Here is a 107,883-nt window from a genome sequence, read left to right as displayed (position 1 = left end):
GCATTCGGACAGCCTGTGGCCGGAGGTTCCGGAGTACCTGTACAAGAGCATCCGGCATCTCACCGATGCGCAGATCGACAAGGTCACGCACGGCAACGCGATGCGCTTCTTCAACTTCGACCCATTCAAGCACCACCGTCGCGAGGACCTGACGGTGGGGGCGCTGCGGGCGAGGGCCAAGGCCGACGGGGTGGACACCACGCCGGTGTCCAGCGGCGGCGCCAAGCCGCTGGCGGAGGGCGAGCAGGCCCGCCCGATCACCTCCGGCGACCTCATGAAGATGTTCTCCCACCATTCCAAGGCCGCCTGAGGGCGGGGCGGGCATGATCGGCCCCGATCCGCTGGATCTCGGCGGACAGGTCGCCTTCGTCAGCGGGGCGGGCCAGGGCGCCGGCCGCGCCATCGCCCTGGCGCTGGCGCGGCACGGGGCCGGCGGCGTCGCCGTGAACGACTACCTGCCGGAGCGCGCGGAAGCCGTCGCCGCGGAAATCCGCGCGCTGGGCGTGCCGGCCGCCGCGGCGCCCGCGGACGTCGGCGACCATGCCGCCGTGCAGGCCGCCATGGCCCGCGCCGCCACGCTGGGACCGGTCACGATCCTGGTCAACAATGCCGGCAATACCGGGCCCGGCCGCAGCATGCGGCCCACCGGCCTGTTCTGGGAAACCGGGCCCGCGGACTGGGATCGTTTCCTGCGCACCAACCTGCAGGGCGTCATGAACTGCTGCCACGCCGCCCTGCCGGGCATGGTGGCGCAGGAGCGCGGGCGCATCGTCACGGTCATTTCCGACGCCGGCCGCATCGGCGAGGCGCGCCTGGCGGTCTATGCCGCCGCCAAGGCCGGCGCGGCCGGCTTCATGCGCTCCATCGCCCGCGAGGCCGGGCGCCACGGCATCACCGCCAACTGCATCTCCCTGTCCACGCTGGAACCCGCGCTGGAAGAACCGCAGAAGAGCGAATTCCTGGCCAGCGAACAGGCCAAGGCCCTGCTCGCGCGCTATGCCATCCGCCGCTTCGGCCAGCCCGACGATGTGGCCGCCATGGCCCTGTTCCTCTGTTCGGAAGGGGCAGGCTGGATCACCGGCCAGACCTATCCCGTCAATGGCGGCTACAGCTTCGCGGTCTAGTGCCATCGTTCCCTCTCCCGCAAGCGGGAGAGGGGAGCATTTCTTGCTCCGCCACGGCCTGCCCCTTGACTGAATCAACAACACTGTTGACTTGAGTTGACCCGCGCGCTAGCGTGGGGGAATAACCGGGCCGCGCCCGGTCGCCCCATTCGCCGTCCGCCAAAATCCAGGGTCCCGCATGTCCGCATCCGCGCAATCGAATCTCGCCTCCGTCCCCACGGTTCCCCACTGGATCGGCGGCAAGGCCGTGGCCACCCAGGGTCGCAGCGGCGATGTCTACAACCCGAGCACGGGCCTGGTCACCGCCAGGGTGCCCTTCGCCTCGGCCGAGGAGCTGGACCAGTGCGTGCAGGTGGCCAGGGCCGCATTCCCCGGCTGGGCCAACACCCCGCCGCTGCGCCGCGCCCGCGTGCTGTTCAAGTTCCGCCAGTTGCTGGAAGCCGCCAGCGACGAATTGGCCCATGCCATCTCCGCCGAGCACGGCAAGACCGTCAGCGACGCACGCGGCGAAGTCGTGCGCGGCCTCGAAGTGGTCGAGTTCGCCTGCGGCATCCCGGACCTGATCAAGGGCGAGTACAACGAGAACGTCGGCACCGGCGTGGATGCCTACAGCATCCGCCAGCCGCTGGGCGTGGTCGCCGGCATCACCCCGTTCAACTTCCCGGCGATGGTGCCGCTGTGGATGTTCCCGGTGGCCCTGGCCTGCGGCAACAGCTTCATCCTCAAGCCCTCGGAGCGCGATCCCTCCGCCTCCATCATCCTGGCGCGCCTGCTCGCCGAGGCCGGCCTGCCGGCAGGCGTGTTCAACGTGCTGCAGGGCGACCGCACCGCCGTCGACGGCCTGCTGCAGCATCCGGACGTCGCCGCCATCAGCTTCGTCGGCTCCACGCCGGTCGCCCGCCACGTGCACCAGCAGGGCACCCTGCAGGGCAAGCGCGTGCAGGCCCTGGGGGGGGCCAAGAACCACATGGTCATCATGCCGGACGCCGACATCGACGATGCCGTCGAGGCCCTGCTCGGCGCCGCCTACGGCTCCGCCGGCGAGCGCTGCATGGCCATCTCCGTCGCCGTTGCCGTCGGCGACGAATGCGCCGACCGCCTGATCGAGAAGCTCTCGCCCAGGGTTCGGGCGCTCAAGGTCGGCCTGCCCACCGACAACGCCACCGAGATGGGCCCGCTGATCACCGGCGAGCACCGCAACAAGGTGGCCGACTACATCTCCACCGGCATCGGCGAGGGCGCCAAGCTGCTGATCGACGGTCGCCCCGGCTTCCTCGACAAGCCCGGCTTCTTCCTCGGCGGCTCGCTGTTCGACGGTGTGCAGCCGCAGATGCGCATCTACAAGGAAGAGATCTTCGGGCCGGTGCTCGGCATCCTGCGCGTGCCCGACCTGGACGCGGCCATCAAGCTGATCAACGCCCATCCCTACGCCAACGGCACGGCCATCTTCACCCGCAACGGCGCTGCCGCACGCGCGTTCACCTCCGCCATCGAGGTCGGCATGGTCGGCGTCAACGTGCCGCTGCCGGTTCCCGTCGCCTTCCACAGCTTCGGCGGCTGGCGCAGCTCGCTGTTCGGCGACCACCACATCTACGGCCGCGAGGGCGTGCGCTTCTACACCCGCCTCAAGGCCATCACCCAGCGCTGGCCGCGCGAGCTGGAGAGCCGCGCCGAGTTCTCGATGCCGACGATGAAGTAACCTGCGCCCGACCATCCCGATCAGGAGCGAAACGATGTCGAGCGAAGACCTCAGGAAGGGCCTGGAGCGCCGTACCCGGCTGCTGGGCGAGGCCTACGTGGCCAATGCCATGCACAACGCGCCGGAGTTCAACCGCGACATCCAGGAGTACGTGACCGAAGCGGTCTGGGGCAAGGTCTGGAGCGGCGGAGAGCTGCCGATCCGCGAGCGCACCCTCATCACCGTCGCCCTGGTCAGCGCCATGGGCCGCAGCAACGAGATGAAGGTGCACATCCGCAATGCCCTGCGCAATGGCATCAAGCCGGAGGAGCTGAAGGCCCTGTTCTTCCATGTCACCGGCTACTGCGGCGCGCCGGCCGGGCTGGAATGCCACCGCGCCTACCACGAAGTGGTGGCGGCAATGGCGGCCGAGGGCCCGCAGGCCTCCTCCTGAGCCGCGATGCGCCCGCGGTGGACGAGATCGAGAGCCTGCGGTTCCGCGGCTCGGGCCTGACGCTGGCGGCCGATGGCGCCGGGCCCGCCGGCGGCCCCGTCATCCTGTTCCTGCATGGCAGCGGCCAGACGCGCCAGAGCTGGCGGCGCGCACTGGCCGAAGCCGCGGCCCGCGGCTACCGCGGCATCGCGCTGGACCTGCGCGGCCACGGCGACAGCGACTGGTCGCCCGACGGCCGCTACGGCCTGCCGCTGTTCGCCGCCGACCTGCGCGAGGTCATCGCGCAGTTGCCGCGCCCGCCCGTCCTGGTCGGGGCTTCCCTCGGCGGGCTGGTCAGCATCCTGGTCTGCGGCGAGCTTCCGGCGCCGGCCTCCGCCCTGGTGCTGGTGGATATCGCCCCGCGGGTCGAGGAGCGCGGCGCCCGCGAGGTGATCGCCTTCATGGACAGCGCGCCCGACGGCTTCGCCTCGCTGGAGGAGGCCGCCGACGCGGTGTCCGCCTACCTGCCGCACCGCGAGCGCCCGCGCGATACCCGCGGCCTGCAGCGCAACCTGCGCCTGCGCAACGGCCGCTGGTACTGGCATTGGGACCCGGCCTTCATGCAGATGGGCCGCGACGCCGGCGCCAAGCACCGCTTCGACGGGCCCAATCCCTTCGAGCAGCCGGCCCGCTCGCTGCGCCTGCCCACCCTCCTGCTGAGGGGAGGGCGCAGCCAGATCGTCAGCGAGGCATCCGTGCGCGAGTTCCACGAGTGGGTGCCCCACGCGGAATACATCGATATCGCCGGTGCCCACCACATGGTGGCCGGCGATGCCAACGACGCCTTCAACGACGCCGTGTTCGGCTTCATCGACCGCCAGGGCGGGGCGGCCTGAGCCCCGAGCGGGTAGGCTTGGCGCATGCACAGCGCACTCCCGGCATGAGCCTCCCCGATCCCAGCCCCGCCGCCCGCTCCGCCGCCTCGCGTCCGCGCCGGTTCGCGTCGCCATGACCGCTCCCGTCGACAGCCCCTCGTCCCGCGGCTGGGCCGCCTTCGAGCCGCTGCGCGAGCGCAGCTTCCTCATCATCTGGTCGGCCAGCCTGCTGTCCAACCTCGGCCAGCTGATCCAGGGCGTCGGTGCCGCCTGGGAGATGACCCGGCTCACCCCCTCGCCGGGCATGGTGGCCCTGGTGCAGACCGCGCTGATGCTGCCGCTGATGCTGGTCGCGGTTCCGGCCGGCGCCATCGCCGACATGTTCGACCGCCGCAAGGTCGCCATGGCGGGCCTCGGCTTCGCCACCTGCTGCGCCGCCACGCTGACGGTCATCGCCGGGCTGGGCCTCACCACGCCCTGGCTGCTGCTGGCGTTCTGCTTCCTGATCGGCTCGGGCGTCGCGCTCTACGGCCCCGCCTGGCAGGCCTCCGTGATCGAGCAGGTGAAGCCGGAAACCCTGCCGGCCGCCGTGGCGCTGTCCTCGGTCAGCTACAACATCGCGCGCAGCTTCGGTCCCGCCATCGGCGGCCTGCTGGTGGTGGCGGCCGGCGCCATGGCCACCTTCGCGGTCAATGCCGTGTTCTACCTGCCGCTGCTGCTGGCCTTCTACCTCTGGCAGCGCAAGCACGTACCGCCGCGCCTGCCGCCGGAGCGCCTGCACCGCGCCATCATCTCCGGCGCGCGCTACGCCATCCATTCGCCGCCGGTGCGCAGCGTGATGATCCGCGGCTTCGCCACCGGCTTCGCCGGCGCCTCGCTGTCGGCGCTGACGCCGCTGGTGGCGCGCGACCTGCTGCAAGGCGATGCCAGCACCTACGGCCTGCTGCTCGGCGCCATGGGTATCGGCGCCATCGCCGGCGCGCTGGCGGTCAGCGCCGTGCGCGAACGTCTCCAGGCGGAAATGGCGGTCAGCCTCTGCTCCGTGCTGGCGGGCCTGATGGTGATCCTGCTGGGCCTCAGCCACAGCCTGCTGCTGAGCGTGCTGGTGATGGCCGTGGCCGGCGTGTTCTACCTGCTGCAGACCACGCTGCTGAGCGTCGGCGTGCAGCTGTCCGCGCCGCGCTGGGTCGCCGCCCGGGCCCTGTCGTGGTTCCAGTCCGCCCTCACCGGCGGCATCGCCCTGGGCGCCTGGATCTGGGGCCTGCTGACGGCGGAGTGGGGGCTGCAGGGCACGCTGATGGCGTCCGGCCTGATGCTGGCGCTGACCCCGCTGATCGGCCGGCTATGGCCAATGCCGCCGCTGAAGCCGGCCGGCACCGAGCCCTTCGAGATCTCCAACGAGCCGGAGGTGGCGCTGCCCATCACCGCGCGCAGCGGCCCCATCGTCATCGAGATCGAGTACCGCGTGGACCCCGGGCAGGCGCGGCAGTTCTACCAGGTCATGCAGGAGCTGCAGGGCATGCGCCTGCGCAACGGCGCCTTCGACTGGTCGCTGGCCCGCGACATCGCCGACGCCGAGCTCTGGACCGAGCGCTACCACTGTCCTACCTGGGGCGACTACCTGCGCCAGCGCAGCCGCTTCACCCAGGCCGACCGCGACCTGCAGCTCAAGGCCGACAGCTTCCATACCCCCGGCAGCGGCCCCCGCGTGCACCGCCGCCTGGAGCGCCCCCACGGCTCCGTGCGCTGGCACGCCGACACGCCGGACAACCGCGGCGACCATCCGCCTCTGTTCACGCCTTGAGAGCCGTCATGCCGGCGAAAGCCGGTATCCAGTCGTTTCCACGGCAGCTCCCGTCTGGGGCTGGATACCGCCTTTCGCCGGCACCACGTCCCATATAAATAGGCAACACTGTCGACTAATACCCGGAAGCCGCCCTATACTGCCCCAAAGCCACAAGCCCCGGAGCGCTTCCGACGTGCGCCCGCCAAGGAGAACAGAATGACCGAAGCCCTGATCATCGACGCCGTGCGCACGCCGCGCGGCCTCGGCAAGCCCGGCAAGGGCGCGCTGGTGAACCTGCACCCGCAGCATCTCGCCGCCACCGTGCTGTCCGCGCTGCAGCAGCGCAACAGCCTGGATACCGCCGAGATCGACGACGTCATCTGGGGCACCAGCGCGCAGAAGGGCATGCAGGGCGGCGACATGGGCCGCATGGCGGCCCTGGACGCCGGCTTCGACGTGCGCGTCAGCGGCGTCACGCTGGACCGCTTCTGCGGCAGCGGCATCACCGCCGCCAGCCTGGCCGCGGCGCAGATCCGCTCCGGCATGGAAGACCTGGTGATTGCCGGCGGCACCGAGATGATGTCGCTGATCACCACGATCTCCGAGCAGGAGCGTGCGGCAGGCTTCAAGTCGCTGATGATGGGCTCCGGCAACGCGCGCCTCGCTGCGCGGCACCCGCAGTCGCACCAGGGCGTCTGCGCGGATGCCATCGCCTCGCTGGAAGGCATCGGCCGCGAGGCTCTGGACGCCTTCTCGCTGGAGAGCCAGCAACGCGCGGCGCGCGCCATCAGGGAAGGCCGCTTCGCGCGCTCCACCGTGCCGGTCGTCGGCGACGACGGACAGGTGATCCTGGACCGCGAGGAGTATCCGCGCCCCGACACCACGCTGGCCGACCTGGCCGGCCTCAAGCCCAGCTTCGCGCAGATCGCCGACATGCCGATCGACGCCAAGGGCACCACCTTCCGCAAGCTCATCAACCTGCGCTACCCGGACCTGAAGATCGAGCCCGTGCACCACGCCGGCAGTTCCTCCGGCGTCGTGGATGGCGCCGCCGCGCTGCTGCTGGCCTCGGAGGGCTACGCCCGGAAGCGCGGCCTCAAGCCGCGCGCCCGCGTGGTGGCCACGGCCAATCTCGGAGACGATCCGACGCTGATGCTCAACGCCCCGGTGCCGGCGGCGCGCAAGGTGCTGGCCAAGGCCGGCCTCACGATCAGGGACATCGACCTCTTCGAGGTCAACGAGGCCTTCGCCGTGGTGGTGGAGAAATTCATCCGCGATCTCGGCATCGACCGCGAGAGGATCAACGTCAACGGCGGCGCCATCGCGCTGGGCCACCCCATCGGCGCCACCGGTGCCGTGCTGATCGGCACCGTGCTGGACGAACTGGAGCGCCGCGATGCCAAGCGTGCCCTCGTCACCATGTGCGCCGCCGGCGGCATGGCTCCCGCCATCATCATCGAGCGCGTATGAGCAACCTCAATAACCTGCTACCCTGGCCGGCCGACGACCTTTCGTCCTACGGCCCGGTGGAAGCCAAGCCGCTGGGCAAGACCCAGCAGTACGTCGCGCGGGCCATGCACCGCAACTGGGTGTCCATCCCGCATGTCACGCATCATGACGACGCCGACATCACCGTGTTCGAGCAGCGCCGCAAGGCCTGGAACGCCGCGCACCCCGAGCACAAGCGCTCGCTGCTGTCCGCCCTGGTCAAGGCCTCGGTGGCAGCCCTGCAGCGCTACCCGCGTTTCAACAGCGCGCTGAGTGCCGACGGCACCACGCTGACCTCGCGCCAGTACTTCCACATCGGCATCGCCGTGGACGTGCCCGCCGGCCTGCTGGTGCCGGTGCTGCGCGACTGCGACAGCAAGGGCATCGACGCCATCGGCGAGGAAGTGGCGCGCATCTCCGAGAAGGCGCGCAGCAAGGGCCTGTCGATGGCCGAGATGTCCGGCGGCTGCTTCACGCTGTCCTCGCTCGGCCACATCGGCGGCACCGGCTTCACGCCGATCATCAACGCGCCCGAGGTCGCCATCCTCGGCATCTGCCGCACGCAGGACCGTTTCCTGCCGGACGGGGAGGGCAAGCCCGTGCTGCGCCAGTTGCTGCCGCTGTCGCTGAGCTATGACCACCGCGTCATCAACGGCGCGGACGCAGCCCGCTTCGTGCGGGCCATCGCCGAGTGGCTGGAGGCCTACGAATTCGCCTGAGCCGCCCCGCGTCGCGATGAACACCTTCCTAATATAGACAACATCGTTGTATATGAAGCCGCTAAAAGCGGCTAAAATTGGCCAAAGGACAGGGAGTTAGACAAAATGTTCGACGGGGCAATCGCGACAGGGACAGGAAAGAAAATGCAAAGGCGCAAGCGGGACCCGGAAGGCACGAGGCTGGCGATCCTGGAGGCCGCGGGCACGCTGCTGGCCAAGGACGGTCCCGAGGGCCTGAGCGTGTCCCAGGTGGCGCAGCTTGCCGGCGTCAACCGCGGCACCGCCTACCAGCACTTCCCGACCCGCGAACAGCTCCTGGAAGCCACCACCGCCTGGATGTCCGAGCGCCTGCGCCAAGCCGTGTTCGGCGGCGGCAACCCGGAAAAGGGCGAGATGCCCAATGCCCAGGACGTAGCCGAGCACATGGCCGAGTTCGCCATGGAGAACCCCGAGCTGGGCCGCGTCTGGCTGTTCGAGGTGCTCAGCTCCAACCGCCCCGCCAGCGATCCCTTCTGGAACGAATACCGCGCCCACTTCGAGCGCTTCGCCCAATCCGACATGGCCCAGCCCGGCATCGACGCGGAAGTGCATTCCGTGATGATGCTGATCAGCACCTTCCTCTGGCCGGTGTTCGCCCGCGCCCATGCCCGCACCGCCAAGGAGCGCCAGGCCATGGCCAAGCGCTTCTCCAGCGAGATGCTGCGCCTGAGCCTGCACGGCACCATGCGCCCCGAGAAATTCCCGGACCTGGACGCCCGCATCACCAAGCAGGTGGGCGCGAGCGTGAAGAAGCGCTCCAAGTAAGGTCTGATGCAAATCCAGCCGCCGCTGCCCCAAGGCAACGGCGGCTTTTTTTATGGGGGAAGGGACGTTCTGGCCAGTTGCCGTTCGCCCTGAGCCTGTCGAAGGGTGGGCGGCAGCTCGTTGATCGACGGCGGGAGCATTTCCCTCGGCCTTCCGCAGGTTCTGTGCGAAAGGGTTCTGCAGGGAGCTCCGGACTTCTCCGTCCTCACCCGCTCCCCACCGTCGGCACCACCACCAGCCGATGCAGGATCTCCGCGATCTGCTCGGTGGAGACCTCGTCCGGCCGGCGCAGCCACCAGGCCAGGATCTCCACCGTGGCCCCCACGCCGAACACCGCGCCCAGCTCCACCGGCAGCCAGCTCAGCGTCTTGATGTGGGCCGCGCCCTGGACCGACATGCGGATGAAGGTCTCGCGCATCGCCCCCGAGGCGCCCCCGGTCAGCAGGGCGGACCAGATCGCGCGGTTCGCATGGACGTACTCCGCCAGCGCCCGGCAGCCCGCCTTCGTATCGGTGGACTCCATCAGCGGCAGCGTGCGCGCCATCAGCTGCGCGATCTGCTCCGCCGCCACGTCGTCCAGCAGGTCCGCCTTGGAGCCGTGATGGCGGAAGAAGGTGGCGTAGCCGATGCCGGCCTCCGCCGCGATGTCCCGGATCGTGATCTCGTCCAGCTGCTTGCGCTCGATCAGCGCGAGCAGGGCCTCGCGCAGGGCCTTGCGGGTCCTGAGCATCCGGGCATCCGTCACGACGCCCGCCGGGGCGAGATTTTCCTTGATATGATCCATTGTGTATCTTATGATTCAATATATATCATAAATGTTCCGAGCCGCGGAGCAAGCCTCCTGGGCCCCGTCCCCCTCGAATCTCAGTGGAAGTGAACCGAATCATGGCGAAGATCGTCTTCATCGAGCACAACGGCACCCAGCGCGACGTGGAGGCGGGAGTGGGCAGCACCGTCATGCAGGCCGCGCTCGACAACCTCGTGCCGGGCATCGTCGGCGACTGCGGCGGCGCCTGCAGCTGTGCCACCTGCCACACCTACGTGGACGCGGCCTGGCTGGCCAAGCTGCCGCCCATGTCGGAGGAAGAGAAGATGCTGCTGGAAGGCTCGCTCTCCGTGGAGGAGAACAGCCGCCTCTGCTGCCAGATCAGGATCACCGGCGAACTCGACGGCCTGGTCCTGCGCACGCCGGCCAGCCAGTTCTAGCTTCACCGCCGCGGGCCAGGGTCCGCCGCAAGAGCACTGGGAGGCTCTCCTCGTCGAGTCTCCTATCATTGGGCGGAACGGTCCTGCCGTTCCGCCTTTTTCTATGCGTTGCCGTCCCCCTTCCGCCTGCGGGAGAGGGTGGCCGAAGGCCGGGAGAGGGTTTCCGTAACACCCGCCAATTTCCGGCATGCCACGCCAGGAGGAATCCCCATGCACCAGCAGCCCATCGAAACCACCGAGAACGGCCAGCGCCACATCCACCAGTTCTTCCTCGACGAAACCCTGCAGGGCCCGCGCCCCGGCGTGCTGGTCTTCCCCGAGGCCTTCGGCCTGGGTGACCACGCCCTGCAGCGGGCCCGGCGCCTCGCCGAGTTGGGCTACGCCGCGCTGGCCGTGGATATCCACGGCGAAGGCCGCGAGTTCCAGGACCTGGCCCAGGTCCGCCCCGCGATCCTCGCCCTGTTCGGCGACCGCGCCGCCTGGCGTGCGCGCCTGCAGGCCGCCCATGAATTGCTGCGGGCGCAGCCGCAGGTGGATGCCGCCCGCACCGCTGCCATCGGCTTCTGCTTCGGCGGCGCCTGCAGCCTGGAACTCGCGCGCAGCGGCGCTCCCTTGTCCGCCATCGTCACCTTCCACGCCGGCCTGCAGCCGCCGCTGGAGGCCGACGCCGGCAAGATCAAGGCCAAGGTCCTCGTCTGCCACGGCGCCGAAGACCCCCTGATGAAGCCCGAGCCCCTGGCCGCCATCCTCGCCGAACTGACCCGCGACAAGGTGGACTGGCAACTCCTCAGCCACGGCAACGTCGTCCACAGCTTCACCAACCCGGACGCCGACGCGCGCGGCGCTCCCGGATTCGCCTACAACGCCGGCGCCGACCGCCGTTCCTGGGCGGCGATGCAGGGCCTGTTCGCCGAAGTGTTCGCTTAAGACGGGTAGGGACACCCACCAAGCCTCGAAGTCCGTTCGTGCTGCCAGAAGTAGGCGCCTCCAGGCGAGCCTGTCGAAGTACGGGCGGACTCCCCACCGCAGCTTCGACCGGAGACAGGCCAGTCGTTGGTAGGGTGGGCTTCAGCCCACGCGTTTTCGCTTCCCTCCCGCTTGCGGGAGAGGGGTAGGGGACGAGGGCATGGATGCCCGAGGTAGGGCAACGCAGGAGCAGCTGCCGAGAGGGCTTCTGTAGATCCTTCTGGCGCCAGCTACGCCTAAAAGTTGCCGTTCGCCCTGAGCCTGTCGAAGGGTGGGCGGCAACTCGTCGACCGCCGATGGAAAGTCGTAGGGTGGGCTTCAGCCCACGCGCATCTGTTTTGACCCCACCCCGCGCCTGCCCCGCATAATAGGGATATGAACTCCCCGCAGTCCGTCACCCGGGTCATCCACATCCTGGAAGCCCTCTGCGCCAGCCCCGAGCCCATGGGCCTGGCGCAGCTGAGCCGCGTGCTGCAGGCTCCCAAGACCAGCATCGCCGCCCTGCTGCGCGGCCTGGTGGAGGAGGGCATCGTGGACCTGGCGGAAGGCAGCTACCGGCTCGGCCCCCGCGCCTTCGGCCTCGGCAGCGCCCTGCTCGAAGCCCGCCGCCGCTTCCAGTCCTCCGATCTCGTCCGCGCCGGCATGCGCCGCCTGGCCGAGCGCTCCGGCGAAACCGTCCTGTTCGCCGTGCGCGATGCCGACAGCGGCATGCTCACCTACGTGGACGCCATCGAGAGCCGCAAGGTCGTCCGCTTCACCGTCTCGGTCGGCGACCGCCGCCCCCTCTACTGCACTGCGGGCGGCCGCGTCCTGCTGGCCGCGGAGCCCGAGGAAGAAGTGAAGGACTACCTGCGCCAACTCAAGCCGCAGTCGCTCACCGCCAGCACGGAAGTCGACAAGCAGAAGCTTGCGGAGATCATTGCCGCTGCGCGCGAGGCTGGCGTGGCGCAGACCATGGATCAGGCGGCGGATGGGGCCAGCGGTACCGCCGCTGTCGTACGCGACGCTACCGGCACGGCCATCGGCGCCCTGATCGTTGCGGCGCCCAGTTCACGCCAGCAATCGCGCGGAGACGAACTGGCTGTGATGGTTGGGCAAGAAGCGGCGGCGATTTCGGCCAGCCTCGGCTATCGCGCTCCGCAGCAGCGGACGAGCTTGCTGTAAGGCATCGCCCGCGGAGAAAAAGGCGATCGAGGAAGGCCGCACCGTTTCTCATGCCGAGGCCAAGAAGCGCATGGCAAGATGGCTCAAGTAATCTGGACTGAGCCGGCGTTGAGCGATCTTGACGCCATTGCCGACTACATTACGTTGGAGAATCCCGAAGCGGCGCGGGAGTTGGTGCAGAAGGCGTTCCGGGATGTAGAGCAGTTGGCCCAGCATCCCAAGCGCGGCCCGAAGCCCCCTGAACTCAAGGGCTGGCGTTATCGTCAGCTCATTGAGTCGCCTTGCCGCATCTCCTACAGGGAGGACGGCGAGCTTGTATATATCCTGTATGCCATGCGGGCAGAGCGGTTGGTGAAGCCCGGGCGACTGTCCGTCAAGGCGGGCGGCGTCAAGGCTGCAGACCCGGCTGGTGGTGCCAAGGGTCGCCGCGCGGGCGCCCCTGAGTCGGAGCGCTCAGCTCGCTGCTTTTTCCGCCACCATCGCGAGTCCATACTCCTCCAGCACCTCTCCCGTATGTTCCCCCAACTCGGGCGCGGGGCCGGCGATTCGCCCCGGCGTCTGCGAGAACCACGTCGGCACGCCTGGAAACCGCACCGGCCCATGCTGTGAATCCACCGTCTCGAAGAACCCGGTGGCATTCAGGTGCTCGTTGTCGAACAGCTCCGCCGGCGTGCGCAGCGGCGCCGCGGGGATGCCCAGTTCGCCCAGCAGGTCCAGCCACTCCTGCGTCGTGCGTTCCTTGAAGGTCTCCGCCAGCAGGCCGTACACCTTGTCGATCTGCTGGGCGCGCTGCTTCAGCGTGGCCATGCTGTCATCCACCCAGGCCGGCTGCACCGCCTTCACGAACAGGCTCCAGTGCTTGTCGTTGTAGATCAGCGCCGCGATCTGGCCGTCCTTCGTGCGATAGGGCCGGCGGTTGCGCGCCACGGCGCGCGGGTAGAAGGCCTCGCCCAGCGGCGGGCTGAACATGGCGCCATTGGCATGCTCCACCAGCATGAAGGAGGCCATGGTCTCGAACATGCCCACTTCCACTTCCTGGCCCTCGCCCGTGCGCGCCTTGTGGAACAGCGCCATCGTCGTGGCGTAGAGCACGGTGAGGCCTGCCACCTTGTCGGCGGCGATGGTGCCGACGAAGCTGGCCTCGCCGGTCAGCATCTGCTGTACGGCGGTCAGGCCGCACTCGGCCTGAATGGTGTCGTCATAGGCGGGTTGGTCGCCCGCCGGGCCGCGGCGGCTGTAGCCGTAGGCATTGGTGTAGACGATGCCGGGATTGCGCCGGGCCACTTCGCCGTAGCTGAAGCCGAGCTTGGCGATGGCCTTGGAGCGCATGGTGTGGATGAAGACGTCGGCCTGCTCCACCAGGGTCCATAGCGCGGCCTTGCCGGCCTCCGTGCGCAGATCGAGGATCACGCTGCGCTTGCCGCGGTTCACGTTGGCGAAGACGCCGCCCATGGTCGGGGAGGGGCCCACGGAGATGTAGCGCGTGCCGTCGCCCTCCGGCGGCTCCACCTTGATCACGTCGGCGCCGAGGTCCGCCATGATCTGCGTGCAATAGGGCCCCATGACCATCGCCGTGAGATCAACCACCTTCACGCCCGCCAGCGGACCGCTGCGCTTCAAGGAACTGCCCATGGACCCTGATCCTCCTCGTGCCATGGCGGGATTCTTTCATGAAGGCCGTACGCATTCCAGTACAATGAGCTAATATCAGTACATAAGCCGAAGCCCCGGGGAGGGGCGCCGGCTGTCCTGGATAGCCACTATCGGGTTGAAAATCATGGACTTCTCACTGACGCCGGACCAGCAGAACATCCGCGACACGATCCTGAAGCACTGTCAGCAGTTCTCTCCGGAGTACTGGCTGCAGCACGACCATGACGGCGTGTTCCCCCAGGAGTTCTTCCGGTCGATGGTGGAGGGCGGCTGGCTGGGCATGGCCATGCCCTCGGAATACGGAGGCTCCGGCCTGGGCATCACCGAGGCGGCGGTGATGATGCAGGCGGTGGCCGAGTCCGGCGCCGGCATGAGCGGCGCCTCCAGCATCCATATCCCGGTATTCAGCGTGCAGCCGGTGGTGCTGTTCGGCAACGAGCAGCAGAAGAAGCGCATCCTGCCGCGCGTGGTCGGCGGCGAGGACCGCGTCTGCTTCGCCGTCACCGAGCCCAATGCGGGCCTGAACACCACCGAGATCAAGACCCGCGCCGAGAAACGCGAGGGCGGCTACCTCGTCAACGGCGAGAAGATCTGGATCTCCACCGCGCAGGTCTCCAACAAGATGCTGCTGCTGGCGCGCACCACGCCGCTGGAGCAGGTCAAGAAGAAGACCGAAGGCCTGTCGCTGTTCTATACCGACCTGGACCGCGCCAAGGTCGAGGTGCGCCTCATCCACAAGATGGGCCGCCACGCGGTGGACTCCAACATGCTGTTCATCAACGATCTCTTCGTGCCGGAAGAGGACCGCATCGGCGAGGAAGGGCAGGGCTTCAAGATCCTGCTGCATGGCCTGAACCCGGAGCGCGTGCTGGTGGCCGCCGAGGCCATCGGCATCGGCCGCGCCGCCATCTTCCGCGCCGCGCGCTACGCCCGCGAGCGCATCGTGTTCGGCCGCCCCATCGGCATGAACCAGGGCATCCAGCACCCGCTGGCCAAGTGCTGGGCGCAGCTGGAGGCCGCCAACCTCATGGTGATGAAGGCCGCCACGCTGTTCGACAAGGGGCAGGAATGCGGCGTCGAGGCCAACACCGGCAAGTACCTGGCCGGCGAGTTCGCCTTCGAGGCCTGCCACACCGCGATGCTCACGCTGGGCGGCATGGGTTACGCGCAGGAGTACCACATCGAGCGCCTGCTGCGGGAGGTGCTGATCCCGCGCACCGCGCCGGTGAGCCCGCACATGATCCTGAACTTCCTCGCCGAGAAGGTGCTGGAGCTTCCCAAGTCTTACTGAGCTTGAAAAAGGCTCTCTGCCATGGCTTGCACGGATGCACGCGGATCGGGATCGGTTCACGTCTTGCCTCTCCTCCGGGAGAGGTCGCGCCGCAGGCGCGGGTGAGGGACGGTGCGTGAAGCAAGCAAGGCCGTCACCTTGTCCCGCGTCCCTCGCCCCAGCCCCTCTCCTGGCGGGAGAAGGGTTCCGGCTCGGCAGTTCCCTCCGCATTCCTACGCGGCAAAACGACTTTCTTGAGATCGAGACAGCACCATGACCCAAGCCCAGGAACTCTTCGGCGCCCGCTCCTGGCTGTTCGCCCCCGGCGACAGCGAGAAGAAGATGGAAAAGGCCGCCGCCAGCGCGGCCGACGTCGCGCTGTTCGATCTGGAAGACGCCGTGGCGGAGGCCGAGAAGCCCCGCGCCCGCGCCCTGGTGCGCGCCTTCCTGGAGAGGGCGGATCCCGCCGCGCGCTCGCGTCTCTGGGTGCGCATCAATCCGCTGCAGGGCCCGCATGCCCTCACCGATCTCGCCGCCGTCATGCCCGGCAAGCCCGGCGGCGTCATGGTGCCGAAGACCCGCGGCGGCCATGACCTCGTCGTGCTGGATCACTACCTCTCCGCGCTGGAAGCCGCCAACGGCATCGAGCCCGGCAGCACCAGGGTCTTCCCCCTGGTCACCGAAACCGCCGAGGGCATGCTCAACACCGGCAGCTACATCGGCGCGCCGCGCCTGGTCGCCATGACCTGGGGGGCGGAAGACCTCGCCGACGAACTGGGCGCCAGCGAGAACAAGAACGCCGACGGCAGCTACGGCTTCACCTACGAGCTGGCGCGAAGCCTCTGCCTGGTTGGCGCCGCCGCCGCCCGCGTGGCGGCCATCGATACCATCCAGGGCGATTTCCGCGACCTGGACGGCCTGCGCCGGCGCGCCACGCAGTGCCGCCGTGCCGGCTTCCGCGGCATGCTCGCCATCCACCCGGCCCAGGTGGAGGTCATCAACGAGGCCTTCATGCCCAGCGCGCAGGAGATCGCGCAGGCACAGGAGATCGTGGACCTGTTCGCCGCCAACCTGGGCCTGGGCACCATCGGCTACAAGGGTGCGATGCTGGACCGGCCCTACCTCGCCCGCGCGCAGCAGCTGCTCAAGCTCGCGGGCCGCGCATGAGACTCGTCACCGACGCGGCCCGGCTGGACCTCGGCCGCTTCCTGCGGCGTGGCGACCGCATCGTCTGGGGCCAGGCCTGCGGCGAGCCGCAGACCCTGGTGGAGGCCCTGATCGCACAGGCCGAGGGCATTGGCGATCTCGCCGCCTTCACCGCCACCAGCTTCTCCAGCCTGCTGACGCCGGAGGCCGTCCGCGGCTTCTCGCTCAGCAGCATGGGCGCCATCGGCACGCTGCGCGCGCTGACCGCCGCCGGCAGGCTGGGCATCGTGCCCTGCCATGTCAGCCAGGTCGGACCCATGATCGAGCAGGGCATCATTCCCTGCGATGTCGCCTTCGTGCAGGTCAGCCCGGCCGATGAAGACGGCAACCACAGCTTCGGCCTCATAAGCGACCACGTGCAGGCCATGGTGAACAAGGCCCGCGTGGTCATCGCCGAGGTCAACGAGCAGGTGCCGCAGACCCTGGGCGAGAAGTTGCCGGCGTCGCGCATCGACTGCGCCGTAGGCGTCTCGCGCATGCCGGTGGAAGTGGCCGCCGCGAAGATCGGCCCCACGGACGAGGCCATCGCGAGGCACGCCGCCGCCTACATCGGCGACGGCGCCGTGCTGCAGACCGGCGTCGGTGCCGTGCCCGACGCCATCCTGCGCCTGCTGCGGGATCGCCGCGACCTGGGCGTGCATTCGGGCATGCTCGGCGACGGCCTGGTGGAGCTGGTCGAGGCCGGCGTGGTCACCAATGCCCGCAAGGCCATCGACACCGGGGTCTCCATCAACGGCGCGCTGATCGGCACGCGCCGCCTCTACCGGTGGGCGCACCAGAACCCGCAGATCCGCATGTGCGCGACCGCCTACACCCACGATGCCGCCGTTCTGGCGAGACTGGAGCGGCTGGTCACGATCAATTCCGCGCTGGAGGTGGACCTCAGCGGCCAGGTCAATGCCGAGCAGAGCGGCAGCGCGTATCTGGGCGGCACCGGCGGGCAGGTGGACTTCGTCCGCGCCGGTTCGCGCTCCCCGGGCGGCCGCTCGATCATCGCGCTGGCCGCCACCGCCAAGGGCGGCACGCTGAGCAAGATCGTGCCGGCCCTGTCCGGCCCCGTCACCACCGCGCGCAGCGACGTGGACGTGATCGTCACCGAGTTCGGTGCCGCCGAACTCAAGGGCCAGACCCTGGCCGAGCGCGCCCGCCGCCTGATCGCCATCGCCCATCCGGATTTCCGCGAGAGCCTGGAGCGTGCCGCGCACGACATCTTCAGGCGCGGCTTCTGACGGAAAAAGGTGCGGCGGGGTGGAGCAGAGCGTGGGAACCCTGCAGAGTTGCCGTTCGCCCTGCCAGAAGTAGGCGCCTCCAGGCGAGCTTGTCGAAGGGTGGGCGGCAACTTGTTGACCGACGGTTGGGAAAGTCCGCCCGGGCTTCGATCCTTCGACAGGCTCAGGACTTCAGCACGAACGCACTTTTTCGCAGCAGTAGGAGATTCAAAAAATGACCGACGCCGTCCTCTTCGATGCCCGTGAAGACGGCATCGCCATCCTGACCATCAACCGACCGGATACGCGCAACGCGCTGAGCCGGGAGGTAAGGGAGGGCCTGTTTGCGGCCTGGGAGCGCTTCGAGCGCGATGAGAAGCTGCGCATCGCGATCCTCACCGGCAGTGGCGACAAGGCTTTCTGCGCGGGCGGGGATCTCAAGGAGATGGTCGAGCGCGGCCTGCGCGTGCCGCCGCGCGACATGTTCCCGATGCCCTACGACAACATCGAACTGTCCAAGCCCACCATCGCCGCCGTGAACGGCCTGGCCTTCGCCGGCGGCTGGATGATCGCCCAGGCCTGCGACCTCTGCGTGGCCAGCACGACGGCGAAGTTCGCCATCACCGAGGTCAAGGTCGGTCGCGGCTCGCCCTGGGCCGCGCCGCTGATCCACATGATCCCCCAGCGCATCATGATGGAGATCATCCTCACCGGCAGGCCGATCAGTGCCCAGCGCGCCTACGAGATCGGCCTGGTGAACCGGCTGGCCGAACCCGCCACCCTGCTGGACACCGCCATCGAGTTGGCGAAGGAAGTCCTCGAAGGGGCTCCGCTGTCGGTCAAGGCCGGCCGCGAGACCGTGATGCTGGCCACCGAGATGGGCCGCTCCGCCGCCCTGCAGGCCGCGCGCGCCGCGCACGAGCACACCTACTGCAGCAAGGACGCCCAGGAAGGCCCGCGGGCGTTCGCGGAGAAGCGGAAGCCGGAATGGAAGGGGCGCTGAGATGAAATGGTAGCGGGGGCAGGATTTGAACCTGCAACGCTCAGGCCGCAGGTTCGGGTTCCTGCCGGACCTTGGGCACTGCGATGAAATGGCCACGTCATACCGGCGAAAGCCGCTATCCAGTCATGGCCGTGGCCACTCAGGTCGGGGACTGGATGCCGCTTTTGCCGGCATGACGTCGCTGTTTGCAGGGCGCGTGTCGTGCACCTCCAGCCTCAATCCAGGTACGAAACCCCCGTCAGCCTCGCCGAAACCTCCCACAGCCGCCTCGCCAGTTCCGGATCCTTGCTGCTGGCCTTGCGCCGTGCCTGGGTCGGGTAGCCGCGCAGCCCGGCGAAACCATCCGGCCCCCAGTAGTCGTCCGGCTTCACGTCCGGCATGGTCGCCGCATACAGCGTCGGCAGGGCACCGGCCGCCGCCGTGTTGATCAGCCAGCGCCGCGCGATGGGTGCGATCACCGCGTCCTCGAAGCGCTGCTTGAAGGTATCGGTGCGCGGCTTGATCGTGGTGTCGGCGCCGCCCGGATGCCCCGCCGCGGCGATCACGCCCGAGCCCTTGGCCGCCAGGCGCCGCGCCAGTTCCGTGACGAAGAGAAGGTTGGCCTGCTTGCTGTTGGCATAGCCGGCGAAAGGCACATAGGGTGTCCGCTCGAAATGGAGGTCGTCCAGGTCCAGCTTGCCGCGCCAGTGGCCGAGGCTGCCCACGGTGATGACGCGTGCTCCCGGCGTCGCCAGGATCGGGTCGATCAGCAGCCCCGTCAGCGCGAAGTGCCCGAGGTGGTTCGTACCCATGTGGTTCTCGAAACCATCCGCGGTATGCCCCAGCGGCACGCCGAGGATGCCGGCATTGTTGACCAGCAGGTCCAGCCGCGGATGCTGGGCCTTGAATTGCTCCGCGAAGGTCCGCACCGAGGCCAGGCTGGACAGGTCCAGCGTCATCAGCGCCGCGTCTGCGTTCGGTACGCGCTCGCGGACCTTCTCCAGGGCGGCGGCGGCCTTCGCCGGATTGCGGCAGGCCATGATCACCCTGGCTCCGGCGGCGGCCAGCGCGATCGCCGTCTCCAGGCCGAGCCCGCTGTTGGCGCCGGTCACGATGGCGGTGCGGCCTGCCTGTGACGGCATCCTTGCCGTCGTCCACTTCTGCGTCACGGATTTCTCCCCAGGACGGCGTTTTCGAGCGCCACCAGTTCGTCTTCGAGATAGTCGAGCAGGCGCTGCACCTGCGGCACCGACTTCCGGCAGGCGATCACGCCGAAGTCCACGTAGTCGTGGCGGCTGATCACGGTGATGTTGAGGGCCAGGCCGTCGAACAGCAGCGAGGCGGGGTAGAGGCCCGCGAGGCGTGCGCCCTGCCAGTAGATGTCCTCGCGCGGACCCGGCACATGGGACACCACCACGCTGCCCAGCGTGCTGCTGCCCGAGCGGTCCAGCAGCATGCCGAGCGCGCCGGGCATCAGCATCATCGCGGCATAGGCCATGACCTGCGCCGGCGAGAAGTCCAGCAGGCGCTCCTTGTTCTTGTCCATGCAGCGCTTGATCGCCTGCAGTCGCTCCACCGGGTCTTCCAGGTTCGTGGCGAGGTGGGCGATGGTGAAGGCCACCTCGTTGCCCGACATGGTGTCGTCGCGGCGGATGGAGATCGGCACGCCGGCGATCAGCGGCTTTTCCGGCAGCTGGTTCAGGGAGATCAGGTAGCGGCGCAGCGCGCCGCCGCACATGGCCAGGACCACGTCGTTGAGCGTGCCTCCGGCAGCCTTGCCCACGGCACGCATGCGCGCGGTGGAATACTGCTGCGCGGCAAAGCGCCGCGTGGCGCTGACCTTGCTGTTGAGCACGCAGCGCGGCGCCTCGCCGGCCAGGGCGATATCGCTGTTGCCCTTGCGGTGCTCGCGCAGCGTTTCACGCACGCGGCGGATCACCGGCATCGCGGAATTCAGGCCCTCGCGCGCCATCAGCTTCAGCGCGTTGAAGCTCTCCACCATCGGCACCGGCACCGGCATGGCCTGCATCTTCTGCTTGGTCGCGCCGATCTCCCAGGGCGGTCGCATCAGGACCGATTCCGCCATGTTCTTCGACATGGAGGCCATCAGCATGCGGATGCCACCCACGCCATCCACCACGGAGTGGTGGATCTTCAGGTACACCGCGATGCGCCCGTCCTCGAGCCCTTCGATCAGGTACAGGCGCCACAGCGGGTAGGCGCGGTCCAGGTGAACCGAATGCACGCGGGACACCACGGAAAGCAGCTCGCGGATGCGTCCGGGCTTGGGCAGAGACATGTGCACGAAATGGTGGGCGAGGTCGAAATCGTCGTCCTCCACCCAGTAATGCATGCCGCGGCGGCGCTCCAGGCGCTGGTTGAAGGGCGGCACCGCCAGCGTCGACTGCCGCAGCTTCTCGGCCAGCTTCGCGGCGAAATCCGGCGGGGCGTCCGCCGGCGGCTCGAACAGCATCAGCATGCCGATATGCAGCGGCTGGCGCCGGCTCTCCAGGCGCAGGAAGGTGTCGTCCACCAGGGATAGCTTGCTCAAGCGTGTACCTCTTGTGTTCTTCTGCTCCCGGGCGTCCCACCCGCCCGGGTCTCCTGGCTTCATGATCGTAGAAAAGCCCAGGGTGCGGAATCTGCGGCGTTGACTGGGCAAGATGAATCATTGTTCTATGGCGGCAACCGCTCCGGGGCTGCGTTGACAGCGCCTCGGCCTTCCACCAGCTTGGCCCCGAAGGATCCATTGTCCCGGGTCCCGGACCTCTCCCGATGACCTCCGACACGAACTCCCCGGCCGGCGCCCTGATCGCCAGTGCCCGCAGCCACCGCCTCGCCGATCTGCTGTGGCGCAGCGCCGCCCGCTTTCCGCGCAAGACGGCCCTGGTCTATGGCGGACTGCGCCAGACCTACGCCGAACTCGACGAGACCGTGAACCGCACGGCCAACGCCATCGCGGCCCGCGGCATCGCCAGGGGCGACCACGTGGCCCTGCTGTCGCGCAACAACCACGCCTTCGTCGTGGTCCGCTTCGCGCTGGCGCGCCTGGGCGCCGTGACGGTGCCGGTCAATTTCATGCTCAACGCCGCCGAGGTGGGCTACATCCTCGGCAATGCCGAGGTCCGCGGCGTGATCGCCGAGGACGCACTGGCCGGTGTCGCCGACGCCGCCATCGCCGAGTCCGGCATATCCCCGAAGCTGCGTGGGGCCATCCGGGACAAGGGCGGCGAGGTTTCCCCGGGCTGGGAATGGGTGCAGGACTGGATGACCCACGCCGATGCCACGGCACCGGACGTCCCGGTCGGCGACGACGAGCCGGTGCAGATGCTCTACACCAGCGGTACCGAGTCGCGCCCCAAGGGTGCCCTGCTGTCGGCGCGCTGCCTGTATTCCCACTACGGCAGCTGCATCGCCGACGGCGAGATGGCCGCCGACGACATCGAGGTCCATTCCCTGCCGCTGTTCCACTGCGCCCAGCTCGATGCCTTCCTGACGCCCGGCCTCTACCTGGGCGCGACCAACATCGTGCTGCCGGGCCCCGATCCGGCGGCGATGCTGGCCGCCATCCAGCGCGAGCGCGCCACCAAGCTGTTCTGCCCGCCCACGGTCTGGATCGCGCTGCTGCGCCATGCCGACTTCGACCGCAGCGACCTGTCCTCGCTGCGCAAGGGCTACTACGGCGCCTCGATCATGCCGGGCGAGATCATCAAGGAGATCACCACGCGCCTGCCGCAGCTGCGGCTGTTCAACTTCTACGGCCAGACCGAAATGTCGCCGGTGGCCACGGTGCTGCGTCCCGAGGACCAGTTGCGCAAGCTCGGCTCCGCCGGCCGCCCCGCGATCAACGTCGAGACCCGCGTGGTGGATGACGACGACCGTCCGGTGCCGCCCGGCACGGTCGGCGAGATCGTGCACCGTGGCCCGCATGTCACGCTCGGCTACTGGAAGAACCCGGAGAAGACCGCCGAGGCCTTCCGTAACGGCTGGTTCCACAGCGGCGATCTGGGCGTGATGGACGAGGAGGGCTACCTCACCGTCGTCGACCGCAAGAAGGACATGATCAAGACCGGCGGCGAGAACGTCGCCAGCCGCGAGGTGGAGGAGGTCATCTTCGCCCACCCGGCGGTGTCCGAGGTCGCCGTGTTCGGCGTGCCGCATCCGCGCTGGATCGAGGCCGTGATGGCCGTGGTGGTGCCGCGCCCAGGGCAGTCGGTGGGGGGCGACGACATCATCCGCCACTGCCGCGAGCGCCTGGCCGGCTTCAAGACACCCAAGCTGGTGGAGGTGGTGCCGCAGCTACCCAAGAACGCCAGCGGAAAGATTCTCAAGCGTGAATTGCGAGAGCGCTTCGCCGGCCGAGGCCAATCCTTGTAGGAGCGGTAGCTGGCCGCCAACGGTGCGGTCGCGGCCAACAGCCGCTCCTGCGGGTGTTGACCCAGGGGGCGTCCTTCGCGGGCTAGCTGTTCGCCGCGGCGGCATGAGCGATCTTGCCGTCCCCACGCGGCACGCGTCCCAGGAACTCCAGGATCTGCGGTCGCAGCCGCTCCGGCCTGGTGCGCAGCTCGATCAGCGAGCGGGCCACCAGCACCTCGGCATTGGGCATGTGGCGACGCATGGCGCGGGCATCGGCCAGCGCATGCATCGGGTCCCCGGCGTGGCCGATCACCAGCACCGGCTGCTGGATATGCCGGCGCCGGCGCTGCGAGGGCACGATCGGCCCGATCAGCACGCCGTGCAGGATCGCGCGGATTTCCTCGGGTTCGGCCCGTCCGGCGATGACGGCGCTGTTGAGCAGGGGATAGGGCGTCTCCGGAATCCGCTTCATCACGCGGCTCAGCAGCCGCCAGGCCGGGCGGGCGTAGTGCACCGTCAGCATCAGCGGAATCAGGAAGATCGCCGCCGCCGGCACGCCGCTCTCGGCCACCGGCATCTCCAGCATCAGGGCCTGCACCCGATGCGGCGCGAGGCAGGCCACGGTGAGCATGGTCACCGCGCCCAGCGACAGGCCGCCGAGGATCGCGCGCTCCAGGCCCAGGTGATCCATCAGGCCCAGCACCTGCTCGGCGTAGAAGTCCACGCGGTGCTCCGCCGCCTTCAGCGGCTTGTCGCTGCGGCCATGCCCGAGCAGGTCGAGCAGGATCACGCGATAGCCTTCCGCGGACAGCCAGGCGGCGACGTCGCGGTTGCAGTGCGTGTTCAGCAGGATGCCATGCACCAGGATCACGGGTGCGCCATCCTCGGGGCCATAGACCTCGTAGGCCAGGCGGTACGGACCGTGGAAGTAGAAGCCTTCCTGTTCGGGGGTGGAACGGCTCGGTGGACTCATGCGGTTCTCGGTCAGGTCAAGTATCCGATCACCTGCAGGACCCGTGCCGCGTCAACTGCCCTTCCGCGCCATCTCGAAGCTGCGGCGGATGTGATCGATCTGGCCCGAAGGTACCACCGACAGCACCCAGGGCTCGCCACCCTGCCGGATCGACTCGATCCTCTCGCCCACCTGCTCCACGGACCAGGACGGCTGGTACACGCCGGGGCTTTCGGCAAGGTACATGCGCGAGACACGGCCGGCCATGGAGCTGAGAATCTCGCCTGTGACGGAGCAGGATTCGTGCGACAGCCAGGCTACCACGGGAGCGACCAGTTCCGGACCCATCGGCGGGTACTGCGAGGTGTCGAGGCCTTCGGCCATCCGCGTCACCGCCCCGGGCGCGATGATATTGCACTTCACGCCCTCCGCGGCGCCTTCCAGCGCCGCGACATTGCAGAGACCCACCATGCCGGTCTTGGACATGGCGTAGTTCACGACGTTGACGTTGCCGTAGAGGCCACTGACCGACGAGGTCAGCACGATGCGGCCATAGCCTTGTCCGCACATCAGCGGAAAGGCGGGGCGGACCACGTTGAAGGCTCCGCGCAGGTGCACGTCCAGCACGGCGTCGAAGTCCTCGTAGCTCATCTCCTTGAGCGAACCGCGCCGCACGTTGCCGGCGTTGTGGATCAGGATGTCGATGCGGCCGAAGGCATCGAGCGCCGCCTGGATGATGGCCTTGCCACCCTCGACGGTCGCCACCGAGTCCGTGCAGGCCACGGCTTCGCCGCCGGCCGCCCTGATCTCGTTCGCCACTTCCTGCGCCGGTCCGGCATCGGCACCATGGCCCTGCAGGCTGCCGCCGACGTCATTGACCACGACCTTGCAGCCGCGCGAGGCCAGCTCCAGGGCATAGGCCCGGCCCAGGCCGCGGCCGGCGCCGGTGATGACGGCAACGCGATTATCGAAACGGAGGTTGTTCATGAGCTGCCTCTCTCTTCTGGTCCCCTCTCCCGCAAGCGGGAGAGGGGACTGATCGTGTTCTACGGCGCCGCCGGTGCCGGTTCCAGCATGGCCTTGGTCTCGACGTATTCATGGAAGCCGAACTCGCCCCATTCGCGGCCGTTGCCGCTTTTCTTGATGCCGCCGAAGGGTGCGTTGAAGTCGAAGCCGCCGTTGATCGACACCCAGCCGGTGCGCAGGCGCCGCGCCACGGCCAGGCACTGCTGCGGATCGGCACCGTTGACGTAGCCGGCCAGGCCGAACTCGGAGTCGTTGGCGATCTCCACCGCCTCGTCGAGGCTGTCGTAGCCAATGATCACCAGGACCGGTCCGAAGATCTCCTCGCGGGCGATGCGCATGTCGTTGCGCACGTTGGCGAACACCGTCGGCTTCACGAAGCAGCCCCTGGTCAGGCCGTCGGGGCGGCCGGGGCCGCCGGCGACGAGCGTCGCGCCCTCGGCGAGACCGATCTCGATGTAGCGCTGGATCTCGTTGTACTGCCCCTTGGACACCACCGGCCCCATCGCGACCTCGGTAGTGGGGTCGCCGACCGTCACCTCGGACGCCGCCTTCTCCGCCGCCGCGATGGCCTCGGCCATGCGGGCCTTGGGAACCAGCAGGCGCGAGCCGGCGCTGCAGGTCTGGCCGGAGTTCACCATCATGCCGCCGGTGGCGCCGGCGACGTTGGCGGCGAGGTTGGCATCGTCGAGCACGATGTTGGCGCTCTTGCCGCCCAGCTCCTGGCAGACGCGCTTGACCGTCGGCGCGGCGGCCTTGGCGATCTCCACGCCGGCGAATTCCGAGCCGGTGAAGGACACCAGGTCCACCAGCGGGTGCGTCGACAGCGCGTTGCCCACCACCGAGCCGGCGCCCTGGATCAGGTTGAACACGCCCTTCGGCAGGCCCGCCGCATGCAGCACCTCCGCGAAGATCTGCGCGGAGTAGGGCGCCAGCTGGGGCGGCTTCAGCACCATGGTGTTGCCGGTGGCAAGGGCGGGGAAGACCTTCACCGCGATCTGGTTCATCGGCCAGTTCCAGGGCGTGATCAGTGCGCAGACGCCGATCGGGTCCCTGGCCAGCAGGGTATGGCCGCGACGTTCCTCGAACTTGAACTCCTTGAGGATCTCGATCGCGGTGGCCAGGTGGCCAGCCCCCAGTTGCACGTGGAAGCCGTTGGCCAGCGCCGCCGGTGCGCCCATCTCCTCGGTGATCGCCGCGCCGATGTCCGCCTGGCGCTTGTCGTACTCCGACTGGATTGCGCGCATCAGGTCGAGGCGCTGCTCGCGGCGCGTCTGCGACCAGCTGGCGAAGGCCTTGCGCGCGGCCTTCACCGCCAGGTCCACGTCGGCGGCGGAGCCCATGGAGATGCGTCCCGAGACCTGGTCGGTCGCCGGGTTGATGACTTCCGAGGTCTTCGGCTCCAGCGGGTGGGCCCACTGGCCGTCGATGTAGAACTTCAGGTACTCGCGCATGGGGCTCCTTTATTTTCTTCCCTCTCCCGCTTGCGGGAGAGGGGGAGGGGAGAGGGTGCCTGTAAAAGTTGAAGGATCTACAGAAACGCTCTCCCTGGCCCTCTCCCGTAGACCGGAGAGGAACTATGTGCGTCTCTTACTGCTGACCTTCGGCATACCAGGTGCGGAACCGGGCGTAGTTCGGCGTATCCAGGTTCTGGTTGCCGCCGTGGTTGATGACGGGGTCGATCGGCACGTGGATGACGGTCGGCTTGCCGCTGGCGAAGGCCGCGGTCACCGCCGCCCCCAGGTCTTCGCCCTTGTCGACGTAGACGCCCTCGCAGCCGAGGCCCTTGGCGATCTGGTCGAAGCGCACGTCCTTGCTCCAGTGCACCCCCGGCTCGGTGGTATTGCCGTGGCCGAAGGTGCGCTTGTAGACGCCCACCTCCAGGCCCCAGGCGTTGTCCACGGCCACGACGATGACCATCGGCAGCTTGAAGCGCTGGACCACCTCCAGGTCGCCGATGTGGTACAGGAACGAGGAATCGCTGGTGGTCAGCAGGACCGGACGCTTGCCGCCGTCGGCAATCGAGGCGCCGATGGCATAGCCCAGGCCGGTGCCCAGGCAGCCGAAGTTCTGGTTCCAGACCACGTCGTGCGGCTTCGACTGCAGGTAGGTCCAGGTGAAGACCACGGTACAGCCGCCGTCGCGCGCGTGGATCGCGTTCTTCGGCATGGCCTTGGTGGCTTCCACGACCCACTGGCCGGTATGGACACGGCCGCTGGGAGTCTTGAAGTCCTGCTTGGCGAGGGACTGCAGGCGCTCCTTGTCTTCCTTGATCCATCGCTGGAGGTCGGGGTGCTCCTTGCGCGGGCTGCCCTTGAGCGCGGCGCAGAGCTGCGGCACGACGGTGCGCAGGTCGCCCACCAGCGGCACGTCGATCGGGCGGTTCTGGCCGATCGCTTCCGGGTCCAGTTCGACATAGATCCACTTGCGATCGGTCCTGCCGTTGGCCCAGAGGTAGCCGCGGCCGTAGTGCACCGGCTCGCCGATCTCGGTGCCGATGGCGACGACGACGTCGGATTTGGCGACGATGTCGTCACCCACCTCGGAGAACAGGTACGGGAAACTGCGATCCTCGACACCCTCGATGAAGGCGTTGCCGCCGGAGGTCTGCAGGATCGGGCAGCCCATCAGCTCGGCCAGTTCCCGGACCTTCTGCCCGGCGCGGGTGCACTGCACCGCGTGGCCGACCAGCAGCACCGGGCATTCGGCGTTCCGGATCAGTTCGGCGGCCTTGGCCACCATGTTGCCGTCGGCGCCGGGCTCTACCAGGCGATAGGACGACGGCGGCAGTGCCGGCGGCACGTCCAGCTCCTGCTGGATGATGTGCGACGGATACTCGATGTAGACCGGGCCCGGCGTGCCGGACTGGCAGACGCGCAGGGCGTGGCGGATGATCTCGTCGGTCTGGTCGGCATACTCGATGCTGGCGCTCCACTTCACCGAGTTTTCGAACAGCGCCTCCTGCTGGATGAACTGGATGCGGCCGCGGCGCACGCGTTGCTCCGTGATGCGGGCGCGCTGGCCGCCCAGGTAGATGACCGGGGTGTTCTCGACCAGCGACGTCATCATCGAGCCGGAGGCCAGGGCAACGCCTGGGCCCAGCGTGGCGATGCACAGTGCCGGCTTGCCGGTCATGCGGGCGTAGCCCTCCGCCATGAAGCCGGCGGAAAGTTCGTGGTGCGGGGTGACGACATTCCAGCCGCGCTTTTCGGCGGCGACGAAAAGATGGACGAAGTTGGGATCCGGAATGCCGAAGACGGTGTTGATGCCCTCGGCCTCCAGGAGGTCGAGGATTCGCTCGTAAACTTTGACGCCCATGGTCGTTCTCTCTTTGATGTCTTATCGCTGATGACGCTTGATGTGGTCGGGGGCGTCACCGCACCCGGAAGATGTTCATTTGTCCAGCAGATGCAGGTGGCCGGCGCCCATCACGTCCGCCAGGACACGATGGAAGTTGGTGACCTTGCGCTCCTGGTGAGGATTCGGCAGCGTGCCGCGGAAGCCGCGCGAGTGCATGCCGCGCTGCACGGCGGCCATGTTGGAGAAGTCCTGCGACAGCACCAGGCCCCACTTCTCGCGGGTGGCCTCGGCATAGACCCACTCGGTCTTCGGTTCCTCGCCCGGCGGGAAGCGCTCGATGGCATAGGCCTCGAAGATGCACTTGTCGGGGTCGTCGCCATAGGGACGCGCGCGGTAGCACAGCGCAAACGTAATCCCCTGCAATATCGACATGTTGGGGAACACGCTCCAGGCCAGCCCGGCCTTGCCCTGCTGCTCCGGCGTGATGTTGGGCCAGATCACCCCGCGGGCGGCATCGTCGGCGCGGGCGCTGGCCAGCCAGTGCCTGATGACCTCCGGCGCCGGCGTGCCTTCCGGAAGTTCGTCGACCAGGCGCTTGGCGGCGTTGACCAGTGTCAGCGTGGTGCTGGCGTTGTTGACCGTTTCGTAGATTTCCTTCTGCAGCTCGTAGGTCGAGACGCGTGGGTCCTTGCCGGCCTTGCCGGTGCGGGTCACCGAGCTGGCTTCCTTCTCGCTGCTGGCGCCGGCGGTCTTGCGTACGTCGAAGCCGGAGACACCGTGGATACCGTGGGCGGCGCTGTAGGCGTAGTAATCGCCGTTGGCCAGCATCTGCGAGTGCGTGCCGGTGACGTGGTAAGGCTCCATGAAAGCCTCGATCGCCGTCTTCCAGTTGCAGTCGAAGATCACCCACTGGCGCCACTTGTAGCGCATGTTCTGCAGCTCGAAGGGATCGAGGATGTCCGCGGCTTCGCCCAGGAACTCACGCAGCGGCTGGGCCCCCGGGTCCATGTTGACGAACAGCCAGCCGCCCCAGGTATCGACCTGGACCTCGCCGAGTTTCGTGCGCTCCGCGTTCAGCGCGCCCTTCCAGTCCGGCTCGTCGTGCTTGTAGGTGCACTCGCCCTCGATGTTGTAGCGCCAGGCATGGAAGCCGCAGACGAAGCCCTTCCTGTTGCCGCAGACACCGTTGCTGCCCGGCGGCGTGTCGATCAGCTGGCGCGCGCGGTGCGAGCAGACGTTGTAGTAGGCCTTGATCTTGTCCTTCGCCGTGCGGATCACGATGATCGATTCGCGGCCGATCTCGTAGGTGACGAAGTCGCCGACGTTGGGAATTTCCTCGACCCGCCCGGCATGCTGCCAGGTACGCGGCCACAGCCGTTCGCGCTCGGCACGGGCGTAGTCCGGGCAGATGTAGGCCTCCACCGGGAAAGTAAGGGGCTCGGTGAGGTTCTCGATGCGAAAGCTCTCGGCCTTGTTCATGCCATCCTCCTCCTCAGGCTGCGTGGCTCAGGCCGCCGCACCGGCGGCCATCGGCTCCGTGTCCATCCCTTCAAAGGCGCCCTTGTCGCGCCAGTCCTTCAGCAACTGCTCGAAGGCCGTGAAGCCGGCCAGGTAGAACTCGCCGAGGTAGTAGCGGAACTTGCCGGACTCGTTGTTCAGGTAGCTCGGCGGGCACTCGCTCTGCAGGTACTGCGAGAAGGCCGTGGACGGTGCCATCACCTGGCACCAGGCGTCCTGCGCCTCCTGCGTCGGCTCCACCGCCGCGATGCCGCGCTTCAGCGCCTCGCTGATGATCCAGGCGATGTGATGGCCCTGGCGGTTGAACTGCTCCACCGTGGTCGCATACAGCCCGCCCTGGATATAGCCGGTGAAGAACTGGTTGGGGAAGCCGCGCGAAACCACGCCGTGCAGCGTCTTGTAGCCCTCGGCCCAGTGGTCGTAGAGCGAGACGCCGCCGCGCCCGCTGATCTCGTCGATGCCCCAGCGCTGGTCCAGGTCGCTGGTCACCTCGAAGCCGCTGGCGCAGACCAGCAGGTCGATGGGGTATTCCCGCCCCTCGTGCACGAAGCCGTTCGCCGTCAGCCGCTCCACGCCCTTGGTGGCCGACACGTCGATCAGCTTGACGTTGGGCCGGTTGAAGCTCGGGTAGTAGCTGTCGCTGGACAGCGGGCGCTTGCAGTGGAAGCGGAACCAGGGCTTCAAGGCCTCGGCGGTGGGCTTGTCCTGCACGATCTCGTCGATGCGGCGGCGGAAGCGCTCCATGACATGGAAATCCTCCTCCTCCCGCATCGCCATGAAGGTCTCCGGCGTGATCTCCGGCCAGCCCTGCGCGGCGAGCCGCGCCGCCACGTTGCGGTTGATCTCGGTCCAGAAGTCGCAGACCTGGTCCACGTCGCCCGGGCGGAATCCCTCCATCGCGCCGCGGTGGAAGTTTTCCTGGCGCTGCTTCTGCCAGCCCGGCTGCAGGGTCCTGGCCCAGTCCGGATCGGTCGGCGGGTTGGGGCGTGCGTCCACGCTGGGCGGCGTGCGCTGCAGCACGTAGAGTTCCTTCGCGTACTGCGCCAGGTAGGGCACGATCTGGATCGCCGTGGCACCGGTGCCGACCACCGCCACGCGCTTGTCGGCCAGCTTGTCCAGCACCGGGTTTTCCCAGCTGCCGCCGGTATAGCCGTAGTCCCAGCGTGCCGAGTGGAACACGCGGCCCTTGAACTCCTGCAGCCCCGGGATGCCCGGGAGCTTGGGGCGGTTCAGCGGACCGCCGGCCATGATCACGAAGCGCGCCCGGATCTGGTCGCCCCGGTCGGTGCGGACCTGCCAGCGCCGGCCCGCCTCGTCCCAGCGCAGGCCGGTGACGCGGGTATGGAACAGGGCGCGGTCATAGAGCCCGAACTGGCGGGCGATGCGCACGCAGTGTCCCTGGATCTCCGTGCCGTCGCTGAAGCGCTTGCTGGGGATGAAGCCGGTCTCCTCCAGCAGTGGCAGGTAGCAGTACGATTCGTTGTCGCACTGGATGCCGGGGTAGCGGTTCCAGTACCAGACGCCGCCGAAGTCGCCGGCGTGCTCGATGTTGCGGAAGCTGGTGACGCCGGCCTTGCGCAGCTGCACGGCGGCGAGGATGCCGGTGAAGCCGCCGCCCAGGACCGCCACGTCGATCTCCTCCGACAGCGGCGCGCGCGGTGCCACCGGCAGGTAGGGGTCCACCAGCGTATCGCCGCGTTCGCCGCTCTTCGGGCGCAGGTACTGCTTCTGCCCCTCGCTGCGGTAGCGCCGCTCGCGCTCCAGGCGGTACTTCTCCCTCAGGGCCGGGATGTCGATGTCGCCAGGGGTCTGGGTCGGCGTGCACTTCATGTAGGGCTTTCCGTCGAAGGGGAGGCGGCCGGCACGAGTTGCGGCGGCGGCGCGCCGAGGCTCAGCAGCGCGAGCGCGCTGATCAGCATCAGCGCAATGTCCAGGGTCATGAACGGGGCGTAGCTGCCATAGCGGTCATAGATCGCGCCGGCCGACAGCGGGCCGAAGGAGGTGCCCAGGGACAGCGCCATCACCATCGCGCCGTAGAGCGCCCCGAAGTTCTTCAGGCCGAAATACTTCGCCGCAAGGTAGGCGATCACGTCCACCTCCGCCCCCAGCGTCAGGCCGATGGAGGCGGCGGCCATCATCTGGTAGGCCGGGTTGGCGCCGTCCGTCAGCAGCAGGCCCAGGCCCAGCACCGGCAGCATGAAGGCCACCGCACCCACGTGCTGGGCGCGGAAGCGGTCCAGCAGGAAGCCGGTGCCCAGGCGCCCGATGATCGAGAACAGGCCGATCAGCGAGGCGATGCCCGCGGCCTCCAGCCGCGGCACCCCCGCGCCGGTCAGGATCGGCACGAAATGCACCAGCGTGCCCACCGCCGTGAAGGAGAACAGGCCGGCGGCCATCAGCAGCTTGTACAGCGTCGGCGAGCGCAGGCCCTCGGCCAGCGTCAGGCCGCTCAGCAGCCGGGCGGGTTCAGGTACGGCGGCCGTGGCGGCGCGCCGGTCCTGCGCGCCGCGGAACAGCAGGAACAGGAAGGGGAACACCACCGCGATCCACAGGCCGGCCAGTCCGTTGAAGCCGAAGCGCCAGCCGTACTTCCCGATCAGCCAGGTCGCCAGTACCGGGAACAGGGCGGCACTGAGCGACGCGCCGGACAGCGTGATCGCCAGCGCCAGGCCGCGCGATCTCTCGAAGCGGCTGGTCACCGCGCTGGTCCAGACCGTGGCCTGAACGCCGACGGTGCCGACGGCGATCAGGGTCCACAGCAAGGCCCAGTTGGCCTTGCTGCCGGTGGCCGTGCCCAGCAGGGCGTAGGCGCCTGCCATCAGCAGCACGCCGACCAGGCCGATGCGGCGCGGGCCGATGCGGTCCACCAGCATGCCCAGCGGGATGCAGAACACCGCGCTGACGAAGCTGGCGATGGTCAGGCCCAGGGAAATCTGCGCGCGTCCCCAGCCGAACTCGGCCTGCAGGGGCTCGATGAACGGCCCGATCGAATAGACGTGGATCACCGATGTGGCGTAACCCAGCGCCGCGACCAGCGGCAGGTACCAGTACCCGCGCCACTCCTCCGCTGCGCCTCGTGCTGCGTTCATCCGCCTCTCCTCCGAATCCCGTGGACGCGACCGGTCTGCGCCGGTTGTCAGGCGAACGCTTCTTCGCCCTGCAGCTTGGTGCGGTGCAGCCGGCGCCCGGCATTGGGGTCATAGGGCGTCGCGCGGTGCATGGTGCCGGTGTTGTCCCACATCACCATGTCCCCCACGGTCCATTTGTGGCGGTAGAAGAACTGCGGCTGCGTGGCCCAGTCGCGCAGGCGCACCAGCAGCTCGGCGCTCTTCTTGTACTCCATGTCCACCACGTGGCGCGCGGTGGCGCCGATCACCAGCGATTTGCGGCCGGAACGGTGCTTCCACACCAGCGGCAATTCCTGGTCGCCGATCTGCATCATGCCGCGCAGCAGGCGCGGATCCGGCTCGGGGTCGTAGTAGAACAGCGTGTTCCAGGCCGAGTGCATCACGCGCAGCTTCTCGAACTCCGCCTTGTCCGCGTCGGACAGGTCGTCGTAGGCCGCATAGGTGTTGCAGAACTCGGTTTCGCCGCCGACCTCGGTCAGCACCTTGGCGCAGAGGATCGAGGCCAGCACCGGCACCTGGTTCATGGTTCCGTCGATATGCCAGTACCAGGAGCCCTTGAGGTAGTCGGCCTTGGCGTTCACCTTGGTGTCCAGCGTGACCTTGTAGATGATCTCGCCGTCGTGCTCGGGCGCGAAGGTGCCGAGGGTCTTGGTGAAGGCCACCTGCTCGTCGTCGTTGAAGTCGATCTTCGGGAACACCAGCACGCCGCGCTGTTCCAGCAGCTCCCGGATCTTCGAGGCGTACTCGCCGCTCAGCAGCTCCTGCTTGCTGGCGCGGATCTCCGTCGCGATGCGGGGCGTCAGGTCCCGGGTTTCGAATGCCATTGCAGCTCTCCTCTTGAATCCTTGTTTGCGGCAGATATTCGGGGGATCGGACGCCGGCTCAGCGCTGGATCGCCGCGCGGAATTCCTCGTTCTTGAGGAACAGCGAGGTGTTGTCGGCGCCCAGGTGGGTCCATTTCAGGTTCAGGCCGCCGTCCACCAGCAGCGTCTGGCCGGTCACGTAGCCGGACAGCTCCGACAGCAGGAACAGGATCGCGCCGGCCTGCTCCTCGGGACGGCCGCGGCGGCCCATGGCGATGGCGCGGCGGTCGCGCTCCTCGTCCTTGTCGATGAAGGTGCCGGAGGCCGGCGTCTCGGTCGGACCCGGAGCCACCGCATTGACGCGGATGTTGTCCAGCGCCAGTTCCACCGCCAGCGTGCGGGTCGCCGCGGCCAGGGCCGCCTTCGCCGTGCCGTAGGCGATGTGGTAGGGCGCCGTGTTCAGGCCGCTGATCGACGAGATCGAGACGATCGAGCCCGGCAGCTTCTTCTCGCGCAATTCGGCCGCCACCGCCTGGCTCATGAAGAACATGGTCTCCAGGTTCTGCGTGAACAGCGCGCGCCAGTCGGTGCGGCTCACGCGGGTGGCGCGCATCCAGGTGGCGGGCGGGGCGCTGCCGGCCACGTTGACCAGGCCGTAGAGCGTGCCGGGCGTGGCCCGCAGCTTCTCCATGGTGGCGGCGATGCCCTCGTCGGTGGAGGCGTCGGCCTGCACCGGCACCACCTTGAGCCCGCGCGCCGCCAGGGGCGCCAGGTGCTTCGCGATGTTGTCCGCCGAGCGGCTCACGGCCACCACCGTGGCGCCGGCCTCCGCCAGCATGCGGGTGAGCGTCGTCCCGATCCCTCCGCCCGCGGCGCCGGACACCACGACGATGCGGCCCTCGAACTGCAGAAGGTTTTGGTTCATGACTCGCTCGCGGCCGGGTTCGTTGGAGTGGTATGGCGGGCTTCCGACAGGATCAAAAGTCCACCCCCGAAGGTTCCGGCCACATTACCGCGCGGCGAAGTTAATAGTCAACAGCGATGTACACTAACGAGCATGGACTCCTGTCTGGGCGCGCAGTGCCGCGCATCGCCCCGAAATTCCTTGCGCAACACGGGGATGGAGCGGGCACGCGGCGCGGGCAAGCACGGGGCGGGGCGCCTGTGTCCGCCCGGCATTTGGCCGTATCATTGCCGGGAACAAACCATCGGCAAGAAGCCAAGACTTCATGGCGGCCAGGATCAAGACCCCGGGGGCCAAGAACCCCCACGCCGCCGCGCTCGACGCGGCTCTCGAACAGAGCACGGTGCCCGCGGTATCGCGGGCGGCGGCCATCCTGCGCCTGCTCGGGCGCTCGGACGAGCCGCAGGGCGTGCAGGCCATCGCCCGGGCGCTGAACATCATCCCCAGCACCTGCCTGCATATCCTGCGCACGCTGGTGGCCGAGGAACTGGTCGCGGTGGACCCGGCCACCAAGCTGTACTCCCTCAACGCCGGCGTCCTGATGCTGGCGCGCCAGTGGCTGGGGCAGAACCGCTTCGCCGACGTCGCCCAGCCGGCCCTGGACCGCATCGCCCGCGAGCACGGCGTCACCGCCATGGGCGTGCACGTCGTCGGTATCGAGCACATGATCGTCGTCGCCATGGCGCGGTCCGAGACCATGATCCAGCTGCATGCCCAGATCGGCAGCCGCTTTCCCGCCACCATCAGCGCCACCGGCCGCTGCATCGCCGCCTTCGGCGAGCACGACCGCGACGAACTGCACCGCCGCTTCAAGGGCCTGCGCTGGGACAACGCACCGACCCTGGCCGAGTGGGAGCGCCAGGTGGCGGAGACCAAGGCCAATGGCTACGCCATCGACCAGGGCAACTACATGGCCGGCGTCACCGTGGTCGCCGCCCCGGTCTTCGGCATCAGCCGGCAGGTGACCCATTGCCTGGTCGTCGTCGGCATCAGCGAGCAGTTGCGCGGCCAGGCCCTGGCCCGCATCGGGCGCGAACTGCGCGAAAGCGCCGCCCAGGTTTCCCGCCAGCTCGGCTCCGCCTGATCCGGCAGAAAGCCCCCATCCCTCCAGCAGAGGGGCTGGGGGGAGGTCGCGGCGTTGCGGTCAGGGCGGCAGCCTACACCTGCATCCGCGAGCCGAAGGCATATACCAGCAGCATCACCCCCACGATCCCCCACAGGAAACCATCGGCCCCCCGCCGCACCCGCAGCGGCGCATGCCGCAGCTCCATGAACTCCCAGACGATCATCCGCAGCTTGATCGCCGCCATCAGGATCACCGCTAGGCTCAGCGCGGCATCCGGCGAAAACGCCTGACGATCATCGCCGGCGCCCAGCCACCAGGACAGCAGCGTCACCCCGGTCAGCAGGGCAAAGACCAGCGCCAGCCGCCTGTCGGTTTCATGGCTCATGCTTCACCTCATCAGGTACAGCAGGGCAAAGATCATCACCCAGAGGAAATCCACCATGTGCCAGAAGATCGCACCGGCCTCGATCACCGGCTGCGAACGCCGCCGCGGACCGCCCAGCTGGTACAGCACCACGCCGAGGAAGACGAAGCCGAACAGCACGTGGACCACGTGGATGCCGGTGAGGAAGTAGTAGAACGAGAAGAAGCGGTTGGTGGAGAACTCGAACCCCGCCTGGATCTTCAGTGACCATTCCAGCAGCTTGGACCCCACGAACAGCAGCCCGAGGCCCATCGCCATCCACACCTGCTTGCCGGCCGCCTCGTGGCGCCCCTCGCGCGCCGCCTGCACGCCCCTGGCCACCAGCCAGGAACTGATCAGCAGGATCACGGTATTGAGCACCCCGAGGTTCTGGTTCAACTGCTGCTGCGATTGCAGGAACAAGTCCGGATTCCAGCTCCGGTACAGCAGGTAGACCACGAAGTAGCTGCTGAACACCAGCGCCTCGAAACCCACGAGGTACCAGATGTCCGCCTGGCCGGGCAGCCCATGGCACCCCTCTCCCCTGCTGGGAGAGCGGTGGGGGGAGAGGGGGAGGCTCGAAGCACCCATGACGCTAAGCCCTCCCCGCCGAAGGCGCCGCCAGGTCCGGCAACACCCCCTCGCCGAAATCCTCCCGCAGCACCAGTCGGCGCAGCAGCGTGATGAATGCCGCCGTGTAGACCACGAACACCAGCGTATCCACCCAGAAGGTGATCACCCCGTTCCAGGCGAAGGGCCCCTCCTGGAAGATCCATACCGGTGCCACCACCACCTCGGTCAGCAGGTTGCAGATGTTCAGGTAGCCGAACCACAGCGGGAACACGCGGTTCCGGTCCAGCAGGATCGCCAGCATCCAGATCGCCGTTCCCACCAGGAACACCCCCATGGTGCCGACGAAGGTCATGAACGCCGCATCGTAGATCCAGCTCAGGATCGCCGGATCGCGATCCGGGCGCATCGCTCCCACCGTCAGCAGGATCGCGGCCAGCAGCATGCCCGGCAGCGTGCTGAGCGAATAGATCGCGATGTAGGCGTAGGGAAAGGCGCGGCTCACCGACATGCGCCGCATCGAGTAGCCGATCAGCGCATTGCAGGACGCCACCAGCCCGGAGATCAGGAAGCAGATGCCGAAGCCCCAGAGCAGGCCGTCGTGGTTGTCGCTGAACCACTGCACGATGCGGGCCTGGCCCCACCAGGGCTTGGGCGGCGGCATCACCCGCGTCATCAGCGCGAACACGACGCCGAAGAGCTGGTAGAAGCAGAACATCGCCCACCACATGATCCACAGCTCGATCTTGGGATCGTGCCGCCAGTGCCAGCCCAGGCGCGCCCAGCGCCCCGCCGGCCGCGGCGGCGGGGCGGTCGGTACGGCGCTCATGCCGCTGCCTCCTCGCCGCGTTGCCGGTACAGCGTCCGGCCCATCACCCCGGTCATCACCACCAGCCACAGGCCGATGGCGCCGTTGCGCACCCAGAACGACAGCAGCCCGTTCCAGGCCAGCGGGCCCTCCAGCGCGGTCGCCACGAACGCCGCCGGGGCGATCGCCAGCGCCACCGCCAGGTTGAAGTGCGCCACCCAGGCCGGGAAGACCGGCTTGTGCTGGCGGTCCAGGAAGATCGCCAGCGCCAGGAACACGCACTGTCCCACCATGAAGCCCACCTGCCCCGTGAAGGAAATCCAGGCCAGGTCGTTGAACAGCAGCGTCAGCTGCGGATCGCGCTCTGGCCGGAAGGCTGCCAGCAGCCAGAACAGGTCCGCGATGAAGAACAGCACCGGGCCACCGGTGGAACAGCCCAGGTAGCAGTAGGCCAGGACCGGCGTGCGGTGCGCCATGCGGCGCATCTGCATCATGATCAGCGTCAGGAAGGCCACGATGCCGATGCCGAACCAGTTGAACACGATCAGGCTGTAGCGGATGCGCGGAAGGTTCTGCGGATCGCGGTAGAACGCCGCCACCTCCTCGGCCGACATCGTCGGCGACATCGGCGGCGAGAAGCCCGGAAAGAACAGGAACACCAGCAGCCAGCTCAGGGCCAGGAAGGGCAGGGTCCAGAACAGGATGATTTCACCGTCGATCTTGCGCATGCCTAGCGCCCCCACTCATAGCTCAGGTTCAGGCCGATGACCCGCGGCTCCGACCAGATCGAACTCTGGAAGTAGGTCAGGTTCCACTGGTTGCTGTTGGAGATGCGGTACAGCTCGTTGGTCAGGTTGGTGCCGAAGAGCTGCGCGCTGAGCGAGGAACCGAAGATGCGGCTCCAGCCCAGGCTCGCGTTGAGCAGCCCCACGGAGGGCAGCCAGGCGCCCGGCTCCGCCTCCGGCGGCGAGGACTGCCCGCTGTACTTGCGCGCCGTGTAGGCGTAGGTCATCGAGGCTTCCATCTCGCCCAGGGATTCGTCGAGCGGCAGACGGTAGCGGCCGGACAGGCTGAACTGGTGCTTCGGGATGTCCTGGAAGGGGATGCAGGCGAAATCCACCGTATTGCCGCGCGTGATCTCCTGGCCCGTGCAATCCAGCTGCGGCGTCGCGCCGTTGTAGCCGAAGCGGAACTCCTCGTACTCCGCCTCGGTATAGCCATAGGTGCCCAGCAGCGTCAGGTTCTCCGAGGCCTGTAGCGTCAGGTCCATCTCGAAGCCCGCCACCCAGGCGCTGCCCACGTTGAAGATCGCCTGGCCCAGCTGCGGAACCGGGCTGGGATTGGACGGATCCACGTAGGCGTCGATGCCCGCCTTCTGCAGTCCCGTGTAGTCGGTGTAGTAGATCGCCGTGTTGAGCCGCAGCGGTACCCCGCCCAGCTCGAAGTCCGCCTTCTGGCCGAGTTCGTAGTTGGTGACGTATTCCGGCTCGTAGGTGTAGTGATCCGGGTTGACCGCGATCGGCGCGACACCGCCGGTCTTGTAGCCGCGGCTGATCTTGCCGTAGACCAACTGGTTGTCAAGCTTGTAGTCCAGCCCCACCGTCCAGGTCCATTCGGAATTGCGCACCGTCGCCGAGAAGTCCTTGTCGACCAGCGGCACCAGTCCCAGCGCCAGCTGGCGGATGGAGGCGTTCACCCGCGTATCGTCCGTCGTGTGCCGCGCGCCCAGCGTCAGGCTCAGCCCCGAAAGCGAATCCGACAGCCCGCCCAGGTCATAGCTGCCCTGCACGAAGGGCGCGAAGGACGTCTTCTCCTGCTCGTAGCGCTGGTCCACGTCGACGAAGATCAGGGATTTCGCCACGATCCAGCCGGCCGCATCGGTGGTCTCGTAGTAGCCGCCCGCCACGAAATCCAGCCGGCCGTCCAGCGCCTCGCCCTGGAGTTGCAGCTCCTCGGTCACCGTCTTCACGTCCGCCTGCAGCACGTCCTGCGGGTTGATGAACTCGTTGAGTGCCGCACGCGAACCGTCCAGGTCCCAGCGGTAGGAATGCTCCAGCCTCGACCAGCTCGCGATGTTCACCAGCGTCAGCGCGTCGCTGAGCCGGAAGCTGAACTTGTCCACCACCGCGCCCGTCTGCAGGACGTCGTTGGGGTCGCCGCTGAGCTGCACGTGGCGCACGTCGCGCGCCGCCTGCTCGTCCACGATGTCCTGCCCGCAGTTGCGCGAGGGGCCGAACACGTTCAGCGTCAGGCAACCCAGGTTGGCCACCTGGGTGAGGTCGATACCCGGCAGGATCGTCGCCAGCACGCCCAGCCCCACCGCGCCGGGAATCGCCCGGTTCAGCCCCTCGCGGTTGATGCGCTCGATCACCGTCGCCGTGCCATGGTCGTCGCTGTCGGACCAGTACCCCATCAGGTAGTTCTCCACCCGCTCCGAGGCGCGCCACAGCAGGCCAAGGCGGGCGGTCCAGTAGTTCTTGCTGTCGTAGTCCTTGCCCGTGACCACGTCGTGGGTGAAGCCGTCGCGCCGGTAGATCTGCCCGCCGGCACGGGCCAGCAGCGTATCGCCGGCGATCGGCGCATTGAGCACCGCCTCGTAGGTCTGGCCGTTGAGGCCTCCTTCGCCGGAGAGCGACATCGCTCCGGCACGCAGCAGGCCGGAGAAACCCTCCTGGGGCTTCTGCGGCTCCAGCAGCAGCGCGCCGCCGGTCGTGTTGCGGCCGAACAGCGTGCCCTGCGAGCCCTTCAGCACCTGCACATTGCCCAGGTCGAAGAACTTGCCGGCACCACCCTGGTAGTTCGCCACCGGGTCCGAGGGCAGGGGCACCTCGCCCAGGTAGATCACCACGCCCGGACTGGCGCCGAACTGTGCGCCCTGGCCGCGGATCGTCGGCGTCTCGGTATTGCGCATCTGGCTGCCCGCGCCCACCAGCAGCGAGGGCACGCGCCCCTGCAGGTCCTGGGGGCTGTTGATCGCCTCGCGCCGCAGGTCGTCGGAGGACATCGCCGAGATCGCGATCGGCACGTCCTGCTGGCTTTCCGCCGTGCGACGTGCCGTCACCACCACCTCCTCGATGGTGCGCGGCGCGCGCTTCTCCGCCGGCGCTGGCGGCAGTTCCGCGGGTTTCCCGGGCAGGGGAATGACCTCCAGCGGCTCCACGGCCTGCGCTGCTTCAGGAGCGGCGGCTGGGGCCGCAGCAGGGGACTCGGCGGCGGCTGCCGTCGCCGCGCTCGCCGGTTCCGCGCTCGCCGGCTCCCCGATCAGCTCGAACAGCGCATCGTCCGCCGGCGGCGTGTCGGCCGATGCGGCGTTGTCCCCGGCCTGTGCCAGCGCCAGGCCCGGAACGGCCAGCAGCGCCAGCGCCCAGGCCTTGTGGCGGCTTCTCCTCATCGCTCTCCCCTCCGAAGGAAAACGCGTGCCGGAGTGGTTCTCCGGATCATGCCGCCAAGCTATTTCGGGGAGGGGCGCCCGTCTACGCTGGAGTCGGGCCCGCGCGTTGAAATCGGGACATGGCGCAACGCGAGACTGCCGTCGTGACCGTCATGCCGGCGGAAGCCGGCACCCGGTCGTTGCCGCTAGCCCTTGAGCTGCACCGCCAGCAGTTCGCCGGTAGCGCAGACCTCCGCGCCATCGAGCAGCGCCAGTTCCACCGTTACCCTTCGCCCTTCGATGGATCGCAGGCTGCCGCGGAGTCTCAGCTCCACCCCCAGCGGCGTCGGCCGCTTGTAGTCCACCTTCAGCGAGCCGGTGACGAAGCGCGGCAGCGGCTCGCCGCCCTCCAGCGTCTTGCCCTGCGCCTGATGGAAGAAGGCGGCTGCGGCGGCAATGCCGTGGCAGTCCAGCAGGGAGGCCACGATGCCTCCATAGGCATAGTCGGGAAAGCCGCCGCTGTACTGGCGGTCGATGGTGAACAGGGCCTCTGCGTGACTGCCATGGAAATGGCTCTTCAACCGGTACCCCTGGGCATTGCGGGTACCGCAGCCGAAGCAGTGCGACATCTCGGGGGCGTAGTAGTCCTGGATGGCTTTCATGGGGGATTCCTGTGGGCGGAGTGTCCGCTGCCGGCCGGCCTGCTCCGGCACCGCGGATTCGAATGGATGGGCCAGCATGAGCCGGTGGGCCTGCGGCTGGCAAACACCGGCAGGGGGCCGCCCTTGGCCCTTGGCACCCTACAGGGCATGTCAGACGCTTGCTACTGCAGCTATGCCCGCTGGGCGATATAGTCTCCCGGATAGCGACCCATAAAAGAATTACGGAGAGGAGAAATGGCGCAGCTTCGTCTGAAGGCGGCATTGGCGACCCTGGTGCTCACCCTGATCGCCGGTTGCGGCAGCAGCGAGGCGCCGGAGGCGGAGGTGCCGGAGAACGGCACCGCCCTCGCAGCCTGCGGCCCCGGCTCGCAGCCCGAGACCGGCCTGCAGGGGCAGGTGCCGCTGGCCGATCGCCAGAGCGGCCGCAACCTGCTCGGCTACAAGTGCAATCTCGAAGTGGTCGGCCAGTACCAGGGCAAGGGCGCCAGCGTCGTCAGCCCCTCGTACGACAAGTGCGCCTACATGTCCACCAGCGGCGTGCTGCTGGATCCGCTGCAGTTGCTCGAGAGCACTCCCGGCGTGCACGTGGTGGACGCCAGCAACCCCGAGCAGCCGGTCCTGTCGGCCAACCTCACCGGCCCCTCGATGGCCATCGGCACCTGGGAGTCGCTCAAGGTCAACGAGCCGCGCAAGCTGCTCGGCGGCGTCGCGGTGGGCCCCCTGGCGGGCGCGGCCTTCTTCGACGTCTACGACATCTCCGACTGCAGGAACCCCGTCCATCTCAACGGCATCGCCGGCACCGGCCTGGAGTTTCCCGCCAACGTCCTCGGCCACGAGGGCAACTGGGCTCCGGACGGCATGACCTACTGGGCCACCGGCCTGCTCGCCGGATCGATCACCGCCATCGACACCACCGACCCGGCCTCGCCGCGGATCATCTATACCGGCCTGAAGGGCTTCCCGGCGAACCACGGTGCCGAGTTCAGTGCCGACGGCAACACCCTGTACCTCGCCACCTGCCTGCCGGGCGGCGTCACCATCCTCGACGTCAGCGACGTGCAGGGCCGCAAGTCCGCGCCGCAGGTGCGCCAGCTCGGCTCCGTCACCTGGAATCCCCTGAGCTGCGGCCAGCACGCCATCCCGGTGAGCTGGCAGGGCAAGCCGCACCTGATCGTGCCGGACGAATTCGACTCCGAGGGCATCCACTTCGTCGACATCACCGACCCCACCGAACCCAAGGTGGTCAAGCAGATCCAGCTGGAGATCCAGCGGATCGAGAACGCCCCCACGCGGGTGGCGGACGTCGCCGGCAACGGCGCCTTCGGCTACGAGTCGCACTACTGCACGGTGGATCGCCTGGAGAACCCCACCGCCCTGGCCTGCGGCTACTTCCAGTCCGGCATCCGCGTATTCGACATCCGCGATCCGGAGCGGGTCCGCGAGATCGCCTACTACAACCCGCCCGCCCAGACCGGCAAGGGCCTAGCGCTGCAGCATTCCCTGCATGCCTGGATCGGCGGCCTGCTGCCGACGATCTCCGACCTCAACAGTTCCGGTTCCTCCCTGCCGGAAACGGCCCTGCGCGACCTGGCCTCGGTGGTGGCCTTCGTCGCCTCCCTGCCGGGCCTGCTCGACGACCTCGGCACCGGCCCCGTCTCGGGCAACCTCAGCGCCGACTGGTGCAGCTCCCCGCCGCGCTTCGTCGGCGACAAGCTCTGGGTCACCTGCATGGACAACGGCTTCCTGATCCTCGGGTTCCAGAACGGCGTCTACCCGATCCGGTGAACCGGCACCGCCTCCTCATGGCCCTGCTGCTGGCCGGCGGCGCCGCGCTGCTGGCCGCCGCCGGCTATGCCCTGGGCTTGCGCGCCGCGCCGCCGAACGCCGCCGCGCCCAGCGCCGTCGACATCGGCTTCGCCCAGTTCATGCGCGGCCACCACGACCAGGCCATCGTCATGACCGAAATCCTGCTGTCGGACCGCAGCAGCAAGCTGGCCGGGCTGGCCAGCGCCATGCAGGCGGCGCAGCTGATCGAGATCGGCCAGATGAAAGGCTGGCTGCAGCTCTGGGAGAAGCCCCTGCTGCCGGCGAGCGACAGCATGGACTGGATGCTGCTGGGCAAGGAGCCCCCCGACGAAGCCCTCAGCCGCTACCTGATCGCATGCCGCAACTCGCCCGGCGGCATGCCGGGCCTGGCCACCGTCGAGGAGCTGCAGCGCCTGCGCACGCTGCGCGGCGAGGAGCGTGACCGGCTGTTCCTGCAGCTCATGCTGAAGCATCACCAGGGCGGCCTGCCGATGGCGCAGTTCGCCGCCTACAACGCCCGCACGCCGGCGGTACGCACGATGGCGGCGCAGATGGTGGTCGAGCAGACGCAGGAGCTCGCGACCATGGCCGTGCTGGCCAGGCGATAGGCCGCTGCCTCCCGGGTTCCGGCTAGCGCTCAATGTCCGGATCGAACAACTGACGTCCGCCCTGAGCATTTGAAGCCGCCGCGCGAGTTCCTAATGTGCGCGGGGGCGTTCCCCCAGTCGCCATTTCTGCCGAGCTTCGGATGACGCCCTTGTCGTCCTGGCCGGTCATCACGGAGGAGATCAGATGGAAAGGAATCACAGGAACCGGGCGGCAGCCGCCCTCTTGGGCGCGGGCGTCCTGCTGGGCGCCATGCCGGCCTACGCCTTGAATACGACGTACTACGTCGATGCCAGCGCCGGTGCAGACGGCAATCCCGGCACGAGCCAGGCAGCGCCCTGGAAGACGCTGGCCAAGGTCAACACGATCACCTTCGGCGCCGGGGACAAGATCCTGCTGCGCGCCGGCCAGCAGTGGGTGGAGCAGCTCAAGCCGAAAGGCTCGGGCGTGAGCGGCAACCCGATCACCATCGGCGCCTACGGCGACGGCCCCCGGCCCATCGTCGACGGCCGCAACGTGGCGGGCGGCGGCGCGGGCGGGGCGGCGGTGCTGCTGCACAACGTTTCGCACTGGACGGTGACCGGACTGGAGGTCGTCAACGACACCGGTACCAACAACGTGGGCACGACCTCGGCCCGGGGCGCCAACCGCAGCGGCATCATGGCCTACAACAGCAGCGGCACCGGCAAGCACGGCATCGTCATCCGCGACAATTACGTCCACGACGTCAACGGCTGCTTCGAGTGCTCCGGCGCCAACGCGCAGACCAATGGCGGCATCGCCGTGGTGGCCGACACGATGAACGGGCTCTCCAACGGCGCCAGCAGCTACGACGGCGTGCAGATCCTCGACAACGTCGTCGAGCGCGTCGGCCGGACCGGCATTGTCTTCAACGACAATTCCACGGGCTTCCTGTTCTACCTCGTCGCCCAGGACGCGCTGAGCAAGAACGTCACGATCGCCGGCAACCGCCTGAAGGACATCGACGGCGACGGCATCATCCTCGCCGGCTCGGTCAACAACCTCATCGAGCGCAACCGCATCGACACGGCCGGCTTGGTCACCGTTTCGGGTTCGACCCAGCCGGGTACCGTCGGCATGTTCATCGCCAAGACGATCAACAGCACGATGCAGTTCAACGAGGTTTCCGGCGTTCGCTTCAACGTCGTCGACGGCCAGGCCTATGATGTCGACCTGCTGACCAGCAACTCCGTGGTGCAGTACAACTACAGCCACGACAACGAAGGCGGCATGATCCTGCTGATGGGCGGCCTGTTCTCCGGCACCAACGCCACCGTGCGCTACAACCTCAGCGTCAACGATGCCTTCGTCGCCAACGGTGTCTTCACGCTCTCCAGCGGCCTCATGTCCGGCGCGAAGATCTACAACAACACCGCCTACATCGCGCCGGGCCTGTCGTCGCGTCCCACCTACCAGTCCGGCTGGGACGGCGACAACCACAACCCCTGGAGCTTCCGCAACAACGTGATCGTCAACCACGGCACCGGCACCTGGGAGCAGCCCAAGGGCAACGGCACCACGATCAGCCACAACCTGATCTTCGGCAACCATACCGCGGGCGAGCCGGCCGACGCCTACAAGATCACCGCCGACCCGCAGATGATCGCCCCGCTGGCCGTGGCGCCGGAGGGCCTCGGCGCGGTGGCGGGCTACGGCCTGGCACTGACCTCTCCGGCGGTGGGCACGGGTGCCGTCATCAGCGGCAGCGGCGACCGCGACTACTTCGGCAACCCCGTGTCGCCGGCCGTCGCGCCCACGCGCGGGTTCCACCAGCCGAACTGAGTCCGTCCTCTCCCGTCTCCCGACCGCGGATGCTGCAACGCAGCATCCGCGGTGGCGGAGCAATGTCCGGAATTAGCAAGGGACGTCCTCCGCGAGCATTTGAAGGGCGCCTCGGAATTCTTAACCTGCGCGGATTCGCAGCGACTTGTTCTGAGGACAGCATCCCGGATGGGAATCTCTTTGGCCGCCGACCGGTTTTCCCGATACGAGATCTGCCCGGTCTACGAGGATGGGCAGAACGGCCTGGTCGAGCGCTGCGCCAGCCGCGACGCGGCGCTGAGGATGGCCTTCGGCAGCCGGGGCCGGGCTTTCTGGCGCCTCTTCGGCTGGACTCCCGGCGGCCCGGCGGTCGCCGTGGGAGACTTCTTCTCCTTTGAGGACGCATCGAAGGTCTACCAGCTCATCACCGGCGTCCCGGCCCCGGAAGAAGATGCGGCGGCCATACCTCCGCCGCGCGTCCGGCCGCCGCTGCAGCCGGCGCGAGCGCGCCGGCCCCTTCCGGTGGCGCTCGGCAGCCATCCGCCGCCCCCTTGAAGAGGGTGCATCCCGTGTTCGCCGCCTTGTCCTTCAGGGGCCGTCGAGGCACCGCTTGAGTTCAGCACTGCCCCGGAGGCATCGTCCACTCCGGCAGCGGACCGAACCACCCGCAGGCCGCAGGCCGCGGGAACGAAAATAAAAGAGGGGGAGAGAAGACCATGGTGGGTATGGGCAAGCAGCGGCGCCGCCTGGCGTTCGCCTTGGGGTTCCTGACGCTGGTCATGGCCGGATGTTCCAGCCAGAGATCGGAGGAGCCGGAGGCCGGCGACACGAATGCGGAGATCTACTACGCCAACGCCTTCGGAACATACCGCAGCCTGGTCTACATCCCGGGTTCGGTCAGGCCCGACAAGCCGGCTCCGATGGTGGTGGTGCTGCACGGCGCCAATACCACGGCCGAACAGCAGCGTGCGGCGAACCTCTACGACGTGGTCGCGGCGCGCGAGCGCTTCATCGTCATGTATCCGGACCACGAGACCGACACCGCGCTCGGCCAGCATCCGCTGCAGGCCTGGCATTTCTACAATCCCGCGGAAATGCAGCGTGACGTGGGGGATGCGCAGGCCATCGCGGAACTCACGCGCCAGGCCATGGCCACCTGGAACGTCGACCCGGAGCGCGTCTACATCGTCGGCATGTCGGCCGGCGGCTGGATGACCAGCATCATGGGAGCGACCTATCCGGACCTGTATGCCGCCATCGGCCTGGTGGAATCCGGCGCCTACGGCATCGGGCTGGCCGGTATCGGCCAGCCCCTGGGGCCCCTGCTGCTGCGTCCCGAATTGCTCGCGATGGCGGCTTACCAGGCGATGGGCTCGCATGCGCGCATCCTGCCGGTGATCAACATCCAGGGCGACAAGGACGCGGCTGCCACGCCCGCGAGCGGCGCGCATGCCGTCCGGCAATGGCTGATGACGAACAACCTGGTGGCCTCGGGCAACCTGAACGCCCCCTTCCCGCTGTCACCCACGGAAACGGTCGATATCACGCCGAAGTCCGGGTATCCCTATCATGTGGATACCTACAAGGACGAGGACGGGTGCCGGATTCTCGAGCAGGTACGCATCGAGGAGATGGAGCATTTCTGGCCGGGCGGTTCCGACGATCCCAAGCTGCGCGGCTTCACCGACCCCCAGGCCCCCAGCGGCGCCGAATTGACCTGGGCCTTCCTCAAGCGCTTCCGCCGGTCCGATACCGCGCTGCCCTGCGCGGAATTCCGGCCCTGAGCGCCGCGGCCCGGCACGGGCGAAGCGGGCTTCGAGGCTAGCGCTGGGCGGAGCGCCAGTCGCGCGGCGCCCGTCCGGTCCAGCGCTTGAAGGCGTTGGTGAAGCTGGATACCTCGCTGTAGCCCAGGCGGGCAGCGACTTCCTTCACGCTGAACTTGCCGAGCCCCAGCAGCTCTTCCGCCAGCGTCTGGCGAACCTCGTCCGCCAGGCTCCTGAACGAGGTGTTCTCCGCCTCCAGCATGCGGCGCAGGTTGCGCGAGGTCATGCGCAGCTCGGCCGCCACCGCCTCCATGTCGGGGCCCATGTCCGGATGGCGCAGCAGCATGTCGCGCACCCTGCCCGCGGTGCCGCCCCAGGTCTTGCGCCGGCTCACGATGGCCTGCAGCTGGGCCTGGCAATGCCGCAGCATGGCGGCATTGGCCTGTGGCATCGGAATCTTCCTGAACTCGGCATCGACGACGATCTGGTGCGCCGGCGCATTGAACTCGGGCTCGAAGCCGAGGAGCTCGGCGTAGCGCCTGGCATGCGGCGGGGGCGGGAAGGCGAAGCGCACGGCGCGTTTCGGCATCGGGCGCGAGAACACCTCCTCCATGACCCGGGGCAGGGCGAACAGGTCCCGCTCCACGACGAGCTGGCGCAGCGGGGCGGGAATATGGCGGTCGCCGAAGGTGAAGACCAGGTCCTTGCCGACGATCTGCTGGTGCTTCTCCACCAGCGTGAAGCTCAACTCGTGGTAGCTCAGGCCCAGGTCCACAGCGTCACCGGTCGTCGCGCAGCTGCACATGGCGAATGTCAGGACACCATAGACCGGCATGTGGAATCGCGCCGCCATGCGCAGGCCCAGCGCCGGCACCTGCGGCAGGCCGCGCATGATATTGGCGATGACGGCGAACTCCTGCTGCGGATGGACCTGCAGTTCCAGCTGAAGCAACTGCTCCGGCTCGATGTCCGAATTCGCCAGGCAGGCGCTCGTCGGCATGCCGAGTTCGGTGGCCACGTCCACCATTTGCACGATGCTGTAGATACTTCGGGAAATCTGCATGTCCTGTCACCGCGATCCGTCGCAGGCTGGTCTGGAGTGTCCGAATATAGCAACCACGCCTGTTCACCGAACGGCCAGGAGAAGGTCTGTCCTTTTTGGTGACATCCGCGGCTAAGCTTCCATGCCCACGCTGATTTTACAGAAGTCATCTTTACCCCCGCATGCAAACTCCTGTAAGTGCCGTCCCCGCGGCATTTCCGGAAATCACATGAATCGTCCGGAAGGACATCTTGTGAAGAAGAATCCGCGGCCAGGACAATGGTTCGAGGAGATTCCGTTCATGAGAGGCGCTGCGCAGCGGCCGGATGTTGCCTTTCCGGCATTCCGATAGGCCGCGCGAGAACGGGAATGAAATGACAATGAGAGAAATGAACGCGGGCGCCCGGCCGCGGATGAAGCACGGCCCGGCGCTGCTGGCCCTGTGCATGGCGGTGCTGCTGCCCGCCTGCCACGACTCGCCGGATGTGTCCGGTGCCGGCACCAAGGGCGAAACCGTGGAAATCCGCCACGGCAGCGGCGCCGCCGAGTACCGGGCGCTGGTCTACATCCCCTCGAGCTACAGGCCGGGGTCTCCGGTGCCCGTCGTGGTCAACGTCCATGGCTGTACGCTCACCCCGGAACTGATGCAGGCCGGCTCCCTGTTCGACGGGATCGCCGAGCGTGAGAGGTTCATCGTCGTCTACCCCGGCTTCGTGGACCAGGCCAGCCACCCCCTGAAGTGCTGGCGTTTCTACCTGCCGACGGAGTGGAGTCGCGGGCAAGGGGATGCCGCGGGCGTCGTCGAACTGACGCGCATGGTGATGGAGCGATGGTCCGTCGATCCGGAGCGGGTCTACCTCATGGGAGGGTCGTCGGGAGCCTTTCTCGTCAGCATCCTGGGCGCGACCTTTCCCGACCTGTACGCAGCGATGGTGAATCTCGCCGGCGGTCCCTACGCCTCGACGTTCCTCGATGCGGCCAATCCGACGATCCCGGCACTGGAGAACCCCGCAGTGCAGGCACAACTCGCCTTCCTGGCCATGGGGCCGCGTGCGCGGGTGGTGCCGCTGCTGGAAATCCATGGCGACGCGGATACCACCATCTATCCGCAGAACGGCGAAAACGCCGTGCAGCAGTGGCTGATGACCAACAACCTCGTCGTCTCGGGATCGCGCGCGGGGCCGTTCCCGCTCAGTCCCACGCAAACCCGATCCTACGCCCAGGAGGAGGACTTCCCCTACGAGATCGACGACTACCGCGATGGGGAAGGCTGCCTCGTGGTCCGGCATATCCGGATACACGGCCTGCAGCATCTCTACCCCGGCGGCTCCGATGACCCGGACCTGCCGGCCTTCGTCGAACCCCGGGCGGTAAGCGCCTCGGAAGCCGCCTGGGACTTCTTCAGGCGCTACCGGAAATCCGGCACCGCTCCTCCCTGCGTCGAAGGCCGCCCCTGATGCGGGGAGCGGTGGGCATGGCCTTCGTCCGACATGGGGCGAGCCTGCCTGCTGGCTGGAGGCTTGCGCGAGGCGGCGGTTGAGCCCGAGCCCGCCGAAGGGCTCGGCCACGCTCAATGCCCGCTGCGCGCCGCCGCCTCCGGCGTGAACATCGACAACGGGAACTTCTGGTTGAGCCGCCACCAGCCCTTGCCGGCCTCGTTCACCAGGTACGTCGCCTCATAGGCGCCGGAGTTGAGGTCGTGGTACACCGTCACGCCGCGGTGGAAGGTGCTCGACTCCTGCGAGTAGAACCAGTTGACGAAGCTGGTGCGCCAGAACTCGCCGCGCGAGCCGTAATGGTCGGCCCACAGCGGCAGCCAGGTGTCCTCGTCGGCGTAGATCACCCGCCGCCCATAAACGTGGCGCAGGCCGGCGCGCAGCCTGCCTTCCACCACCCACACGCGGTGCAGCTCGTAGCGCACATAGTCCGGGTTGAGCGTGGAGGGCTTGACCAGGTCCTTGAGCTTCAGCGCCGGGTCGTTGACTCGGAAGTTGTGGTAGGGAACGTAGAGCTCCTTCTTGCCGGCCAGCTTCCACTCGTAGCGCTCCGGCGAGCCGTTCCACAGCGTGTCCTCGTCCGAGGTGTGCATGCCCGCCGGCGGTACCGGGTAGTCAAAGCCCACCTCCGGCGCCTGGCGCACGCGGCGCGTGCCCGGCGAATAGGCCCAGGCCTGCAGCGAGCCCGTGGAGAAATCCAGCGGCGAGAAGCCCACCGAGGTGTTGCCCTTGTCGCGCTCCGGCAGCAGGTAGGTGATGTAGAAGTACGCCGCCACCTTCTCCTGCAGCGACATGCTCTTGCGGGAGTCGCCATAGGGATACATGTCCACGAACCGGCTCTTGCCCCAGGTGATGCCGCCGTTGGCATAGACCGTCGCCGAATGGGCCGTCACCGACTCGCTCCAGGCGCGCCGCGCCAGCGCGATGTTCCAGATGCCCTCGAGCCCGTTCTGCGGAACGGGGAAGGGCACCGCGCCGCCGAAGCCGCTGACGCCCTTGCCCTCATGCACCACCTCGGCCACGGCGGCGTTCTTCTTCGCCACCGCGCAGGCCTCGTCGTCCAGCCGGAAATCGCGGTGGCTGGGATACACGAGCATGCGGTAGGCCTGCGGATACTTCTTCAGCAGCTCCTGCTGGCCCTGCGTGAGCCGCGCCGCATGCTGCGCCAGGTTCTGCGCGGTGATGGTGAGCAGCGGCTTCTCGTCCGCGTAGGGGCCGGGCTCGTAGCCATGGGGCTGCTTCATCCCGGGCCAGCTGCCCAGGTACTTGCCGGTATAGGGCGCCACGCCGCCGGGCGAGCCGGCGCGCTCCGCGCCCATGCAGGTCAGGCGCGGTCCGTCGAGCTCGGCGGCCATTTCGGGAGGGACCTTGGCCAGCGCCGCGAGCGGCGCGGCCAGCAGGAGCAGGAGGAGGCGCAGGAAGGTGGTCATCAGCCATTGGAAGGCGAAACCGGCACCAGCGTCCTCCCCATTTCGGATGGGATGGCAAGGGCCAGGAGGAAGCAGCCCGGCCCGCATGGACCGCCATTCACCGATGCGCGGAAGGGCGAGCACCCACGGATGCCGATCAAGACCTGACTCAATCGTCAGCTTGAAACGCCGCAGCATGCCGGGCAGATTGCCGGGAAGCTGGGCGTTCGCACTCCCGGGATGAAGTCCCGGCCGGCACCTTGGAGGATTCATGCACAGATACTTGAAGCTGTTCGGGCTCGCGGCACTCGCACTTCTGGTGAGTGGATGCATCCGGACGGTGCAGCACTACGCCGGTCCCGCCAGGCCCGAGAACGAGACGGCCAGGATCAGCACGTTCAAGCTCAATATCCATTCCATCAATGGCGAGGTCTTCACGGCCAAGAAGAACGCCATGACCTACTTTGTCGATGTCGTTCCTGGGGACTACACCATTGTCGCCTCGACCAGCTGGGATACCGCAGCCGGCTCCACGGTGACGCACAGGGAATCAGCAGCCAGGAGCATCAGCTTCACCGCAAGGCCCGGCATGATCTACGCGCTGTCTCCCAAAGAGGGACCTTTCTATACCTTCCTGGGAATCGGCCTCGTCGAGCAAGCAAAGTGAATCAGGCCTGCAGGCGGATCATTGATTGGCCCTGGGTGACTCGGTCGTGAATGCCGAGGGGCGGCTACCAGCCCGAAGCGGAAGTCGTGGCGATTCGAATGTCAGCCGCAAAGCGGACATTCCTATAGCTCAAGGCTTGCGCTGTGGGCCATATCAGGCGACCTGATTCACTCGTCAGGTATAGCGCCCATGGACATCACCTGGCATCGCGCGCTGTCTTGTGGAGCCAAGCCGAGAGGCGGCATAGTTAGGACCGAATAAGGCCTCAGATATTGCGCCCGGGCTAACAATCTCTTTAACGGACAGGCGTCCGTCTATTGCTGTTGGACGACACAATCGAATGGATGAAATTTCCAGACAGCGAGTGAAAAGGGCCTTGTGTCTTGATGGGCCTGAACAATTACAGGCTATTGAATCGCTATCGTCATCAGAACAACTTCATCAATTCCTTCTCAACTACAACATCAACGATGGCTACCTGCCGGTTCGAGCGATAGTTAACCACAAAGCCTGTGATAAGGGATCGGCGCTTTACGTGTACTGGCAGTTCCCGCCCGAGTTGCGCATAACCAATGAAACTGCAGAACCAGACTACGATGCGGCCGGTCTTCTAAACGACATTAGGCGCCGCCTTGATGCTGATAGTTTTGGCTCAGCCGAATACTATTACGACCCATCGGCAGAATTTACCGCCGTGCAGCTATACAAGCTCAGAAAATCTGGCAATACGGCGCATCTAGAAAGCGTCGGGAGCAGGAAGCTGGAGAGGGAATGGCTTCCGTGAATGGTGTCGTCCAACGAATGCTTCCAGTAGATGCCCTCGCCTTCGTCGAGGTCGCTACTGAAACGGGGCGTTAGCTCGTTAGTGGGGGGAAACATGACTTCTGGTTGGCTTGAAGTTGCAAGAGAGGCAGCAAAGCTGCCCGCTCTACTGTCCGACATCTACGGTGATCTGCTAAAGCCTGGCGTTAGGCAGGTTGGCAAAGCCTTGGAAACGGTAATCGGCCTTGGCAATACAGCCCTATGGCCAATCGCCCTTGCCAACGAACGCGCAAGAATTTCGCTTGAGCGAAATTTTGAGAAGTACCGAGAGCAGATGAACGATGTTCCTGAAGAGAAAGTCTCGCCTATCCCACCAGAAATAGGCGTACCTGTAGCGGAGAAATTGGCCTATGTATCTGACGAAGAACTAAGCCAGCTCTATGTCAACCTTCTTGCAAAAGCATCAACGGTTGACACAGCTCATTTCGCACATCCTAGCTTCGTTAATGTTATTAACAATTTGTGCCCAGACGAAGCCATTATTCTTAAAGCACTGCACAGAACAACGTCTGTTCCGTTTATCACCGCCAATCTTTATCAGAAGGACAAAAAGAACCAGTTCACGACCATAGGCGACCTTCTAACCGGACTTGAGACAAGGCAGAAACTGGCTTTCCCGAGGAACACCGTTGCGTATATGAGCAACTTTGAAGGGCTTGGACTAATTCAAATTCGACGGGACGTGCATCTGGCTGATGCTGCCATCTACACCAGCTTAGAGAATCTCTATAGACCGTCCTTCTTGGGCCTTGAAGGTCAGGACAATCTAGAGATCAAATTCAAGAAGGGAAAAATAGAAGTAACGCCTTTCGGTTCTTTATTTATCAATGCTTGCTTAACGAAACTTGCTAAGCGGGGCTAACAGCAGGTTCTAGTAGGGGCGTTCTCGCTTTCGGTGAGGACGCCCCTGAACCTTAGCGTTAGCCTAAAGGGGAGTTTTTATGCGCATAATTGATATTTCTCAGTTTGAGAACTCGCTGGTCATCCACTTTGATACGGATGACACTCGCATCAATGCGTACACGCTCGCATCTACGCTTATCGCTTTTGCCGATGCAGCTAAGGCAGCAAACACAACGCTTAACGCCGGTTCCGAGATTGAGATTGTTGTTGAAGCCCTTGGACCTGGAAGCTTTAGAGCACTGGTTCGCGCCCTGTACTCCAGCTCCAGAAATCTCTTCGCCAATCAGGTCGTTGTTGGCTTAGTTCTGGGCGTTGTTGGTAACTACATTTACGAACGCACCCTTGCCGTTGATGACAAAGTCATCGTCGAAGTCAAGACAGATGAGGTAGTCATCCAGAAAGGTGATGATCGAGTCATTGTTCCGCGAAACGTCTACGACGCTACCCGCCGCGTCGAGAAGAACCCTCAGTTCGTCAAAGCGGTTACAAGAACGTTTGAGGCGGCGTCGGCTGACGATAAGGTAAAAGGAATAGGCTTGGTCGCAGAAATGGATGCGCCGCCACCTGCAATACCGATCCCCCGCTCAACTCTAATTGCTGTTGCCGCACAACCGCTACCACAAGACTCCGATACGAGAGCCATCACGGAGCAAGCGGAACTGCAGATAGTTAAGGCAATCCTCAAGAAGTCGAGCCGCAAGTGGGAGTTCGTGTGGCGGGGGGTAACAATATCAGCGCCAGTTGTGCACGAACGCTTTTATGTTGATTTCTTCGCGCACGAAATTACTATTGCGCCCGGAGATACCTTGAACGTCACACTCGCTATAAAGCAGTCAAAAGATCCAGATACAGGCATCTTCACCAACGTCGCGTATGAAGTCGTCGAGGTGCATGGGCATGTCCCCAAAATTCGACAGATGCCGCTCACTGAAGATGGCATTTAGGCTGACAACAGGTTCCAGGCGACGTCCTCGCCTTCGGCGAGGCCATCCCTGAACCTGGGCGTTAAGGGTCCCACTAGCGGTCATTCGTGACCGGCAGCTCCTGGCGCATCAGCGACTGTCGCTGAACAGCCCTTAGCTGCCAATTTGATAGTTCAATGTATTGCCCCAAAGCAGTCAGTCAAATGGCTCCTCAAGCTGTTGAGTAAAGACACGTCGACAAGGCTGCCACCAATCTGCTTCGATGCTTGGAAAGTTGGCTCGGGGCCTAAAATGCGGCGAGGGCCACGAGTTGAAGTCCAGAGTGCTCATGGTCGCTTCGTGCTCACGCCGATATTTCACATGATCTACCCCTGTGCTCGCGATAAATGCGGAGCACATAGTCGCAGCCGGGATGATTCTTCCAACGATTAAGCCAATGTTGCCAGCCAGGCGGACGTGGCTCCGGAGTCGGAACCGGAAACTCGGGCGGTAAGCAGGTTGCTTGGAGGACGGCAGCGGCCGTCAAGTCGGCAATGCTGAAGCGGCTGCCGACGAGGTATCCAGTCTTCCCGGATTGTCGGGCGACGAAGTCGAGCGCCTCCGCCGTCACGGTCAACCCCTGCTTAGCGCCAGCCTCGCTGATCCCCATATCGGCGCGCATGATCGCTCGGATAGCGGGGAATGCCCGCACATATAGTCTCTGACTCCACTCTGGTTGCCCGAAAGCAAACCTTCGCGCGCTGTATTCGGTATCGGTCAGCCACTCGAAGAACACCGCGCGGTGCAACGGCGGACCGACCTCAGCATCGAATCGCTGTTGGATCTCAAGTGCCTGGGCGCACTCCGATTTGTCAGAGGGGTAGAGCGGTGGATTAGGGAAGGCCTGCTCGATGTAGTCGACCACCGCGGCCGATGTCTTCAGGACGCTCCCATTGTGGCGCAGGATCGGCATGGCCTTCTGCCCGAAGCGGGGAAGCAGTTGTGCCGCGTGCGGACCCGGCAATAGCGAGTGGCGCACATGTGGGACGCCCTTGTAGTCCAGCGCCCAGCGGGCTTTCTCAGGATACATGGAAAAGCGGAACTGCCAGAGTTCGGGAGGGCTCATCACGATTCTCGTGTTCGGGATAGCGTGCTGCCGTTGGGGCGGTCAGCCGGATGGGAAGCCAGCTGCCGCTCTGAGGGTGTCGGGTTGTCAGCAGCCAAGGCATTCCACCAGTTGTTGATGGCTTCACTGAATTCAGAAGGCGCATCAGATTGCAGGAAATGGCCAGCGCCGCGCAGTACCTTCGTGGAATGGTTTTGAAAGATGGCTTCGCAGCGCTCACGATACTTCTCAGTGAAGATCGGGTCCTTGTCAGCCCATAGGATCAGCGTAGGAAGATCTTTGATCGAATCGAGTCGGGTGGCCAGGTCCGTGAAGAACCTATGAGCACCGATGAGTTCCCGGGGAAGTATGGCGCAAGGGTAGCGACGCTCCGGTGTCGGCATCGCCTCGCGGTAGTGACGCATCTCTCCTTGAGACAGCTTCCGCCGCTTGTGCGCGGACGGGATGAAGTAGTCGATCAATAGATTGAAGTGGCTGACCATCGCTCGTCCGATCGACCCACCCATGCCGCGGGAGAAGATCTCGCTGCTGAGATCACCGTTCAGCGGCCATGCCCACGTATTGGTCAAGATGAAGCGCTCGAACCTATGCGGTTGCTGCTGTGCCGCATATAAACCAAAAGGTCCTCCCCAGTTGTGGGCCACCAGAGTAATCCCATTGAGTTCGAGGCGATCAAGAAAGGTCACAAGCAGCCGTGCGTGGTCCTCGGCCAGGTAGGTATAGCCGGGGGCGCCGGTGGACAATCCGAATCCTGGAAAGTCGAGGGCAATGCATCGGAACCGGTCCCTCAAAGCGAGGATCACTTCTCGCCATACAAAGGACCAGACCGGGTTGCCGTGCAGCATCAGCAAAACCGGCCCCGACCCCTCGTCGACGTAATGCACGAGGTTACCGTCCACTTCAACAAAGCGGCTTTTGAAGGGGAACAACTCGCTATCTACCCATGCCGGACGTTCGCTCGCGGTCGTCATGCCGCCCCCTGCCGTGTTTGCTCGCCATCCACAATACACTTTATTTTGAAGTTAACAATAGAAAGTGAAGTATGATTGGACGGCATCGCTAATCCGCCGCGGCTAAGGCTAAGGGACTAATGGAGACTAAACGGTCGTACGGGCAGTACTGCGGATTGGCGCGGGCTCTCGATATCGTTAGCAGCCGGTGGAGCCTGCTGATCGTGCGCGAGCTGTTGATTGGCCCAGCCAGATACGGCCAGCTACAGGCCGGCTTGCCGCGAATTTCCACCAATCTGCTCGCAGAGCGCCTGCGGGAATTGGAAGAAGCCGGTGTCGTACAACGTCAACTCGATACCCACACCAATGGCGTTGCCTATGCGCTCACCCCTTGGGGGAGTGAACTTCGCGGCGCGATAGCAGCGCTGGTGAACTGGAGCAGGCCCCTCATGGTGTCGGGTCCGAAGGGAGATAGCTTTCAGCCGCATTGGTTGGTGGTAGCCGTCGAATCACTGTTACTCGGAAGGCGGTTCGAGGAACCGGCCGTTGCGGGCCTGGAAGTCGACGGTGCAGTCCTCACTGTAAAAGTCGACGAAATGGGGAGCCGAGTCGTGCTCAATGAGAGCCAGAAACCCGAGTCGGTATTTCGCGCGGAGGCTAGGGTCATTTTGGGACTTGCTGCAGGAATGCTAACGATCGATCAAGCCATTTCTATGGGGGAATTGCGCGGCCAAAAGCGAGATCTTGCTGCGATATTTTCCGCACGGTGATGGAGCGCGGAGGCAGCATTGCCGCCTGAGCGTTATCGGGCGGGGCTCGGCGAGGCCGCCCCTGAACCTGGGCGTTAAGCGTCCCGGAAGTGGTCGTTCGTGATCGGTGAGAATTGGCACAAGGCGGTCAGTGAAATCGCCGGGTTCTATCCCAACACGGCCTCCAAGCTTTCGAAGGAAAGTCGTCCGGCCAGACGACGTCCTCACCCCGAGCAGCGGCATACCCTGCCGTCACAAGACCCGTAGAGCCGGTGGGGACCGTCCGATGACCCAAGCCAACGCCAAGCTGCAGGACCGCATCGCACTCGAAGACCTCGCCATCGAGTACGCCAATGCGATCGATGCCCGCCAGTGGGACAGGCTCGACAGCGTGTTCCTGCCCGACGCGCGGATCGACTACAGCGCCACGGGCGGCATCGACGCGCCCTACGCCGAGATAAAGCCCTGGCTGGCGAAGTCCCTGTCGTTCTTCCGGAGCCACATGCATCTCATGGGGAACTTCCGTTTCGAGATCGCTGGCGACCAGGCCACCGGGCAGGTGGCCTGCTACAACCCGATGGTGATCCGGAACCTGCTGGGGGTCGGTACCCGGACGGTGGTGTTCGGCATCTGGTACCACGACCGCTACGTCCGGGGCGAGCAGGGGTGGCGCATCGCGAGCCGGCGTCAGGAGCTGTGCTACACGCTTGGCATGCCGCTGTGGATGCGCATCGGCCGCTACCTGTACGCGAAGCTCCAGGCCAGGCAGCGGCGAGGCTAGGGCAGCGAGGCCGATCCCCTCCCGGCGTCCCGCGGGCTGGGGGCGCAGTAACCGAGGAGTCCCGCCGGGAGGAGCCTCGGGATGACCATCGTCACTACCGCCTTTGACCGCCCTGGTTCGACCGGCGTCGAGCGCCTACTCCGCATTGGCTCCCAGCCGGTACTTCTTCAGCTTGTACCAGATCGAGCGCTCGCTGATCCTCAGCAGCTGCGCAGCCCGGGTCTTGTTGCCGCCGGACTGGGCCAGGGCTTCGCCGATCATGCGCATTTCCAGGTCCTGGACCGCGGCCTCCAGATCCAGGCTGGCCGGCAGGGTGGCGCTGTCCGGGGCATTGGGCAGGGCATCGGTCCCCGCTTCATCCAGCGGGAAATGCGCCAGGTCCAGGGGGCCGCCGCCGCTCAGGATATTGGCGCGCTCCACCATGTTGCCCAGTTCGCGGATGTTGCCGGGCCAGCGGTACTGCTGCAGGTACTCCAGGGCCTGGGTGGTGATCCCGGGGTGAGGGCGGGCTCCCCGGTGGAGGCCGTCCAGGAAATGGCGAACCAGGGCCGCCAGGTCCTCCAGGCGGTCGCGCAGCGGCGGCAGTTCGATGCTGAAGACGTTGAGGCGGTAGTACAGGTCTTCCCGCATCAGCCCCTCGCGTACCGCCTGGCGCGGTACGCGGTTGGTGGCCGCGATCACCCGCAGGTCCAGTTCGATCGGGGTATTGCCTCCCAGCCGCTCGATCACGCCCTCCTGCAGCACCCGCAGCAGCTTGGCCTGCAGCGCGATCGGCATCTCCGTGATCTCGTCCAGGAAGACCGTGCCGCCCTGGGCCAGCTCGAACTTGCCGACGCGGTCCTTCAGCGCACCGGTGAAGGCGCCCTTCTCATGGCCGAACAGCTCGCTTTCCAGGATGTCGGCCGGTATCGCGGCACAGTTGATCGGAACGAACAGGCCTTCCCCGCGCGGCGACGCGCGGTGGATCGCCCGCGCGACCACCTCCTTGCCGGTGCCGGTCTCGCCGGTCAGCAGCACGCTGGCGCGGGTGGGGGCCACCTGCGCGATCTGCTGGCGCACGCGCTGCATCGCAGCTCCCGTGCCGACCAGGCCGTCCCAGCCGCGGTCCACCTCGCCGCGCAGGAACTGGTTCTGCTGCTGCATCTCGTGCACCGCGAATACGCGCCCGATGGCGAGATCCAGGGCCTCGTTGTCGAAGGGGCGCAGCAGGTAGTCGCAGGCACCCAGGCGCATGGCCTCCACGGCGCTCTCGATGCTGCCCTGGGCCGTGATGATGATCAGGGGCAGGTCGTTGCCGGCCGCGCGCAGTTCGCGCAGCAGCTCGATGCCGTTCATGCCGGGCATGCGCAGGTCGCTGATCACCAGGTCGACCGGGTGCGCCTGCGCCATCGCGAGCGCCTGGCGGCCGTCCTCGGCGCTGAGCGTGCGGTAGCCGCGGCGCGACAGCATGATCTCCAGCACGCGCCGCATGTTGGCTTCGTCGTCCACGACCAGGACGCGTCTCTTGTTCATGGGATACGGGTTCCTTGAAGCGGCAGCCAGAAGCGGAAGCAGGCACCGCCGAGGCGGCTCTCGCCGGCGGAGATGTCCCCGCCGTGCTGGCGCAGGATCTGCCGGACCACCGCCAGGCCCAGGCCCAGTCCGCCTTCGCGCTTGAAGACGAAGGGGTCGAAGATGCGGCCGCGGTCGGCCGCCGCGATGCCCGGGCCGTCGTCCGATACCTCCACCAGCAGGCGCCCGGGCTCGTTGCGGCTGGCGATCTCGATGCGTCCCTCCGGCGGCAGGATCTGCAGCGCGTTCATCGTCAGGTTCAGCAGCACCTGCGTCAGCTGCTCGCCGTCGGCGTCGAGCATGCTCTGGCTCGCCTGGAGATCGAGCTCGAAGCGGATGCGGCGGTCACGCAGCTGCGTATTCAGCAAGGTCGCCGCGTGGCGCGCCAGCGCATGCAGGTCCACCGCCGCGAACTGCGGGCTGCGCGTGCGCGCGCTGTCGAGCAGCGAGCTGACCAGGCGGTTCAGGCGTCCGGTCTCGCTGTCGATGATCTGCAGCAGTTCCCTGGCCTCGGGGCCCAGGCCTTCTTCCTGGCGCAGCGTCTGGGCGGAGCTGCGCAGGATGCCAAGCGGTGTCCGCACCTCGTGCGCCAGCAAGGCCGTCACTTCGCCCACGGCCGCCAGCTTCGAGGCCTGCGCCAGGGTCTGCTGCGAGTGCGCCAGGTCATCCACCAGCCTGACGAAGCTGCGTCCCAGTTCGCCGATCTCGGCGGGGCCGCCCTCCGGCAATTGCGGCCGTTCGCTGGGTTGCGCATAGCGCCGCGTGAAGTCGGTCAATGCCAGGACCGGCCGGGCGATCTTGCCGGCCACCAGCAGCGAGGCCAGGATGGTGACCAGTGCCGTGACCGCGAGCAGCCCGGCGAAGGCCCAGGCCATGCGCTGCACCGGCGCCAGCGCCACCTGCCTCGACTGCAGCATCAGGTAGGACCATCCCAGTCCGGGGAAGCGGCCGAGGCCGGGCGAACGGGCGTGGCCGACGATCACGGCGCCTTCCGCATAGGGATGTCCATCGCGGTCGAAGGCATGCAGGCCCCCGGGCGGCGGCCACCAGCCGGCGGGCAGCGAGCGGTCCCGGTCGATCTGCGGCAACAGGCCCGACGAGGCCCCCAGGGGCAGGCCCCCGGTATCCACCAGCAGCAGTTGCCGGGTGGCGTCGGACGCATGGTCCAGCACGGCCTGCATCGCCGCCCAGTCGAATTCCAGCAGCAGGTCGCCGGCGTCGCCATCCTCGAACTGGGATGGAATCGCCACCCTCAGCAGCATGATCCGGCCCTCGGCCTCTTTGCGCGGCCGTTCCACGCGCACCAGTCCGCCGGGCAGCGCCGCCTGGGCCCAGGGCCTCGGCGCGGCATGGACCTGGCCGATGCGCGCGGCATCGCTGCTGGCGACGATGCGGCCCTGGGCGTCGACGGCATGGAGCGCGCGGTAGGTGCCGCCATAGCGGAGCTTCATCTCCGACAGGAAGGAGGACAGGCGCTTGTCGACGTCGTCGATCCGCAGGTCCTGCATGACTTCCAGGTGATTCCAGGTCGTGGCGTTGAGCAGCCGCTCGTAGAGCAGCTGGTCCGCCTCGGCCGAAACCGCCGCGGTACTGCGCATGACGCCTTGCTCGATCTCGCCCAGCATCGCCGCGCGGCTGCGGTCGAAGGCGAGGCGCGTCAACGCTACCGCCGGCAGCAGGCTGACCAGCAGGAAGGCGAACAACAGGATTCGGCGAATCGTCACGGTGCGCTAGAGTAAGTCTTTCCCGGGTTTGAGCGGCAGTCCTCGATGCTGAACAGGTTTGATTCGCTTTTGCGTGCGGCGGCATGGTCGCTGGCCTTCGCCTGTCCGGCCGTCCTGGCGCAGGCCGTTGAAGAACAGGCCGCGGCCGTGCAGGGGAATCCGGCGCCGGGCTATCGCCTCGGCCAGGGGATCGTGCTGGGCGACAGCGGCTTCACCGCGGGTGGCTACGCGGTGATGGCCTACGACGGTACCGGCGGCGCGCCGGGCGATCCTGACTGGCGCGCAGGTCTGGACGCGCTGAGCGGATTCCTGTGGTGGGACGGCGGCGGGCGCTGGCAATTCTTCACCGAGGTCGAGCTGGAGGATGGCTTCCTGGCCACCTCCGACGAGATCACCGTGGACGACGCCTATCTCGGCCTGGAGCGCTTCTACTTCGACTACCGCTACAGCGACTCGCTCAAGCTGCGGCTCGGCAAGTTCCTGACGCCCGTCGGCCACTGGAACCTGATCCATGCGGCGCCGCTGGTCTGGACCACCTCGCGTCCCTTGATCACCGAGGCCACGTTCCCGGTGAACGCCACCGGCGCGATGCTCACCGGTGTGCTGCCCTGGCTGCCGCGGGGCCTGGAGTATTCGATCTACGGCTCGCCCGGCCAGGAGCTGTTTCCCAATCCCGAACTCGATACCTTCGAAGAAGCCTACGGCCTCCATCTGTCCACGGAAATCCTGCCGCAGCTCAGCGTCGGCCTGTCCTTCGTCGACTTCGAGCTGGACAGCAGCGCCGACCAGCGCCGTCGCCTCTACGGTGCCGACTTCCAGTGGAACTGGCAGCGCTACGAACTGACAGGCGAGTTCGCCTACCGGATCACCAGCCTGACCAATGCCGAGCGCGACGAGCAGGGCGGCTACCTGCAGCTGGCGGCCCCGCTGGGCGAGCGCCTGTTCGCCGTCGCCCGCTACGAGACCTTCCGCGACACCGCCGCCACGCGCGATCTCAATGTCTACCTGGGCGGCCTGAACTACCGTCCGCGTCCGGGGCTGGTGTTCAAGGCCGAATACAGCCGGGCCACCGACAACGACATCGACGCCCGCGACGGACTGCTGGCGTCGTTCGCGGTGCTCTTCTGATGCGCCTGTTCCTGCTGGTGCTGCTGGCCGCCGTCGCCGTCTTCGCGCAGGCGGCCGAGCCGGTGATCGCCGTGATCGTCCCGGCGGACCGCCAGGCCGCATCGCTGGACCTGGACGATGTCTCGCTGATCTACAAGCGCAAGAAGCTGCTCTGGCCCGATGGCCGGCGTATCGAGCCGGTGAATCTGCCGGCCGACCATCCCCTGCGTCGCCGCTTCACCGAATCGGTATTGCGCCTGACGCCCGAGGCGATGGAGGGCTACTGGAACGAGCAGTACTTTCATGGCGTGCGCCCGCCGCATGTGCTGGCTTCCGAGGCGGCCGTGCTGCGCTTCGTGGCCGCCACGGGCAACGCCATGGGCTACCTGGCGTACTGCGCGATGGACGAGCGCGTGCGGGCGGTGGTGCTCGTGGATGCCGAAGGGCGGCTGCTGCCGCCGGATACTCCCGTCGACTGCAGCCGCTGACCCTGCAAGATTTGTCGGACGGATCTTGCGGTCCCGACAAGTCCTGCCGGCCATGGGGCCGGCCGCCGTGGCCGGGAATTCATCTGGAAACCGTTATCTAACAATCGCTTGAGGCAGTGGTGCCGGGCTGGCACCGCCGTTGCTCCCCTTCTGGCATGGCCCACCACGGGTCCAGACCAGGAAGCGAGTTTCATGTTCTCCCATGCTCCAACCGCAGGCGATGCCCGCACGGGCGCGGCCCCTGTCGAAGGCGCTCCGGCGTCCGCTGTCCGGCTCTGCCTGGCCGAGCGCGAGGAACGCCTCCTGCTCGAGCGCTTCATCGCCGAGCGCTTCGCGGACGCCTATGGCGCCGAGCTGCGGCGCTTCATGCCGCGACTGTTCGGCACCTACGACGCCGGCGGTCGGCTGCATGCGGCCTTCGGCATGCGCTCCGCCGCGGAGGAGCGCCTGTTCCTCGAGTGCTACCTCGACGAGCCGGTGGAGCAGCTGGTCTCCCGGCGCGCCGGGGAAGCCGTTTCACGCCGGCATATCGCCGAGGTCGGGAACCTGGCCGGCGCCACGCCGGGTGCGCTGCGCGAACTGATCCCCCTGCTGACGCGGCTGCTGCATCGCCAGTCCTTCCACTGGGTGGTCTTCACCGGTGCGGCGCGGCTGTGCAACGGCTTCAGCCGGCTGGGCCTGCCGCTCAGCGTCATGGCTCCCGCGCCGATCGGGCGTCTTCCCGAAACGGAGCGGGCCTACTGGGGCAGCTACTACCGCCACTCTCCCTCCGTGATGCTGGGAGACGTGCGCAACGGCTGGAGCCAGCTCGAGGAGATGGCGTCGTCACCGCGCGCGCTCGCCGCCGCGCTGGCGCCGGTCGCCCGGGTGGGGGCGCCGTGAGCCGGGTCCTCGATGCGATCCGGGAGCATGCCCGCCGCCAACCCGCGGCGCTGGCGCTGCATGGCTGCGAAGCACGCCTGAGCTACGCGGAACTGGCCGATGCCATCGAACGCCTGGCGGCGCAGCTCGCGTCGCGCGGCCTGCGCGTGGTCGGCCTGCTGGCCGACAACGGCCTGGGCTGGGCGCTGGCCGACCTGGCGGCCCTGCGCGCCGGCATACGCCTCGTACCCCTGCCGCCGTTCTTCTCGCCGCAGCAGATGGCCCATGCCCTGCGCAGCGCCGGTGCCCAGGCCGTGCTGGCCGATCCGGCCCTGGCCGCCACGGGTCCCTTCGCCGGGCTGCCGGTGGAGGCGCTGGAACTGGGCCTGGGGCCGGCCGTGCTGAGCCTGCTCCGCCTGCCTCCGCAGCCCCCGGCGCAAATCCCGGACGGTACCGCCAAGATCACCTACACCTCCGGCACCACCGGGGAACCCAAGGGAGTCTGTCTCGCCCAGGAGCAGATGGAACGCGTCGCCCAGGCGCTGGCCGAGGCCAGCGGCGCGGCCCCGGGTGATCGCCACCTTTGCGTGCTGCCGCTGGCGACGCTGCTGGAAAACCTTGGCGGACTGTACGCGCCGCTGCTGGCAGGTGCCGCTGCCTGCCTGTGGCCGATGTCGGAGATCGGCCTGCGCGGGGCTTCCGGATTCAATCCCCGGCTGCTGCTCGAAGCGCTGGAACTGGCACGGGCCAGCACGGCGATCCTCGTGCCGCAGATCCTGCAGGGGCTGGTCGAGGCGATCGAGGCCGGTCTGCCGCGCCCCTCGCAGCTGCGATTCGTCGCGGTGGGCGGAGCGCCGGTGGCGCCGCGGCTGCTGGAGCGCGCGCGAGCCTCGGGCTTGCCGGTCCACGAGGGCTACGGCCTGTCGGAGTGCTCTTCCGTCGTGGCGCTCAATACCGCCGCCGCGGACCGTCCCGGCAGCGCCGGCCGCCCGCTGCCGCACGTGCGCGTCTCCTTCGCGCCCGACGGCGAGGTCCTGGTGTCGGGCAATGCCTTCCTCGGCTACGTCAACGAGCGGCCCCGCGCGGCGGACGAGCCGGTGGCCACCGGCGATATCGGCCATCTCGACGCCGACGGCTACCTCTGGCTGACCGGCCGCAAGAAAAACATGTTCATCACCGCCTTCGGGCGCAACGTGGCGCCGGAGTGGGTCGAGCGCGAGCTCTGCCTGCAGCCGGCGATTGCGCAGGCCGCCGTATTCGGCGAAGCCCGTCCCTGGAATGCCGCGCTGATCGTGCCGCGGCCGGGCGCGACCCCGGATGCGGTCGATGCAGCCCTGGCCGAGGTCAACGCCATGCTGCCGGACTATGCGCGAGTGCGTCACTGGCTGGCGGCCCGGCAGGCCTTCACGCCGCAGAACGGGCAGCTCACCCCCAACGGCCGCCTGCGGCGCGCCAGCCTGCTGGCGCAGTACGGCGCCGCACTCGACTCCCTCTACCAGGAACCCCAGCATGAGTTTCTATGATGCCTTGCAGGACGCCACGGCGGCCGATCGCGCCGAACTGCTCGGCCTGCCGCTGTTCGCCGATGCCCTGGCCGGCCGCGTCACCCGGCCCCTGTACATCGCCTTCCTCTCGCAGGCCTATCACCACGTCAAGCACACCGTGCCGCTGATGATGGCCTGCGGCGGTCGCCTGACCGACGACTACGAATGGCTGCGCGGCAAGATCGTGCACTACATCGAGGAGGAGTACGGCCACCATGAGTGGGTTCTGAACGACATCCGCGCCGCGGGGGGCGACCCCGATCGGGTGCGCTACGGCCGCCCGGCGGTGCCCACCGAGCTGATGGTGTCCTACGCCTACGACACGGTGATGCGCGGCAATCCCGTGGGCTTCTTCGGCATGGTGCATGTGCTCGAAGGGACCAGCACCGCGCTGGCGACACAGGCGGCCCGGCAGATTGCCCAGGCCGTGCAGTTGCCCAGCAGCGCCTTCAGCTATCTCGCCAGCCATGGCGCGCTGGACGTGGGCCACGTCGATTTCTTCCGCGAGCTGGTGGACCGGCTCGCCGAGCCGCGCGATCAGGACGCGGTGATCCACGCCTCGCGCATGTTCTACCGCCTCTACGGCGACATCTTCCGCCATCTTCACCAGGAGCATTCCTCATGCATCTCCAAGACCGCTGCATCCTTCTGACCGGCGCCACCGGCGGCATCGGCCGGGCCGCGGCCCTGCAACTGGCCGCGCGCGGCGCGCGGCTCTGGCTCAGCGGCCGCCGCGAGGAAGAGCTGCTGGCCCTGGCCGCGCAGATTCGCCGCGAGGGTGGGCGGGCCGAGGTGCTGGCGGCCGACCTGACCGCGCCGGGCGCGGCGCGCGACCTGGTCGCACGCCTGCGCGGTTTCGAGGTGCGGCTGGACATGGTCATCAACTGCGCCGGCGCGATGCACTTCGGCTACTTCGAGTCGACGCCGCCCGAGGCCATCGAGCAGCTCTGGCGCACCAATGTCCTGGCGCCGATGCAGCTGGTGCAGGCGGCGCTGCCCATGCTGCGCCAGGGCGGCGGACTGGTCGTCAACGTCGGTTCCATCTTCGGATCCATCGCCTTCCCCTGCTTCGCGACCTATTCCAGCACCAAGTTCGCCCTGCGCGGCTTTTCCGAGGCCCTGCGCCGGGAACTGTCGGGCAGCGGCGTGGAGGTGCTGTATTTCGCCCCGCGCTACACCCGCACCGCCCTGAACAGCGGGGCGGTCAGCGACATGGCCAGCGCCCTGGCGATGAATCAGGACGAGCCCGAGGCCGTCGGCTCCGCACTGGTGGAAGCCATCGAGCGCAACCGCAAGGAGCGCTACCTCGGCTGGCCCGAGAAGCTGTTCGTCCGCATCAACGCCTGGTTTCCCCGCCTGGTCGATGCCGCGCTGCGCAAGCAGGGACAGCAGATGCGGCCCTATGCGCTGCGTCAGCTGCCCTGAGTCCCATTTCGCCTTCCAGGAGAAAACATCATGATCCGCAAGCTGTTCCTGGGGCTGCTGCTCGGCAGCCTCGCACTATCCTTCGCCGCCCGGGCCGAAACCGTGGAAGAAGGCCTGCCGGCGCTGCAGCATGGCTGGGCCGAGGCGTACTACGTCACGGCTGCCGCCGACAAGGAGAAGCAGTTCGAAAGGCTGGGCGCCCGGGCCGCGCAACTCGCGGCCGCCAACCCGGGACGCGCCGAGCCGCTGGTATGGCAGGCCATCATCCTGAGCAGCCATGCCAAGTTCGAGGGAGGCCTGGGAGCGCTCGGCAAGATCAAGACCGCGCGGGAACTCCTGCTGCAGGCGGAAAAGATCCAGCCGGCCGTGCTGGACGGCTCGATCTACACCTCGCTGGGCAGCCTCTACGCCAAGGCGCCGGGCTGGCCGATCGCCTATGGCGACAGGAAGAAGGCGGCCGAGTACCTGCAGCGAGCGCTGCAGATCAATCCCAACGGGATCGATCCCAACTACTTCTATGGCGACCTGCTGCTGGAGCAGGGCAACCGCGCCGAGGGAGAAAAGTACCTGCGCAAGGCGCTGGCTGCGCCGCCGCGTCCGGGACGGGAGGATGCCGACACCGGCCGCCGGGCCGAGATCGCAGCCTTGCTCGGCAAGTGACCGGCGCCCCGGGCGGTTCCATCCGGAACCGCCCGGGGCGACTCCGTGGCGGGCCGCGGGGCCGGCGGATTCCCGCCGGGTACCGGACGGAAAGCGAGGTCCGCCCCGCGGCGGGTCACGGCCTCCCGCCGCATCGCCGCCCGGACCTTGCTCAGGAGTTCGCCAGCGCCGCCGGCCGCGGAAAGCGCACGTGCTGGATCGCCCGGAACGAGGGCAGGGCCTGGCGGTATTGCCCTGGCGTCAGCCCGGTGGCGCGGCGGAAGGCGTAGCAGAAGTTCGAGGACGACGAGAAACCCAGGGTGCCGGCGATCGAGGCCACGCTCTCGTCGGCGGCCAGCAGCCGCTTGGCATGCCCGATCTGGCGGTCGGCCACGTGCTGGCCTACCGAGCAGCCGCGCGCCACGCGGAAGGCGCGCGTCAGCTGGCGCACGGACAAGCCGCAGAGTCCGGCCAGCTCCTGCAGGCCCGGCGCCTCGCGCACCTCATATAGCCGTTCCTCGATGCGCCGCAGCTGCCAGGGCGCGAGTCCGCCCTGCACGCTGCGCTCGGGCAAGGCCATGCCGTAGCGCAGCAGGTCCACGCTGACCTGCGCAGCGATCGATTCCACCAGGATCTGGCTGGCGAAGCCCGGGTGTCGCGCCTCGTCGGCCAGGCGCAGCAGGCCCTGGCGCACCTGGGCATCCCGCACGTCGAGGCCCAGCAGCAGGAAGCGCTCGCTCATCTCCGGCAGACGGTCGAACAGCGCCAGCACCGGTGCCAGTTCCAGCAGGCAGATCACCGAGGACAGCGGGCGGTCCTCGTCGCTGCGCGCGGCCATCTCGATGGTGGGCGGTACCACGAAGACCTCGCCGATGCGCTCGTAGCGGCTGCTCTGCCAGCCCGCGAAGCAGGCGCGCGCGCTGCGGTGGCGGGTGTTCAGGCAGAGTTCCACGCGGATCTTGTCGTCCATGGAGACGACGCTCTCGGGCGGCTCGCCGAAGCGGTAGTGCACGAGCTGCACCTGCGCGCTGGGAGTCTCCAGCGCCGCCTTTACCTCCATCGTCGCCCGCGCGCCCTGTTTCATCGTCAGCATCATCGACCGATGCAGCCCTGGTGGAGCCGATTATGCACCCGCGAACGGCGGTGGCGATGTCGCCGCGAAGGCCTGCGGCAACAGCTTTGCCATCCCGGACAATCGGCAGTTCTTGTCGGGATGTTTTACTAATACAACAATTATTGCACATTGACAACAACAGTCAGCGTCTGTTCTGATGCCTCCGGCGCGAGGGGAGACCAGCGCCCGGCATACATTCCCAGAGGGAGCAGATGAGCAAGCTGACGGACTACAGCCGCTACGCCGACGCGCAGCAGCACTACTCGATGGAGGCGGTCTGGGCCCTGTTCGACGGGGACAAGCAGTCCTTCAACATCGCCCACGAGTGCATCGACCGTCACGCCGCCGACGCCCGGCGCATCGCCGTCCGCGTCGCCCATGCCGACGGCCGCGACGAGATCATCGGGTTCCGGGAGCTGTCGCAGTGGTCCAGCCGTTTCGCCCACTGGCTGCTGGCCCAGGGCGTCAGGCCGGGCGATCGCGTCGCCTTCATGCTCGACCCCTCGCTGGCCTTCTACACCGCCATGTTCGGCGCCATGAAGACCGGCGCCATCAGCGTGCCGCTGTTCACCCTGTTCGGGCCGGAAGGCCTGCAACTGCGCGTGGCGGACTGCACGCCGGTGATCCTGGTCACCAATACCGAGAAGGCCGGGATGGCCAAGGCCTCGGCCAATACCCGCGTGGTGGTGGCGGACGACAGCCTGTTCGAGGAGCTGAAGGCCTACCCGGATACCTTCAAGGTCGACACGAAGGCCGATGACCTCGCCGCCTTCCAGTACACCTCGGGGACCACGCGCGAGCTGCCGGCGGCGGTCAGGCACACCCACCGCTCCATCGTCGTGCTGGCCCTGGCGGCGCTGTACGGCACCGGCGTGCGCCCCGGAGACGACTTCTTCTGCCCCTCGTCGCCGGCCTGGGGCCATGGCATGTGGCATGGCACGCTGGCGCCGCTGTCGCTGGGCGTGACCACCGGCACCATGTCCGGCAAGTTCGCGGCGCTGCGCCTGCTGCAGGCCCTGCAGGACTATGGCATCACCAACCTGTCCGCGGCGGCCACGCACTACCGCATGATGAAGGCGACCGGGGAGGCGGAGAAATTCCGCTTCAGGCTGCAGAAGCTGTCCTATACCGGCGAGCCCATCGACCCCGCCACCCTGGAATACACCGAGAAACTGTTCGGCCGCCCGGTCTGCAGCATGTACGGCACCACCGAGGTCGGCGTCGTGCTGGTCAACTACCCCGGCGCGCCGGACTTCACGGTCAAGCCCGGCTCGCTGGGCAAGGCCATCCCCGGCCAGACCGTGCAGGTGCAGGACGCCGGCGGCAAGCCCTGTGCCCCGCGCCAGATCGGCGAGCTCAAGCTGCTGCGCCGCGGCGAGTGGGTGCCCACCAAGGATCTCGGCTGGATCGACGAGGACGGCCACTTCTACCACGGCGGCCGCGCCGACGACGTCATCATCTCCGCCGGCTGGACCATGAGCGCCGTCGAGATCGAGAACGTCCTGCTCAAGCACCCGGACGTGCGCGAGGCCGCCGTCATCGGCGTCAGGGACTCGCTGCGCGGGCAGGTGGTCAAGGCCTTCGTCGTCAGCCCGCGCAGCCAGAGCGAGGCCTTCGTCCGCGAACTGCAGGACTTCACCCGCGAGCGCCTCAGCCAGCATGAATTCCCGCGCCAGATCGCCCTGGTCGAAGAGCTGCCCAAGACCCCTGCCGGCAAGGTCAACCGCAAGGTCCTGCGTGACCGCGAGAACGCGGCCGCCGCCTGACCCCCCATTACCGATTCCGGATTCAAGAACCTGAAGGAGAGATAGAGATGCCCAACGACATGTCCGCCGCGTTCCCCAAGATCACCGAAAAGGGCCTGGATGAACTGCGCCAGCGTATCGGCGTGCCCATTACCGACACCGTCGAGCCCTGGAACTACGAGGCCACCCGCGACGCCATCCGTCACTATGCCCACGGCATCGGCGACGACAACCCGCTGTGGTGCGATCCGGACTACGCCGCCCGGTCGCGCTTCGGCGGCATCGTGGCGCTGCCCAGCTTCATGTTCACCACCAGCCGCATCGTCTCCGGTTACGTCGGCGGGCTGTCGGGCGTGCATGCCATGTGGGCCGGTGCCAACTGGCAGTGGCACAAGCCGGTGCTGCGCAACGACACCATCCGCACCGAGGCCAAGCTCAAGGACCTGATCGAGCACCAGACCCGCTTCGCCGGCCGCTCCTTCCAGCAGATCTACAACGTCAGGTTCTACAACCAGAGCGGCGACTTCGTCGCCGAGGCCGACAGCTGGTGCTTCCGCACCGACCGCGACGTGGCGCGCGAGAAGGGCACCAAGTACACCGAAGTGAAGGCCCGCGAGCCCAAGAAGTACACCGACGACGAACTGTCGAAGATCTTCGAGCTCTATGCCAAGGAAGAAGTGCGCGGCGCCACCCCGCGCTACTGGAAGGACGTGAACGTCGGCGACAAGCTGCCCACCATGGTCAAGGGTCCGATGACCGTCACCGGCTTCATCTGCTACGCGCAAGGCTGGGGCGGCCTCTACATCCGCGCCAACAAGCTGGCCTGGGCGCAGCACCACAAGCACCCGGGCCTGGGCATCAAGAACCGCTTCAACATCCCGGACTGCCCCGAGCGCGTGCACTGGGAAGAGGAGTTCGCCCTCAAGGTCGGCACGCCGGGCGCCTACGACTACGGCCCGGAGCGCTGCTCCTGGCTGACCCACCACCTGACCAACTGGCAGGGCGATGCCGGCTTCCTGCGCAGCGCCCACTGCCAGATCCGCCGCCACAACCCCGAGGGCGACACCGTCTTCATCAACGGCGAAGTCATCCGCAAGTTCGAGGAAGGCGGCCGCAAGCTGGTGGAGATCAAGCAGATCGCCACCACGCAGACCGGCGAGACCTCCGCCTTCGGCGGCGGCGTGGTCGAGCTGCCCTGATGTGACCGCCACGGCCTGCGCTGCGGAGTGCCGCGGCGCAGGCCGTCCGAAAGGCCGATTCGCGATTCTCCCGCGGGAGCCAGAATCGCAGAAAACCGGCCACTTCCTGCATGCAGGGACAAGAGGGCTGCCGCTGTGGTGTCTGGCGGCTCGACAGCCTGCCGTCTATCGTGGGATGCGTGGTCCTGAAGCCGTAGAGGAAGTGAAGGGAGCCCGATGCCGACGCAGCGGAGGGCCCCGGGGCCGGGTTGGTCGTGTGCGAATCAACTGCGCGGAGGAGACGAGATCATGGAGTCGCTTGCTTCGGTTGCCCCGCGGGCGACGGCAAGATCCTGGGCCGCCCAGCCGGCTCGCGCCGCGTCCCATGCTGCGGTGCATCGTCCGGCGCGTCCTCGCCACGCGAGACACCCTGCCGGCGCAGACCATGCGCACTGCAGCAGCAGCAAACTCGTTTGTCGCACCGGATCAAGGCAGGCGCGCCGCGCTATGTCAGGCTCCGGTCATCGCTATTCAAGCCCCTGATTCCGGTCGGGGCGTCCGCGGCGGAACAGACGCGGGTTCGAACATAACAGTGGCACGGATTGAAGGTGAGAGAGTCATGGAGGAAGGGAAGATGAAGGCAGTCATGGTGGCCGCCGCGCTGACGGCGGCCGCAGGCCTTGCTTACGGTCCTGCGGCCCTGGCCCAGGAGCCGGCCCAGGAGCCCGCACCGGCCGCCGCTCCTTCGGGCGGCACCAGCGAGCTCGACGACCTGTTCGACCTCGAAGGCGTCGAGCCGGAGCCCGCGCCGCCGCCGGCCCCCGCTGCCGCCGCCGCGGCTCCCTCCACCGAACCGGCAGCTGCTGCCGCCGCGGCTCCTTCCACCGAGCCGGCCCCCGCCACCGCCGAAGCCGCCCCTGCGGCCGCCCCGCCGGCTCCCGATACCACCGGCCTGGACCTGGACGTGATCCCCCTCCCGCAGAAGGAGGCCGCCGTGCCGGAGTCCGCGCCGACGCCGCGCGCGCGCCGCCCGATGATCGAGGAGGTCGTCGTGACCGCCCAGCGCCGCGAGGAAAGCGCGCAGGACGTGCCCATCTCCATCACCGTGTTCGACGGCAAGCAGCTCGCCAACGCCAACATCACCAACTCGGCGGACCTGGCGGTCTACACGCCCTCGCTGTCCACCAACAACCGCTTCGGCGCCGACAACGCCACCTTCTCCATCCGCGGCTTCACCCAGGAGCTGCGCACCACCGCGTCCGTGGCCACCTACATGGCCGAAGTCGTGGCCCCGCGCGGACAGAGCTCGCAGACCTCCGGCGACGGCGCCGGCCCTGGCGTGATGTTCGACCTGGCCAACGTCCAGGTGCTGAAGGGTCCGCAGGGCACCCTGTTCGGCCGCAACACCACCGGCGGCGCCGTGCTGCTGGTGCCCAACCGTCCGAAGGACGAGTTCGAGGGCTACGTCGAGCTGTCCGGCGGCGAGTGGGGCATGTTCCGCCAGCAGGGCGTCGTCAACCTGCCGGTGACGGAGAATTTCAAGGTCCGCCTCGGCATCGACCGCAACGAGCGCGACGGACATCTCAACAACATCACCCGTATCGGCACCGATGCGCTGGGCAGCGTGGACTACATCTCCGGCCGCCTCAGCACGCTGTGGAACATCAGCGACAGCGTCGAGAATTACACGATCCTGTCCTACATCGACTCGCAGAGCACCGGCTACAGCGCCCAGCTCTACGCCTGCAACGCCGACTACCTCACCGGCGACTTCTTCGGGGCATTCTCCGGCCTGCTGCACTACCCGGCCTGCGCGGACCAGCTCGCCCGCCAGAAAGCCACGGGTCAGGACGGCTTCTACGACGTGGTCAGCACGATCGCCTCGCCGATGACCAACATCAAGGAAAAGCGCCTGATCAATACGCTGACCTGGGATATCTCGGATGACGTTACGCTGAAGAATATCCTGGCCTACGCGCACCTCCACACGGAGAACGGCTCGGACATCTTCGGTACCCAGTTCCGCTACAACGTCCCCCTCCTCAACATCCCCCGCAATCCGCTCACCGAACTGCTGGGCATCGCGGGTCCGGTTTCGCTCGATCCCAATCCGAACCGCGAGTTCAAGACCGGCGTGTCGGTGCCCAACCCGGATATCCCGGTCACCAGCCAGGAGACCTACGTCGGGGAACTGCAGCTGCAGGGCAATTCCTTCGAGGGCGCGCTGGAATGGCAGGGCGGCGTGTACTGGGAAAACAGCCGTCCCGACGGCTACTCCGGCAACAACTCCGCCGGCCTGATCTCCTGCAACATGGCCAGCCTGGAAGGCGATCCCTCCGGCTTCGACTGCTATGACCCCTTGTTCGGTGCCGTTGGCGGCGTGCTGGTGCAGCAGTACAAGACCGAGTACCTGAACCGCGCCGTGTACACGCAGGGCACCTGGCACTTCAATGACCAGTGGAGCGCTACCGGCGGCCTGCGCTACACCTGGGATCACACCGAGGGCTACGGCATCAAGACCAGCTACCGCTGGCTGCTGGCGGCGCCGCTGGGTGCGAACGAGCAGATCGTCACGCCGGAGGTCAGCAGCAAGGCACCCACCGGCCTGCTGGAGGTCGACTGGAAGCCCTTCGAGGGCCAGATGGTCTACGCCAAGTACGTGCGTGGCTACCGCCAGGGCAGCGTCATCCTGGCCGCCGATCCGGGCGTCGATACCTTCGAGCCCGAGAAGGTCGACACCTACGAGCTCGGCATCAAGACCCAGTTCGGCGGACCGGTGCCGGGCCGCTTCAACCTGTCGGTGTTCTACAACGATTTCACCAATCAGCAGCTGCAGCTCGGCTACATCTCGCGCGACTCGCTGCAGACCACCACCATCGTCAACGCCGGCAAGTCGCGCATCGCCGGCATCGAGGGTGAAGCCTTCTTCCAGCCGCATGACCGCGTGACCTTCGCGCTGTCCTTCTCGCTGCTCGACACCGAGCTGCTGGAGCAGGAGGATCTGACCGAGAAGGTCCGGGCGGCGGGCGGCGAACTGGCGGGCGCCTCGGTGACGCCGATCGCCGAGGTCGGCGACGAACTGCCGTACGCACCGGACCAGACCTACGTCGGCTCGCTGAACTGGCGCCTGCCGGTGTCGGAAAGCCTCGGCGAGATGGACCTGGGCGCGACCTACTCCTACATCGGCCAGCAGCGCTCGGCGGCTTCCAGCTCCGGCCCCTACGGCATGCTCGATGCGTTCAGCCTGCTGAACCTGAACTTCACCTGGGGCCGCATCTTCAACAGCCCGATGGACCTGGTGGTGTTCGGCACCAACGTGCTCGACGAGGAATACGTGACCTACACCAGCGGCACCTACAAGCTGCTGGCCTACGAGTCGCGCATGCTCGGCATGCCGCGCATGGTCGGCGCCCGCCTGAAGTACAACTTCGGCGCCGCCGCGCAGTAGGCCGCAGGCGTCACCCGAAAAGCCCAGCCTCCGGCTGGGCTTTTCTTGTTTGGTTCTTCCCTCTGCGGGAAAAACCAAGGCGGCAGAACCCCTCTCCTTCCGGGAGAGGGGCAGGGGTGAGGGACAAGGGCCAAACATGAGCAGTCACTTGTTTCACGCGCGCCCCTCACCCGCGCCCGCGGCGCGACCTCCCCCGGAGGGAGAGGCAACACGCGCGCGAGCAAGATGATCCCGGCAAACACGGGGGAGGGGTTTTCCGTAGTCGTGAAGTGACTAGCCAAGCGTTCGCCTGAGCCTGTCGAAGGGGGTGAGCCGGGGCTGTCGTGGAGTGCCTTGAATGGCACTCCACGCCGGCGAACGCCCGGCCATGGATGGCCGGGCTGGGGCTCGATCCGGAAGTGAAGTCCCGCCACGGACGGCGCCCCAAAAAAAAACGGAACTCCGTTATGACTTCCGCTCCCTCCGGCGTAACCTATTCCCATCGAGCCAGGCCTCACGCTGGAACCCCCAGCGACCGAGGCCTGCCGCATACCGGGATCGATCTCACCCACCCGGCCCATGCCTCTCACGGCTCCAAAATCTCCCCGCAGTAGAACGATTGCCGGGCTAACCCAGTAGGGCTCTGCTAGCGCATCCGCGAACGAGTCCCGGGTCCGCCTGCTGTCGGTGCTCATTAACAACACGGTATTGCTGCCCGCCGGGCCGTCTCCACCAGGGGAGCCCGCGCAGCGCGACGGGCGTGCCTGGACGAGGCGCCCGCGGAGACAACGGCTGGCCGCAAGGCCAGGACTGGCACGTGGCGAGCGCCATCTCTCCGGAGACGGCCCGGCGGAGCAGGTTTTTGGGTTGACAGGGCATCGCCCATGCCCTGTAATGATCAAGATATGAAACACTGTGTTTCATGAATTCAAGGCATCGCGCCGGGGGCGCGACGCCGCATATCGAAGGGAAGGGGACGGCCTGCAGCCACCCTTCCAGCAGGGACGTCATGACAGTTCAAGCCGGAATCATCGGGGGCGGCCGGCGCCCCCTGTCCATCCTCCTCGCCATGCTCGGTCCGGTCCTGCTGTCCGCCTGCGGCGGCGAGGCCGAGCCGCCCGCGGCCCCGCAGCCGGTGCTCACCGTGGAGGTGATTTCGCCGCAGCGCGAGACCTGGCCGGACGCACTGGTCGCCAGCGGCGAGGTCGCCGCCTGGCAGGAGGCGGTGATCGGGGCCGAGGTGGGCGGCGTGCGTCTCGACGAGGTGCTGGTGAACGTCGGCGACAGCGTCCGCAAGGGGCAGTTGCTGGCCCGCTTCAGCGAGGACAGCCTGCGCGCCGACCTGGCGCGGCTCGATGCGATGGTGGCCGAGGCCTCGGCCAATCTCGAGAAGGCCAGGGCCGACGCCGCTCGCGCCGACCGCCTCGAATCGCTGGACGCCATGGCCAAGCAGACCGGCCAGATGTACCGCACGCAGGCCAGGGTCGCCGAGGCGCAACTGGCCTCGGCCCAGGCGCAGCATCGCGCGCAGGCGCTGAAGCTGCGCTACGCCCGCGTGGTCGCGCCGGACGACGGCGTGATCTCGGGGCGAGCCGCCACGGTGGGGGCCGTCAGCCCGATGGGGACCGAGCTGTTCCGCATGGTGCGCCGCAACCGCCTGGAATGGCGCGCCGAGGTCACGGCCAATGCCATGCAGCGGCTGCAGCCCGGAGCCTCGGCCACGCTCACCACCCTCGACGGCCGGACGGTAGCGGGCAAGCTGCGGCAGCTGTCGCCGACCGTGGACTCCGGTACGCGCAACGGCCTGGCCTACGTCGATCTGCCCGCCGATAGCGGGCTGGCCGCCGGCATGTACCTGACCGGCCGCTTCGCCCTTCCGGCGCGCGAGGCCCTGACGGTGCCGGAGGCGGCGATCGTGCAGCGCGACGGCAACCAGTACCTGATGCAGGTCGATGGGCAGAGCCGCGTGCACCTGGTCAAGGTCGGGACCGGCCGCCGCCAGGGCGAGTCCATCGAGCTGCAGGGCAGGGTCGATCCCGCGGCGCGCTACGTGAAGTCCGGCGGCGCCTTCCTCTCCGAAGGCGTCCTGGTGCAGGTGGTGCCCGCCGGTCCCGCGCCATGAACTTCTCGTCCTGGGCGATCAACAAGCCCACGCCGTCGATCCTGCTGTTCATCATGCTGACGGTCGCGGGCCTGGTCGCCTTCCGCGGCCTGGGCATCCAGTACCTGCCCGACATGGCCTTCCCGTCGGTGACGGTGCAGGCGGCCATGCCGGGCGCCTCGCCGGTGCAGCTGGAGGCCGAGGTCGCGCGGCCGATCGAGGACTCCATCTCCAGCATCGGCGCGGTGCGCCACGTCACCACCACCATCAACGATGGCATGGTGCTGCTCATGGTCGAGTTCGCCTACGAGAAGAACCTGACCGAGGCGGTGACCGACGTGCGCGATGCCATCACGCGCATCCGCACCAAGTTGCCGGACGAGATGCAGGAGCCGGTGGTGGCGCGCGTCGACGTCGCCGGCATGCCGCTGCTGACCTATGCCGTCATCGCGCCGACGATGGACGAGACCGATCTGTCCTGGTTCATCGACGATGTCGTGGCCAAGGCCCTGCTGCACGTGCGCGGCGTGGCGCAGGTCAATCGCAAGGGCGGCGTCACGCGCGAGGTGCAGGTGGAACTGGACCCGGCACGCCTGCAGTCCCTGGGCGTGACGGCCGGCGAGATCAGCGCGCAGCTGCGCAGCATGCAGCAGGAAGCGCCCGGCGGCCGCGGCAGCCTCGGCGGGCTGGAACAGACCGTGCGCGCCCTGGGTACGGTCGGCAGCGCCGAGGAACTGGCGGCCCTGTCGCTGCCGCTGGCCGACGGCCGGCGCCTGCGCCTGGCCGACGTGGCCCGGGTCAGCGACACCATCGCCGAGCGCAGCCAGATCGCCCTGCTGGACGGCAAGCGCGTGGTCAGCTTCGAGGTCATGCGCGCGCAGGGCATGGACGAGGTGACCGCGGCGCGCGGCGCGCGGGCCGAGGTGGCAAGGCTGCTGCGGTCGCATCCCGCCGTGCAGATGGTGGAGGTCTCGAACTCGGTCGACTTCACCGAGCAGGAGTACGGCCACGCCATGGGCGCGCTGATCGAGGGCACCGTCCTCGCCGTGCTGGTGGTCTGGCTGTTCCTGCGCGATTGGCGCGCCACCTTCGTCTCCGCCGTGGCGCTGCCGCTGTCGATCATCCCGACCTTCCTGGCGCTGCAGTGGTTCGGTTTCACCCTGAACGTGCTGTCGCTGCTGGCGCTGACGCTGGTCATTGGCGTCCTGGTCGACGATGCCATCGTCGAGGTGGAGAACATCATGCGCCACCTGCAGATGGGCAAGCCGCCCAGGCAGGCGGCGATGGAGGCCGCCGACGAGATCGGCCTGGCGGTGATCGCAACCACCTTGACCCTGGTCGCGGTGTTCCTGCCCACCGCCTTCGTCCCCGGCCTGACCGGCGACCTGTTCCGCCAGTTCGGCTGGACCGCGGCGGCGGCGGTGCTGTTTTCGCTGCTGGTGGCGCGCCTGCTGACGCCGATGATGTCGGCCTACATGCTGCGGCCGGCGGCGCATACCTGGACCGACGGGCCGCTGATGAGGCGCTACCTGGTCACCGTGCGCTGGTGCCTGGAGCATCCCTGGGCCACGGTCCTGGCGGCGGGTGCCTTTTTCCTGATGTCCCTGGTGCTGATCAGCCAGCTGCCCACCGCCTTCATCGCGGGCCAGGACGAGAGCACCGAGTTCGTGATCCTGGAGGGGCCGCCGGGCAGCTCGCTCGACCAGACCACGGCGCTGGCCGAGCGCGCCCGCCTGCTGCTGGCCGACGTGCCCGAGATCAGCGCGGTGCTCACGGTCGTGGGCGGCGGCGTGAAGACCGGCGCGATGCGCGCCGACATGGCGGCCGCCGAGGTGCGCACCGCCCAGCTCACCCTGCGCCTGCTCAACATCGGGAAGACCGGGCGCAAGCTGCCCGAGGTCCGCGCCGACATCAGCAAGCGCCTCGCCGCGCTGCCCGGCGCCCGCACCAGCCTCGGCCGCGGCACGCCGGGCGAGAAGATGACGCTGATGCTCACCGGCGACGACCCGGCGGCGACACTGAAGGCCGCGCGCTCGCTGGAGAGCGAGCTGCGCAGCCTGCCCGGCATCGGCGCCGTGACCTCCACCGCCAGCCTGCTGCGGCCCGAGATCGTGATCCGCCCGGACTTCGCGCGGGCGGCGGAAATGGGCATCACCTCGGCGGCCATCGCCCAGGCCGTGCGCGTCGCCACCAGCGGCGACTACGACTTCAACCTGCCGCGGCTGAACCTGCCGGGGCGCCAGGTCTACGTGCGCGTGGCGCTGGACCCGGAGTCGCGCCGCGATCCCGACCTGGTGGCGCAGCTGCGCGTGCGCGGCAACAACGGCGCGGCGGTCCCGCTGGGCAACATCGCCGACATCCATGTCACCGGCGGTCCCGCGCAGATCGACCGCTACGACCGCCAGCGCGTCGTGCAGCTGGCGGTGGACCTCAACGGCCAGCCGGTGGGCGACGTGCTGAAGCGCGCGAAGAACCTGCCGACGCTCAAGCAGCTGCCGGCGGGGGTGGAACTGGTGCTCTCGGGCGACATCGAATACATGTCCGAGATGTTCGGCGGCTTCGCACTGGCGATGCTCGCCGGCATCTTCTGCGTCTATGCCGTCATGGTCCTGCTGTTCCACGACTTCGGCCAGCCGCTGACGGTGCTGGCCGCGCTGCCGCTGGCCTCCACCGGCGCGCTGGGCCTGATGTGGTTCTTCGGCTACGACCTGTCGATGTCCTCGCTGATCGGCCTGCTGATGCTGGTCGGCATCGTCACCAAGAACTCCATCCTGCTGGTGGACTACGCGATCATGGCGCGCCGCGACCTGGGCATGGACCGCATCGACGCGCTGGTCGACGCCTGCCACAAGCGCGCCCGGCCGATCGTGATGACCACCGTGGCGATGACCGCCGGCATGATCCCGATCGCGGTGGACCTCGGCGGCGGCAGCAGCTTCCGCCAGCCGATGGCGGTGGTGGTCATCGGCGGCCTGATCACCTCCACCGTGCTGAGCCTGCTGGTGGTGCCGGTGGTGTTCGAGATCATCGACGAGGTGAAGCTGCGGCTGTCCCCGCGCCGCCATGAGAGCGCCGCCGCGGAAGCCTAGGAAGCCCCGAAAGAGTTACCGTTCGCCCTGAGCTTGTCGAAGGGTGAACGGTAACCAGCCGACCCGTGCTGAAGGGACGGCCTGTGCTGCTACCCTGGGCTGATGGCAGCCCTGGCGCTCAGCCCTTCAGCAACCGCGGCGCCCCCGTACCCATGTAGCGCGCCAGGTTCAGGTGCAGGTTGGCGATGGCGCGTTCGCGGTACGGGTTCGGCTGCGTCCCCCGGAAGCCCGCCGACTTCATGCCCTGCTGCACCGCCGCCATGTTGGAGAAGTCCTGCGGCAGCACCGTGCGCCAGCGGGGGTCGCCCACCGGCGTGTATTCCCATTCCGTCTTCGGCTCCGCGCCCTTGGGAAACAATTCGTAGACGGCCACCTCGAAGATGCACTGGTTCGGGTTGTAGCCGTGGGGCTTGAAGTTGTAGCAGAGCGCGTTGTTCACGGCATGACCGATCTGGAAGCTCGGGAAGATCTGCCAGGCCGTGCCGCTCCTGCCGACATGCGCCGGGTCGATCGTCGGCCAGACCACGCCGCGCGCCGCATCGGCCTCGCGCGCCGACTTGAGCCAGTGCATCAGAACCTCGCCCGGCGGCGTGCCCTCCGGCAGTTCGTCGGCCAGCCGGTTGGCCGCATCCACCAGGGTCTGCGTGGTATTGGTGTTGACCTGCGTCCAGGTGAAGTTCTGCATCTGCGCCGTGGACAGGCGGGCATCCCCGGTGCCGATGCGCAGCTTGGCCTGCTGGTTGGCGTCGACGTTCTTCGGCGCGTCGTAGCCGATGTTGCTGTGCAGGCCCTGGGAGCGCGCCCAGCCGCGGAACTCGCCGAACTGCTTGAACTCCGGGTGGGTGACGTCGACGTGGTAGATCTCGTTGAAGGCCTCGGCCGCCACCTTCCAGTTGCAGTCGAACACCACCCAGCGGCGCCAGCGCACCCGCATGTTCTCCAGCTGGAAGGGGTCGAGCATCGACGCCGCCGGCTCCAGGTATTCGCGCAGCGGCACGCAGTCCGGGTCGAGGTTGATCCAGATCCAGCCGCCCCAGGTATCCAGCTTCACCCCGGCCAGCCGCGTGTTCTCCGGCGTGAGCTGGTCCTGCCAGTCTTCCCGGTCGCGGATGTGCGTGCAGTCGCCCTGCAGGTTGAAGGTCCAGCCGTGGAAGGGGCAGACCAGCGCCTTGCGGTTGCCGCAGGCGTGGTGGGCGCCGGCCGGCGTGTCCACCAGCCTGCGGCCGCGGTGCGTGCAGACGTTGTGGAAGGCCTGGATGCGGTCTGCGGCGGTGCGGATGATCACCACCGAGTCATCGAGGATCTCGTAGGTGATGTGGCTGCCGACCTCGGGAATCTCCTCGACGCGGCCCGCCTGCAGCCAGACCCGGCGCCACAGTCGGTCGCGCTCGGCGCGGACATAGTCCTCGGAGATGTAGGCCTCGGCGCCGATCGTGACCGGCCGGTCGAGGTCCTCGTGCTTCAGGGCGCTCATGGCGGAGTCTCCCGGTTCAGGGGCGGGGACGCAGGGCCAGCACGCTGCCCTCGGCATCGCCCGACAGGTAGATCGTTCCGTCCGGCCCTGCGGCCAGCCCGGCGAAGGGCCCCATGGGACCCGAGAGCACGCCCACCGCCTTCAGCGTCTTGGGGACGACCCCGGCCGGCGCGCCCACCGGCAGGCCGGAGGCGAGGCTGCGGCGCGACCCCTTGCCCAGGTCGATCTCGATCAGTTCCTGGGCCCCGGCATCCAGCACCAGCAGCGAGGGGCCGCGCAGCAGCAGGCCTTCCGGCTGCCGCAGTCCGTCGATGAGGGTCTGCGTCTTGCCGCCGGAAATCTTCACCACGCGGCCGCCGCCGGATTCGCTGACGTAGCAGCTGCCGTCGGCGCCGAGCGCCACGCCCTTGGGCTGGCGCAGGCCGCTGGCCAGGGTTTCCACGTGGCGGCCGGCGGCCGCCAGCACGCGGCCGGTGCCGAACTCGGCGAAGGCCACGGCACTGCCGTGCGCGGCCACGCCGTAGAGCTGGTCGAAGCCCTCGGCGATGACCTCGCTCCATTGCTGCGCCGGCCGGTAGCGGGCGACGGCACCGTTGGCGGTGGTGACGATGAATTCGCCCTGGCCGCTGGCGGCGACGCCGCGCGAGTAGCCGGGGTAGCCGGGGTGGAACAACATGCCGGCGAGTTGGCGCTCCCGGCCCGGCGGCAGGGTGTAGGAGAAGGCGCCATCGGCAACGTAGAGCAGGCCCTGCGGATCGGCGGCCAGGCCCAGCGGCCAGTTGAAGCCATCGGCCACCAGCTCGCGGGTCTTGCCGTCCTTGAGCAGTTCCACGATGTAGCCCGAGATGTTCGATACGAACAGCCGCTCGCCGACGAAGCTCAGGTTGTCCAGGCCGGGCGTCAGTTGCGCCAGCACCGTGCGCTCGCCGTTGCGCGGGTCGATGCGCAGCACCTGGCCGCTGGCGACCTGGGTGGAGACGATGAAGCCCTGCGAGTCGAACTTCACCGAGTCGGGCAGGCCGAGATCGCCCGCGACCCTCTCCGGCGTGCCGCCGGCCAGGTCCACGCGCCAGATCTCGTTGGCGCCCATCACCGGGAAGTACAGCTTGCCGTCCGGTCCCACCGAGAAGGCATTGGGCATCGGCACGTCGCTGGCGATGATCCGCGGCGCGCCGCCGTTGCGGTCCAGCTCCATGATGCGGCCGCCGGGGCGGCACTCGCCCGCGATCAGCCGGCCCTGGTGGAAGGTGATCGGATTGGCCACCGGGAGGTCGCCGTACAGCACGCGCGTGGCGCCGTTGGGGGCGCGCACGCTGACGCGGCCCTCGGTGATCTCGGTGGCGTAGAGATTGCCATCGTCGTCGAACACCAGGTCGTCGGGCGCGACGATGTCGCCGCCCTTGGCGCTGATGACCTCGATGGCGCCGCTGTCCACGTCGATGGCGCTGACCTGGCTGCCGCTGACCTGGGCGACGTAGAGGCGTCCGTCGGGGCCGGTACGCAGGCCGTTGGCGCCGAACAGGCGGCTGGGCGGCGTCAGGCGTTCCAGCGTCCAGCCCTCGGCGATGCGGGCGGGGGCGGCGGTATAGCGTCCGGCTTGCGGCGGCATGGAGGCTCCGGGAATGTGGGGTTCAGGTCGCGCAGGGCGAGGCCTGGGCCGGGCGGCGCCGCTGGTGCTTGCGCAGCTGGCGCGGCGAGGCGGAGAACCAGCGCTGGCAGCTGCGCGTCAGCACCGAGGTCTCCGAGTAGCCCAGGATCTCGGTCATGCGGACCAGCGAGACGTCGGACTGGCCGAGATGGCGCAGCGCCACGTCGCGCCGCACCCGGTCCTTGATCGCCTCGAAGCTTTCCCCCTCCTCGCGCAGGCGGCGCTGCAGCGTGCGGGGATGCAGGCCGAGCGCGGCCGAGACGCGGTCGTGCGTGCAGCCGCCGGCGGCGAGCAGGTGGGTGACGATGATGCGGACGCGCGTGCCCATGCGCGGCGGCAGGGCGGGGAACTGCTGGCCGATCCGGCGCATGGCCGCGTCGTAGCCTTGCGCGTCCTGCCCCGGCAGGGGCTGGTCGAGGTCGCGCGGGTCGAAGACCAGGCCGTCCATGCCCTGGCCGAAGCGCAGCGCCGCGCCGAACTGCGCCCGGTAGGACGACAGCGGCGCCAGTGCCTCGTGACTGAACCAGGCCTCGCAGGGCCGCAACTGGCCGCCGCTGATCGCGGCGACCGTGCGGCTGATCGTCGCCAGCGCCTGTTCGGTCGCGGGGGCTTTCCCGGCGAGGCTGCCGGCTGCCGGTTCCAGCAGCAGGAAGCGGCGGCCGTCGTCCGGCAGGGTTTCGAGGCACAGATGCAGTCCGCCCATCCAGGCCTGGGCGTGGGCGGCGAGGCTGCGCAGGGCGGCGTGCAGGTGGGGCGCCATGGCGATCGCTTCACCCAGGACGCCCAGGTCACGGGCCTGCCGGGGCCCGTGCTCGAGCGGGCGGAAGCTCGTCGGCAAATCGGCCGAACCCATGCGCGTTCTCCTCGTGGCCTGCACGTTATTATTCAACACTGGTGTTGATTTTGTCGCAGGACCGGGCGCCTGTAAAGACGCAAGGATTCATTGCCCGCCGGGGCAAAAAAGCCTGCTCCTTCAGTCTTTAAGGCTGGCGCGTAGCTGGTGCTTCAGGACCTTGCCGGCATCGTTCTTGGGCAGGGACTCGCGGATCACGACCTGTTCGGGCGCCTTGAACGAGGCGACGCCCAGGGCCTTGAGGTAGTCGCGCAGCCCGGAGACGTCCGGGCCGGGCCCGGTCCGGGGCACGATCACCGCGCAGGCGCGCTCGCCGGTGCGGGCGTCGGGCAGGCCGACGATGGCGATCTCGGCGATCTGCGGATGGCCGACGAGGAGATCCTCGACTTCCTTGGGCGAGATGTTCTCGCCGTTGCGGATGATGATGTCCTTGGCCCGGCCGGTGACCACCAGCCAGGTATCGTCCGCCAGGCGCGCGAGATCGCCGGTGCGGAAATAGCCTTCGGTGTCGAAGGCGCCATCCTCGTCCTCGGGGTGCAGGTAGCCCACCAGCATCTGCGGGCCGCGCGCATGCACCTCGCCTTCGCCCGCCGGGGCCGAGCCGTGGCTGACCAGCTTGAGTTCGGCGTAGCCGCCGCGGCCGTCGGTGTCGGCCGCGAAGCCGGTCTCGCCCGGCCGCGTCGCGCCCACCGTGGTCACCGGCACCTCGGTGGAACCGTAGACGCGCGTGACGATGGCCTGGTCGAAATATTCGGTGGCCTGCCGGATCAGCGAGGGCGGCACCGAGGCGCCGCCGCAGATGAAGACCTTGAGACGGGGCAGCCGCGTGCCGGCGCGCTTCGCCGCGGCCAGCAACTGCTCCAGGAAGGGCGTGGCCCCGGCCATGTGGGTGCAGCCCTCGGCCTGCATCCGCTGCACGGCCTCGTCGGCATCCCAGCGTTCCATCAGCACCGCGGTGCTGCCCAGCAGCAGCGGCGCCTCGAAGACGTAGATCGAGCCGCCGATGTGGCCGATGGGCGAGGGCACCAGGAAACGGTCGCCCGGCGCGATGTGCCAGTGCTCGCCGAGCTGGCAGGCCAGGGCATGCAGCGTGTTGTGCGTATGCAGCACGCCCTTGGGCCGGCCGGTGGTGCCGGAGGTGTAGAGGATCATGCGCACGGCGTCCGGATCGACCGCCGGCAGCGGCGCCCGGCCCGGATGCCGCAGCAGGGCCTCATAGGGCGTATGCGCCCCGGCATCGCCGCGCAGCACCACCACCTCGGGTGGATTGTCGATCTGGGCGACCACGCGGCCGAGCATCGCGACATGGTCCTGCTGGCGGAAGCTGGCCGGGATGAAGACCAGGCGGCTGTCGACATCCTGGAGGATGAACTGCAGCTCACGGTCGCGCAGCGAGGGCAGGATCGGGTTGACCGCCATGCCGGCCAGGGTCGCGCCCAGGTAGATGACGGCAGCCTCGTGCCAGTTCGGCAGCATGAAGGAGACGACGCTGCCGGGACTTGTCCTGGCGAGCAGTGCCTGGGCCAGCGCGCTGGCCTGCCTGTGCAGGCTGCGGCAATCGATGCGCTGTTCGCCGTCGACCAGCAGCACGCGTTCCGGCGTCTGCCGGGCGGCCTGCTGCAGGGCATCGGCCAGCGTCTGCCGCACCCAGCGTCCGTCCGCGTAGGCGCGCGCGGCGCGCGCCGGGTCCCAGCGGATCCAGCGTCCGGACACCAGCTTGCGGTTCGGCTGACTCGACATTGAGGAAGGGCTCCTGGGCGGAGTCTCTACCCTAGGTTGTCCAGGGTCGCAGGGTCTTGATGCCGGGCGACAGGCTGTCGCAGGAAGTCAATACGAGCGCCGGCCGACTGACTAGATTCGATTCCATTCCATCGTGGGTGAAGAGTGTTCCTATGCAGGTAGCCATCGTTACGGGTGCGAGCAGCGGCATCGGCTTCGGTACCGCGGTCAAGCTGGCGGGGATGGGCATGGCGGTGCTGGGAGTCGGCCGCGACGAGAAACGGCTCGGCGAGCTGGCCCAGGCCATCGGCGAGCCGGCGCGCGCCGCCACGCTGGCCGTGGACCTCACGCTCGACGCCGCGCCGAAGCAGGTGGTGGACCTGGCGCTGTCGCGCTGGGGCCGCATCGACTTCCTGATCAACAACGCCGGCGTCGGCAGCCCCAAGCCGCTGCACGAGACCGACGACCAGACCCTGGATCATTTCCTCGGGCTGATGCTGCGCTCGCCCTTCCGCATGGCGCGCGAGGCCATCGCGCACATGAAGCAGGATGCGGCGATCATCAACGTCACCTCCACCTTCGCCCATGTCGGCGGCCTGCGCGGCGGCGCCTATTCCGCGGCCAAGGCCGGCCTGACCGGCCTGACCCAGCACATCGCCTGCCAGTACGGCGCCTCCGGCATCCGCTGCAACGCGGTGGCCCCCGGCGTCACGGTCACGCCGATGACCGAGGGCCGCCTGCAGGACGAGCGCTTCCGCCGCATGAACGTGGAAATGACGCCGCATACCCGGCTGGGCCGTGTCGAGGACGTCGCCAGCACCATCGCCTTCCTCTGCTCGCCCGGCGGCAGTTTCATCAACGGCCAGACCATCGTCGTCGACGGCGGCTGGAGTTCGACGAAGTATCTTTCCGACTTCGCCCTGACCTCGGCCTGGACCGCCCGCTAGCATGAAACCGATTCCCGAGAGAGTTGCGCCGCTGCTGCCTCCCGACTGGGACGAGGCGGCGAAGCAGGCGGTCGATGCCTTCCCCGCGGTGCGCGATTTCCTGATCGCCGCCTGGAAGCGCGGCAGCGACCAGCGCGGCATGAACGGCGTCGGGGCGATGCTGCGCCACGCGGCGGCGACCCAGGCCTTCCTGGGCTTCAACAACTACGTCGCCACGGCCAGCACCCTGTCCAGGCGCATCCGCGAACTGCTGATCCTGCGCATCAGCTGGCTGCGCCGGGCCGAGTACGAGTTCACGCAGCACGTGATCCTGGGCCTGCGCGCGGGCCTGACCGAGGCGGAGGTGGAGCGCATCCCGTCCGGCCCGGAGGCCGCCGGCTGGGATCCGGTGGACGCCGACCTGGTGCGCGCGGTGGACGAGCTGCATGCCGACGCCTGCATCGGCGACGCCACCTGGGCGCGCCTGTCGCGGCACTTCAGCCAGGAGCAGATGATCGACATCGTCTACGCCGTCGGCTGCTACGAGATCAACGCCATGCTCTTCAAGAGCCTGGGTGTCCAGTACGAAGCGGGGACCGCACCGATGAATCCGGAGCTGCGCGCCAGGATGTTCGCGGAGAACAAAGCATGAGCAATGATTCCATCATCCGCGGCAAGCCGCTGGCCGAGGAAGCCCTCGGCGCCCTGACCCTGGGCGGCTTCCTGCGCGAGGTCTGCGCCGCCAACGGCCCGAAGGAGGCGCTGGTCTACCACCTGCCGGACGGCGGGGTGGTCCGCAAGACCTATGCCCAGGTCTGGGACGAGGCCTTCACGGTGGCGCGGGCGCTGGTGGCGCGCGGCGTGACCCGCGAGACGCGCGTCGGCTTGCTGGTCACCAACCGGCCGGAGTGGATCACGTCGATGTTCGGCATTGCCCTGTCCGGCGGCACCTGCGTGGCGCTGAGCACCTTCGCCAAGGGGCCGGAGCTGGACTACGCCCTGCGCGTGGCCGGCGTTTCCACGCTGATCTTCGAACGCTCGATCCTGAACCGCGACTTCGCCGCCGAACTGGTCGAGCTCTGCCCGGACCTGGCAACGGCCAGGGGCGAGATGCAGTCGCCGCGCCTGCCCTTGCTGCGGCGCGCGGTCTGCATCGGCGACACCCCGAAGGGAGCCTTCGAAGGCTGGAACGATTTCCTGAAGGGGCCGCAGGCCGCCCCGGAATTGGTCGAGGCCATCGGCGCCGAGATCATGCCGACCGACCGTGGGCTGATCTTCTTCTCCTCGGGCTCCACCGCCAAGCCCAAGGCGATCATGCACACGCACCGCGCCGCGGCGATCCAGTCCTGGCGCTGGAGCCGCATCTACAACGTCGATCCGGACGTGCGCAGCTGGGCCGCCAACGGCCTGTTCTGGTCCGGCAACTTCGCCATGGCGCTGGGCACCACCTTCTCGGCCGGCGGCTGCATGGTGCTGCAGAGCGCCTTCCATCCCGGCGAGGCGCTGCGCCTGATGCAGGCCGAGCGCGTGACCCTGCCGATCGCCTGGCCGCACCAGTGGGCCAAGCTGGTGGAGGACCCGGCCTACCAGGACGCGGACCTGGGCAGCCTGCGCTATGTCGGCGAGACCTCGCCGCTGCGCTCGCATCCGACGGTGAACTGCGACTGGCAGGAGCCGATGTCCTCCTACGGCAACACCGAGACCTTCACGCTGGTCACGGTGCATCCCAGCGGGACGCCGTCCCGGATCGCCGACGGCAACCACGGCTACGCGCTGCCCGGCAACACCGTGCGCATCGTCGATCCGCTGAGCGGCAAGGTGCTGCCGCAGGGGCAGGCCGGCGAGATCGCCGTGAAGGGGCCGACGCTGATGCTGGGCTACATCGGCGTGGCCTCCGAGGATACCTTCGACGAGGAAGGCTTCCTGCGCACCGGCGACGGCGGCTTCATCGACGAACAGGGACGCCTGCACTGGCAGGGCCGCATCAACGACATCATCAAGACCGGCGGCGCCAATGTCTCGCCGCTGGAGATCAATGCCGTGCTGCAGCAGTGCCCGGGCGTGAAGATCGCCGCGACCGTCGGCGTGCCGCACGACACCCTGGGGGAGATCGTGGTGGCCTGCGTGGTGCCGGAGGAGGGTGCGAAGCTCGACGAGGCTTCCGTGCGAGCCTTCGCCGCGCAGCAGCTGTCGAGCTACAAGCTGCCGCGGCGCGTGCTGCTGCTGCAGGAATCGGACCTGGCGTTGACCTCGTCCAACAAGATCAAGACCGCGGACCTGCGCGCGCTGGCGGCGCAGCGCCTGGCCGGCTGAGCGGAGTGCGGACATGAGGACGCGACCCTATCGCGTGGTGCAATGGGCCACCGGCAATGTCGGCACACGGTCCCTGCGCTGCGTCATCGAGCATCCGCGCCTGCAGCTGGTGGGCCTGCACGTCCACTCCGAGGCCAAGGCCGGCCGCGATGCCGGCGAGCTCTGCGGCCTGGCGCCGGTCGGGGTGCAGGCCACGCGCAGCATCGAGGACATCCTGGCGCTGAAGCCGGACTGCGTGCTGTACATGCAGCAGGGCGCGAACTTCGACGACATCTGCCGCCTGCTGTCGGCCGGCATCAACATCGTCACCACGCGTACCGAGTTCAACCATCCTGCGAGCCTGGACCCGGTGCTGAGGGCCCGGGTTGAGGATGCCTGCGTCAGGGGTGCCAGTTCGATCCACGCCACCGGCAGCAGCCCCGGCTTCATCACCGAGGCCCTGCCGCTGGTGCTGGGCTCGCTGCAGCGGCGGCTGGACATGCTGCGCATCAGCGAGTTCGCCAACCTCGCGCCGCGCAACTCCCCCGAACTGCTGTTCCAGGTCATGGGCTTCGGCCAGGCGCCGGACCCGCGCCGCGATGCCGGCCGCGCGCATCACCTGCGCCAGGCCTTCGCGCCCTCGCTGCAACTGGTGGCCGAGGCGCTGGGGCTGGGCTTCGACAGCGTGGAGGCCAGCGGCGACGTGGCGCTGGCCCGCCGCGACACCCGGATCGCGGCCGGCGAATTGAAGGCCGGCACCGTGGCGGCGCAGCGTGCGACGGTCACGGGGCTGTACCGCGGCAAGCCGCTGATGCGCTTCAAGGCGACCTGGTACTGCGGGACCGACATCGACGCGGACTGGGACCTGCGCGGCGACGGCTGGCATGTCGAGGTGGACGGCGACGTGCCGCTGGACCTCGCGATCCGCTTCCCGGTGACGCCCGAGCAATGGCCCCGGGTGTCGCCGGGCCTGACCGCACACCGCGCGGTCAACGCCGTGCCCTACATCTGCGCGGCCGCGCCCGGCATCCGCACCACCGTGGATCTGCCGCAGGTCGTCAGCGACCTTGGGCCCTGAGGCAATGGCCTCGGCCTTCGACGAGGTAACCGACTTCGTCGTCGTCGGCAGCGGCGGCGGCTCGATGTGCGCGGCCCTGGTCCTGCGCACCGCCGGCAAGAGCGTGCTGATCCTGGAGAAGACCGATCTGGTCGGCGGCACCACCGCGCGTTCCGGCGGCGTGATGTGGCTGCCCGACAATCCCTTCATGAAGCGCGACCGCGTCGAGGACAGCTTCGAGAAGGCGGCGCTATACCTCGAATCCCTGATGGGGGGCCAGCGCGACGCGCCCGGATCGACGCCGCAGCGGCGCGCCCGCTACCTGCGCGAGGCGCCGCGGATGATCGATTTCCTGCTGGGGCAGGGCGTGCGCCTGGATCGCGTCCGGGAGTGGCCGGACTACTACGACGAACTGCCGGGCGGCTCGGTGCCCGGGCGCACCGTGGTGGCGGAGCTCTTCAACCTCAATGAACTGGGACCCTGGGCGGCGAAGCTGCGGCCCAGCTTCGTGCAGATCCCGCTGCCGGCCTCGCTGGAGGAGATGCTGGAACTGCCGGCGATGAAGCGCTCCTGGCGCGTGAAGGGGCTGCTGCTGAAGCTGGTGTTCCGCGCGATCCTGGCGCGGCTCACCGGCAAGCGCTGGGTCGCGGGCGGTGCGGCGCTGCAGGGCCGCATGCTGCAGGCGGCCCTGCGGGCCGGTGCCGACATCCGCACGGAGTCGCCGGTGAGCGGGCTGATCGTGGAGCAGGGCGCCGTCACCGGCGTGCGCACGATCAAGGATGGAAAGCCCTGGCGCGTGGGCGCGCGCCTGGGCGTGCTGGTGAATGCCGGCGGCTTTGCCCGCAACCAGGCGATGCGCGACCGCTGGCTGCCCGGTACCTCGGCCAAGTGGAGCCTGGCCGCGCCCTGCGATACCGGCGAGATGATCGAGGAGATGATGCGCCACGGTGCCGCGGTGGCGCAGATGGACGAGCGGGTCGGCAACCAGGTCACGATCCCGCCCGGGGCCGAGGACAGCGAGATCAAGCCGACGGCGCAGTCGATGACCGCGGCGCCGCATTGCATCCTGGTGGACCAGGGCGGATCGCGCTACCTGAACGAGGGTGGGTCCTACATGGCCTATGCCAAGGCCATGCTGGAACGGAACCGGACCGTGCCGGCGGTGCCGAGCTGGGCGGTGTTCGACAGCCAGTACCTGGCCAAGTTCATGCTGGCCGGCACCATGCCGGGCAGCCGCAAGCCGGCGTCCTGGTACGAGCAGGGCTACCTGAAGAAGGCGGACACGGTCGAGGCGCTGGCCGGCCTGCTGCAGATGCCGCCGGCGTCGCTGCGGGCGACGGTGGACCGCTTCAACGGCTTCGTGGATCGCAACCGCGACGAGGATTTCCAGCGCGGCGAGCGTGCCTACGACCGCTGGCTGGGCGACGAACTGCAGCAGCCGTCGCCCGCTCTCGGCCGCATCGACCGCCCGCCGTACTACGCCGTGCCGGTGTACCCGGGCGACGTCGGCACCTACGGCGGTGTCGTCACCGACACGGACGCAAGGGTGCTGCGCGAGGACGGCTCGGTCATTCCGGGCCTCTACGCCACCGGCGTGTCGACGGCCTCGGTGATGGGGCGCTTCTATCCCGGCGCCGGCGGCAGTGTCGGGCCGTCCTTCGTCTGGGGCTATGTCGCGGCGCGGCATGCCGCCGAGCTGGCGGCATCCGGAAACTGAAGAGCGGAACGCGGGTCGGAAGCCGGTAGCGATATTCTTGGGCTTCCAGCAGGAGCGAGCGAGTGAAGATGCGGATCGGCTTGGCGGTGATGGCTTTGGTGACGGCGGGCCTGGCTCCAGCGCAGGAGCCGGCGCCTCCGTCGGCCGTGGCCGCCGGCTGGACGATCTCCTTCTCCTGGTCCCCCGAATTCTGCAAGCGCAACCTGGGCTCCAAGGAACTGCAGTGCCTGCAGGAGCACTACTTCGTGCTGTCCGGACTGGCGCCGCGCTTCGAGGGGTTGGCGCCGGCATGCCAGGACGACAGCCTGCCGCGGGAGCTGCTGCCGCGCGCGCTGGACGTGATGCACAACGAAGTTCGCCTCAAGAAAGCCTGGCGGACCCAGGGTGCCTGCTCCGGCCTCGGCGCGGCGGAATATGTGCTGCAGCTGGAGCGCGCCCAGCGCCGGGTGTCGATGCCGGACCTGTTCCGGCAGACGCCCCGCGAGGGCCTGCAGCTCCCGCAGGACGAGTTCCGCAAGGCCCTGCTCAGGGACAATCCGGGCCTGCGGGCCGACGCCGTGGCCCTGCAGTGCCGCGGAGACTGGCTGGAATCCATCGACGTCTGCGTGGACGGCGGTTTCGGCTTCCAGGCCTGCCCGGCCCCGCAGCGGAGCGACTGCCCGGACCGGCTGCGGCTGCGCCCGATCCGCCCGATCCTGCGTTCCGGCCAGGGCGATTGACGGGACCGACAGCGTGCCGGGAGTCCGGCCTCCCCGGGGCGGGAGGCGATTGGCCGGTCTCAAACTATTGTCAGAATTGGGTTTTTGCTGGGGCTCTCCGGAATTTCCAAATTAAACAATCGGTTGGGGGATGTCGTATTTTATGGTTTAGTTTTATTTGTTGTATCGCTAAGAATTCGTCAATTGTTGCGCTGCAGCATCTGCACTACCTTGTTCATACCCCCAAAGAACAAGTGGTGCAGCAATGTTCGGAACGATCGTAGCGATGACCGTGGTGCTGATCCTGGCGGCGATGGCCGTGCTGGAATTCGTGGATACCGCCGTTGACCAGCGTCGCCTGGCCCTGGGTCCCGCCCGCCGGGCCGCCAAGCCGGCCGCTCCCCGTGCGGCCACGCCGGAACCGGCCCATCCGGCCGAGCCGATGGTCCTGCCGAAGGCCGCCTGAGGCCGGAGAGGCCGAAAAAGGGGCGGTCTTCCGCCCCGTTGCCTGGCTTCAGACCGAGGGCCGCGATTTTCGCGGCCCTTTTGTTTTGCCCGCCGCCCGGGGACCCCGGATGTCCGCCGCGGCTTCCTGCAGCAGCCATTGGCGGAAGGCGATGACCTCCGGGCGCTCCGCCGAACTGGGATTGACGATGGCGTAGTAGGCGCGGTCCAGCGTGATGGAGAGGGGGAAGGCCACGGCGATCTCGCCCCGTGCCATCTTCTCCCGCGCGAAGGCCGGGGTTGCCAGCGTGACGCCCAGTCCGTCGGAGGCCGCGTCCAGGGCCAGCGTGGAGTGGTCGAACTGCAGGCCGCGGCGCGGGTCCACCTCGGTCACGCCGGCCTGCCGCAGCCAGCGCGCCCAGATCGAGCGCGAGCGATCCTCGATGCCGCTGTCGCCGTGCAGCAGGGGGTGGTAGCGCAGGTCCGCCGGGGCCTTCAGCGGGTGCGGCGGCTCCACCAGCAGGCGCGGATGGCACATCGGCACCACGTCCACGGGGAACAGCAGGTCGACGTGGTTGCCGGGCGGCGGTCCCTGCGTGAAGCGGATGTCGATATCGGGATCCTGCGGCGCCTTGCCGCCTTCGCTCGCGCCCGGGGGCGGGTCCTGCGGCGCGAACAGGTTGCCGCCCAGCACGCGCACGTCGATATCCTGGTACAGCGCCAGGAAATGGCGCAGCCGCGGCATCATCCAGCGCGAGGTGAAGGTGGGGCTGGCCCGCACGGTCAGCCGCGGCGTATGGCCGAACTGGCGCAGCTCGTTGACGCTGCGGGCCATCAGCTCGAAGGCCTTCTGCAGCACCGGCAGGGCGGATTGCGCGGCGGGCGTCAGTTCCACGCGCCGGGGCAGGCGGCGGAACAGCTCCACCCCCAGCTGCTCCTCCAGCAGGCGGACCTGGTGGGTCACCGCGGCCGGGGTCACGAACAGCTCGGCCGCCGCCTTGCGGAAGCTGCGGTGACGCGCCACCGCCTCGAAGGTGCGGAGGGCATTCAGCGGCGGCAGGCGGCTATACGACACGGCTTCGGGTCTGGCGGCGGAGGCGGAGGGGTCCAGGCGCCACTATCCCGCTTTTCCGCTCTTATATAAAGCAACAACGTTGTTGATTATAATGACGGGGAGGCCGTCCTCCCGGATGGCCTCCCAGGACAGGCAAACGGTCGGGGTGATTCCAATGAGAGGACATGAAGCGGCGGGAGCGCGGCCGGCCTGGCCGGCCTCGATGCCGGCGGAACGGCTGACTTCCCGAGAGAGGCAGGTGATGGATTGCGTGGCCAGCGGCCTGACCGACCGCGGCGTGGCGGCGCAGCTGGGCCTGTCGCACAACACGGTCAAGTTCCACCTGAAGAACGTCTACGCCAAGTTCGGTGTGGCGCAGCGGGCCAAGGCCATCGAGAAGCACGTGGGCGCGGGGCTGCGCGAGCAGCCCTGAAGCCGGCGGGCCGCTCAGCCCAGCGTGCGCAGCCGCAGGAAGTTGAGCGAGCCGACGGCGACGCCGGCGGCCGAGATCAGCATGAACAGGCGGTAGGTCTCGGTCTGCGCGAGCGTGATGCTGAGCAACGCAGCACCGAAGGCCATCGCCGCGCCGACGCTGCCCAGCAGCAGGCCCAGCACGGTGCTGTAGATCTCCAGCGGGAAGTAGCGCGCGGCGAGGTAGGTGAGGATGTCGCCCTCCACGCCGAAGGACATTCCCAGCAGCAGGACGGCGAAGCCGATCAGAACGAGGTCCGCCGTGCTGGAGGCCAGGATCAGCAGGCCGAACAGCGGCAGGCCCATGCCGACCGCCGCCACCAGCCAGGCCGGCCAGCGGTCCAGCGCCAGGCCCGAAACGATGCGCGCCACGATCACGCCGGCAGCGAACACCGACACCATGAAGCCGGCCTGGGTCGAGCTGAGCGCCCGGTCCGACAGCATCAGCTTGAGCTGCGAGGCGGACAATGCATGCGGCAGGCTGCAGAGCAGCGAGCTGGCCGCGATGATCCAGAAGGGCCGCGAGCGGACGATGGCGCCGTAGTCCTTGCCGGCGCGGCGCGTTTCGCGGCCCTGTGCGGCGACGGCCGGGCGGCGGGGCGGAATCAGCAGCAGCGCCGCCAGGCCCAGCAGGGCGCAGAACGCGGAGATCGCCAGGTAGCCGCTGCGCCATCCCAGGGCGTCGATCAGGGCCGTGAGCAGCGGGCTGCCGATGGCGCCGACCACCGCCGGTCCCGCGGCGATCAGCCCCAGGGCCAGCCCGCGGTGAACCTGGAAGTTCTCGGCGATGAGGCGGCTGTAGACCGTGGCCGAGGTGGTGGTGCAGAGCAGGGCCTGCACCGCGAGCATGGCGAAGTACAGGCGGATGTCGCCCTGCATGGCCGACAGCACCAGGAAACTGGCGGGGAAGACCACGATGCCCACGGCCGCGACGCGGCGCACGCCGAACAGGTCGGTGCAGCGGCCCGCCAGGGGAATGCAGAGGATCGTCAGCAGGGTCACGGTGCTGGCCAGGGCGAACTGGCTGCGCGACCAGCCGAAGTCCGCCAGCAGGTAGGGTGCCACCACGCTGTTGATGTAGCCGATCAGGCCGATGCCGGCGCTCATGCCCAGCGTGGCGGCGAGCAGCGCCCGCCCGTTCTTCCGCAGCTCGTGCCGATCCATGTCCGGGTTGCCCTCAGCCCAGTGCCGGCCAGGCCACGCCGGTCAGCGCCTGCGATTCCTGCCAGAGGCGGGCGGCCACGGCGGCATCCCGTGCTTTCCTCGCGGGCCTGACCAGCCCCGGCCTGCCGCGCGCCTGCATGAAGCCGGTAGGGCCGTAGTACCCGCCGGGGGCGATGTCCGCGCCGGCGGCGGCCAGCACCAGGGGGCGTGCCCCGTCCGCCGCGCCCTGCCCGACGAGGCGCATCAGCGTGTCGTAGCCGAAGACCTCGAAGCGGTCCATCAGCCGGCGCCGGTTCTCGCTCTTCCAGCCTGCCGCGATCGGCGTGCTGGAGATGCCCGGATGCGCGGCCACGCTGAGCAGCCCCAGTCCCGCGGCATCGGAGCGGCGCTGCAGTTCCATGGCGAACATCAGGCAGGCCAGCTTGGAATTGGTGTAGGCCTGCGAGGACTGGTAGTTCCGCTCGAGCTGCAGGTCGGCGAAATCGAGGCGGCCGCCGGGATGGGAGTTGCTGGACACGCTGACGACGCGCGGCGCGGAGCTGCGCAGCAGCGCCGGCATCAGCCGCGCGGTCAGCGCGTAGTGCCCCAGGTAGGCCACGCCGAAAGCCCGTTCGAAGCCGTCGGCCGTGGTTGCTCGGCGCATGGGCGGCAGCAGGCCGGCGTTGTTGATCAGCGCGTCCAGCGGCTGCTCGCGCGCCAGTTCCTCGTCGGCGAAGGCACGGATGTGAGAGAGATCGCCGAGATCCAGTGCGCGGAACTCGGCCTGGCCTCCCGACTGGCGGATCTGCGCCGCCGCGGCTTCGCCGGCGGCGACGTTGCGGTCGGCGAGGACCAGCCGGTGGCCGGATGCGGCGAGTTGCAGCGCGGCCTGCAGGCCGATGCCGCTGGCGCTGCCGGTGATCAGGATGCGGCGTGAATTCGAAGGAGTCATGGAAATGTCGGCGTACGGTCCGTGACGATGGTGCGGTGAATGCGGCCTCGACGCAGATGGCTTTCCGCGGAAATGCCTGCGGGGGCAAGAGCGGCTGCGGATGCAGCCTAGCCCGGCTTGAACGGCGCGGGGATCGGCCGGTGCATGCCCCGGCGGATTTCCCCGGGCCGGCGTCGCCGGCCGGTTCAGAGCCCGTTCAGCGGCCGGGGCGTTTGCTTCTTCTTCCACGCAAGGAGAGTGTCATGGACGACCACCCGACCCGGCGGTGCCTCTCGCCATCCGGCCTGCAGCCATGAGCCCTGCCGCCGGTCCCGCCGCGCGCGCGGGCGGCGCGCTGGGCCTCTACAACGCCAAGCGTGATTTCCGTGTCACCACGGAACCCCGCGGCGCCAAGGCCAGGAGCAAGGGGCGCAGCTTCGTCATCCAGCAGCACGATGCCACGCGCATGCACTACGATTTCCGCCTGGAGCTGGGCGGCGTATTGCTGAGCTGGGCCGTTCCCAAGGGGCCGAGCCTGGACCCGAAGGACAAGCGCCTGGCCGTGCAGACGGAGGACCATCCCGTCACCTACCGCAACTTCGAGGGCAACATCCCCGAAGGGGAGTACGGCGGCGGTCCCGTCATCGTCTGGGACCGGGGCAGCTGGGAGCCGGAGGGCGATCCGCGTGAGGGCCTGAGAAAGGGCCATCTCGGCTTTTCGCTCGCAGGGGAAAAGCTCCGCGGCCGCTATTCGCTCGTGCGCCTGCGCGGTGCCGTCGCCGAAGGGCCCCGGAGCCAGTGGCTGCTGATCAAGCATGCCGACGAGCATGCCCGCAAGGGCAAGGCTGCCGAGATCACCCGCTTGAGGCCCGAGAGCGTCATCACCGGGCGAACCGTCGGGCAGGTCGAGGCCGTCCAGCCGGTTGCGGCCAGGGCCAGGCCGGCGCGGAAGACGGCGAAGGCGGCGCCGATGCCCCCGCTCGATGGCCTCGAGCCGCAATTGGCCACGCTGGTCGATCGTCCGCCCGGCGATGACGGCTGGGTCTACGAGGTCAAGTTCGACGGTTACCGCCTGCTGGCTTCGGTGGAGAACGGCCGCGTGCAGCTGCGCTCGCGCAATGGCCTGGACTGGACCGCCACGCTCCCTCGCATTCGCGACGCCCTGGGCAAGCTCAAGCTGAAGCAGGCGATCCTCGATGGCGAACTCTGCTACATCGACGAGCGCGGCCTCTCCAGCTTCCAGAAGCTGCAGAATGCCTTGCCACGCGGCACGGGCGAGCCCCGGGATGCGGGGCGGCTGTTCCTGTATCTCTTCGACATCCTCTTTCACGATGGTGCCGACGTGCGCGGCGAGCCCCTGCTGGAACGCAAGCACCGCTTGCGCCTGGCCCTGGGCAAGCGTCCGCCCGCGGCGCTGCGCTACAGCGACCATCTTGAAAGCGACGGCCGCACGGCTTTGCTCCAGGCCTGTTCGTCGCAGCTCGAGGGCCTGATCGCCAAGCGCAGCGATGCGCCCTATCGCAGCGGCCGCAGCCGCGACTGGCTCAAGCTCAAATGCCAGAAGCGCCAGGAGTTCGTGATCGCCGGCATGATCAAGGCCAGCGGTAGCCGCGAGGGCTTCCGGTCCCTGGTGCTCGCCACCCGGACGGGCCGCGAGCTGCGCTACGCCGGCCGTGTCGGCACCGGCTTCACGCAGCAGTCGCTGCGCGATCTCGCCGCCCGCCTGGCCTCGCGCGTCACCGAAAAGCCCACGCTGGACGAACATCCGCGCCTTCCCGGCGTGGTCTGGGTCAGGCCCGATCTGGTCTGCGAGGTGGAGTACACCGAGATCACCGCCGAAGGCTCCCTGCGCCATCCCTCCTTCCAGGGGCTGCGCGAAGACAAGCCGGCCCGCCAGGTGAAGCTGGAGAAGCCCCTGCGGCTGGAGAAGGCCATGAGCCCGGAGAAGGCCCCGGATGATGGGGGCGACACCGTCGGAGGCGTGCGCATTTCCAGCCCCGGCCGCGTCATGGACGAGAAATCCGGCATCACCAAGCTGGAGCTGGCGCGCTATCACGATGCCGTCTCGGGCTGGTTCATGCCCTACGCCGCGAACCGACCGCTGGCGCTGGTGCGCTGCCCGCAGGGCAATGCCGAGCAGTGCTTCTTCCAGAAGCACCGGATGCAGGGTGTCGGCCCTCATGTCGGGCAGGCGCGTGCGGGTGACCAGCAGGTCCTGCACGTCGACGATGTCACCGGCGTCCTGGAACTGGTGCAGTTCAACGTGGTGGAATTCCATGCCTGGGGTGCATCCATGCGGGCACTGGAGCGCCCGGACTGGCTGGTGATCGATCTGGACCCGGACACTGCGCTCGGCTTCGCCCGGGTGGTGGAGGCGGCGCTCGAGGTGCGTGACGCGCTGGCGCGGCTCAAGCTGAAGTCCTGGGTCAAGACCACGGGGGGCAAGGGGCTGCATGTCTGCGTGCCCTTGAAGCCCCGCGCCGGCTGGGCCACGGTCAAGGCGTTCGCGCATGCCCTGGCGCAGTCGCTGGCGCAGCAGGATCCCGACCGCTACGTCGCCACCCTGTCCAAGGCCAAGCGTGCCGGAAAGATATTCATCGACTACCTGCGAAACGGCGAGGGCGCCACCGCCGTGCTGCCTTATTCGCCCCGCAGCCGGCCGGGAATGACCGTGGCCATGCCGGTCGCATGGAAGGACCTGAAGCACGTCCGTCCGCAGGAATTCACGCTGCAGACCGTGCCGGGAATCCTCGCGAAGCGCCGCAGCGATCCCTGGAAGGATTTCCTGGCTTCGCCCCAGTCATTGCCCGCATAGCAGGCTGCGGACCGTCCGTGGCCTGCAGAGCTGCGGCCGGCATCCTGCAAGGCGAGATGCCGTAGTCCATGCAGGCTGCGGCCCGTTGCGCGGGTCTCCGCCCTGCTTGCGGAGGGAGCCTGCGCTGGCACGATTCGCGCTCCCTGGTCATGTCCGCAGGCCGCGGACCATTCTCACGGAGAGGTGCATATGAAAAGGATATCCATGCTGCTGGCGGCAACGCTCTGCGCTTTCGGTGCATTTGCCGCCGATCCGCTGGCCCAGGCGCCCGATCAGGAGTTCTTCGACAAGGCGGCCGTCGCCGGCATGTTCGAGGTCCAGTCCAGCGAGATTGCCCTGCAGCTCGGCAGCGACCCTGCCATCAAGTCCTTTGCCCAGATGATGGTCACCGACCACAGTGCCGCCAACGCCAAGCTCAAGTCCCTGGCCCTGGCCAAGGGAGTGATGCTGCCCACCGGACTCGACAAGGACCACCAGGCAAAGCTGGAGAAGCTCAAGGCCGCCAAGCCCGGCAAGGAATTCGACGAGACCTATGCCGACCTGATGGAGGATGGGCACGACGACGCCGTGCAGCTTTTCGAGAAGGCCAGCAAGAAGGCCAAGGACAAGGATGTGCAGAAGCTGGCGGCCGAGACGCTGCCTACGCTCAAGCATCACAGCGAGAAGGCCGAGAAGCTCGACAAGAAAAGGGTGGCGCCCTGAACAGGCCGCTTCCCGGTGCCGCCTCATGAAAAAGCCCCGCCATCCGGCGGGGCTTTCGTTTCGATGACCGTTCGCGGGCGCGCTGGGCCTGTCGAGGACGCCGCGTCGGTTCGCCGCTTGGGAGCCGGCGATCGGCGCCGCTGCCCTCGACGGGCCCAGACAGCGGTCGCCGATGGACGTGTCAGTGCAGCGTATCGTGCCGCCGCCGGGCGGCCGCGGCTTTCGCCCCCTCCTTGCCCAGCGCACGCCGGGTCCTCGGGGGCAGGTCGGCGACCGTGCGGTCGCGCTTGGCGGCGCTGATCGCCTTGCGGATGTTGCGCCGGGCGGCATTGCGCTGGGCAATGGTGGTCATGGGTTGCTCCTGCAGATGGAAGGGTTCCGGCATCAATGCCAGTAGGGCGGGGTGTTGTAGAACTCGTAGATCGTCGTGGCCCACTGCGTGTCGGCCATGGACGGCCAGTGCTCCTTGTCGAACCCCGGGGCCTGCTTCAGGCGCTCCTTGTCGATGTCGAGCACGAAGCTGTGGTCGTCGGCGTCCATCACCAGGGCCGACCAGGGCACGGCGAACAGCTTGTCGCCGATGCCGGCAAGGCCGCCGACGGAGAGCACCGCGTAGGCCACGCGGCCGCTGGGCACGTCGATCATGATGTCGCGGATCTTGCCCAGGGTTTCGCCGGCCGTGTTGACCACGCGATCGCCTTCCAGCGTATCGGCAGCCATGACCGTCGGGCCCGGGCCCTTGCCCGGGTGGCCGCCGATGATGGGGGTTTTCGGTGTGCTGAGGTTTTCCATGTGTGAAGCTCCTTCTTGCTGATGGATTGACAGGCTCCGCGTTCAGTGGCGTGCGCTGCTGGCGGCGTCCTTGCCGCGGCTGCGCTCGGCATCGTCGGCGGGCGTGCTGCCAGAGCCCTGCGCCGCCTCGCTGCGCTCCACGCGGATGCGGTTCTCCACGTCGTTCACGCCGATGCAACGATCGCAGATGTCCTCGATGCGATGCTTCATGCCGCGCTCGGGCACGCTGCCTTCCAGCGTGATCGTGCCGCCTTTCACTTCGACGCTGACGTTGCCCACGTCCACGTCACGCGAGTGGTACAGCTGCTCGCAGACGTCGTCGCGGATGCGCTCGTCGGATCGGGTATAGCCCTTGGGCGTGCGGCGCTGCGCCTGCCGGGATTCCTGGCGCCAGTCGTCCGGCTGGTAGCCGCCGGAGAACTGCCCGTAGCCTGCATCGCGTCCGCCCTGGCTGGCCTGGCCGGCCCAGTGGCCGGACTGCGGGTAATGCCCTTCGGGGCGCGTGCCCCAATGATCCGGATTCTGCAGGTGCCGGCCTTCCTGGCGGGCAAAATCCTGGGGCCAGCGGTGGGGCTCCGGCATCCAGCTGCCCGCCTGGCCCTCGCCGAAGCGGAAGCTCCGCTGCTCCCAGGGATCCTGGGCGAAACGGCCCTCCGGCCGGTAACCGCTACGGGCACGGTTCATCTCGCGGCCGTAGCTGGTGGCCTCGGGATAGCCGTAGCGGTCTTCTTCCCACTGAGCCGGCTCGTTGCGATAGGGGGAAGGACTGCCCTGCTGGCGATCGTCGTCCATCGCGCTGAAATAGTCGTCGCGCGCTCCCCAGTTGCCCTCGCTGCCGGATTGGCGGCCCTGCTGCGCGCGTTCTGTGGGATTGCGATATCCCGGAGGGCGCTGCCCCTGGAATGTCTGGTTTCTGGCCATCGTGGTCCTCGCGGATGAGTTCGGGAATGAAGCGACCGGCGATGATCCTCTGGCCGGTCGCCTGCGAGGGGGCAAGCCCCATGCCCGCGGCTACCACGGGGCGAATGGAGGAAAGGTCGTGCAAAAGCGCCGCTTCCGCGGCGCGCAGCTTGCAGCCTGCCTGCCGCGTGGCGGCCTTCGATGATGATCCAACGGGCTGTTCCGCCGGTGACGCACGCGGCATGCCTATTGCGTTCCATCAGGCTCCCAGGCAGGAGGACCTCCGATGACGGCCATGATAAGCATGGGCCTGCGGCAGAATCTGTCGCTTTCGCCGCAACTGCAGCAGGCGATGCAGATGCTCCAGATGTCCACTCTCGACTTCGAGCAGCTGCTGCGGGAGTCGGCGTCGAGCAACCCTTTCCTCGAGATCGACGAGGCAGAGGCCGATACGCCGGAGGCCGCCGACCAGGGCTTCGCCTTCGAGAGGGTGCCGGCGACGGCCGCGGCTTTCGACGGCGATCCGATGGAGCGCCTGCCGGAGCCCGGCGGCCTCGGCGCCGTTCTGCGCCGCCAGCTCTATGGAAGCCGGTGCACGGCGCGCGAGCTGGCTGCCGCGGAAGCAGTGATCGATTCGCTGGACGAAGATGGCTACCTGCGAGACGACGTACCCGCCGGCGTCGCCGAGCCGCCGCTGCGGGACGAGGAAATCGCGGCGGCGATCGACCTCGTGCGCAGCTTCGAACCCGCCGGCGTCGGTGCCCGCAACCTGGTCGATTGCCTTCTGCTGCAACTCGACGCGGAGCCGCGGCCCGCTACCGCCCATGTCCTGGCCCGAGCGATCCTGCGCGAGCACCTGCCGCTGCTGGAGAAGCGCGAATTCCACCTGATCGAGCGTCGGCTGCAATGCGCGGAGGGCGACCTGCGCCGTGCCCTGCAGCTCATCCGCCACCTCGATCCCGCGCCTGCGCACCGTTACGCCGCTCCGGCCTCCCAGTACATCGTCCCGGACGTGATGGCGGTGCGGCGGGGCAGACACTTTGTCGCCCGCCTCAATCCCACCCTGCATTCCGGTGTCCGCCTGAACCAGGGCTGCATTGATCTGTTCCGCCGCAACTGCCGCCGCGGCGAGCATCCACAACTGTCCGGGCAATTGCGCGATGCGCGCTGGCTCCTGCGCAACGCCTGCCGCCGCGGCGAAACCATCCTGCGCCTGGCCAGCCACATCGTCGACCACCAGCAGGCCTTCTTCCTGGCGGGCGACGTCGGGCTGCAGCCCATGACGGCGCGGGATATCGCCGCGAAGCTGGGCCTGCACGAGTCCACCGTGTCCCGTGCCGCGGCGCACAAGTTCATCGCCACTCCGCGCGGCTGCTTCGAGCTGCGCCATTTCCTCACGCGCGAGTTGGCGGGAGAGCAGGGGTCCTGCAGTGCCGGTGCCGCGCGTAGCCTGATCCGCACGATGATCGAATCCGAATCCCCCGGCTCGCCGCTGTCCGACATCAGCATCGCGCGGGCACTGCAGTCCGGCGGCATGAACATCGCGCGCCGCACCGTCACCAAGTACCGCAACATGCTCAAGCTTCCCGCGGTCGAGTTCCGCCGCAGCAGCGCCCGGCCGGGCGAATGATCATGCCTTGCGCCGGGACTCCGGTCCGGCCTGCGGGGGTGGCTGACCGATGCGCCGTCCGAGGCGGTACAGCCCCGCTCCCAGCCTTGCCAGTCCATGAAGGCCTCCAATGGCGATGAACAGCAAGCAGGTCGCGATGAAGGGCAGGCTGTCCGGCGTCTCGGAGGGCCGGGGTTCACTCGCTGGGGCGGTCGTGTCGTTCATGGCGGGCGCAGGTGATGGAGGGTGGCCGGATGAGCGCAAGCCCCATGCCCGGGCACGGGATTTGCTCCCTGTGCTTGTCATCCCGATGGAGAGGACGCTGGCCATGGAACACTCCGCTCGAGCAATCATTCCCTGGAGGGGAGCCGCCCTGGGGCATCGCATGGTGCAGGCGCTGGCCACGGTGGCGAAGGGACGCCCCTCGAGATCCGCGGCCGGGGTGGAGGCTCTCCGCCCGCTGCGGCGCTGCCCGCTTTGCCATCGGCCCATGCGGCCTGTCGTGATGGGGGCGGAAGAGGATCGCTTCACCGGCGAACCGGTCACCCGGCATGCCTGGCAATGCGCTCATTGCGAGAGCGGCAGCCACGCGGCGCCGCCCGCGGGCTGAGGCCTTTCCATGGCAAGACCGATCTGGACAGGCGCCATCTCCTTCGGGCTGCTCAACATCCCGGTGCAGCTGATGCCAGCCGAAAGGCGGGTGGATCTGCAGCTGCACCTGCTCGACAGCCGCGATCACCATCGCATCCGCTACGAGCGCGTCAACGCCGACACCGGCGAAGAAGTGCCCTGGAAGGACGTGGTCAAGGCCTACGAGTACCAGAAGGGCAGCTTCGTGGTCCTGGAGGAGGAAGACATCGCCAAGGCCGCGCCCGAGAGCAAGGAATCGGTCGATATCGAATCCTTCGTCGAGCTGGGCCGGATCGCCCCCCGGTATTTCGAGAAGCCCTACTACCTGGTGCCCGCGAAGAAGGCCGAGAAGGGCTACGTGCTGCTGCGCGACACGCTGGCCCGGTCAGGGAAAGCCGGGCTGGCGCGCGTGGTCATCCGCACGCGTGAGTACCTGGCCCTGGTGCTGCCCGAGGGCGAGGCCCTGATGCTGCTCCTGCTGCGGTTCCACCAGGAACTGATTGCTGCCGACGAGTACCGCTTTCCCGCCCAGGGCGGCCGGGGTTTCAGGATTGCCCCGCGCGAGCGCGAGATGGCCGAGCAACTGGTCGAATCCATGACCGTGGAATGGCAGCCCGAAAAGCATCGCGACGAATTCCGCGAGCGCCTGCACAAGGTGGTGCAGGCCCGCGTCAGGCAGAAGGGCAGCCGCAGGAAAGTCACGGCCGAGGCGCCCGGCGAGCGCCTGCCCGACGATACCTCCACCAACGTGGTCGATTTCATGGCCCTGCTCAAGAAGAGCCTCGCCGAGAACAAGCGCACGCCGGCCAGGAGCCGCCGCGCCGCTCCTCCCCGCCGCCGTCGCCGGGGCTGAGCCCGTCGCGGAGGGTGCGACGTTTCATTGAGCCGTAGAGTGCCGGCGAAGCATTCCCGCGCGTTATCCATGCTTGATGCCCTGACCCGTTCTCCTCATTGGGTTCTCCGTCATGAGACTGGGCATCCTGCTGGCGGCGCATCTGTTCTTCCTGGATGCGGTGGGCATGGCGATGTGCATCGTGCTGACGCAACAACCCCGGCAAACGACTGATGTCAGAAATGGCCGCCGATCCGTCGGGGGAATTCACCCGGAAAACTGCCGACGATCACCAGCTTTAGTCCGCTTGTCGTTCAGCTGACGCCGGTAGTCATTTGACAGTCGATACAACCTACCGTGTTTGCGACCATTTTCCGTGCTTCTTCAAGCGCGGGCCCAGGGGTGCGTCCGCGTTCATCAGGCGGGATCACGGGTGCCGGTAGCGGACCTTTCCTGCGTGCCGCTGAATCCGGACCGACGCTGGGCTGGGGGTTCTGCCGGCTTGGCCGATCAACGCAACGAGGGGCGGAAACGGATGCGGCAGCAACAGGACTGAATCAGGCATGCCCGACAGGGTGGACGCCAGCCGCGTCCGGCCCGGGCATCTGCTCCATGTAATCCATAACGAGGGCGCCAAGAGCTGCCCCGCGGGGGATGTCGTTGCTGGTGGGCCAGGGTTGGCAGGCGGTGGCCCGACCAGGATCGCTTCTTCAATTGATGCACTTCACGGAAAAAGGATAATCAGATGAACGCTCTTGGAAGGGTAGCTTTGGGCAGGGCCGGCAGGCTCCTCGCCGTATTGGGAGTCCTGGCGACGGCGGCCTGCGGTGGCGGCGGCGCCAGCAGCCCCGATTTCTCGGCCGGTCTGGAGTCGATCAGCGTCAGCCCCGCGAGCAGCTCGGCGGCGCTGGGCGAGTCGCGGCAGTTCCGCGCCTACGGGCACTACACGGCACCGCCGGGCGCGACCGGCGAAACCAGGGAACTCACCTCGGTGGTGTCCTGGGAAGCCGCCGATCCGGCCATTGCCTCGGTCAGTGCCGCGGGCGTGGCGCTGAGCAAGGGCGTCGGCAATACCAACATCACGGCCCGCCTCTCGGGCTTCTCCGGCTCCTCGGCCCTGACGGTGGGTGCGCCGGCGGTGCGCCAGCTCATCGTGCGCGGACCGGGAGGCACTTCGCAGGAGTCGCTGTCGCTGGGGCAGAGCGCGCTGTTCACCGCCTATGGCTTGTACACGGACGGCCAGGAGCGCCTGATCGAGAGCTCCCTGAACCAGGTGAAGTGGACCACGGGGCCGGCGCTGGAGATCGACCCCGCGGTGGGCCCGACCACGACGGCGACGGCGACGGCGCTGTCCAGCGGCACGCCGCTCAAGGCCGACCTGTTCAGCGCCGACGGCGCCACGGCAGTCACCTACAACGGCCTGCCGGTCAGCGGCGTGGCCACGGTGGTGGTCTCGGCGGCATCCGTGACGAGCCTGAAGCAGCTGCAGTGGTCCGACGATCCGGTCCCGGGCGCTTCCGACACGCCGCCCGCGACGCCGCTCGACGTGGTGGAGAACGCCAGCCGCAAGGCGGTGGCGATCGGTATCTTCACGGACGGCTCGGTCGGCGTGGTGGCGGACAGCCTGCTGAACTGGACCCTCACCCCGGCGGGCAGCCCGCTGGCGACGGTGGATGCGGCCGGCAACGTGGCCGGCAAGCAGGAAGGCAGCCTGACGCTGAACGCGGCGCTGAAGAGCAACGCCGCGGTCACCGCTTCCCGCGCGCTGCGCGTGAACGACGAGGCCTGCCCGGTTCCGGCCCGCGAGGATCGCTTCGTCTCGACCGGCTGGTTCGTGCCGGTGCTGTGCCTGATCTGCTCGGCGAACGAGGCGGCGAACGTGGTCGATGCGGACAGCAGCAACTACGCGACGCTGACCAACAACGTCGCGCTGCTGGGCGGCGAGACCGCGATCAACGTGTCGCTGAAGCCGGAACAGGCCGCGATCAACACCGGCGCGGCACCGCAGCCGGTCAGCTTCCTGATCGCGATCGACCCGGGCACCTTCCCGGTGCTGAACCTGGGCCTGTTCAACCAGCTCTACGTGTCGCTGCATTCCGATGCCGACGGCGTGTCGTCGGTGACAGGCCGGGTGGCGGCTTCCGGCCTGGGCGACGGCGGCAGCAACGCGCTGGAGCTGACGCTGCTCGGCCTGCACCTGGTGCCGGGCCTGGATACGGTGAAGGTGTCCTTCACCCCGCCGGCCGGCGTGGAGTATCGCCGCCTGCGTCTGGGCAACAACGCCGGCGTGCTGCAGGCGAACCTCTCCAAGTCGGTGCGCGTGAGCGCGGCCTGCCTGGGCGAGTAAGGGTTTCGGGGGACATGGGGCGCTACGGCGCCCCATGTCCTTTCATCACGATTCGCAGCGAAGCGCCCTCCGCGGGTGGCTTCGACGGAGACAAGACATGAAGACAACGAGATGGATCGCCCTGGCGGCGCTGCTGGGTGCCGGCGTGGCATCCGCGCAGGACGCGGGCAAATACGACCAGCGGTGGTACGTATCGCCGTCGATCGGCGGCGTGTTCGCGGACAAGGAGAACCTGGACAACGGCGTTGCCGGGTCGGTGAGCGTGGGCCGCGCGCTGGGCCGGTACACGGGTTTCGAGCTGGAAGGCGGCTACAGCAGCCTGACGGTGTCGGACCTGCCGGCGGAGAACGACTACGAGCGGCTGACGCTGGGCGCCAACCTGCTGCAGTATTTCGCCAACGACAAGGCCGGGATCCGGCCGTTTGTGATCGGCAGCATCAACGCGCACCAGATCGACTTCCTGGGCGAGGAACTCAGCGGCGCCGGCGTCGGCCTGGGCCTGGGCTCGATGTTCCAGATGTCGCCGTGGTGGGACCTGCGCCTGCAG

Annotated in this window: 92 protein-coding genes and 2 pseudogenes; 58 read left to right on the top strand and 36 right to left on the bottom strand. The window is 67.9% G+C overall.

Annotation, left to right across the window (positions count from 1 at the left end):
- From C3942_RS20610 to C3942_RS20570, 9 genes and pseudogenes are all read left to right on the top strand, one after another.
- Positions 1-310: pseudogene (locus C3942_RS20610) on the top strand (amidohydrolase family protein); the annotation flags it as partial.
- Between the two features lie 13 nt (positions 311-323).
- A complete protein-coding gene (locus tag C3942_RS20605) occupies positions 324-1,124 on the top strand; it encodes an SDR family NAD(P)-dependent oxidoreductase (protein ID WP_104232254.1) in 801 nt (266 codons plus the stop codon).
- A 178-nt stretch (positions 1,125-1,302) separates the two neighbouring features.
- Positions 1,303-2,823 (top strand): CoA-acylating methylmalonate-semialdehyde dehydrogenase, encoded by a 1,521-nt coding sequence (locus C3942_RS20600; protein WP_104232253.1) that lies wholly within the window; start codon positions 1,303-1,305, stop codon positions 2,821-2,823.
- Between the two features lie 34 nt (positions 2,824-2,857).
- Complete coding sequence (locus tag C3942_RS20595; RefSeq protein ID WP_104232252.1) at positions 2,858-3,256, top strand: carboxymuconolactone decarboxylase family protein; 399 nt, start codon at positions 2,858-2,860, stop codon at positions 3,254-3,256.
- Positions 3,257-3,273: 17 nt separating this feature from the next.
- A complete protein-coding gene (locus tag C3942_RS20590; RefSeq protein WP_207766180.1) occupies positions 3,274-4,131 on the top strand; it encodes an alpha/beta fold hydrolase in 858 nt (285 codons plus the stop codon).
- Between the two features lie 112 nt (positions 4,132-4,243).
- Positions 4,244-5,914: an MFS transporter gene (locus C3942_RS20585; RefSeq protein ID WP_104232250.1), complete on the top strand. Its 1,671-nt coding sequence runs from the start codon at positions 4,244-4,246 to the stop codon at positions 5,912-5,914.
- 198 nt (positions 5,915-6,112) lie between these two features.
- A complete protein-coding gene (locus tag C3942_RS20580) occupies positions 6,113-7,366 on the top strand; it encodes an acetyl-CoA C-acetyltransferase (protein WP_104232249.1) in 1,254 nt (417 codons plus the stop codon).
- Complete coding sequence (locus C3942_RS20575) at positions 7,363-8,103, top strand: 2-oxo acid dehydrogenase subunit E2 (RefSeq protein WP_104232248.1); 741 nt, start codon at positions 7,363-7,365, stop codon at positions 8,101-8,103. Before C3942_RS20580 ends, C3942_RS20575 begins: the two co-directional genes overlap by 4 nt.
- Positions 8,104-8,247: 144 nt before the next feature.
- Positions 8,248-8,907, top strand: coding sequence for a TetR/AcrR family transcriptional regulator (locus tag C3942_RS20570; protein ID WP_104232247.1), 660 nt, complete (start codon positions 8,248-8,250; stop codon positions 8,905-8,907).
- 205 nt (positions 8,908-9,112) lie between these two features.
- Here C3942_RS20570 and C3942_RS20565 read toward each other — a convergent pair whose 3' ends face one another.
- The gene (locus C3942_RS20565; RefSeq protein WP_104232246.1) at positions 9,113-9,691 is read right to left on the bottom strand and encodes a TetR/AcrR family transcriptional regulator; all 579 of its coding nucleotides are present in this window, start codon (positions 9,689-9,691) and stop codon (positions 9,113-9,115) included.
- Between the two features lie 101 nt (positions 9,692-9,792).
- Here C3942_RS20565 and C3942_RS20560 point away from each other — a divergent pair, with 101 nt between their 5' ends.
- From C3942_RS20560 to C3942_RS23010, 4 genes and pseudogenes are all read left to right on the top strand, one after another.
- The gene (locus C3942_RS20560) at positions 9,793-10,113 is read left to right on the top strand and encodes a 2Fe-2S iron-sulfur cluster-binding protein (protein ID WP_104232245.1); all 321 of its coding nucleotides are present in this window, start codon (positions 9,793-9,795) and stop codon (positions 10,111-10,113) included.
- A 210-nt stretch (positions 10,114-10,323) separates the two neighbouring features.
- Positions 10,324-11,040, top strand: coding sequence for a dienelactone hydrolase family protein (locus C3942_RS20555; RefSeq protein ID WP_104232244.1), 717 nt, complete (start codon positions 10,324-10,326; stop codon positions 11,038-11,040).
- Positions 11,041-11,454: 414 nt separating this feature from the next.
- Entirely contained in the window at positions 11,455-12,243 is a 789-nt protein-coding gene (locus tag C3942_RS20550) for an IclR family transcriptional regulator (protein WP_207766179.1), read from the top strand.
- A gap of 78 nt (positions 12,244-12,321) precedes the next feature.
- A pseudogene (locus C3942_RS23010) lies at positions 12,322-12,615 on the top strand (type II toxin-antitoxin system RelE/ParE family toxin); the annotation flags it as partial.
- Positions 12,616-12,696: 81 nt separating this feature from the next.
- Here the strand turns inward: C3942_RS23010 and C3942_RS20540 are convergent.
- A complete protein-coding gene (locus tag C3942_RS20540; protein ID WP_104232259.1) occupies positions 12,697-13,845 on the bottom strand; it encodes a CaiB/BaiF CoA transferase family protein in 1,149 nt (382 codons plus the stop codon).
- Between the two features lie 175 nt (positions 13,846-14,020).
- Here C3942_RS20540 and C3942_RS20535 point away from each other — a divergent pair, with 175 nt between their 5' ends.
- From C3942_RS20535 to C3942_RS20520, 4 genes are all read left to right on the top strand, one after another.
- A complete protein-coding gene (locus tag C3942_RS20535) occupies positions 14,021-15,187 on the top strand; it encodes an acyl-CoA dehydrogenase family protein (protein ID WP_104232243.1) in 1,167 nt (388 codons plus the stop codon).
- A 252-nt stretch (positions 15,188-15,439) separates the two neighbouring features.
- Positions 15,440-16,333, top strand: coding sequence for an HpcH/HpaI aldolase/citrate lyase family protein (locus tag C3942_RS20530; RefSeq protein WP_104232242.1), 894 nt, complete (start codon positions 15,440-15,442; stop codon positions 16,331-16,333).
- Complete coding sequence (locus C3942_RS20525; protein ID WP_104232241.1) at positions 16,330-17,601, top strand: acetyl-CoA hydrolase/transferase family protein; 1,272 nt, start codon at positions 16,330-16,332, stop codon at positions 17,599-17,601. Before C3942_RS20530 ends, C3942_RS20525 begins: the two co-directional genes overlap by 4 nt.
- 214 nt (positions 17,602-17,815) lie before the next feature.
- Positions 17,816-18,583 carry an enoyl-CoA hydratase/isomerase family protein gene (locus C3942_RS20520; RefSeq protein ID WP_104232240.1) on the top strand — a complete coding sequence of 256 codons (768 nt, stop codon included), beginning with the start codon at positions 17,816-17,818 and terminating at the stop codon, positions 18,581-18,583.
- A gap of 215 nt (positions 18,584-18,798) precedes the next feature.
- Here C3942_RS20520 and C3942_RS20515 read toward each other — a convergent pair whose 3' ends face one another.
- Together C3942_RS20515 and C3942_RS20510 are read right to left on the bottom strand one after the other, a co-directional pair.
- Positions 18,799-19,731, bottom strand: coding sequence for an oxidoreductase (locus tag C3942_RS20515; protein ID WP_104232239.1), 933 nt, complete (start codon positions 19,729-19,731; stop codon positions 18,799-18,801).
- Entirely contained in the window at positions 19,728-21,113 is a 1,386-nt protein-coding gene (locus C3942_RS20510) for a WS/DGAT/MGAT family O-acyltransferase (protein WP_165797562.1), read from the bottom strand. Before C3942_RS20510 ends, C3942_RS20515 begins: the two co-directional genes overlap by 4 nt.
- Positions 21,114-21,337: 224 nt before the next feature.
- Here C3942_RS20510 and C3942_RS20505 point away from each other — a divergent pair, with 224 nt between their 5' ends.
- Positions 21,338-22,939: an acyl-CoA synthetase gene (locus C3942_RS20505; RefSeq protein WP_104232237.1), complete on the top strand. Its 1,602-nt coding sequence runs from the start codon at positions 21,338-21,340 to the stop codon at positions 22,937-22,939.
- Positions 22,940-23,021: 82 nt separating this feature from the next.
- Here the strand turns inward: C3942_RS20505 and C3942_RS20500 are convergent, their stop codons facing one another.
- The 9 genes from C3942_RS20500 to C3942_RS20460 form a co-directional block, all read right to left on the bottom strand.
- Complete coding sequence (locus C3942_RS20500) at positions 23,022-23,891, bottom strand: alpha/beta fold hydrolase (protein WP_104232236.1); 870 nt, start codon at positions 23,889-23,891, stop codon at positions 23,022-23,024.
- Positions 23,892-23,942: 51 nt separating this feature from the next.
- Entirely contained in the window at positions 23,943-24,857 is a 915-nt protein-coding gene (locus tag C3942_RS20495) for an SDR family NAD(P)-dependent oxidoreductase (RefSeq protein WP_104232235.1), read from the bottom strand.
- Positions 24,858-24,916: 59 nt separating this feature from the next.
- Positions 24,917-26,347, bottom strand: a complete 1,431-nt coding sequence (locus C3942_RS20490; RefSeq protein ID WP_104232234.1) for an aldehyde dehydrogenase family protein — start codon at positions 26,345-26,347, stop codon at positions 24,917-24,919.
- A 136-nt stretch (positions 26,348-26,483) separates the two neighbouring features.
- On the bottom strand, positions 26,484-28,211 hold the full coding sequence (locus C3942_RS20485; protein WP_104232233.1) for a thiamine pyrophosphate-binding protein: 1,728 nt from the start codon (positions 28,209-28,211) through the stop codon (positions 26,484-26,486).
- 75 nt (positions 28,212-28,286) lie between these two features.
- A complete protein-coding gene (locus tag C3942_RS20480; protein WP_104232232.1) occupies positions 28,287-29,672 on the bottom strand; it encodes an aromatic ring-hydroxylating oxygenase subunit alpha in 1,386 nt (461 codons plus the stop codon).
- Positions 29,673-29,699: 27 nt separating this feature from the next.
- On the bottom strand, positions 29,700-31,541 hold the full coding sequence (locus C3942_RS20475) for a flavin-containing monooxygenase (protein WP_104232231.1): 1,842 nt from the start codon (positions 31,539-31,541) through the stop codon (positions 29,700-29,702).
- Entirely contained in the window at positions 31,538-32,800 is a 1,263-nt protein-coding gene (locus C3942_RS20470) for an MFS transporter (RefSeq protein ID WP_104232230.1), read from the bottom strand. Before C3942_RS20470 ends, C3942_RS20475 begins: the two co-directional genes overlap by 4 nt.
- 47 nt (positions 32,801-32,847) lie before the next feature.
- Positions 32,848-33,663 (bottom strand): TauD/TfdA dioxygenase family protein, encoded by an 816-nt coding sequence (locus C3942_RS20465; protein WP_104232229.1) that lies wholly within the window; start codon positions 33,661-33,663, stop codon positions 32,848-32,850.
- 58 nt (positions 33,664-33,721) lie between these two features.
- Positions 33,722-34,567: an SDR family NAD(P)-dependent oxidoreductase gene (locus C3942_RS20460; protein ID WP_104232228.1), complete on the bottom strand. Its 846-nt coding sequence runs from the start codon at positions 34,565-34,567 to the stop codon at positions 33,722-33,724.
- Between the two features lie 304 nt (positions 34,568-34,871).
- On the opposite strand from C3942_RS20460, the gene C3942_RS20455 reads away from it, so the two are divergent.
- Entirely contained in the window at positions 34,872-35,690 is an 819-nt protein-coding gene (locus tag C3942_RS20455) for an IclR family transcriptional regulator (protein ID WP_104232227.1), read from the top strand.
- A gap of 73 nt (positions 35,691-35,763) precedes the next feature.
- On the opposite strand, the gene C3942_RS20450 is transcribed toward C3942_RS20455, so the two are convergent.
- The 6 genes from C3942_RS20450 to C3942_RS20425 all read right to left on the bottom strand — a co-directional run bounded on the left by C3942_RS20450 (position 35,764) and on the right by C3942_RS20425 (position 41,485).
- Positions 35,764-36,057 (bottom strand): cytochrome C oxidase subunit IV family protein, encoded by a 294-nt coding sequence (locus C3942_RS20450; protein WP_104232226.1) that lies wholly within the window; start codon positions 36,055-36,057, stop codon positions 35,764-35,766.
- A 3-nt stretch (positions 36,058-36,060) separates the two neighbouring features.
- Positions 36,061-36,570, bottom strand: coding sequence for a cytochrome c oxidase subunit 3 (locus C3942_RS20445; protein WP_207766177.1), 510 nt, complete (start codon positions 36,568-36,570; stop codon positions 36,061-36,063).
- A gap of 100 nt (positions 36,571-36,670) precedes the next feature.
- Positions 36,671-37,474: a hypothetical protein gene (locus C3942_RS20440; protein WP_104232224.1), complete on the bottom strand. Its 804-nt coding sequence runs from the start codon at positions 37,472-37,474 to the stop codon at positions 36,671-36,673.
- The gene (locus C3942_RS20435; RefSeq protein WP_104232223.1) at positions 37,471-38,181 is read right to left on the bottom strand and encodes a hypothetical protein; all 711 of its coding nucleotides are present in this window, start codon (positions 38,179-38,181) and stop codon (positions 37,471-37,473) included. Before C3942_RS20435 ends, C3942_RS20440 begins: the two co-directional genes overlap by 4 nt.
- Positions 38,182-38,183: 2 nt before the next feature.
- Entirely contained in the window at positions 38,184-40,844 is a 2,661-nt protein-coding gene (locus C3942_RS20430; protein WP_104232222.1) for a TonB-dependent receptor, read from the bottom strand.
- Between the two features lie 185 nt (positions 40,845-41,029).
- On the bottom strand, positions 41,030-41,485 hold the full coding sequence (locus C3942_RS20425) for a PaaI family thioesterase (protein ID WP_104232221.1): 456 nt from the start codon (positions 41,483-41,485) through the stop codon (positions 41,030-41,032).
- Between the two features lie 234 nt (positions 41,486-41,719).
- Between C3942_RS20425 and C3942_RS20420 the strand changes: the two genes are divergently transcribed.
- From C3942_RS20420 to C3942_RS20400, 5 genes are all read left to right on the top strand, one after another.
- Positions 41,720-43,270 carry an LVIVD repeat-containing protein gene (locus C3942_RS20420; RefSeq protein ID WP_104232220.1) on the top strand — a complete coding sequence of 517 codons (1,551 nt, stop codon included), beginning with the start codon at positions 41,720-41,722 and terminating at the stop codon, positions 43,268-43,270.
- A 17-nt stretch (positions 43,271-43,287) separates the two neighbouring features.
- Positions 43,288-43,899: a DUF305 domain-containing protein gene (locus C3942_RS20415; protein ID WP_104232219.1), complete on the top strand. Its 612-nt coding sequence runs from the start codon at positions 43,288-43,290 to the stop codon at positions 43,897-43,899.
- Positions 43,900-44,083: 184 nt separating this feature from the next.
- Positions 44,084-45,700 carry a right-handed parallel beta-helix repeat-containing protein gene (locus C3942_RS20410; protein WP_104232218.1) on the top strand — a complete coding sequence of 539 codons (1,617 nt, stop codon included), beginning with the start codon at positions 44,084-44,086 and terminating at the stop codon, positions 45,698-45,700.
- A 180-nt stretch (positions 45,701-45,880) separates the two neighbouring features.
- Positions 45,881-46,234 carry a hypothetical protein gene (locus C3942_RS20405; protein WP_104232217.1) on the top strand — a complete coding sequence of 118 codons (354 nt, stop codon included), beginning with the start codon at positions 45,881-45,883 and terminating at the stop codon, positions 46,232-46,234.
- A 170-nt stretch (positions 46,235-46,404) separates the two neighbouring features.
- Positions 46,405-47,463, top strand: a complete 1,059-nt coding sequence (locus tag C3942_RS20400) for an extracellular catalytic domain type 1 short-chain-length polyhydroxyalkanoate depolymerase (RefSeq protein WP_243393693.1) — start codon at positions 46,405-46,407, stop codon at positions 47,461-47,463.
- 37 nt (positions 47,464-47,500) lie between these two features.
- Here the strand turns inward: C3942_RS20400 and C3942_RS20395 are convergent, their stop codons facing one another.
- Positions 47,501-48,505: an AraC family transcriptional regulator gene (locus tag C3942_RS20395; protein ID WP_104232215.1), complete on the bottom strand. Its 1,005-nt coding sequence runs from the start codon at positions 48,503-48,505 to the stop codon at positions 47,501-47,503.
- 368 nt (positions 48,506-48,873) lie between these two features.
- Here C3942_RS20395 and C3942_RS20390 point away from each other — a divergent pair, with 368 nt between their 5' ends.
- On the top strand, positions 48,874-49,941 hold the full coding sequence (locus C3942_RS20390; RefSeq protein ID WP_165797560.1) for an extracellular catalytic domain type 1 short-chain-length polyhydroxyalkanoate depolymerase: 1,068 nt from the start codon (positions 48,874-48,876) through the stop codon (positions 49,939-49,941).
- A 113-nt stretch (positions 49,942-50,054) separates the two neighbouring features.
- Here C3942_RS20390 and C3942_RS20385 read toward each other — a convergent pair whose 3' ends face one another.
- Positions 50,055-51,410: a DUF1329 domain-containing protein gene (locus C3942_RS20385; protein ID WP_104232213.1), complete on the bottom strand. Its 1,356-nt coding sequence runs from the start codon at positions 51,408-51,410 to the stop codon at positions 50,055-50,057.
- 250 nt (positions 51,411-51,660) lie between these two features.
- On the opposite strand from C3942_RS20385, the gene C3942_RS20380 reads away from it, so the two are divergent.
- The 4 genes from C3942_RS20380 to C3942_RS22160 all read left to right on the top strand — a co-directional run bounded on the left by C3942_RS20380 (position 51,661) and on the right by C3942_RS22160 (position 54,725).
- Positions 51,661-52,056 (top strand): hypothetical protein, encoded by a 396-nt coding sequence (locus tag C3942_RS20380; RefSeq protein ID WP_104232212.1) that lies wholly within the window; start codon positions 51,661-51,663, stop codon positions 52,054-52,056.
- A 340-nt stretch (positions 52,057-52,396) separates the two neighbouring features.
- Entirely contained in the window at positions 52,397-52,840 is a 444-nt protein-coding gene (locus C3942_RS20375; protein WP_104232211.1) for a DUF4274 domain-containing protein, read from the top strand.
- Between the two features lie 93 nt (positions 52,841-52,933).
- Positions 52,934-53,740: a DUF4393 domain-containing protein gene (locus tag C3942_RS20370; RefSeq protein WP_165797559.1), complete on the top strand. Its 807-nt coding sequence runs from the start codon at positions 52,934-52,936 to the stop codon at positions 53,738-53,740.
- 79 nt (positions 53,741-53,819) lie between these two features.
- Positions 53,820-54,725, top strand: coding sequence for an LAPAL motif-containing putative phage structural protein (locus tag C3942_RS22160; RefSeq protein ID WP_133164381.1), 906 nt, complete (start codon positions 53,820-53,822; stop codon positions 54,723-54,725).
- A 322-nt stretch (positions 54,726-55,047) separates the two neighbouring features.
- Here the strand turns inward: C3942_RS22160 and C3942_RS20365 are convergent, their stop codons facing one another.
- Both C3942_RS20365 and C3942_RS20360 read right to left on the bottom strand, forming a co-directional pair.
- A complete protein-coding gene (locus C3942_RS20365; RefSeq protein ID WP_104232209.1) occupies positions 55,048-55,809 on the bottom strand; it encodes a glutathione S-transferase family protein in 762 nt (253 codons plus the stop codon).
- Positions 55,809-56,780: an alpha/beta fold hydrolase gene (locus C3942_RS20360; protein WP_104232208.1), complete on the bottom strand. Its 972-nt coding sequence runs from the start codon at positions 56,778-56,780 to the stop codon at positions 55,809-55,811. Before C3942_RS20360 ends, C3942_RS20365 begins: the two co-directional genes overlap by 1 nt.
- A gap of 119 nt (positions 56,781-56,899) precedes the next feature.
- On the opposite strand from C3942_RS20360, the gene C3942_RS20355 reads away from it, so the two are divergent.
- Together C3942_RS20355 and C3942_RS20350 are read left to right on the top strand one after the other, a co-directional pair.
- The gene (locus C3942_RS20355; protein WP_104232207.1) at positions 56,900-57,529 is read left to right on the top strand and encodes a winged helix-turn-helix transcriptional regulator; all 630 of its coding nucleotides are present in this window, start codon (positions 56,900-56,902) and stop codon (positions 57,527-57,529) included.
- A gap of 265 nt (positions 57,530-57,794) precedes the next feature.
- Positions 57,795-58,289, top strand: coding sequence for a nuclear transport factor 2 family protein (locus tag C3942_RS20350; RefSeq protein ID WP_104232206.1), 495 nt, complete (start codon positions 57,795-57,797; stop codon positions 58,287-58,289).
- 135 nt (positions 58,290-58,424) lie between these two features.
- Here the strand turns inward: C3942_RS20350 and C3942_RS20345 are convergent, their stop codons facing one another.
- Together C3942_RS20345 and C3942_RS20340 are read right to left on the bottom strand one after the other, a co-directional pair.
- Positions 58,425-59,801, bottom strand: a complete 1,377-nt coding sequence (locus C3942_RS20345) for a sigma-54-dependent transcriptional regulator (RefSeq protein WP_104232205.1) — start codon at positions 59,799-59,801, stop codon at positions 58,425-58,427.
- Complete coding sequence (locus tag C3942_RS20340; protein WP_133164380.1) at positions 59,798-61,564, bottom strand: sensor histidine kinase; 1,767 nt, start codon at positions 61,562-61,564, stop codon at positions 59,798-59,800. The genes C3942_RS20345 and C3942_RS20340 overlap by 4 nt, the downstream gene beginning before the upstream one ends.
- Before the next feature lie 45 nt (positions 61,565-61,609).
- On the opposite strand from C3942_RS20340, the gene C3942_RS20335 reads away from it, so the two are divergent.
- From C3942_RS20335 to C3942_RS20305, 7 genes are all read left to right on the top strand, one after another.
- Complete coding sequence (locus C3942_RS20335; protein WP_133164379.1) at positions 61,610-62,692, top strand: TonB-dependent receptor; 1,083 nt, start codon at positions 61,610-61,612, stop codon at positions 62,690-62,692.
- Positions 62,692-63,159 carry a type 2 periplasmic-binding domain-containing protein gene (locus C3942_RS20330; protein WP_104232202.1) on the top strand — a complete coding sequence of 156 codons (468 nt, stop codon included), beginning with the start codon at positions 62,692-62,694 and terminating at the stop codon, positions 63,157-63,159. Before C3942_RS20335 ends, C3942_RS20330 begins: the two co-directional genes overlap by 1 nt.
- A gap of 192 nt (positions 63,160-63,351) precedes the next feature.
- Positions 63,352-64,041: a thermostable hemolysin gene (locus C3942_RS20325; protein ID WP_104232201.1), complete on the top strand. Its 690-nt coding sequence runs from the start codon at positions 63,352-63,354 to the stop codon at positions 64,039-64,041.
- A complete protein-coding gene (locus tag C3942_RS20320; RefSeq protein ID WP_104232200.1) occupies positions 64,038-65,543 on the top strand; it encodes an AMP-binding protein in 1,506 nt (501 codons plus the stop codon). The genes C3942_RS20325 and C3942_RS20320 overlap by 4 nt, the downstream gene beginning before the upstream one ends.
- Complete coding sequence (locus tag C3942_RS20315; protein ID WP_104232199.1) at positions 65,530-66,216, top strand: iron-containing redox enzyme family protein; 687 nt, start codon at positions 65,530-65,532, stop codon at positions 66,214-66,216. The genes C3942_RS20320 and C3942_RS20315 overlap by 14 nt, the downstream gene beginning before the upstream one ends.
- On the top strand, positions 66,186-66,989 hold the full coding sequence (locus C3942_RS20310; protein ID WP_104232198.1) for an SDR family oxidoreductase: 804 nt from the start codon (positions 66,186-66,188) through the stop codon (positions 66,987-66,989). Before C3942_RS20315 ends, C3942_RS20310 begins: the two co-directional genes overlap by 31 nt.
- A gap of 30 nt (positions 66,990-67,019) precedes the next feature.
- Entirely contained in the window at positions 67,020-67,649 is a 630-nt protein-coding gene (locus C3942_RS20305; protein ID WP_207766175.1) for a tetratricopeptide repeat protein, read from the top strand.
- A gap of 151 nt (positions 67,650-67,800) precedes the next feature.
- Here the strand turns inward: C3942_RS20305 and C3942_RS20300 are convergent, their stop codons facing one another.
- Positions 67,801-68,712 carry a helix-turn-helix transcriptional regulator gene (locus tag C3942_RS20300; RefSeq protein WP_133164378.1) on the bottom strand — a complete coding sequence of 304 codons (912 nt, stop codon included), beginning with the start codon at positions 68,710-68,712 and terminating at the stop codon, positions 67,801-67,803.
- Positions 68,713-68,954: 242 nt separating this feature from the next.
- Here C3942_RS20300 and C3942_RS20295 point away from each other — a divergent pair, with 242 nt between their 5' ends.
- The 5 genes from C3942_RS20295 (at position 68,955) to C3942_RS20275 (ending at position 80,282) form a co-directional block, all read left to right on the top strand.
- On the top strand, positions 68,955-70,508 hold the full coding sequence (locus C3942_RS20295) for an acetate--CoA ligase (RefSeq protein ID WP_104232196.1): 1,554 nt from the start codon (positions 68,955-68,957) through the stop codon (positions 70,506-70,508).
- A 47-nt stretch (positions 70,509-70,555) separates the two neighbouring features.
- Positions 70,556-71,686 carry an FAS1-like dehydratase domain-containing protein gene (locus C3942_RS20290; RefSeq protein ID WP_207766174.1) on the top strand — a complete coding sequence of 377 codons (1,131 nt, stop codon included), beginning with the start codon at positions 70,556-70,558 and terminating at the stop codon, positions 71,684-71,686.
- 613 nt (positions 71,687-72,299) lie between these two features.
- Positions 72,300-75,113, top strand: a complete 2,814-nt coding sequence (locus tag C3942_RS20285) for a TonB-dependent receptor (RefSeq protein WP_133164377.1) — start codon at positions 72,300-72,302, stop codon at positions 75,111-75,113.
- Positions 75,114-76,101: 988 nt separating this feature from the next.
- Positions 76,102-77,214, top strand: coding sequence for an efflux RND transporter periplasmic adaptor subunit (locus tag C3942_RS20280; RefSeq protein WP_104232194.1), 1,113 nt, complete (start codon positions 76,102-76,104; stop codon positions 77,212-77,214).
- Complete coding sequence (locus tag C3942_RS20275; protein ID WP_104232193.1) at positions 77,211-80,282, top strand: efflux RND transporter permease subunit; 3,072 nt, start codon at positions 77,211-77,213, stop codon at positions 80,280-80,282. Before C3942_RS20280 ends, C3942_RS20275 begins: the two co-directional genes overlap by 4 nt.
- Before the next feature lie 118 nt (positions 80,283-80,400).
- Here the strand turns inward: C3942_RS20275 and C3942_RS20270 are convergent, their stop codons facing one another.
- From C3942_RS20270 to C3942_RS20255, 4 genes are all read right to left on the bottom strand, one after another.
- Positions 80,401-81,756 (bottom strand): aromatic ring-hydroxylating oxygenase subunit alpha, encoded by a 1,356-nt coding sequence (locus tag C3942_RS20270; RefSeq protein WP_207766173.1) that lies wholly within the window; start codon positions 81,754-81,756, stop codon positions 80,401-80,403.
- A 16-nt stretch (positions 81,757-81,772) separates the two neighbouring features.
- Positions 81,773-83,365, bottom strand: coding sequence for an SMP-30/gluconolactonase/LRE family protein (locus C3942_RS20265; RefSeq protein ID WP_104232191.1), 1,593 nt, complete (start codon positions 83,363-83,365; stop codon positions 81,773-81,775).
- Between the two features lie 22 nt (positions 83,366-83,387).
- The gene (locus tag C3942_RS20260; RefSeq protein WP_104232190.1) at positions 83,388-84,257 is read right to left on the bottom strand and encodes an AraC family transcriptional regulator ligand-binding domain-containing protein; all 870 of its coding nucleotides are present in this window, start codon (positions 84,255-84,257) and stop codon (positions 83,388-83,390) included.
- A gap of 120 nt (positions 84,258-84,377) precedes the next feature.
- Positions 84,378-85,997 carry an AMP-binding protein gene (locus C3942_RS20255; RefSeq protein ID WP_165797558.1) on the bottom strand — a complete coding sequence of 540 codons (1,620 nt, stop codon included), beginning with the start codon at positions 85,995-85,997 and terminating at the stop codon, positions 84,378-84,380.
- Between the two features lie 152 nt (positions 85,998-86,149).
- On the opposite strand from C3942_RS20255, the gene C3942_RS20250 reads away from it, so the two are divergent.
- The 7 genes from C3942_RS20250 to C3942_RS20220 all read left to right on the top strand — a co-directional run bounded on the left by C3942_RS20250 (position 86,150) and on the right by C3942_RS20220 (position 93,132).
- Positions 86,150-86,923: an SDR family NAD(P)-dependent oxidoreductase gene (locus C3942_RS20250; RefSeq protein ID WP_104232189.1), complete on the top strand. Its 774-nt coding sequence runs from the start codon at positions 86,150-86,152 to the stop codon at positions 86,921-86,923.
- 1 nt (position 86,924) lies between these two features.
- Positions 86,925-87,554 carry a carboxymuconolactone decarboxylase family protein gene (locus C3942_RS20245; RefSeq protein WP_104232188.1) on the top strand — a complete coding sequence of 210 codons (630 nt, stop codon included), beginning with the start codon at positions 86,925-86,927 and terminating at the stop codon, positions 87,552-87,554.
- On the top strand, positions 87,551-89,215 hold the full coding sequence (locus C3942_RS20240; RefSeq protein ID WP_104232187.1) for a class I adenylate-forming enzyme family protein: 1,665 nt from the start codon (positions 87,551-87,553) through the stop codon (positions 89,213-89,215). The genes C3942_RS20245 and C3942_RS20240 overlap by 4 nt, the downstream gene beginning before the upstream one ends.
- Before the next feature lie 13 nt (positions 89,216-89,228).
- On the top strand, positions 89,229-90,272 hold the full coding sequence (locus tag C3942_RS20235) for an NAD(P)H-dependent amine dehydrogenase family protein (RefSeq protein WP_104232186.1): 1,044 nt from the start codon (positions 89,229-89,231) through the stop codon (positions 90,270-90,272).
- A gap of 4 nt (positions 90,273-90,276) precedes the next feature.
- Positions 90,277-91,968, top strand: coding sequence for an FAD-dependent oxidoreductase (locus C3942_RS20230; protein ID WP_104232185.1), 1,692 nt, complete (start codon positions 90,277-90,279; stop codon positions 91,966-91,968).
- A gap of 62 nt (positions 91,969-92,030) precedes the next feature.
- Positions 92,031-92,687 carry a ribonuclease T2 family protein gene (locus tag C3942_RS20225; RefSeq protein WP_104232184.1) on the top strand — a complete coding sequence of 219 codons (657 nt, stop codon included), beginning with the start codon at positions 92,031-92,033 and terminating at the stop codon, positions 92,685-92,687.
- 244 nt (positions 92,688-92,931) lie between these two features.
- Positions 92,932-93,132: a hypothetical protein gene (locus tag C3942_RS20220; RefSeq protein ID WP_133164376.1), complete on the top strand. Its 201-nt coding sequence runs from the start codon at positions 92,932-92,934 to the stop codon at positions 93,130-93,132.
- 48 nt (positions 93,133-93,180) lie between these two features.
- Here C3942_RS20220 and C3942_RS20215 read toward each other — a convergent pair whose 3' ends face one another.
- Positions 93,181-94,185 carry a LysR substrate-binding domain-containing protein gene (locus C3942_RS20215; protein WP_104232182.1) on the bottom strand — a complete coding sequence of 335 codons (1,005 nt, stop codon included), beginning with the start codon at positions 94,183-94,185 and terminating at the stop codon, positions 93,181-93,183.
- Positions 94,186-94,339: 154 nt separating this feature from the next.
- Between C3942_RS20215 and C3942_RS20210 the strand changes: the two genes are divergently transcribed.
- On the top strand, positions 94,340-94,597 hold the full coding sequence (locus tag C3942_RS20210) for a helix-turn-helix domain-containing protein (RefSeq protein WP_165797557.1): 258 nt from the start codon (positions 94,340-94,342) through the stop codon (positions 94,595-94,597).
- Between the two features lie 14 nt (positions 94,598-94,611).
- Here the strand turns inward: C3942_RS20210 and C3942_RS20205 are convergent, their stop codons facing one another.
- Both C3942_RS20205 and C3942_RS20200 read right to left on the bottom strand, forming a co-directional pair.
- The gene (locus C3942_RS20205) at positions 94,612-95,799 is read right to left on the bottom strand and encodes an MFS transporter (protein ID WP_104232180.1); all 1,188 of its coding nucleotides are present in this window, start codon (positions 95,797-95,799) and stop codon (positions 94,612-94,614) included.
- Between the two features lie 13 nt (positions 95,800-95,812).
- Positions 95,813-96,730 carry an SDR family NAD(P)-dependent oxidoreductase gene (locus tag C3942_RS20200; protein ID WP_104232179.1) on the bottom strand — a complete coding sequence of 306 codons (918 nt, stop codon included), beginning with the start codon at positions 96,728-96,730 and terminating at the stop codon, positions 95,813-95,815.
- 292 nt (positions 96,731-97,022) lie between these two features.
- On the opposite strand from C3942_RS20200, the gene ligD reads away from it, so the two are divergent.
- A complete protein-coding gene (gene ligD / locus C3942_RS20195) occupies positions 97,023-99,524 on the top strand; it encodes a DNA ligase D (protein WP_104232178.1) in 2,502 nt (833 codons plus the stop codon).
- A gap of 189 nt (positions 99,525-99,713) precedes the next feature.
- The gene (locus tag C3942_RS20190) at positions 99,714-100,226 is read left to right on the top strand and encodes a DUF4142 domain-containing protein (RefSeq protein WP_104232177.1); all 513 of its coding nucleotides are present in this window, start codon (positions 99,714-99,716) and stop codon (positions 100,224-100,226) included.
- Between the two features lie 181 nt (positions 100,227-100,407).
- Here the strand turns inward: C3942_RS20190 and C3942_RS22450 are convergent, their stop codons facing one another.
- Genes C3942_RS22450 through C3942_RS22565 form a run of 3 tightly spaced genes read right to left on the bottom strand, consistent with a single transcriptional unit; the run spans position 100,408 to position 101,939 of the window.
- The gene (locus tag C3942_RS22450; RefSeq protein ID WP_165797556.1) at positions 100,408-100,578 is read right to left on the bottom strand and encodes a hypothetical protein; all 171 of its coding nucleotides are present in this window, start codon (positions 100,576-100,578) and stop codon (positions 100,408-100,410) included.
- 32 nt (positions 100,579-100,610) lie between these two features.
- Positions 100,611-101,018, bottom strand: a complete 408-nt coding sequence (locus C3942_RS20185; protein WP_104232176.1) for a PRC-barrel domain-containing protein — start codon at positions 101,016-101,018, stop codon at positions 100,611-100,613.
- Between the two features lie 42 nt (positions 101,019-101,060).
- On the bottom strand, positions 101,061-101,939 hold the full coding sequence (locus C3942_RS22565) for a BON domain-containing protein (protein WP_207766172.1): 879 nt from the start codon (positions 101,937-101,939) through the stop codon (positions 101,061-101,063).
- 265 nt (positions 101,940-102,204) lie between these two features.
- Between C3942_RS22565 and rpoN the strand changes: the two genes are divergently transcribed.
- The 5 genes from rpoN to C3942_RS20150 form a co-directional block, all read left to right on the top strand.
- Positions 102,205-103,548: an RNA polymerase factor sigma-54 gene (gene rpoN / locus C3942_RS20170; protein WP_104232174.1), complete on the top strand. Its 1,344-nt coding sequence runs from the start codon at positions 102,205-102,207 to the stop codon at positions 103,546-103,548.
- A 598-nt stretch (positions 103,549-104,146) separates the two neighbouring features.
- Positions 104,147-105,010, top strand: coding sequence for a non-homologous end joining protein Ku (gene ku / locus C3942_RS20160; protein ID WP_104232172.1), 864 nt, complete (start codon positions 104,147-104,149; stop codon positions 105,008-105,010).
- Between the two features lie 112 nt (positions 105,011-105,122).
- Complete coding sequence (locus C3942_RS22155) at positions 105,123-105,311, top strand: hypothetical protein (protein WP_133164375.1); 189 nt, start codon at positions 105,123-105,125, stop codon at positions 105,309-105,311.
- Between the two features lie 477 nt (positions 105,312-105,788).
- Positions 105,789-107,336 carry a hypothetical protein gene (locus tag C3942_RS20155; RefSeq protein ID WP_104232171.1) on the top strand — a complete coding sequence of 516 codons (1,548 nt, stop codon included), beginning with the start codon at positions 105,789-105,791 and terminating at the stop codon, positions 107,334-107,336.
- A 97-nt stretch (positions 107,337-107,433) separates the two neighbouring features.
- Positions 107,434-107,883 (top strand): porin family protein (locus C3942_RS20150; RefSeq protein WP_243393692.1); only part of this gene is annotated, 450 nt, incomplete at its 3' end.

Source organism: Solimonas fluminis (genome assembly GCF_002930645.1).
Taxonomy (GTDB): domain Bacteria; phylum Pseudomonadota; class Gammaproteobacteria; order Nevskiales; family Nevskiaceae; genus Solimonas_A; species Solimonas_A fluminis.
The sequence above is the reverse complement of the archived record's forward strand: the minus strand, read 5'-3'. Positions and strand labels throughout refer to the sequence as shown.

Bases quoted from the DNA above. Each gene is read 5' to 3' on its own strand.
- C3942_RS20605 (WP_104232254.1), top strand. From the start codon at position 324: ATGATCGGCCCCGATCCGCTGGATCTCGGCGGACAGGTCGCCTTCGTC.
- C3942_RS20600 (WP_104232253.1), top strand. From the start codon at position 1,303: ATGTCCGCATCCGCGCAATCGAATCTCGCCTCCGTCCCCACGGTTCCC.
- C3942_RS20595 (WP_104232252.1), top strand. From the start codon at position 2,858: ATGTCGAGCGAAGACCTCAGGAAGGGCCTGGAGCGCCGTACCCGGCTG.
- C3942_RS20585 (WP_104232250.1), top strand. From the start codon at position 4,244: ATGACCGCTCCCGTCGACAGCCCCTCGTCCCGCGGCTGGGCCGCCTTC.
- C3942_RS20580 (WP_104232249.1), top strand. From the start codon at position 6,113: ATGACCGAAGCCCTGATCATCGACGCCGTGCGCACGCCGCGCGGCCTC.
- C3942_RS20575 (WP_104232248.1), top strand. From the start codon at position 7,363: ATGAGCAACCTCAATAACCTGCTACCCTGGCCGGCCGACGACCTTTCG.
- C3942_RS20570 (WP_104232247.1), top strand. From the start codon at position 8,248: ATGCAAAGGCGCAAGCGGGACCCGGAAGGCACGAGGCTGGCGATCCTG.
- C3942_RS20565 (WP_104232246.1), bottom strand. From the start codon at position 9,691: ATGGATCATATCAAGGAAAATCTCGCCCCGGCGGGCGTCGTGACGGAT.
- C3942_RS20560 (WP_104232245.1), top strand. From the start codon at position 9,793: ATGGCGAAGATCGTCTTCATCGAGCACAACGGCACCCAGCGCGACGTG.
- C3942_RS20555 (WP_104232244.1), top strand. From the start codon at position 10,324: ATGCACCAGCAGCCCATCGAAACCACCGAGAACGGCCAGCGCCACATC.
- C3942_RS20550 (WP_207766179.1), top strand. From the start codon at position 11,455: ATGAACTCCCCGCAGTCCGTCACCCGGGTCATCCACATCCTGGAAGCC.
- C3942_RS20535 (WP_104232243.1), top strand. From the start codon at position 14,021: ATGGACTTCTCACTGACGCCGGACCAGCAGAACATCCGCGACACGATC.
- C3942_RS20530 (WP_104232242.1), top strand. From the start codon at position 15,440: ATGACCCAAGCCCAGGAACTCTTCGGCGCCCGCTCCTGGCTGTTCGCC.
- C3942_RS20525 (WP_104232241.1), top strand. From the start codon at position 16,330: ATGAGACTCGTCACCGACGCGGCCCGGCTGGACCTCGGCCGCTTCCTG.
- C3942_RS20520 (WP_104232240.1), top strand. From the start codon at position 17,816: ATGACCGACGCCGTCCTCTTCGATGCCCGTGAAGACGGCATCGCCATC.
- C3942_RS20505 (WP_104232237.1), top strand. From the start codon at position 21,338: ATGACCTCCGACACGAACTCCCCGGCCGGCGCCCTGATCGCCAGTGCC.
- C3942_RS20500 (WP_104232236.1), bottom strand. From the start codon at position 23,891: ATGAGTCCACCGAGCCGTTCCACCCCCGAACAGGAAGGCTTCTACTTC.
- C3942_RS20495 (WP_104232235.1), bottom strand. From the start codon at position 24,857: ATGAACAACCTCCGTTTCGATAATCGCGTTGCCGTCATCACCGGCGCC.
- C3942_RS20490 (WP_104232234.1), bottom strand. From the start codon at position 26,347: ATGCGCGAGTACCTGAAGTTCTACATCGACGGCCAGTGGGCCCACCCG.
- C3942_RS20485 (WP_104232233.1), bottom strand. From the start codon at position 28,211: ATGGGCGTCAAAGTTTACGAGCGAATCCTCGACCTCCTGGAGGCCGAG.
- C3942_RS20480 (WP_104232232.1), bottom strand. From the start codon at position 29,672: ATGAACAAGGCCGAGAGCTTTCGCATCGAGAACCTCACCGAGCCCCTT.
- C3942_RS20475 (WP_104232231.1), bottom strand. From the start codon at position 31,541: ATGAAGTGCACGCCGACCCAGACCCCTGGCGACATCGACATCCCGGCC.
- C3942_RS20470 (WP_104232230.1), bottom strand. From the start codon at position 32,800: ATGAACGCAGCACGAGGCGCAGCGGAGGAGTGGCGCGGGTACTGGTAC.
- C3942_RS20465 (WP_104232229.1), bottom strand. From the start codon at position 33,663: ATGGCATTCGAAACCCGGGACCTGACGCCCCGCATCGCGACGGAGATC.
- C3942_RS20460 (WP_104232228.1), bottom strand. From the start codon at position 34,567: ATGAACCAAAACCTTCTGCAGTTCGAGGGCCGCATCGTCGTGGTGTCC.
- C3942_RS20455 (WP_104232227.1), top strand. From the start codon at position 34,872: ATGGCGGCCAGGATCAAGACCCCGGGGGCCAAGAACCCCCACGCCGCC.
- C3942_RS20450 (WP_104232226.1), bottom strand. From the start codon at position 36,057: ATGAGCCATGAAACCGACAGGCGGCTGGCGCTGGTCTTTGCCCTGCTG.
- C3942_RS20440 (WP_104232224.1), bottom strand. From the start codon at position 37,474: ATGAGCGCCGTACCGACCGCCCCGCCGCCGCGGCCGGCGGGGCGCTGG.
- C3942_RS20435 (WP_104232223.1), bottom strand. From the start codon at position 38,181: ATGCGCAAGATCGACGGTGAAATCATCCTGTTCTGGACCCTGCCCTTC.
- C3942_RS20430 (WP_104232222.1), bottom strand. From the start codon at position 40,844: ATGAGGAGAAGCCGCCACAAGGCCTGGGCGCTGGCGCTGCTGGCCGTT.
- C3942_RS20425 (WP_104232221.1), bottom strand. From the start codon at position 41,485: ATGAAAGCCATCCAGGACTACTACGCCCCCGAGATGTCGCACTGCTTC.
- C3942_RS20420 (WP_104232220.1), top strand. From the start codon at position 41,720: ATGGCGCAGCTTCGTCTGAAGGCGGCATTGGCGACCCTGGTGCTCACC.
- C3942_RS20415 (WP_104232219.1), top strand. From the start codon at position 43,288: ATGGCCCTGCTGCTGGCCGGCGGCGCCGCGCTGCTGGCCGCCGCCGGC.
- C3942_RS20410 (WP_104232218.1), top strand. From the start codon at position 44,084: ATGGAAAGGAATCACAGGAACCGGGCGGCAGCCGCCCTCTTGGGCGCG.
- C3942_RS20400 (WP_243393693.1), top strand. From the start codon at position 46,405: ATGGGCAAGCAGCGGCGCCGCCTGGCGTTCGCCTTGGGGTTCCTGACG.
- C3942_RS20395 (WP_104232215.1), bottom strand. From the start codon at position 48,505: ATGCAGATTTCCCGAAGTATCTACAGCATCGTGCAAATGGTGGACGTG.
- C3942_RS20390 (WP_165797560.1), top strand. From the start codon at position 48,874: ATGAACGCGGGCGCCCGGCCGCGGATGAAGCACGGCCCGGCGCTGCTG.
- C3942_RS20385 (WP_104232213.1), bottom strand. From the start codon at position 51,410: ATGACCACCTTCCTGCGCCTCCTCCTGCTCCTGCTGGCCGCGCCGCTC.
- C3942_RS20380 (WP_104232212.1), top strand. From the start codon at position 51,661: ATGCACAGATACTTGAAGCTGTTCGGGCTCGCGGCACTCGCACTTCTG.
- C3942_RS20375 (WP_104232211.1), top strand. From the start codon at position 52,397: ATGGATGAAATTTCCAGACAGCGAGTGAAAAGGGCCTTGTGTCTTGAT.
- C3942_RS20370 (WP_165797559.1), top strand. From the start codon at position 52,934: ATGACTTCTGGTTGGCTTGAAGTTGCAAGAGAGGCAGCAAAGCTGCCC.
- C3942_RS22160 (WP_133164381.1), top strand. From the start codon at position 53,820: ATGCGCATAATTGATATTTCTCAGTTTGAGAACTCGCTGGTCATCCAC.
- C3942_RS20365 (WP_104232209.1), bottom strand. From the start codon at position 55,809: ATGAGCCCTCCCGAACTCTGGCAGTTCCGCTTTTCCATGTATCCTGAG.
- C3942_RS20360 (WP_104232208.1), bottom strand. From the start codon at position 56,780: ATGACGACCGCGAGCGAACGTCCGGCATGGGTAGATAGCGAGTTGTTC.
- C3942_RS20355 (WP_104232207.1), top strand. From the start codon at position 56,900: ATGGAGACTAAACGGTCGTACGGGCAGTACTGCGGATTGGCGCGGGCT.
- C3942_RS20350 (WP_104232206.1), top strand. From the start codon at position 57,795: ATGACCCAAGCCAACGCCAAGCTGCAGGACCGCATCGCACTCGAAGAC.
- C3942_RS20345 (WP_104232205.1), bottom strand. From the start codon at position 59,801: ATGAACAAGAGACGCGTCCTGGTCGTGGACGACGAAGCCAACATGCGG.
- C3942_RS20335 (WP_133164379.1), top strand. From the start codon at position 61,610: ATGCTGAACAGGTTTGATTCGCTTTTGCGTGCGGCGGCATGGTCGCTG.
- C3942_RS20330 (WP_104232202.1), top strand. From the start codon at position 62,692: ATGCGCCTGTTCCTGCTGGTGCTGCTGGCCGCCGTCGCCGTCTTCGCG.
- C3942_RS20325 (WP_104232201.1), top strand. From the start codon at position 63,352: ATGTTCTCCCATGCTCCAACCGCAGGCGATGCCCGCACGGGCGCGGCC.
- C3942_RS20315 (WP_104232199.1), top strand. From the start codon at position 65,530: ATGAGTTTCTATGATGCCTTGCAGGACGCCACGGCGGCCGATCGCGCC.
- C3942_RS20310 (WP_104232198.1), top strand. From the start codon at position 66,186: ATGCATCTCCAAGACCGCTGCATCCTTCTGACCGGCGCCACCGGCGGC.
- C3942_RS20305 (WP_207766175.1), top strand. From the start codon at position 67,020: ATGATCCGCAAGCTGTTCCTGGGGCTGCTGCTCGGCAGCCTCGCACTA.
- C3942_RS20300 (WP_133164378.1), bottom strand. From the start codon at position 68,712: ATGAAACAGGGCGCGCGGGCGACGATGGAGGTAAAGGCGGCGCTGGAG.
- C3942_RS20295 (WP_104232196.1), top strand. From the start codon at position 68,955: ATGAGCAAGCTGACGGACTACAGCCGCTACGCCGACGCGCAGCAGCAC.
- C3942_RS20290 (WP_207766174.1), top strand. From the start codon at position 70,556: ATGCCCAACGACATGTCCGCCGCGTTCCCCAAGATCACCGAAAAGGGC.
- C3942_RS20285 (WP_133164377.1), top strand. From the start codon at position 72,300: ATGAAGGCAGTCATGGTGGCCGCCGCGCTGACGGCGGCCGCAGGCCTT.
- C3942_RS20280 (WP_104232194.1), top strand. From the start codon at position 76,102: ATGACAGTTCAAGCCGGAATCATCGGGGGCGGCCGGCGCCCCCTGTCC.
- C3942_RS20275 (WP_104232193.1), top strand. From the start codon at position 77,211: ATGAACTTCTCGTCCTGGGCGATCAACAAGCCCACGCCGTCGATCCTG.
- C3942_RS20270 (WP_207766173.1), bottom strand. From the start codon at position 81,756: ATGAGCGCCCTGAAGCACGAGGACCTCGACCGGCCGGTCACGATCGGC.
- C3942_RS20265 (WP_104232191.1), bottom strand. From the start codon at position 83,365: ATGCCGCCGCAAGCCGGACGCTATACCGCCGCCCCCGCCCGCATCGCC.
- C3942_RS20260 (WP_104232190.1), bottom strand. From the start codon at position 84,257: ATGGGTTCGGCCGATTTGCCGACGAGCTTCCGCCCGCTCGAGCACGGG.
- C3942_RS20255 (WP_165797558.1), bottom strand. From the start codon at position 85,997: ATGTCGAGTCAGCCGAACCGCAAGCTGGTGTCCGGACGCTGGATCCGC.
- C3942_RS20250 (WP_104232189.1), top strand. From the start codon at position 86,150: ATGCAGGTAGCCATCGTTACGGGTGCGAGCAGCGGCATCGGCTTCGGT.
- C3942_RS20245 (WP_104232188.1), top strand. From the start codon at position 86,925: ATGAAACCGATTCCCGAGAGAGTTGCGCCGCTGCTGCCTCCCGACTGG.
- C3942_RS20240 (WP_104232187.1), top strand. From the start codon at position 87,551: ATGAGCAATGATTCCATCATCCGCGGCAAGCCGCTGGCCGAGGAAGCC.
- C3942_RS20235 (WP_104232186.1), top strand. From the start codon at position 89,229: ATGAGGACGCGACCCTATCGCGTGGTGCAATGGGCCACCGGCAATGTC.
- C3942_RS20230 (WP_104232185.1), top strand. From the start codon at position 90,277: ATGGCCTCGGCCTTCGACGAGGTAACCGACTTCGTCGTCGTCGGCAGC.
- C3942_RS20220 (WP_133164376.1), top strand. From the start codon at position 92,932: ATGTTCGGAACGATCGTAGCGATGACCGTGGTGCTGATCCTGGCGGCG.
- C3942_RS20210 (WP_165797557.1), top strand. From the start codon at position 94,340: ATGAGAGGACATGAAGCGGCGGGAGCGCGGCCGGCCTGGCCGGCCTCG.
- C3942_RS20205 (WP_104232180.1), bottom strand. From the start codon at position 95,799: ATGGATCGGCACGAGCTGCGGAAGAACGGGCGGGCGCTGCTCGCCGCC.
- C3942_RS20200 (WP_104232179.1), bottom strand. From the start codon at position 96,730: ATGACTCCTTCGAATTCACGCCGCATCCTGATCACCGGCAGCGCCAGC.
- ligD (WP_104232178.1), top strand. From the start codon at position 97,023: ATGAGCCCTGCCGCCGGTCCCGCCGCGCGCGCGGGCGGCGCGCTGGGC.
- C3942_RS20190 (WP_104232177.1), top strand. From the start codon at position 99,714: ATGAAAAGGATATCCATGCTGCTGGCGGCAACGCTCTGCGCTTTCGGT.
- C3942_RS22450 (WP_165797556.1), bottom strand. From the start codon at position 100,578: ATGACCACCATTGCCCAGCGCAATGCCGCCCGGCGCAACATCCGCAAG.
- C3942_RS20185 (WP_104232176.1), bottom strand. From the start codon at position 101,018: ATGGAAAACCTCAGCACACCGAAAACCCCCATCATCGGCGGCCACCCG.
- C3942_RS22565 (WP_207766172.1), bottom strand. From the start codon at position 101,939: ATGGCCAGAAACCAGACATTCCAGGGGCAGCGCCCTCCGGGATATCGC.
- rpoN (WP_104232174.1), top strand. From the start codon at position 102,205: ATGACGGCCATGATAAGCATGGGCCTGCGGCAGAATCTGTCGCTTTCG.
- ku (WP_104232172.1), top strand. From the start codon at position 104,147: ATGGCAAGACCGATCTGGACAGGCGCCATCTCCTTCGGGCTGCTCAAC.
- C3942_RS22155 (WP_133164375.1), top strand. From the start codon at position 105,123: ATGAGACTGGGCATCCTGCTGGCGGCGCATCTGTTCTTCCTGGATGCG.